This is a genomic window from Streptomyces naganishii JCM 4654, assembly GCF_014650575.1.
Classification (GTDB): domain Bacteria; phylum Actinomycetota; class Actinomycetes; order Streptomycetales; family Streptomycetaceae; genus Streptomyces; species Streptomyces naganishii.
Window position 1 is genome coordinate 342,289 of sequence record NZ_BMVF01000004.1, and the last position, 113,243, is coordinate 455,531.

The window sequence follows — 113,243 nt, forward strand, 5'->3', positions numbered from 1 at the left end:
TCATCGAGTTCTCCGCCTACGACGACGCCTTCACGGCGCCCGCCGCCGAGGACTGCGGCCCGCTGACGAGCCCGCTGAACCGGCGGCTCGGCCTGCCCGCACCGGCCGGGAACCTGCTGAGCTACGACGCCTCGTACACCTTCCGGACCTACGACCAGTTGTCCATACGCTGACCGCCCGCGCCGGGGCCGAGCCGGACCGGCAGCCACCCGCAACCCGCCGCGCCCATACGCAGTTGCTCCTCTGTACCCCGTCGGCAACGGAGGCTTCCCATGCGTATGACCGACATCCAGCGCTGCGAGGTCCGGCCCGGCCGGCTCGTCGAGTGGACGCTCGATCCGGCGGCCGTCCGGACGGCGACCGGACTGCCGGACGACTCGCGGCCGCCGGCGTACATCCAGGAGTCGCACATCAGGACGGCCCGCTCGGTGCGCGAGGGCGGCCTGTTCGTGCCGACCTGGCTGGGCACGGCGTTCGACATCCCGGGCCGGGTCGACCTCGACGTCCTCCAGGAGGCGCTGCGCGGCTGGATGCTCCGGCACGAGACGCTGCGCAGCGGCTTCCGCTGGACGGGCGAGGAGATGCGCCGGTTCACCCTCGACGCCGGGGACGTGTCGCTGCGGCGCCAGACGGTCGGCGAGTTCCACGACGCCGGCGCCCTGGTGCAGCACCTACAGGACCGCTTCGACGTCACGGCGGACGCGCTGCGCTGGCCCAACTTCCTCTTCTCGGCGGTCCCGCGCGACCACGGCGCGAGCGTGTACATGGCCTTCGACCACAGCAACGTCGACTCCTGTTCCGTCCAGCGCATCCCGGCCGAGATCCACGAGTTGTACCGCGCGGGCCTCGCGGGGAGCCGCACCGCGCGGAGGGAGGTGAGCAGTTACGTCGACTTCTGCCGCACCGAGCGCGCCAGTGCGGATGGGCTCGGCGAGGCGGACGCGATCGTCGCGCGCCGCGCCAGAAGCTGATGCGCAAGATGCTGGTGGGCGCCGAGGACGCGGCCGCGTTCGAGGAGTACTGCCGGCCCTTCGGCGGCAGCCTGGTCGGTGTGCTGGCCGCGACCAGTCTCATCGTGCACGAGATCGGGGACCGGCCCGTCTACCGCACGGTGGTGCCGTTCCACACCCGGCGCACGTCGCAGTGGATGGACTCGGTGGGCTGGTACGTCGGCGGCGCCCCGCTGGAGATCCCCGCGGCCCAGGCTCCCGACTTCCCGAGCCTGCTGCGGATGGTCAGCACCGCGCTGCGCGCCGGCCGGCCGCTGTCCCGCATGCCGATCGCGCGGGTCCTGCGGCTGCTCGGCTCGGACTTCCGCCCGACCTCGCCGGACCTGTACTCGATCGTGTCGTTCGTGGACGCCCGCGGCATCCCGGGTTCCGAGCGCCGGGCCGAGCTGAAGGCGTACGGCCTGGTCCGGGTCTCCTACGGCGACCAGGTGTGCGCGTGGATCAACAGGCTGCACGAGGGGCTGCAGTTCGCGAGCCGCTACCCGGGCACCGACATCGCGTACAAGAACATGCGGCTGTACGTGGAGCGGCTGCGGGAGCTGATCGTGGGGGTGCCCCGGCGCTGAGGTGCTCCGGGCGCTACAGGTCGAGGCCGAGATCGAGACCCGCGTCGGCGAGGGCCAGACTCAGGGCCTTCTCGCCGGAGCACTCCGACAGGGGCAGCTCCGCCCAGATGACCTTGCCGGTGGGCGTGTAGCGGGTGCCCCAGCGTTCGGTCATCTGCGACACGAGGAACAGTCCGCGGCCGCCCTCCTCGGTGGTGGCGGCGTAGCGCAGGTGGGGGGAGGTGCTGCTGGCGTCGGCCACCTCGCAGATCAGGGTGCGGTCGAGGATCAGGCGGACGTGGATCGGCTCGCAGCCGTAGCGGATGGCGTTGGTGACGAGTTCGCTGAGCACCAGTTCCAGGCTGAAGGACAGCTCGGACAGGTCCCACTCGTCGAGCTGGCGGCACGCGGCGTCGCGCATCCTGGCGACGGCGGCCGGGTCGGACGGCACGTCCCAGTCGGCGATGCGGTCGGGCGGCAGCGGCCGGGTGCGGGCGACGAGCAGGGCCACGTCGTCCTTGGGGCGCGCGGGCAGCAGCGTGTCCAGCACCGCCTGGCAGCTTTCCTCGGGCGGACGGCCGGGGTGGCCGGCGAGCGACTGGCGCAGCAGTTCCATGCCGACGTCGAGGTCGCGGTTCCGGTCCTCGATGAGCCCGTCGGTGTAGAGCACGAGCTGGGTGCCCTCGGGGATGTCCAGCTCGGCCGAGCGGAAGGGCATGCCCCCTAGGCCGAGGGGCGGCCCGAAGGGCAGGTCGGGGAAGGTGACGTCGCCGTCCGGGCTGACCAGGGCGGGGGCGAGGTGCCCGGCGCGCGCCATGACGCAGCGGCGCGTCACGGGGTCGTAGATCGCGTACAGGCAGGTGGCGCCGACGACGGCGGCGGCGACCTCGGTGCAGGCCTCGTCCTGGTCGATGCGGCCGACCAGGTCGTCGAGGTGGCTGAGCAGTTCGTCGGGCGGCAGGTCGAGGGTGGAGAAGTTGTGCACCGCGGTGCGCAGCCGGCCCATGGTGGCGGCGGCGTGCAGACCGTGGCCGACGACGTCCCCGACGACCAGGGCGACCCGGCCGCCGGGCAGCGGGATCACGTCGAACCAGTCGCCGCTGACGCCGGACTGGGCGGGCAGGTAGCGGTAGCCGACCTCCAGGGCGCTCTGCTCGGGCAGGGCGCGCGGGAGCAGGCTGCGCTGGAGGGTGACGGCCATGGCGTGCTCGCGGGCGTACCGGCGGCCGTTGTCGATGCTCACCGCGGCCCGGGCGACCAGTTCCTCGGCCAGCGACAGCTCCTCCTCGTCGAAGGGGCCGTGCTCCTTGGAGCGCCAGAAGTTGGCGACGCCGAGGACCGCTCCGCGGGCCTTGATCGGGGCCGAGATGAGGGAGTGGATGCCGTAGTCCACGATCCGTCCGGCGCGTTCGGGGTCCTGGGCGTGCCAGCCGGTGGCGCTGGAGAGGTCGTTGACGAGCTCGGAGCGTCCGGTGCCGTAGCCGCGGGCCTGGGGGGTGGAGGGCAGGAAGTCGATCAGCCGGCCCTTCTCGTAGAGCGGGTGGTCCTCGCGCACCGCGCGCACGGCGACGCGGCGCACCCCGGTGGCGGTGGCCGCGGGTTCCTCGCCGTGCAGCACGGCGTCGGCGAGGTCGACGGTGACGAAGTCGGCGAAGCGGGGGACGGCGACCTGGGCGAGCTCATCGGCGGTGCGGGTGACGTCGAGGGTGGTGCCGATGCCGAGGCCGGCGTCGTAGAGCAGTTTGAGGCGTTCGCGGGCGGTCTCGGCGCGGCCGGAGACGGCCTGGAGTTCGGTGGAGTCGCGCAGGGTGACGACGGTGCCCTTGGGTCCGCCGTCGCGGTCGGTGGGCCGCTGGTTGACGGCGAGGAGGCGGGGGCCGGCGAGGTGGACCTCGTCGGTGGCCTCGCGTCCCGAGCTGAGCAGGGCGACGGTCTCGGGTTCGAGGACGGGCAGCTGGGTCACGTGCCGTCCCTCGGCGTCGGGCGGCAGGTCCAGGAGCCTTCGGGCCTCGTCGTTGGCGAGCAGCAGCCGGCCGTCGCCGGCGACGATGAGGACGCCCTCGCGCACGGAGTGCAGCACCGCGTCGTGGTGGTCGTACATCTTGGTCATCTCGTCCGGGGCGAGACTGTGGGTCTGGCGGCGCAGGCGCCTGCCGACGAGCGCGGTGACGGCGGTGGCCCCGCCGAGCGCGGCGGCCCCGGCGGTCAGGATGATGGGGATCTGGCGGTCCACCTGGTTGGTGACGTTCTTGACCTTGAGCCCGGCGGAGACCAGGGCCACCACATGGCCGCCCGGGTTCTCGATGGGGACGGTGGCCTGCACTTCCTGGCCGAGCGGTCCGTGCACGCTCTCGGTGTAGACCCCGCCGGCCAGGGACGGCCCGATGGTGCCGACGAAGCGCTTGCCGATCCGGTCGGGCATCGGGTGGGTGTAGCGGATGCCGTGGGTGTCCATGACGACGATGAAGTCGACCCCCGCCGACCTGCGCCCGGCCTCGGTCAGCGGCTGGAGCACCTTGGTCGGGTGGGGGGTGCGGAGGGCGGCGAGGATCCCCGGGGAGTGCGCGAAGGTCTGCGCGACGGCCACGGAGCGGCGCTTCGCCTCGGCGTCGGTGTCGCGCTGGGACTGCAGCAGGAGGGCGAGTACGGCGAAGGCCACCAGCAGCACCACCAGCGCAACCTGCAGCACGAACACCTGTCCGGCGACGCTCCGCAGGCTCTTTCCCGCCGACGCGCGCCAAGATATCCGGCGAAGGCGGGCAAAAAGGTCTGCCATCCGGCCTTTCTAGCATCGCTGGTCCCCCGCCGTCACGACTGTGGACCGTATTCCTTCACGACCGGGCCGGCCGCCAAGGCTCCGGCGACCGGCGTCGGCCCGAGGCCGCACGGGCCTGACAATGTTGTCGCGGAGCACTCCGAAGCGATCATAGTCGCCCCGGATTGTGACACCCGTTCCACCGCCACCGGCAGCGTCGACCCGGCTCAGGACGGCCGTTTCCGCGAGGCGCGCGACTTCCCCCGGCGAGAAATGCGCGCCATTGGCATGGACCTGAAAACATCGTCTCGCTAAGCTCTCGGCAACCCGATGAGAGCGCTCTCAGGCTGCGGTTGTTCCACCCCCACCTTGCTGGAACGACGAAGGGCACCTTCCGTGAGACGCAATGTCGTGACGCGCGGGCGACTGCACCGCGCACTCGTGGCCGCACTCGTACTGTTCGGCACCGGCACCGGCACCGCGGCCGGGACCGCGCCGGCCTGGGCGTCGGCCTCCGCCCCGGCCCGCACTCCCGCCGCCTCCGCTCCCCACGCCGAGGCCGCTTCCCTGTCCCCGGGCCTCTTGCAGGCGATGCGGCGCGACCTGGGACTCAGCGCGCCGCAGGCGCGGGCCCGGCTGGCGGCCGAGCGCACCGCCACCGCGCAGGAGCCGAAGGCCCGGGAGGCCGCCGGGGCCGCCTACGGCGGCTCGTGGTTCGACGCGCGGACGGGCCGGCTCACCGTGGCCGTCACCCGTGACGCCTCCGCCTCGGCCGTACGCGCCGTCCGGTCCACCGGCGCGGTGGTGCGCACCGTGGCGCACAGCGCCCGGCAGCTCGACGCGGCCAAGCGCCGCCTGGACCGCCTGCCCGCGCCCTCGGGCGTGAGCGGCTGGCACGTCGACCCGGCGGCGGGCGCGGTGGTCGTCGACGTGGTCCGCGACCGGCGTTCCGACAACGATGTCGAACGCTTCCTGACCCGCGCCCGCGCGGCCGGCCCCGTCACCGTCCACCAGGTGGCCGCGGCGGCACGCACCTACGCGGCCGGCACGGTCGGCGGCGACCCCTACTACACCGGCAACGTCCGCTGCTCCATCGGCTTCTCGGTGTACGGCGGCTTCGTCACCGCCGGGCACTGCGGGCAGCCCGGAGCGGGCGTGAGCGGCTGGGACGGCTCCTACATCGGCACGTTCCAGGGTTCGTCGTTCCCCGACAACGACTACGCCTGGGTCAGTGTGGGCAGCGGCTGGTGGACGGTGCCGGTGGTCCTCGGCTGGGGCACCGTCCCGGACCAGCTCGTACGCGGTTCGGCCGAGGCACCCGTGGGCGCCTCGGTCTGCCGCTCGGGCTCGACGACCCACTGGCACTGCGGCACGGTGCTCGCGCGCGACGAGACCGTCAACTACAGCCAGGGCGCCGTGCACCAGCTGACCAGGACCAGCGTGTGCGCCGAGCCCGGCGACTCCGGCGGCTCGTTCATCAGCGGCGACCAGGCCCAGGGCGTCACCTCGGGAGGCTGGGGCAACTGCTCCAGCGGCGGCGAGACGTGGTTCCAGCCGGTCAACGAGATCCTCGGCCGCTACGGCCTGACGCTGCACACGGCCTGACAGCCGCCTGACAGCCCCGTGCGCACGGCCGGGGCGGCCCGGGCAGACGACCAGGCCGCCCCGGCCCTTCGCGCATCAGCCGCCCCGGCCCTTCGCGCAGGAGCCGCCCGGCACACGGGCCGCCCTTCCCTGCTCAGCGCGGTGTCGTCCGGCGGACGGTGTCGTGGGCGATGCGGGTCGCGGCGTACTCCGTGCCCGCCACGAAGCGCATCATCGGGCCGAACATGGGGGCCGCCAGCGAACCGGTGAAGTACAGGCCCGGTACCGACGACTCAAGGGACCCGTTCAGATGGGGCGCCCCGGAGCCGGGGACGTACCTCAGGGCGCGGCGGACCGAGGGCGAGAGGAAGGGGAGGACGTCGAGGTCGAGGCGGTAGCCGGTGGCGGCGAGGACGTGATCGACGTCCAGGGTCCCCACCGCTGCGCCCGGCCCGGCGACCTCCAGCCGGACGGCGGTCCCGCCGCGCGTCGCCTCGGCCCGGACGACCCGGCGCGAGGTGTCGACCTGGACCACGCCCTCCACCCGGTCCCGCAGCCACCAGCCGCCCGAGGGCCCGAGGGCGCGCCGGAACAGCAGCAGCCGGGCCGCGGCGGGCAGGCGCCGCACCCCGCCCGGGGCCCGGCAGACGGCGGCCAGGATCCAGCCGGTGCCCAGCGGCGAGGCCGGCCGGGCGACCCTGGACGCCCAGGGCCTGCTGAGGACCGGCCTGGTACCCCACAGCACCTTCCGCTCACGGACCAGCACCAGCGCCTCGGCGCCGGCCTCGTGCAGCAGCGCCGCGCTCTCCAGCGCCGACTGGCCGCCGCCGACCACGGCGACCCGCCGCCCGGCATAGCGGGACAGGTCGGTGTGGTGGCTGGTGTGGGACACCAGCGCGCCGGCACCCGGGCCCTCGGGGGCCAGGGCACGCAGCACCCCGGGTATGTGGGCGAGCCCGTTCAGGCCGGTGGCCACGACGACGGATCCGGCGGCGAACTCCTGCCCGTCGTCCAGCCGCACGGTGAACCCGGGCCCGGTGCCCCCCGCCCGGTCGACGGCGGCCACCCGCGCGGCCTCCACCTCGCCGACGTAGCGCTTCTGGAACCACTGCCCGTAACGGACGAACACGTCGCACGGGATCGGGGTCAGCTCGGTCAGCTCCGGCTCGCCGTGCACCCGGAGGAAGTCCGCCAACCGGCCGCCCGGCTCCGGCGCGGACAGGTCGGTGGCGTCCGGGGTCGACTTGAGGAACATCCCGGTCGCCATGGCGTGCCGCCAACTGCCCAGCACCTCACCGAAGATCCGTACGGGCACCCCCCGGGCCCGCAGGTGCGCGGCCACCGACAGCCCGTAGGGCCCGGCGCCGACCACCACGACCGGTAACCCGTCGCGACCACCCAACTCCCTTTCGCGGGCAGGGTGTTGCCCCGGAAGCGACTGCGTCATGCATCCCCCCGCTGGTCCCCGCGCGCCGCCTTCCCCAAGGCCCGCGCGACACTTCGGGACGGCACGCCGGCACCGGGCCGCCGCACTCCTCCCCCCTCCGCCGCTCAGTGTTACCCAGCAACCCGCACCGGAATGCGAAATGGGGGCACGTTGCCAAAACATGGTCAAACCGTTGACCTGCGGCGGCCCCACCCTGCCCGGCGGCCACACCGGCCCCGCGGCACCTGCCCCAAGGAGGTCGCGCGGGGTTGAGAAGTCCCGTACGGCCGCGGGAAGCCGGCGTCGAGGGCAGCGGCCTCGCCTTCCCCGACGGAGGGCGGCGAACCGGCATGGGGACCCGGGCCGGCACCGGCACGCCCGAAGGCCTGCCCGTCGTGGTCGCCGTCATGCCCGACGACCGGACGCGCAGGCCTTCTTGATGAGCCGGCCCTACCGCCGGGACCTCAGTGGTCCGTGGCGGCCGGGGCGCCGGCGACCGGTGGTGCCGTCATCAGCTTCCCGAACAGGGCCATGCAGGTGGAACAGTGACCAGCCCGCTGGGCGTTCACCCCGTCGACCTGACGGTCGAGCCGTGTGCCGCACAACGTGGTGGCCGTGTTCTTGGCCATCACGTGCCACACCAGGGCTCCACCGTGCCTTTCGACTCCTGCACACATCTCATACATGATCGGCTCCCTTGATGGACGCCTCTCTCACTCCAGGAGACACCGACCGGGCCCGCGCCACGCACCACGGGCCGCCATTCGGGTGACAAAGGCGACAACGGCGCGCCAGGGGGCGGGGCCTGGGACGCGCGGCCGCGATGCAATCATGGAAGCCATGCGGAAGAGCGGTGCGATACGGGCGGCGGCCATGGCTGCGGCGTGCGGGGCGGTGGTGATGTCCCTGACGTCCTGCGGGAATTCGGGCCACTCCGGCGCGGCCGGCAGCGGCGGCAGCCGTACGGACGACGCGCCGCAGCCGTCCACGGACCTCAAGCGCGTCCCGGGCATCGGCGACCGGCTGTGGCAGCGCCTGCCGGCCGGCACCCGCCAGGTCGTCGCCGTCTACGGGGACGGACCCCACTCCCCCGACTCGACCGTGGAGTTCTTCACCAAGCACGGCTCCACCTGGGACCGCGCGCGCTCGTGGCCGGCGCACAACGGCCGCAAGGGCTGGACCACGGACCACCACGAGGGCGACCAGCGCAGCCCCGTGGGGATGTTCACCCTCAGCGACGCGGGCGGCGTGCTCGACGACCCGGGGGCGAAGCTGCCGTACACCAAGTCGGCGGCGTTCCAGGCGCCGCACTACTGGAACAAGGCGTCCTGGCACGACTTCGACTACGTCATCGCGATCGACTACAACCGCGTGAAGGGCACCGCGCCCAACGACCCCACGCGGCCCCAGGGCCAGTCCAAGGGCGGCAGCATCTGGCTGCACATGGACCACGGCAGCGGCACCTCGGCCTGCGTCGGCATGTCGGAGGCGGCGATGCGCTATCTGCTGCGCAACCTGGACCCGAAGCAGCACCCGGTGGTGATCATGGGGGACAAGGCGGAACTCGGCGCCTGACGGGCGGCCGTGGGGCGGCCCGCCCCGGGGACGTCACCTCTCCTGTCGGGGCATGCCGCCGTCCGGGGCGTCGAGCAGGGCGAGACGGGCGATGACGCGCTTGCCCACCGGCTCCCTGCGCACCTCGAACCCCTGCACCACGGCCATCACGATCTCCAGCCCGTGCTGGCCCACCCGGCCGGGATCGGCGGCCCGCGCCACCGGCAGCACCGGGTCGCTGTCCCAGACCGCGACCTCGACCGCGTCGCCGACGATGCTCAGGTCCATGAGGATGGGACCCGCGGCGTACTTGCGGGCGTTCGTGACCAGTTCGCTGACCACCAGCTGGGTCAGGTCCGTCGCCCGGTCCGAGACGGGCAGCCCGTGCTCGGCCCGCGCCCGCATCAGAAAGGCGGCCGCGAGACGGCGGGCCTCGGCGATGCAGGCGCCGTCCCCGTCCAGGGCCGCCGCCGCCCGCATCACCTCGTCATCCGAGGAACGTCCGGCACCGCCGAGAAGGACACCGTCCATCGCAACCGTCTTCACCACCTCGTTCACAGGCTGCCCATACCCCCGTTCACGCCGGGCACGCCCCCCGACTTCGTGTCAGCTGCGTCACACGAGCACCGCCCCGCACCGGGACGCGTCACCGCCCCGCTCGCGGGTATCCGCCTTCCGGACATCGGGAGAAACAGGACCAGAAGGGGCGCACGTGGACGAGACATCGCTGAGGGCGGTGGGCTGGGCACGCTCACTGCCGTTGAACACCGAGGTGAAGGCGGCACGCGACTGGGCGCGCGAGCACCTGCGGACGCTGGGCTGGACCACCGGCGCCCCGCAGACGGTGGACGCCGTGCTGCTGACCGTCTCCGAACTGGTCACCAACGCCCACACCCACGCGCGAAGCTCCGCACAGCTGGTGATGACGTGGGACAACCGCTGTCTCCACATCTCCGTGCACGACTCCTCCCCCGAGATCCCGGCACCCCGGGAGTCGAGCCCCGAAAGCGTCGGCGGCCGGGGCATGTTCCTCGTGGACGCCCTGGCCGACGCGTGGGAGGCCCGCCCCTGCCCGCGCGGCAAGACCGTCACCGCCTGCTTCCGCCCTTCCTCGCAGGCCTGAACTTCCGCCCTTCCTCGCAGGCCTGAGGCGGGGCGGGACCCGCCCCCTGTCCACGAACCGGACGGCCCGGCAACCGCATGCCGGATGCATCTAACGTCGGACCGACCACCGCTGGGGCGATGGGGGACACGCGGCGAGGGGAGCCCGGCGATGACCGAGGAGACGGCGGACACGGCGGAGACGGCCGGGACCGCGGAGACGGCCGAGAGGGTCCAGAGGGCGGAGCCGTCGGCCGGGGAGCTGGACACCGGCCGGGCCGTCGTGATGCTGCGGGACGTCGGCGTCCGGCGCTGCACCACCGGGCAGGTCATCCTCGACGGCATCGACTGGACGGTCCGGGCGGGCGAGCACTGGGCGCTGCTCGGTGCCAACGGCGCGGGCAAGACGACGCTGCTGCGGCTGCTCGGCGCCCTCATGCATCCGACGACCGGCACCGTCGAGGTACTGGGCAGCCGCCTCGGCCGGGTCGACGTAAGGGAGTTGCGCGCCCGTATCGGACACGTCACCTCGGCACAGCGGGTGCCGCAGGACCTGGACGGCCGCACGGTCGTACTGACCGGCCACACAGGCACCGTGCAGCCGCTGTGGCGGTCGTACGACGACGAGGTGCGCGGACGGGCCGAGGCGCTGCTGGCGGAACTGGAGATCAAGGAGCTGGCGGAGCGGCCGTACGGCGTCTGCTCGGGCGGGCAACGGGCGCGGATCCTGATCGCCAGGGCGCTGATGGCCGAGCCCGCCCTGCTGCTCCTGGACGAGCCGTTCAACGCGCTGGACCTGCCCTCCCGCGAGGACCTGGTCGAGGCCCTGCACCACCTCGCCGAGGGCCGCCCGCGGCTGGCCACGGTGACGGTCACCCACCATCTCGAGGAGCTGTCCCCGGCGGTGGGTCACGCGCTGCTGCTGCGCGAGGGCCGGACACTGGCGCGGGGTCCGGTCGAGGAGGTGCTGACCGGTCCGTGGCTGACCGGGTGCTTCGGCCGGCCCATCGCGGTGAACCGGCACGAGGGCCGCTGGTGGGCCTACGCCGACCGGCCCAACCGCCGGGAGGCGTGAGGGGGTTCGGCGCCCGGGCCGGTGGTCCGGGCGCGCGGCGCGGGCCGTGCACCGATGTCGCCCTGTGTGGTCGGATCGGAACTTTCCACTACCGCCAGTAACATGATCAACTGCGGCTCTGGACGCTCCCCGCGGTGACGTGGGGCGGCTCCCCGTGGCTTCCATCATCTCCGTGCGAGGTTCCCCATGTCGTCCCAGGACGATGCCCTGCGCCAGGCGCAGACCGACTACCAGCACCACATGCAGACGTGCCGCCAGTGTCACGCGGACACCGTTCCCTGCCCCGTGGCCAAGCACCTGCTGCGCGTCTACAACAACGCGCGAAGGGGGCTCGCTCACCCCAAGTGACGGGAAAGCGGCGGCGGAACCGGCCATGGGTGCCGGTTGCGCCGCCGCTTCGCGTACTGCCGCCCGCTGCCGCCCCCTACGGACGGCCCGGGATCACATCGCGCCGCGCCGGATCCTGCGCAGCAGCAGGAAGCCCGCGATCACGAGCACCGCTCCCGCGGCAGCCGGCCACAGCTGGGCGCCGGTCTCGGCGAGGCTGCCTCCCGCGGTCTGCGGCTCGGTGTGCGAGCCGGCGGACGGGCCGTTCCCTGCGGGCGCCGGCGTCTGCGTGGCAGTGCCGACCTCGCCGCCGCTCGCCGCGGCCGTGGCGGTCGGAACCGTCGCGGCGGTCGGGGTGGCGCTCGCTCCCGAACCCTTGTGGGAGGAGTGGGAGCTGTAGGACTTCGGCTCGAGGGTCGGGGCGGTGGCGTCGCCGCCGCCGTTCACGGGCGGCTGGGTCGCCGGGGTGTCGGTCGTGCCCGCGCTCGGCTCCTGCGTCCGCTGCGGGGGCTGCTGCTGCCCGCCGGAGGCGGAGCCGCCCTGGCCGTCACCGGAGCCACCGCCCTGGTTGCCGCCGGAGCCACCGCCCTGGTTGCCCCCGGATCCGCCCTGACCGCCATTGCCACCCTGGTCGCCACCCGAGCCGCCCTGACCGCCGTTGCCACCCTGGCCGCCGCCCGCGCCGCAGGTGCGGCCGCTGTTGATGCAGTCCACCATCTGGCGCATCAGGCCGTCGTCGAACACGTTGATGAAGTCACCGTGGTCCGTGACCGGCTTGTGCAGCTGCTCGGGGAAGGAGTCGACGGCGAACAGCGGGGTCGTCCGGCCGCCGTCGTTCAGGCTCGGCGCGGCGACGTCGTAGACGATGCGCTGCACCAGCTGCGGGATCGCCTGGAAGCCGGCCGGGCACGCGCCCTGCGCGTCGGCGAACGCCACGTGGGTGCGGTGGTTGGCGCTGTCGATGTTCCGGCCGTCCCAGCAGCTCTGGAAGCGGAAGGTGCGCACCACGTCGCTGCCCTTGGGGCACAGCGGGTACTTGTCCTTCAGCTGCCGGTCCTCGAAGCCGGTGCAGCTCCAGGAGGCGTTGGCGTTGGCCGGGCCGTTGACGAACGCCTTGGCGTCACCGGTGATGATCCGCAGGAAGCGCGGCATGGCGGTGACCTTGCCCTGGGGGCTGCCCTCGAAGGTGATGGTCACCTGCTTGGGCGTCACGATGCGGCCCGCGTTGCCCTCGGTGCCGCCGCCCGGCGAGTCGGCGTCCCGCTCCCGGCTGCCGTCCTGAAGCCGCACCACGGGCCAGTAGTACGTGGACTTGTCACCCTTGTCCGCGCAGCTGGTGTCGCCGGCGGCCAGGTCGCCGTCGCTCGCGAAGGCGGTGTTGGACTGGTTGCCGACGTAGTCGTGGAAGTGGTGGGCGCCGTTGGTGACGCCGGGCGCGACGATGACGTTGTCCGAGTTGCGCAGGCCGTTGGCGTTGACCCCGCAGCTGGAGGTGAAGCTGCCGCGTGAGGCGTTCGCCTGCGGCTGGGGCGTGCCGGCGTTCGGCTGGACGGTGGTGATGTCCACGTAGTCCGCGGCCACGGGGCCGTTGCCCGCCTGGCCGCCGTTGCCCTGCTGCTGTCCCCCGCCCTGCTGGCCCTGGCCGCCCTGGCCGTTCTGACCCTGGCCGCCGCCCTGGTCCCCCTGACTCCCCTGGCTCTGCCCGTTCTGGTCCTGCCCCTGGCCGTTCTGGCCGTTCTGGCCGTTCTGGCCTTGGTCTTGCGCCGGGTGCAGGCTGCACTCGGCGAGGGCGTCGAGCCCCTCGGGGCGGTTCCCGGCGCGGTCGATGGCGTCCGCGATGCGCCCGATCGTCTCCGCGCGCTGCTCCTTCAGCGGCTTCATGATCGTGTCGTCGACGGAGCCGTCACCGCCGGATCGCCCGGCCTGGGCCGAGTTCTGCAGCTGCTGGTAGGCCTTGGCGATCTGCTGGTCGAGGACGGCGAGTTGCTCGTCGACGGACGCCTTGGCCGCCTCCGGCACGGCCGTGAGCCGCGTACCGACGTCGGGGCAGTCGATCGTCCCCGCCGCGCCCGAGCCCGGAGCCGACTTCTCCACCGCCTGCCCGTTCCAGGTCCCTTCGGTGGCCGAGGCGTAGACGTTGGCCACCATCAGGCCGCCGCCCCCCAGCATCAGCGCGACCGCGGCGAACGTGGCGCGCCGCGGGCCTGTGGGTCGTCTGCGCGTGTTGCGTCTCACGGAACTACTCCTAGACGGTCTGGTCGGTCCGGCCGGGCATGGCAATCCCCCGGTCCCATACGGAACGGGACGCACGGATGTTCAAAGGCCCCGGCAATTCACAGCGACTTCATGGCTTCTGGCAGGCCATCAGGCGTCCGGGCGCACGTGACGGCGGGGCCGGTGCACCGGGGGGCCGGGAAAATTGGTCGCCCGTATCACCGGACGCGCCGCTCCGGTTCTCCCACATATCGTCGGAAAACGTGTGTTATTCAGTCATGCACACATATACGCGGCGAACCTTGCTCAGTGCCTCGATCATGGCGGCCGGCTCGGGACTCCTCGGCGCCTGCTCCGGGTCCGTCTCTCCCGCAGGCTCCGGGCCGCACGCCGGGGCGTCCCGGAGCTCGGGGTCCGCGCCGGGCTCCACAGACTCCGGTCTCCGCCGCTTCGTCCCCGAAGGGCCCAAGGGGTATGTGAACCCGTCCGACCCCGAGGTGCTGGCCGCCGAGCGCGCACGCGGGGCGGGGCCGGTGCGCAAGTACAGGTTCACCGCCGCCGAGACCTCGCTCGACCTGGGCGGACGGACCATCAGGTCGTGGGCGTACGACGACCGTGTGCCGGGCAGCGCCGTCCGGGTGACCACGGGCGACATCCTCGACCTCACCCTCGTCAACCGTCTGCCGGTGGCGACGACCCTGCACTCGCACGGTGTGCGCCTGCGCTGCGACATGGACGGCGTGCCGGACCTGACGCAGGAGGGCGTCAAGCCCGGCGAGGACTTCACCTACCGCTTCGCGGTGGCCCACCCGGGCACCTACCTGCTGCACTCGCACTCGGGCCTGCAGCTCGACCGGGGTCTGTACGCGCCCTTGATCGTCGACGACCCCAAGGAGCGCCTGTCGTACGACAAGGAGTGGCTGGTCGTCCTGGACGACTGGGTTGACGGGGTGGACGGCTCCACCCCGGACGGCGTGCTCGGCCAGCTGCACCACGGCAAGGCTCCGATGGGCATGGACATGGGCAAGGCGTCCGGGCACGACATGTCCGGGCACCGGGAGCGCGAGGGCGGCGGGCACGGACACGGGAGGTCCGGCGGCCATGACGCGTCCGAGGGCCGGGAGGGGCCGCAGGGTCAGAAGGGGAGCGGTCCGTCCCGCGTCCTGCACGGCTCCCACAGCCGCATGCTGGACGGCATGGGCGGCAATGTGGCGTACCCGTACTACCTCGTCAACGGCCGTCTGCCCAAGGCGGCCCAGGTGTTCCGGGCGCGCCCCGGGGACCGTATCCGGATCCGCTTCGTCAACGCGGGCGCCGACACCGCCTTCCGGGTGGCGCTGGGCGGCCACGAGATGACAGTGACGCACACGGACGGCTATCCGGTCGAGCACAAGCGCACGGACGCGCTGCTGATCGGCATGGCCGAGCGCTACGACGTCGTCGTCACCGCCAAGGACGGGACGTTCCCGCTGGTCGCGCTGGCCGAGGGGAAGAAGGCCCAGGCGCTCGCGGTGCTGCGCACCGACAAGGGCAAGGGGCTGCCCTCGCCGTCGGTCCACCCCGACGAGCTCGACGGGCGGGTGGTCCCGGCGCGGCGCCTGGTGCCGGACGAGTCGGTGGCCTACTCCGACCGCGACCCCGACCGGGAGATCCGGATCCGGCTGACCGGCAACATGAAGAAGTACGACTGGATGTTCGACCACCAGCCCTACTCCCCCGCGCACCGCCACCCCGTCCGCCAGGACGAGCGGGTGCGGCTCACCCTCATCAACGCCACCGACATGTGGCACCCGCTGCACCTGCACGGCCACACGTTCGCGCTGACCGGCATCAACGACGTCGGAACCCGCAAGGACACCGCCATCGTGCTGCCGCACCGCAAACTGGTGGTGGACTTCTACGCCGACAACCCGGGCCTGTGGATGCTGCACTGCCACAACCAGTACCACTCGGAGTCCGGCATGATGACCGTCATCGGTTACCGTAAGTAACTGTTCCGGAGAAGGCGGTCGCGCGATGGCGGACGTGAGGAGCGGGCCGGCGCAGCGGGCGCTGGAGACCCCGCGGGCGGCCGGGCTCGCGGGGGTCCTGTTCGCGCTGCTGCTCGCGGCGGCGATCGTCCTGATCCGGCTCGGCGTCCCGCAGGGCGCGGACACGGTCACCCCCGGAGGCTTCACCGACTCCACGCGGCGTGGCGCGGTGGGGGCGGCGCTGGCGCTGGTGCCGTTCGCCGGGATCTTCTTCCTGTGGTTCGTCGGTGTCGTGCGCGCCCATGTGGGGGCGGCCGAGGACAAGTTCCTGGCGACCGTGCTCCTGGGCAGCGGGCTGGTGTTCGTGGCCACGATGTTCGGCGCGGCCGCGGCGGTCGGCGCGGTGCTGGCCACCGCGCACCCGGCCGGCGCCGCGCCGCCCCTGGAGACCTGGGACTTCGGCCGGCACTTCGCGTACCTGCTGATGATCGGGTACGGCATGCGGATGGCGGCGGTCTTCGTCTGCTCCCTGTCGGTGATCGGGCACCGCCTGGGCATCATGCCGCGGTGGCTGACCCTGTTCGGCTTCCTGTGCGCGCTCACGCTGCTGTTCGTGGCGTCGAACGTGCCCTGGGCCGAGTTGGTGTTCCCGGGGTGGTCGCTGGTCCTCAGCGTGTACATCCTCGTGGTGAGCGGCCGCCGCGGGGCGGGCACGGCGACGGCCACCTGACCCGCGCGCGGGGGCCCGGCCGCAGGCCGCTCGGCACAGGCGGGCGCGGGCGCGGTTCGCTCCGCTCAGTCGGGCGCGGGCCGCTCCACGCGGCCGCGGGTCACTCGATCGGAGGGTCCCGGCGAGCGGGGGGCCGCCCGCGCTGACGATCCTGGCGTGGGGCAGGTGACCGCCGTCCGAGGCGGCCCGCCGAGCGGGTTGCCGCCTGGGACCTGACCGCCGGAAAGGGCGGGACGCCGATGAGGCTTGTCGTCGATCTCAACAAGTGCCAGGGGTACGCGCAGTGCGCGTTCCTCGCGCCGGACGTGTTCACCATGCACGGCGAGGAGTCGCTCGTCTACGACCCTCGGCCGGAGAAGGAGCATCGGGAGCGGGTGGCGCGTGCCGTCGCGGCCTGCCCGGTGCGGGCGATCACGGCGGACGGCCTGCGGGAGACGCCCGCGGGGGCCGGGCAGGAGGCGTCCGATGCCCGCTGAGGAGTTCCACGAGTGGCTCAGGCGCGAGGGCCGCATCGTGATCGTGGGCGCCTCGCTCGCGGGCCTGAGGGCCGCCGAGACGCTGCGCGCCGAGGGCTTCACCGGCTCCCTCACCCTGATCGGCGACGAGCCCTACGAGCCCTACGACCGTCCGCCGCTGTCCAAGGCGGTGCTGCTCGGCAAGGCGTCCCCGGAGCGCACGGACCTGCCCCGGCGCAGGGAGATCGACGCGACCTGGCGCCTGGGGGTGGCCGCGAGCGGCCTCGACCTCGCGGGCAAGCGGGTGCGGCTCGCCGACGGCGACGAGGTGCCATACGACCGGCTGCTGATCGCGACCGGGGTGCGCGCCCGGCCCTGGCCGAAGGAGGACGAGGCCCAGCTGGACGGGGTGTTCACGCTGCGCACCCGGGACGACGGGGTGCGTCTGCACCGGCGGCTCAACGCCTCGCCACGCCGGGTGTTCGTCATCGGCGCGGGGTTCACCGGTTCGGAGATCGCCTCGGCCTGCCGGGACCGGGGCATCGCGGTCACCGTGGCCGAGCGCGCGGACGCGCCGCTGGTGGGCGCGCTCGGCGGGGTGGTCGGCTCGGTGGCGGCCGACCTGCACCGCGAGAACGGGGTCGACCTGCGCACGGGTGTGATGGTCACCGGGCTGGAGGGGGACTCGTCGGGCCGGGTGCGGGCCGCGCACCTGTCCGACGGCAGCGTGGTCGAGACGGACCTCGTGATCGTCTCACTGGGCGCGACCCGCAACACCGACTGGCTGGAGGGCTCGGGGCTGGGCGCCGGGCCGCGCGGCATCGCCTGCGACGCCGGCTGCCGCGCCTTCGACTTCCGCGGCATCGTCACGGACGACGTCTACGTCGCCGGGGACGTGGCCCGCTCCCCGCACGCCCTGTTCGGCTACCAGTTCCTCTCCCTGGAGCACTGGGGCAACGCCGTGGCGCAGGCCGAGGTGGCGGCGCACAACATGATCAGCGCGGGCGCGGACCGGCGGCCGCACCTGTGGGTCCCCGCCTTCTGGTCCTCGCAGTTCGGGGTGAACATCAAGTCGGTCGGGGTGCCGTCCATGGGCGACGAGATCATGATCACCCAGGGCTCGCTCGCCGAGCGCCGGTTCGTCGGCGTGTACGGCTGCCAGGGCCGGGTGATCGCCGCGGTCAGCTTCGACAACACACGGTGGCTGGAGTTCTACCAGCGGCAGATCGAACTCGGCGCGCCGTTCCCGCTCGAGTACCCGACGGTGGACCGCAGGCCCGAGGGCCGCAAGCCGGTCCCGGCCGACTTCCCCGACCCGTCGCTGCCGACGCACGGCCCCACCGTGATCCTCAGCGGCTACTCCCCCGCCGACCGGCGCCTGGTGTTCACCCCGGGCCGGCGCTGACCGGCCGCGCCCCGCCACGGACCTCCCCGCCGCACGCCCCCAAGGACCCCTCATGACGCAACCCTCGCTCCTGAGCCGGATCACCGACTACGCCAACCGCGCCGACCCGTATCCGCTGTACGCGGAACTCCGCAGGACGCCGGTGCTGCACGAGGAGGAGGGCGGCCCGTACGTCGTCGGCTCCTACTACGACATCCTGGGCCTGCTCCACGACCCCCGGGTCAGCTCCGACGCCTCCAATCTGACCGCGGCGGGCGACGACGACCTGTCGGGCCCGGAGGCCACGGGGCTGCCGCCGAGCTTCATCCGGCTCGACCCGCCCGAGCACGACCGGCTGCGGCGGATCGCCAACAGCTCCTTCGGCCCCCCGCACCGGCCGCACCGGATCGACTCCATGCGCGAGGAGCTCGCCGGGATCGTCCGCGAGCTCATCGACGGCCTCGGCGAGACGCGGCAGATCGACATCGTCGACGAGTTCGCCTATCCGTTCCCGGTGACCGTCATCTGCCGGCTGCTCGGCGTGCCGCGCGAGGACGAGCCGAAGTTCCGCGGCTGGGTCGACCCGCTGGTGGCGAGCCTCGACCCGGACACGCGCAAGAACGCCGACGACGAGTTCCAGCAGGCCGCGCAGGAGGCGCGCATGCAGCTGGGCATGTACCTGGCCGGGCTGGTCGAGCAGCGCACCAAGGAACCCCGCGACGACATGCTGTCCGACCTGGCCACCAGTCACGGCGCCGACGGCACCATGTCCATGATGGAGGTGCTCAGCACGGCGGTGCTGCTGCTGATCGCCGGCCACGAGACGACGGTCAACCTCATCACCAACGGCATGCTCACCCTGCTGCGCCACCCCGAGGTGCTCCAGCGGCTGCGCGAGGACCCCGGACTGAGCGTCAACATCGTGGAGGAGCTGCTGCGTTACGAGCCGCCGGTGCAGCTGGTGCCGCAGCGCACCTGCATCGCGGACATCGAGCTGCGGGGCGTGACGATCCCGAAGGGCTCACGCATCTGGCTCGTCCTGGGCGCGGGCAACCGGGACCCGGAGCGCTTCAAGGACCCCGACCGGTTCGACCCGGACCGCGAGGACATCCAGCACCTCGGCTTCGGCAGCGGCATCCACAGCTGCTTCGGCGCGCCGCTGGCCCGGCTGGAGGCGCAGCTCGCGCTGGCCGAGCTGGCCCGTCGGCTGGAGAACCCCCGGCTGGTCGAGGACCCGCCGCCGTACCGCCGGAACGCGGTGCTGCGCGGGCCGCGCCACCTCCAGGTGACCGTGGACGGGATCCGGCCCTAGGTCGTGTCCGCAAGGGCCTTTCTTCCGGATCAGGCCGGCTCCGAGCCACCTCGCCTCCCGGCAGACCCGAGCGGTGGCCGGTGCGTGCAGCTGCAAGGCGGAGGAGAGAGTCGACGCGATGGGGGTCCCCCCTTGCTCGTCAAGAGCTTGGGGGAGTCGGCGGCCGACGACAACGCCGCAGATGTGCGTGCCAGCCACCGCGACCGGCGGGAAGATCCGGAAGAGAGGCCCTAGCGGCGCGAGTCCCGCATGTCGCGCTGCGTGTGGCTACCGGCACGTCCAGAAGTTTCTGGACATCTTGGAAAAATACGACACTATGGATGCATTCCCTTCGCGACTTCGAGGAGCCGCTCCCGCATGGCGTACGGAGCCCACCCGAGCCCCACCCCGCCTCCCCACCCCGACATGGGCCTTGCCCGCGACTGCGAGCACTGCCTGGGCTGGGGCACCGTCATCACCCGCGACGGCGACCATGAGCTGTGCGACACCTGCCAGCCCGTGACGGAGGGCGACGAACCTCCGCGCACGGCCCCCGCCGCGTTCCCCCGACCGGCCGACGCCCCCTGGCGTCGCCCCGGCTGAGTGCGTCCTGCTCCGTTCGAGTGGTGCATCACCCGGCTCGGTCGTAGCGTCGTTACGTCGATACCAAGTGCAGGCGTCGTCGACCGGGAGCGGACATGCGCAAGAACACCGTGGGAACGGCGGTCACGCTCTGTGCCGCAGCACTGCTCACCGCGGGTCTGGGAACGGCCTCCGCGGCACCGGCGACCTCACCGGCGGCCGCGCACGGGGCACAGGCCCAGCGGCAGCCCCGGCAGCCGGTGCTCGTCGACTGCGCGTTCCAGCCGCAGGCGCGGCCCGACGCGTTCATCCTCGCCTGCGGCGACGGCAACAGCCGCCTGGCCTCGCTGCACTGGCAGCACTGGGACGGCCGCACGGCCGTGGCCAGGGGCGTGAACCTCGTCAACGACTGCAAGCCCTACTGCGCGGCCGGCAAGTTCCACTCCTATCCGGTCGTCGTGCGGCTCGCGCACCCGGAGCCCTGGAAGAAGCGGCCCCAGGTGCGGCAGTTCACACAGCTCTCCCTGACCTTCACCGGCGCCCGCCCGGCCGGCTACGACCGCGTGGTGACGCTGCCCCTGTGGAGCTGATCGCCACCGGCCGGCCCGGACCGGTCAGCCCCGCAGGATGTCCGTGAACCGCTCGGTGTCGATGTTGCCGCCGGACAGGATGACGCCGACCCTCGGTGGCACCCGGTCCACGCGGTGGGCCAGGAGCGCGGCCAGGGCGCTCGCGCCGCTGGGCTCCACGACGATCTTCAGGCGCTCGAAGGCGAAGCGCATCGCCTCGCGGATCTGATCGTCGTCCACCAGGGCGATGCCGTTGACCAGGCGCCGGTTGACCGAGAACGTGAGCTCTCCCGGTATGTCGGCGGCCTGGCCGTCCGCGATGGTGCGCGGCACGGGCACCGCGACGCGCCGCCCCGCCTCGAGGGACCGCTTGGTGTCGTCACCGTGCTCGGGCTCCACGCCGATCACCCGGAGCCCGGGCAGCAGGCCCTTGCCCGCGGTGGCGCTGCCCGCGACCAGGCCGCCGCCCCCGACCGGGACGACCAGGGCGTCCAGGTGGCCGGCCTCCTCGATCAGTTCGAGCGCGGCCGTGCCCTGCCCGGCGATCACGTGCGGGTGCTCGTAGGGCGGTATGAGCGCCAGGCCGCGTTCGGCGGCGAGTGCCTCGCCGAGGGCGACGCGGTCGCCGGTGTAGCGGTCGTAGGTGACGACCTCCGCTCCGTATCCCGCCGTCGCCTCGCGCTTGGAGCGCGGGGTGTCCTCCGGCATGAGGATGACCGCGGTGGTGCCGAGCTCACGGGCGGCGAGCGCGACGGCCTGGGCGTGGTTGCCGGAGGAGTAGGCGGCGATGCCCTTGGCGAGCTGCTCGAGGGACAGCCGGGAGGCCGCGTTGTACGCGCCGCGGAACTTGAAGGCGCCGACCCGCTGGAAGTTCTCGCACTTGACGAGGACCTCCGCCCCGACCAGGGCGTCCAGGGTCCGCGAGCGCAGTACGGGCGTGCGGTGCGCGACGCCCTTGATGCGTTCCGCGGCGTCGCGGACGTCGTCCAGAGTGACGGGCGGGGTGTCGGTCATGCCGGTGCTCCATCCTGGTGGGTGGTGTCGGGTGCCGGTGGCGGGGCGGCGCTCGCCGTGCGGGCGCCGGCCAGGTAGTTGTAGGCGGAGGCCCGGGAGATGCCGAGCCGGCGTGCGATCTGCTGGGCGGCGCCGCGCACCGCGAACACCCCGCGCTCGTCGAGGCTGCGGAACAGTTCCAGGCGTTCCGGCCGGGTGAGTCCGGACCACTGCTTGTGCGAGCGCAGCTGGTGGGTGTCGACGATGGCGTCGACCACCGAGCCGATGTCGTCGCCGAACGTGGTCGTCGGCACCTCCGTGGTGCCGGTGGCGCCCGTGATCTCACCGAGCAGTGCGCGCGCCTGGTCGACGGCGGTGATGTCGAGGTTGATGCACAGGGCGCCGAAGACCGAGCCCCTGGAGTCGCGCAGCAGCATGGTCGAGGACTTCACGAGCGTCCCGTCCCGGGTGCGGGTGATGTAGTTCAGCTCGTCCGTCGCCTCGTCGCCGCGGGCCAGCAGGCCCATGCCGATCTCGCTCATCGCCCCCCCGACACCGCGCCCGGTGACCGTGCCCGCGAGGGCCACGACGGAGTTCTCCGGGCGGCGGAAGTCGTGCAGGACCACCTCGCAGAGCGAGCCCAGCGTCGCGGCGATGCCGTCGACGACCGGCGTCAGCGCAGCCAGCACGGCATCGGCCTCGGCTACAGCATTGGTCTTGCTCGTGGCCACCTCACCCTCCCGCGAATCGGCCGATCTGTACGATCAGTCTAAGCCATTGGACGAAAAATCCAAGCCCCTGTGGAAAAACGGGAAGAGCGCAAACGGCGAGCGGTGGGAGCGCCGCGACGGCGTGCTGAAGGGCCGCGTACTGACGCAGCGCCTCCCCCCACGAACGTGCGTCCGCACGCCCGGAGTCGAGGACGTCCCGGAACAACTCCCCGCCGTCGGGCAGCAGCGGCCAGCCGCGCACGGCGTCGACGGCGAGCGCGTCCTCCAGCCATGCCGGGGCCTCGCTCCGCCACGTCCCGTCCTCCCAAGGAGTGATGAGAGCGCGGTACTTACCCCGGTCAACGGTCACCCGCGTCTCCTGACTGCGGAACAAGAGGCAGCGCTCGTCCGTACTATCGGTGGACCACGGCACCCACGAAAGGTCGCCCCATGTCCGAGAACACGAACACGACGCCCTCCTCCGAACTCACCTCCCAGTACATCGCCCAGGTCACCGGTGACCTCGAGGCCAACGTCAAGGAACAGGAACGTATCGGCGTCGAAATCGCCGCGCTGCAGGAGCAGTTGACGTCGCTGCGACGCGACCACGCGCTGCTGGTGAGCATGCAGCAGGCGCTGGGCATCGCCACGCCGTCCACCGCGCCCGCGACGACCGCCCCTCCGGCTCCCGCCCTTCCGGAGTCCGCGCCGGCGCCGGTGCCCGCGCCGCGCGGTAAGGCCTCCGCGAAGAAGTCCGCCGCCGCGCCCAAGGCCGTCCGGGCCACGAAGCGGGCCGCGAGCGGAGGAACGGCGACTGCCAAGCCGGCCGAACCCGCGGCCGACGCGGTCACCAAGCTCACCGGGAAGAGCACGGGCAGGAGCGCGGACAAGAACACGGGCAAGAGCGCGGACAAGACCACAGCCACGAGCACAGCCAGGACCGCGGCGAAGCCCACCACCAAGGCCCCCGCGAAGACCACCGCGAAGACCGCCGCCAAGACCACCGCCAAGACCACGGCCAAGGCGGGCAAGGCCGCTGGGGCGGGCGGGAGCCGGGCCGGGCAGCCCACGCTCGTGGAGCTGGTGCGCGCGCACCTGTCCGCGCAGACCGAGCCGCGCTCGGCCGCGGAGGTGACGACCGCGCTCGGGCAGGCGCACCCCGACCGCAGGATCCAGAACACGGTCGTGCGCACCACCCTCGAAGGACTGGTCGCCCGGAACCAGGCCCAGCGCAGCAAGCAGGGCACCTCCGTCTTCTACACCGTCGCCGGGGGCGGCCAGGCGGCGGCCCAGCCGGCGCCCTCGGACGCCGCCGGGTCTCCCGCCTCGACGCCGGCCGGGGCCACTGCCGCCACCGAGGAGACCGCCGGCTGACACCGGGGGGGCCGGCACCCCGCGCCCCCTTCCGCTCCCTCTCCGCACCCAAGCCGCACACACCCGTCGGCCGCACACACCCGCCGCAGGACACACGCGTCGCCGGACACACCCCGCGACCGGCCGGGGACGCTGTGCCGTCGGAGGCCTGCGTGATGCTTGCGCACTCGCCGAACGGGAACCCGGACGTCCCCGGAGCTGCGCGGTTTCCCCGCGGAGGCCCGAACGCGGCGGCCGGGTGACCGAGACGGCAAGGGGAAGACGTGACGTTGCGCATCGGGGCAGAGGAAGAGTTCCACGTGCTGGACGTGGAGAGCGGCCGGCTGGTGCCACGCGCCCGCGCCGTGCTCGACCGGCTCGGCAGACCCGGCTTCACGACCGAGCTCCAGCAGTCGGTCGTGGAGAGCAACAGCGGGGTGCACGACACCCTCGAGGGCCTCTGCGCGGACCTGACCGGGGCGCGGCGGCGGCTGGACGCGGCCGCCTCCTCGCTGGGCCTGGCCGTGGTCGCCGCGGGCACCGTGCCGCTGGCACGGGTGAGTTCCCGCGACGTCACCGCCGGGCGCCGCTACCGGCACATGGTCGACGAGTACCGCAGGGTCGCCGACGAACAGCTCATCTGCAGCGCGCAGGTGCACGTCGACGTGCCCGACCGGGACACCGCCGTACGGGCCATGTGCCTGGTGTCGCCCTGGCTGCCGCCGCTGCTCGCGCTGTCCGCCAGTTCGCCGTTCTGGCTCGGCGCGGACACCGGGTACGCGAGCTGGCGGACCATGCTGTGGCAGCGCTGGCCCACCGCGGGCCCGGCCGGCTGCTACTCCGGGGCCGCCGCCTACGACGCGGCCATCGGGGAGCTGATCCGCTCCGGGGTCATCAGCGACACCGGGATGGTCTACTACGACGTACGGCCCAGCGGGCACCAGCGGACGCTCGAGCTGCGGATCTGCGACGCCTGTCCCCGGGTGGAGACGGTCGTGCTGGTCGCCGGGCTGTTCCGGGCCCTGGTCCGCGACGCGTGCGCCCGGCTGGCGCGCGGGGAGGGCCCGTCCTGCGGCGGCCACCACGAGTGGCTGCGGGCCGCGTCCTGGCGGGCCGCCCGCTCCGGACTCGAAGGTCCCCTGGTCGATCCGGTCACCCGCCGTGCCGTCCCGGCGCGGGTGGCGCTGCTCGGCATGGCGGCCCGGCTGCGGCCGGCGCTGGAGGCGTCCGGCGACTGGGAGACCGTCCACGAACTGCTGGACCAGGCGCTGGCCGAGGGCAGCGCGGCGCACCGCCTGCGCCGGGCTGCCGAGAGCGAGGACCTGCTCAGCAGCATCGCCCTGATGGCCGCCGAGACACGCGGCGCGCCCGCCCCGCGCGCCACGGGACGCGCACGGGCCGCGCAGGCCCGCCACCGCACCCGTTCCCTAGTCGAGGGCACCGGCGCCTGAGCCGCGCCGGGCGATCCGGCCGCCAAGGGCCGGGCATCCGATCCCAACCCCAGGAGCCGACACCACATGTGCCACGCGACCAACACGTTCACCACCGCCGTCACCGCGAACGCCGACCCCGCCGTCCCCACGACCGCCGACCCCGCCGTCGCCCCGGACATGGGTGCTCCCGTGTCCGTGTGCGCGAAGGGCGCCCCGGACCGCGGGCTGCCGCCCGGTGCGCCGGTCCCCGGGGAAGGGAGGTCCGCCTGATGTGCGGGCTGAGCGGCGAGGTCCGCTTCGACGGCCGGCTGCCGGACCTGGCCGCGGTGGAGCGCATGACCGACCGGCTGGCGCCCCGGGGGCCGGACGGCCGCGGGCTGTGGTCGCAGGGGTGTGTCGCCCTCGGCCACCGCCGGCTGAAGATCATCGACCTGTCGGAGAGCGGCGCGCAGCCGATGGCCGACCCCCGGGCCCGGCTCGCCGGCGTCTTCAACGGGTGTGTCTACAACTACCGTGAGCTGCGACGGGAGTTGACCAACCTCGGTCATCGTTTCTTCTCCCACTCCGACACCGAGGTGGTGCTCGCCGCGTACCGGGAGTGGGGCACCGCCTGCGTCGAGCGCTTCCACGGCATGTTCGCCTTCGTGATCGCCGAGCAGGACACCGGGCGGGTGGTCCTGGCCCGCGACCGGCTCGGCATCAAGCCGCTCTACCTCGCCGAGACCCCCGGCCGGCTCCGGTTCGCCTCCTCGCTGCCCGCGCTGCTGGCGGCCGGCGGTGTGGACACCTCCATCGACCCGGTCGCGCTGCACCACTACCTCAGCTGGCACGCCACCGTGCCGGCGCCGCGCACGGTCCTCAACGGCGTGCGCAAGCTCCCGCCGGCCACCGTGAGGGTGGTCGAGCCGGACGGCACGCACCACGACCACCGCTACTGGCAGCCGGAGTACACCCGGCGCCCCGAGCACGCGGGTCTCTCGGCGGAGGACTGGACGGACGCCGTGCTCGACGCGCTGCGTACGGCGGTGCGGCGGCGGATGGTGGCCGACGTGCCGGTGGGCGTACTGCTGTCGGGCGGCCTGGACTCCAGCCTGATCGTGGCGCTGCTGGCCGACGAGGGGCAGAGCGACCTCGCCACCTTCAGCGTGGGCTTCGAGTCGGAGGGTGGCGAGGAGGGCGACGAGTTCCACTACTCGGACCTGGTGGCACGGCACTTCGGCACCGAACACCATCAGCTGCTCGTGCCCTCCGACCGGGTCTCGCGGGCGCTGGACGGGGCCGTGGAGGCCATGAGCGAGCCGATGATCAGCCACGACGTGGTCGCCTTCCACCTGCTGTCGGAGCAGGTGGCCAAGGAGGTCAAGGTCGTGCAGAGCGGCCAGGGCGCGGACGAGGTGTTCGCGGGCTACCACTGGTACCCGGACATGGCCCGCGTGCCCCGGGCGCAGGCCGCCGGCGCGTACGCCGAGACGTACTTCGACCGTCCGCACGCCGACCTCGCGCACATGCTGGAACCGGACGTGCTGCCCGCGCACGACGTCTCCGGCGACTTCGTGCGGGCGCACATGGCGGTGCCGGGCGCGCAGACCGCGCTGGACGCGGATCTGCGGCTCGACACGCACGTGATGATGATCGACGACCCGGTCAAGCGGGTCGACAACATGACGATGGACTGGGGTCTGGAGGCGCGGGTGCCCTTCCTCGACCACCAGTTGGTCGAGCTGGCGGCCGCGTGCCCTCCGGAGCTCAAGCTCGCGGACGGCGGCAAGGGCGTGCTGAAGGCGGCGGGCCGCAAGGTGCTGCCGCGCGAGGTCGTGGACCGGCCCAAGGGCTACTTCCCCGTGCCCGCGATCAAGCACATGGCCGGGCCGGTGCTGCAACGGGTCCGCGAGGCCCTGTCCGCCCCGGAGGCCCGGGCCCGCGGCATCTTCCGCCGCACCTACGTCGACGAGCTGCTGGCGGCGCCCGACGCGCATCGCACCAAGCGCGGGGCGAACGCCTTGTGGCAGGTTGCATTGCTGGAGATATGGCTGCAGACCCACGAGATCACCTGACCCCCGCCCACACGCCCACGGACGCCACGGCCCCGGCCCACGCCCCCCGGCCCGCCCCCGGAGCCGCGTCCGGCGCGGACCGGGCCCGGCGGGCCGGCGCCGCGGACGGCACCACGCCCGCCCGGGCGGAACCGCCCGAGGCCGGAACAGGTGCGGCCGCGACGGACACGCGCGCGGACCGGGACGGCACCGACGCGCCCCCCGGCACGCCCCTCCGGGCGGAACCGCCCGAGGCCGGTTCGAGGGTGGCCTCGGCGGCCGGTGCGAAGGTGGCCGCAACGGACACGCGCGCGGTCCAGGGCGACACCGAGCAGCCCCCGGGCACGGCCGCCCGTGCGGAACCGCCCGCGGCCGATCCCAGCACGGGTGCGACGGACGCGCCGGCGGAGGATCTCGCAGGCACGGCGGCAGCCGCACCGGGCACGGCGGCCCGGGCGGAAGGCCCCGTGGTCGCGGCCGCAGCGGCACCGGTCCGGGCGGGCGCGGCTGCCGCACCGGCCCGGGCGGACGCGCCGGACGCGGCGGGCCGGGCGGACGAGTCGGCCGGCACCGTGGCCGCGCCGGGTACCGCCGAGGGGCTGGCGGACCGGGCTCGGCCGTTGCCCGGGCGGGACGTCGTGGACCGGGTGCGTGGCGTACGGGCCACCGAGCTTCCCGGCGGCGAGGGGCCGGTGACCGCGCAGCCGGCGCCCGAGCCGGTGTGGCTGCCGGACAACGCCGTGCCCCTGGACGCCGTGCCCCGGCTGCTCACCTCGCACGGCTGCTGGTACCCCTCGGCGGACCCCGGCGGCCGCAACGCCGCCTTCATCTGCGACCGGGCCGGCGTGCCGCAGCTCTGGACGGGACCGGTCGACGGCGACGGCGTGCACCTGCTCGACGCCGAGCCGCATCCGGTGACCGAGGTCGCCTGGTCACCGGACGGCCGCTGGATCGCGTACACCACCGCTCCCGGCGGCGGGGAGCACACACGCGTGCTGTGCGTACGGCCCGACGGCACCGGCCGCCGGATCCTGGCGGGTGGCGAGCCCGGCAGCTCGGCCCACCTCGGCTGCTGGACGCGCGACGGTACGGCCCTCGCCGTGACCGTCGCCGAGGCTCCCGTGCCGGCCGCCCCTCAGCCGCCGGCCGCCGCGGAGCCCGGACCCGTCAGCGGCCGTACGGATGACGGCGGCTCGCCGTACGCCGGCTCCCCCGCCCCGCCCGCCGGGTCCCCCGCGCCCCACCCCGAGGGGTGGACGCACCGGGACGGACGCGCGACCCTGCTGGGCGTACCGCCCCGGGCGGCCCCGCCCGCCCCCGGTCCGGGCACCGGCGGCTCCCGTACCGCGGGCGGCGCCGAGCCCTCGCCCAGGACGCTGTCGGCGTACCTCGTCGACCCGGACGGCTCGGCCGCCCCGGTGCTCCTGGCGAGCGAACGGGAGGCCGCCACCCTGCGCGTGTGCGACCTGAGCCGGGACGGGCGGCTCGCCCTCCTGCGCCGGGGACCGCGAGGACGCCGTGAGGCGCTCGTGGTCCGGATGGCCGACCAGCGGGTGACCTGCTCGATGCCGGTCGCGGACGGAGACCCGTGGATCGGCGGTTTCTCCCACGACGGCCGTACGGTGTGGCTGCGCAGCGACCACGGGCGGGAGTTCGCCGCCCTGTACGCGGTCGGCCTCGGTCCGCGCGGGGCGCGGTACGGGCAGACGGTGGCCTCCCAACGCACCGGGGCCGGGCTGGAGTTGCTGGCCCTGGACCACAACGGCCGCGGCGCGGTGCTGTCCTGGAACATGCGCGGGGTCAGCGAGTTGGAGGTGGCGACCCTCCTCCCGGCCAGGCGCCCCGCGAGGATCCCCACCGCCGCCCCGGCCCCCGCCGGTCCCGGCCCCGCCGCCCCCGCGGTCATCGCCTCCCGTACCGTCCCGCTGCCGCACGAGGTGGTGACGAGGGTGGCCGCCTCGGCGGACCCCGACGCACCGGTGGTGGCCCTGTCCGGGTCGCAGCGCCGTCCCGGCGTGTGGTGGCTCCCCCAGGGCGCCGCGCTGCGCACACCGTGGTCCTCGCGGGACGAGGACGTGGCCCCCGGCAGCCACCCGCCGGTGCGCCCGGTCCCCCTGCGTCCCACCGCCCGCGACGGACTCGCACTCGGCGGCTGGTACTACCGTGCGCCGGGCCGCTCCCCGGGGGCGCCCGCGCCCTGCGTCGTCCATCTGCACGGCGGCCCGGAGGAGCAGGAGCGGCCGGTGTTCGAGCCGCTGTTCCACGAGCTGCTCGGCCGGGGCCTGGACGTGTTCGCCCCGGACGTGCGCGGCTCCTCCGGGTACGGCCGTTCCTTCGTCGACGCCGACCTGGGCCGGGGCAGGTTCGCCGCCATCGACGACGTGGCCGACTGCGTGGCCCACGCGGTCCTCCAGGGCCTGGCCGATCCCCGCCGGCTGGCCGTGATGGGCCACTCCTACGGCGGCTACCTGACCCTGGCGAGCCTCGTCTGGCACCCGGACCTGTTCCGCACCGGCGTCGCGGTGTGCGGCATGTCGGACTTCGCGACGTTCTTCGCGGGCACCGAACCCTGGATCGCGCAGTCGGCGGCACACAAGTACGGGCACCCGGAGCGCGACCGGGAACTGCTGCGGGAGCTGTCGCCGATGAGCCGGATCGACGAGCTGCGCGTCCCCGTACTGGCGGTGCACGGCGAGCACGACACCAACGTGCCGCCAGGCGAGTCGGAGCAGTTCGTGCGGGCCGCCCGGGAGCGCGGGGTGGAGGCGGCCATGCTGGTGCTGCGGGACGAGGGCCACTACTTCCGCCGCGCGGACAACCGCCGCACCTTCCGCAGGGCCGCCGCCGACTGGATCCAGCGTCACCTGGGCGGTTGAGCGCCGGGGGGCGTTTCGGCGGGGCCCCGCCCGGCAACTCCTAAGTCCCGACCGCAGCACGCCCCGGGAGGTCACCATGTGGAGGCGCGGCAAGCGCGACGACAACCCCAAGCGCGTGCGGCACCTCAGGCGCATCACCCGCACCAGGCGCGCGCGGCCCGTCGAGCCGCTGCCCCTGGAGCTGTGCGACCTGTGCGCGGTGACCTTCCCCCGGGAAGAGGCGGTGCGCGGCTACGTCCCCGACTCCTCCGCCGTCCACCGCACCAACGGCTGGTTCGACGGGCTGCGGCTGATCACCGCCTGCTGCGAGGAGCACTTCGCCGTCGTACGGGACCGCTACCGCGGCCGCCCCTTCGTGCAGGAGGAGCTCTGGGCCGCGAAGATCGACCGCGCCCTGACCTCGGGCACCCCGGTGCTCACCCTCACCCAGCTCGGCTGCCGCACCGGACTGCACGAGCCGGAGATCCGGCGCGCCATCGCCTGGCACAACGAGCATCTGCACCAGGACCTGTGGCCCTGAGCCGGGCGTTCAGCCCAGGGCCGTGAGCAGGTCCCGGCAGGCGCGCTCGCAGCGGCGGCATGCCTCCGCGCACACCGCGCAGTGCTCGTGCGTCCCGGCGTGCCCCTCGCACTCGGCGGCACACGCGGCGCAGGCCGCCGCGCAGGCCGCCAGCACGTCGCGGGTCACGTCGGCACCGTAACCGGTGTGCCGGGACAGGACGCGGGCCGTGGCGTCGCAGATGTCGGCGCAGTCGAGATCCGTACGGACGCATCTGCGCAGCTCGGTCACCCTGTCCTCGGCCAGGCAGGCGTCGGCGCAGGCCGTGCAGGCCTGGACGCAGTCCAGGCACCGGTCGATGCACTCGGCCAGCGCCCGGCGCTCCGCCGCGCCGAGATCTCCGGGGTGGGCGTCGAGCATTTCCGCGGTCACGGTCATCGGCTGCTCCTGGTCCTCGGTCCTTCATGGTCGTTCGGGGCGTCTGCGGGAGTTTCCTGCCGTACGGTCCCGAAACCGCGCCCTTCGCCGGACCACCCGCATGGCCGCCCCGCCGGATGCCCCGGCCACCGGGCCGATCATCACTCTTTCGGCGCCGACGGCGAGCGATCCCCGGGACGTCACGGCGCGACTGGTTGGCTGGACGGCGGACAACCGGACCGCCCCATCCAGTGACGAGGAGCGCCCCTGCCATGACCGCGTCCACCGAAGTCCCGCCGTCCGCGGCGGGCGAGCGTCTCGAAGCGGTGCTGCGCGAGACCGTCGGACCGCTCGCCGACGAGGTCGACCGCACCGGCCGGTTCCCCCGGGACGGCGTGCGGGCCCTGGCCGGAGCCGGCGTGCTCGGGCTGCTCGGCGCACCGGAGCACGGCGGACAGGGCGGCGGTCTGCGCCAGGCGGCCGGTGTCATCGAACGGCTGGCCGGGGTGTGCGGTTCCACGGCCATGGTGCTGCTGATGCACTACGCGGCCACGACGGTGATCGACCGTCACGGGCCCGGGGAGGTGCGCCGGGCGATCGCCGGGGGCCGCCATCTGAGCACCCTCGCCTTCTCCGAGAAGGGCTCCCGCAGCCACTTCTGGGCGCCCGCCGGCACGGCCGTCCGGGAGCAGGACGGCACGGTGCGCCTGAACGCGGAGAAGTCGTGGATCACCTCGGCCGGCGAGGCCGACAGCTATGTGTGGTCCAGCAGGCCGGTTGCGGCGGACGGCGTGATGACGCTGTGGCTGGTGCCCGGGGACAGCGCGGGCCTCCATGTGCACGGCGACTACGACGGCTTCGGGCTGCGCGGCAACGCCTCGAGCCCCGTCACCGGCAAGGCCGTCGCGGTCGCCGGGACGGCGATGCTGGGCGCCGACGGAGAGGGCCTGGACACGGCTCTCGCGGTGGTGCTGCCCTGCTTCCTCGTGCTGAGCGCGGCCTTCTCCCTCGGGGTGACCGAGGCCCTGCTGGACCTGACCGCCTCCCACCTGCGCGGCTCGCGCCTGGAGCACCTCGACCGCACGCTGGCTCAACAGCCGCTATCCCGGCAGGAGTTCGCCCGGCTGCGGCTGCGCGCGGACGCCGTACGGTCGTTCCTGCGGGACACGCTGACCGCGCTCGAGGCGTCGCGTCCCGAGGCCCGGTTGCGGGTGCTCCAGGTCAAGGCGCTCGCGGCGGAGACGGCCGCCGAGGTGGCGGACGGCGCGATGCGGCTGTGCGGCGGGTCGGCCTTCCGCCGGGACCTCGGGGTGGAGCGGCGGTTCCGGGACGCGCTCGCGGCCCGGGTGATGGCCCCGACGACGGAGGCGCTGCACGACTTCTGCGGGCGTGCCGAGCTCGGCCTGCCGCTGTTCGAGGAGGCCTGATGAGCGGCGTCGTCCTGGGCGCGGTCGCCTACGACCCGAAGGTCGTCACCATCTGGTCCGGGTTCCGGTCCTGGCTGCGGCGCCACGATCTGCCGCTCGACTTCGTGCTCTACGCCCACTACGAGCGGCAGGCCGAGGATCTCGTGGCCGGGCGGATCGACACGGCCTGGCACTCCCCGCTGGCCTGGCTGCGCACCCGCTCGCTCGCGCGGGCGGCGGGGGTGCGGGTGCGGCCGCTGGTCATGCGGGACACCGACCGGGACCTGAGTTCGGTGGTGGCCGTCCGGCAGGACGCGGCGATCCGCGCCGCGGCCGACCTCAAGGGCGAGGCGGTCGCCGTGGGCGCGGTGGACTCCCCGCAGGCCACCCTGCTGCCCCTGCACCATCTGCGCGGGCTCGGGCTCGAGCCCGGCGCCGACTTCGAGGTGCGGCGCCACGACACCGGGGTGGGGCTCCACGGCGACCACATCGGCGGCGAACGGGACGCTGCCCGCGCCCTGATGGCCGGCGAGGTGGCGGCGGCCTGCATGACCGACAGCAACCACCTGCTGTTCGGCCAGGAGGGCACCCTCCCCCCGGGCACCACCCGCCTGCTGACCCGCACCGCCCCCTACGACCACTGCGTGCTCGCCGCCGGCCCGTCGCTCGACCCGGAACCCGGCGAACGCCTCACGGCCCTGCTGCTGTCGATGTCCGCCGCCGATCCGGAGGTGCGCCACCTCATGGACCTGGAGGGCCTCACCCGGTGGCTCCCGGGCCGGGACACCGGCTACGAGGCCCTGGCGGCGGCCGTCGAGGAGACGGGGTTCTACGACGCCGACGGGCGCGTCACGGCCGCCGGCTACCACCCGTGACCGGCGCCGTTTCGTCCACCGGCCCGAGCCCGGCACGGCTCGTGGACCTGGCGGCCCTCGGCTTCGACCAGGGCGCGCACCTGCTGCTGCGGCGGACGCTGCGCCAGGTGCCGGCCGGGGGACGGGTGGCCGTCGCGGGCACCGATCCGGCGCTGGTCGCGCACCTCACCGCCTGGTGCCGGCGCGCGGGGCACACCGTGTCCCCCGCGCCGCCCGCCGACGCGCCCGTACGGGCGTACGTCGTGCGCGGGGCCGGGGAGGAGGACAGGCAGCGGGGTTCCGAGCGGGCCGGGAGCGCGCGGGCGGGGCAGGTGGCCGAGCGGGCGCCGCTGCACTGGGGGCTCGCGGCGCGCGGCGCGCTGGTGGAGGCGGGCGGTCCCGAGCTGCCGTTCCCGGTGGCCGACCGGGACACGGCGTGGACGGACCTCGCGCCGCGGCTGTACCGGCAGGCGGCCGCCTCCCAGTGGGACCCGGCGAGCGCCATCGAGTGGGACACGCCGTTCGAGCTGCCCGGCGAGGTCGAGTCGGCCGTCGTGCAGGTCATGACGTACCTGGTGGAGAACGAGCAGGCGGCCCTGGTGGTGCCGGGCCGGCTGCTGGTCCAGGTGCACCCGCACTTCCGCGAGGTGCTCCAGCTGCTCGCCGTGCAGGCCGCCGACGAGGCGCGGCACGTGGAGGTCTTCACGCGGCGGGCGCTGCTGCGGGGCGGCGCGATGGGCACGTCGTCGGCGGGCGGCCGGGCGTCGCTGGCGACCCTGCTGACCGAGCCGGACTTCTCGATCGCCTCCTTCCTGCTGTCCGTGCTCGGCGAGGGCAGCTTCCTGAATCTGCTCACCTTCCTCGACCGGCACGCGCCGGACCCGGTGACGCGCAGGATCAGCCGTCTGGTGCGGCAGGACGAGGCCCGGCACGTCGCCTTCGGCGTGGGTCACCTGGAGCACCGCGCCGGGGTCGACCCCCGGCTGCGCGGCCGGCTGCGGGCGGCCGTGGAACGGCGGCACGACGTACTCGCCCGCACGGCTGGTCTGAACCGGGACGTGTTCGACGCGCTGGTCCTGCTGGCCGCCGGTTCCTGGGAGCCGGCCGCGATCGCCCGCGGCTGGCGGGCGGTGCGGCGCCTCCAGGCGGAGATGGACGAGGGCCGCCGGCACCGGCTGTCCCGGCTGGGCTTCCCCGACGACGAGGCCGCCGCCCTCTCGGCGCTGCACACCCGCAACTTCATGTGACCGCGAGGCCCGGCCGCGGTCCCCGCGCGACGGTTTCGGGCGAGCGCGGTCCGGGCACCCGTGCCAGGCTCGAAGAGGAGCACCGGGGGTGCGGCGTCCGACGGCGGCGGAAGAAGGGCGGTACGGCGTGGCGGCATCTCGCAGGCGCGCTCCGCAGGACCCGCCGTCCCGGGGTGAGCGGGTGGCGAGCGCGCTCGACAAGCGGCTTCCGCTGGGCCTGGCGGGCAAGAAGTTCCTGCGTAAGGCGTTCCCGGACCACTGGTCTTTCCTGCTCGGCGAGCTCGCCCTCTACAGCCTGCTCATCCTGGTGCTCACCGGCACCTTCCTGAGCTTCTTCTTCCACCCGGACATGACCGAACGGCCGTACACCGGCTCGTACGCGCCGCTGCGCGGGGTGCAGGCGTCGGAGGCGTACGCCTCGGTGCTGCACATCTCCTTCGACATCCGCGGCGGCCTGCTGCTGCGTCAGATCCACCACTGGGCCGCGCTGGTGTTCGTCGCGTCGATCGGCGTGCACCTGATGCGGATCTTCCTCACCGGCGCCTTCCGGCGGCCGCGCGAGGTCAACTGGACCATCGGCGTGACGCTGTTCGGGCTGGCCCTGCTGGAGGGTTTCTGCGGCTACTCGCTCCCCGACGACCTGCTCTCCGGGACCGGGCTGCGCACGGCACAGGGCATCATGCTGTCGATCCCGGTGGTCGGCACGTACTTCCAGTTCTTCGTCTTCGGCGGCCAGTTCCCCGGGCACGAGATCATCCCGCGGCTGTACGTCTTCCACATCCTGATCCTGCCGGGGCTGCTGCTCGCCCTGGTCGGCGTGCACCTGGCCTTCGTCGTGTACCACAAGCACACGCAGTGGGCGAAGCCCGGACACAGCAACCAGAACGTGATCGGCAAGCCGCTCGTCCCCCCAGTACACGACCAAGTCGGTCGGCCTGTTCTTCACCCTGACGGGCGTACTGGCGCTGATGAGCGCGCTGATGCAGATCAACCCGGTCTGGGACTTCGGCCCCTACCGCGCCGACCACGTGTCCATCGACGCGCAGCCCGACTGGTACGTGGGGTTCCTGGAGGGCGCGCTGCGGCTGATGCCGGCGGCCGAGACGAACGTGGCGGGGCACACCTTCGTGTGGGACGTGTTCCTGCCGGGGGTGGTCCTGCCCACGGCCCTCTTCATGCTTCTGTACGCCTATCCGTTCTTCGAGCGCTGGGTCACCGGTCCCGCGCCCGAGCAGCACCTGTGCGACCGGCCGCGCAACCAGCCCACGCGCACCGCGCTCGGTGTCGCGGCCCTCTCGGCCTACGCCGTGCTGCTGCTGGCGGGCGGCCAGGACGTGCTGTCGTACGTGTTCCACGTGCCGTTCGAACTGATGACGTACACCCTGCGGGCGGCGTTGTTCGTGGTGCCGTTCGTGGCCTACCACGCGGCCAAGCGGGCCTGCCTGGGGCTGCAGGCGGCCGACCGCAGACGGCTGCTGGAGGGCCGCGACACCGCGAAGGTACGGCGCGTCGACGGGGGCGGATACGTGCGGGAGCGCACGCTGCTGTCCGCGGAGGACGCCTACCGCATCCTCGTCCGCGACGAGCCGCGCCCCCGTGTGCACGGCACGGAGGCCTGGCGGCTGTGGCACCGGCACCGCGTCCGCAACGCGCTGAGCCGCTGGTACTTCGCCAAGCGCGTGGAAATGCCGACGACCGAGTGGCAGCGGGAGCGGATCGAGGTGGCCCGCGCCGGTCCGGCACAGGCGGAGGACAGCGGTGAGAGCTAGACGAGGCTTGAGCGAGGAGGACCGAGCATGACCGAGGCCAACACCACGGCGGCGCGCGGAAGCGGCGGCGACCCGCCACCCCCGTCCGAGAACCTGCTGTACGGGCCGCAGCCCAATGTCGCGCAGGCCGCCGGCTACACCGATGTACCGCCCCGCATGGGCTTCTTCACCGACACCTCGGTGTGCATCGGCTGCAAGGCCTGCGAGGTGGCGTGCAAGGAGTGGAACTCGGTGCCGGAGGACGGCCTGGAGTTCACCGGCATGTCGTACGACAACACGCAGGGGCTCGGCGCGGACACCTGGCGGCACGTGGCCTTCATCGAGCAGCGCAAGCCGCTGGGCGGCCAGGAACCGGGGGTCGGCCACGAGGGCTTCGACGTGTTCGAGGCCGCCCGCTCCCTCGGCACCTCGCCCGCCTCCCCCGGTCCCGGCGCCACCGCGCCCTCCCCCCAGGCGGCGCCCGCCGGGGCGCCGGCCGGGGAGATCTCGCCGGTGTCGCCCGACGGGCGCACCGAGCTGCGCTGGCTGATGGCCTCCGACGTGTGCAAGCACTGCACGCACGCCGCCTGCCTGGACGTGTGCCCCACGGGGGCGCTGTTCCGCACCGAGTTCGGCACGGTGGTGGTCCAGGAGGACGTGTGCAACGGGTGCGGCTACTGCGTGCCCGCCTGCCCGTACGGGGTGATCGACCAGCGCAAGGAGGACGGCCGGGTCTGGAAGTGCACGCTGTGCTACGACCGTCTGGGCGTCGGCATGGAGCCCGCCTGCGCCAAGGCCTGCCCGACCGACTCCATCCAGTTCGGCCCGCTGGAGGAGCTGCGGGAGCGGGCCGCCGCCCGGGTGGCCCAGCTGCACGCGGCGGGCGTCACCGACGCCCGGCTCTACGGCGAGAGCCCCGAGGACGGGGTCGGCGGCGACGGCGCGTTCTTCCTGCTGCTGGACGAGCCGGAGGTGTACGGGCTGCCGCCGGACCCGCAGGTCACCACCCGCGACCTGCCCGCGATGTGGAAGCACGCGGCGATGGCCGCCGTGTCGCTCGCCGCGCTCGGCGTGGCCAGTTTCGTCAGGAGGCCGCGATGAGCGGATCGGACGTCACCCGCGAGGGTGTGCAGGGGGCGCGGCCGGGGCGGGACGCGCCGACCGGGGCGCGGGCCGGGCGGCGCAGGCGGCGGCGCGGCCGCGGCGAGCAGCCGATGGTCCCGGACGCGCAGTTCTCGTCGTACTACGGCAAACCGGTGCTCAACAAGCCGACCTGGAAGCCCCTCGACATCGCGGGCTACCTCTACCTCGGCGGGCTGGCCGGGGCCGCCTCGCTGCTGGCCGCCGGCGCGCACGCGACCGGGCGGCCCGACCTGGCGCGGGTGGCGAAGCTGGGCGCGGCGGGCGCCATCACCGTGTCGCTGGGCGCGCTCGTGCACGACCTCGGGCGGCCGGCCCGCTTCGTCAACATGCTGCGGGTGTTCAAGCCGACCTCGCCGATGAACATGGGCTCCTGGCTGCTGTCCGGGTACGCCCCGCTGACGATGGCCGCGGCGGCCGCGGACGTGGCGGGCCGCTACCGGCTCGTGGGCGCGGGCGCCACCGCGGGTGCGGCCGTGCTCGGTCCGGCGGTCGCCACCTACACCGCCGTGCTGCTCTCCGACACAGCGGTGCCGTCCTGGCACGAGGGCTACCGGGAACTGCCGTTCGTCTTCGCCGGGTCCGGGGCCAGCGCGGCGGCCGGGCTCGCCCTCGCGAGCGTACCGGCCGCGCAGGCGGGTCCGGCCCGGCGCATGGCGGTCCTGGGCGCGGCCCTGGAGATGGGTCTGTTCCAGCTGATGAAGCGCCGGATGGGCATGCTCGCGGAGCCGTTCGAGCGGGGCAGGCCGCACACGTTGCTGCGGGCCGCCGAGGTGCTCACGGCGGGCGGTGCCGCGCTGGCGGCGCTGAGCGGACGCCGCCGCGAACGGGGCCTGGCCGTGGCCGCCGGAGTGGCGCTGATGTCCGGTTCCGCCGCGCTCAGGTTCGGCGTCTTCCACGCCGGGGTGGACTCGGCCGAGGACCCCAAGTACACGGTCGTGCCCCAGCGCGAACGCCTCGAGGCGCGCGCCGGCTGAACCGGGGTCAGCTCCCTGGCCGGCCTCTCCGTGCGGTGAGGCGGTGGGCGAGGTCCGTCAGGGCCTCCGCCTCGGCGTCGGGCGGGTGGAGGGCCGAGGGGTACGGGACCGGCTCGCGGCGCAGCCACGCGGTTCGCAGGCCCGCGCGGGCGGCGCCGTCGACGTCCCACGGGTGCACGGCGACGAGCATCGCGGAACCGGCGGGCACACCGGCCGTCCGCAGGGCGTGGGCGTAGGCGGCCGGGTGCGGTTTCCAGCGGCCGCCCGCGCCCTCGACGTCGAGGTGCGCCTCGAACAGGTCCGCGAGCCCCGCGCGCCCCAGGACCGCGCGGGTGGTGCCGGCCGAGCCGTTGGTCAGGGTCAGCATGCGCACTCCGGCCGCGTGCAGTTCCCGTACGCCGTCGGGCACGTCCGGGTGGACGGGCAGGTCCGGCAGGGCGTCCAGGACGTGCCGCACCGCGGGCTCGGCCTCCTGCCCGGGCCGCTCGCGGGCGAGCAGGGCGCGCAGTCCGTCGGCGGCCACCTCCGCGAAGGACGCGCGGCCGCCCGCCAGGGTCAGGGCGATGCCGTCGCGCAGCACGCCAGCGAACCACGCCGGCAGCAGCCCCGCGTCCAGGCCCACGTCCGTCAGGCGGGCGCCGAGCGCGCTCATGTCGGTGATCGTCTCGTTGACGTCGAAGACGAGGACGTCCGGACGGGGGTCAGGGGACTCAGGGGACACGGGGTTCACCGCCTGTCGTCATGGCGAGGTCGTCGAGGGCCTGCCGCTCCTCGCGGTTCACCCAGGTCCAGGTGACGGCGGCCGCAGCGAGGCCGACCGGGAGCATTCCCACGATCATGGCGATGCCCTCGGCCGGGCGCCCGGCGGCGACGACGCCGACGGCGGGCAGGTCGAGCAGGGGCGCGGCCAGGAACAGGTACAGGCAGCGGCCGGGATCGCTCAGCCGGTGCCGGGTGCGGGCGGCGGCAGGGAGCCAGAAGAGCACGGCGGCGGCCAGCAGGACGGGTTCGGTCAGCAGCGCGCCGCCCGGCGTCCCGTGCCGCAGCGGTTCGCCGAGCACGGCCCAGCCGTGCGCCAGCACCAGCAGGGGCAGCGCGGCACCGGCGGGCACGCTGACCCGCTGCCACAGCGGCGAGCTCCGGGTCAGCCGCACCACGGCGGGGACCACCGCGGCAAGGACGAATCCCGACAGCCCCATCGTCAGGACGGAGGACAGCGTCGAGGACATGTGCGCCGAGTGGTCCATCCCCACGCCCCCTTCAGTCTTCCTCGGCGGCGGTGCCGTGCAGCGCCATGGCGATCGCGACGGCGAGCAGCGGCACGGCGAGGGCCAGCAGCCACAGGCCGTAGACGAAGGCCAGCGCGACGAGTGCGCAGCCGAAGGCGGCCGGCGGCACGGCGGCCGCGCCCCGGTAGGGCAGCCGGTAGCGGACCTGCTGGTCGGGGCCGGAGCGCGAGGACGCCAGGACGGCGAGCGCGGCCAGTTCGAGCAGGACGACGACTCCGCCCCACAGCCAGAACACCAGGGAGCTCTCCCCGTAGATGCCGAGCACCGCGAGCAGTACGCCGTTGAGCACTCCCCAGCCCGCGACGACGAGGTACGGCAGCCGGCCCTTGAGTCCGTCCCGGTTCACGAGCCGCTCGCCTCCTTCGCGGCCGGCGTCCCGCCCTCGCGCTGTCTGAGGTCCAGCAGCGGGGCGAAGCTGGTGACGGGCGGGACGGGCCGGCCGGGGGCGAAGTTGAGGCGCGGCGGCGGCGAGGTCGTGGCCCACTCCAGGGTGTACGCGTCCCACGGGTTGTCGCCCGCCGGCCGGCACCGGCCGAGCGCGGCCTTGCGCAGCGTCCACAGCACATTGACGGTGAACGCGGTCATGGCGAGGGCGAGGACGCCCGCGCCGATACTGGCGAGCAGGTTGAGCCAGGCGAAGCCGTCGAACGTGGCGTACGTCGCCACCCTGCGCGGCATGCCCAGGTAGCCGAGGGCGAACATGGGCAGGAAGGTCAGGTTGGTGCCGATCACCAGCAGCCAGAAGTGCAGCCGGCCCAGCCGTTCGCCGAGCATCACGCCGGTCACCTTCGGGAACCAGTAGTAGACGGCGGCGAAGAGGCCGAAGGCGCTGCCCGCGAACAGCACGTAGTGCAGGTGGGCGACGATGAAGTAGCTGTCGGTGACGTGGTAGTCGATCACCGGGGTGCCGATCATGATGCCGGTGAGCCCGCCGATCAGGAACTGCGGGATGAAGGCCAGCGCGAACAGCATCGGCACGGGGAAGCGCAGCCGGCCGCCGAGGACGGTGCCCACCATGCCGAAGTACTCCACACCCGCGGGTACCAGCAGGGCGATCGAGGTCAGCGAGTAGTAGTCGTTGGTGGCCTGCCCGGTGGCGAACATGTGGTGGCCCCACACGCTCATCGAGATGGCGGCGAACACCAGCAGCGACAGCGCGGTGCCCTTGTAGCCGAAGAAGCGGCGGCCGGAGAAGACGGCGAGCACCTCGGCCACCGCGGCCAGGAACGGGAAGAACATCACGTACACCACGGGGTGGCCGTAGAACCAGAACAGGTGCTGGTAGCCGATGTTCCACACGTTGGAGGCGAAGACGGACGCGTCGGCGCGGCCCACGGCGAGCAGGGTGAGCGCGGCGAGCAGGGCGGGGAAGGCGCCGATCACCATCAGGCAGGTGGCGATCATCGACCAGCAGAAGACGGGCAGGCGCAGCATGGTCATGCCGCGGGCGCGCCGGCGCAGCACCGTCCACAGCACGGCCCAGCCCATGATGATGACCCCGGTGGTGGCGAGCATGACGCCGCCGATCCACAGGTCCGAGCCGATGCTGGGCGAGTGCTCCTTGTCGGCCATCGGCGGGTAGGAGAACCAGCCGTCGGCGTGGGCGCCGTTGGGGGTGGCGAAGCCGGAGAGCATCATCACCGCGCCGAGCACGTAGAGCCAGTAGCCCAGCAGGGTCAGGCGGGGGGCGGCGATGCCGGGGGCGCCGATCTGGAGGGGCACCAGGTAGACGCCCATGCCGATGGCGAACGGGGTCATGACCATGTAGATCATGCCGGAGCCGTGGATGGTGAAGACCTGGTTGTAGGTGAGGGGGTCGAGGAAGTGCTCGTCGGGCTGGGCGAGCTGACCGCGCATCAGCAGCGCGAGGACGCCCATGAGCAGGAGCAGCACCAGCGAGGTGGCGACGGTGAGCAGTCCGATGCGCTTGTGGTCGGTGGAGGTGGCCCAGCCCAGCCAGCCGCTCGGCGCGACGGGCCGGCCGCCGGTGGCCTCCTTGTCCTCGGGGGGTGCGACCGTCATGCCGCCGCCCCGGCGAGCGGCTGCCCGTGCAGGAACCGGTCGTACTCGTCGGGCGGGACCGCCTTGATCCAGAAGTCCATCGCGTAGTGCCGCTCGCCGCAGAACTCCGCGCACCGGCCGCGCCAGCGGCCCTCGTGGTCGAGGGTGAGGGTGAAGGTGTTCACGTGGTCGGGGAAGGCGTCCATCTTGTAGCGCAGGTCCGGGATCCACAGCGAGTGGATCACGTCCTTGGCGGTCAGCCGCAGGCGCACCGGGCGGCCGGCCGGCACGACCAGCGTGGGCAGGTCCCTGCCCCGGCAGGTGCCGGTGACGCTGCGCTTGACCGGTGACTGCGGGTAGGAGAACTTCCAGCACCACTGGAAGCCGGTGACGTCGACCGTCACGGGTGTGCTGCGGGGCGGCCGGTGCTCCCGGTGGTTCTGCCAGGCGGTCCAGGCGACGAGGAAGACCGCGAACGCGGTCAGGACGCCGACGTAGTACTTCTCCAGCGTGGGCCGTTCCGGCTGCCCCGTGACCGGCGTGCCGCGCGCGGCACGGCGGCGCAGGAGGGCGTGGCCGAGCAGGGCGAGGACGACGAGGAAGACGAAGCCCGCGATCGCGGACTCCAGGGCGAAGACGCTGCCGAAGACGTGGCGCTGGACCACCCTGTCACCCCTCGCCGGCCCTGCGGCTGCCCCGGACACACATACGACCACTCCCATCGCGCCCCGCCGCACCGCGGCCACCCGGACATTACGGTCATGCCGGACAGTGTGCGAGCGGACACACCGCCGTACCGCAGCCGGGAGTCCCCCCGCGTCCCGCGCTCACACCTCCCGGCGCGGGAGGCGTCTGTTTCGCGCGGGACGACAGGGGTACTTCGCAGCAGCCGGACCGGAAGGAGGCGACGCGTATGCCCAGCCGCACGCAGGTGCAGCGTCTGCTCGCGGACGGCCTCGACTACGAGGAGGCCGGACGCCGGCTGGGGGTGCCCGCGGGACAGGCCTTCCTGATCGCCACGGGACTGCCCGCCGACGGCGGGGACACCCTCACCACCGCGGAGCAGCACCGCCCCGGCATGCCCCAGGAGTCCACCCAGCACCTGGCGAACCCGCCGGCCGGCAATCCCACCGGCAAGGACGTGGTGCCGCGCTGGCTCGAGCGGCGCGCCGGCGGCGACGGGCCGATGCGGCGGGCCGCCGAGGCCCGCGACGCCTGTCCCGAGGGCGACCGGGCGCCCGGTGACGTGCACGAACTCACCGCCGTGCTGACCCGCGACCACGACCGCGTCAACGCGCTGCTCAAGCAGCTCAAGGCGCTGCCGGGGCTGAAGAAGGGCGGTTCACCCGCCCAGCGGTCACGGCGCGAGTCCATCGTCGACCTGATCGCCGAGGCGCTGGCCAGTCACGAACCCTCCGAGCAGCAGTACCTGTGGCCCACCGTGCGTGAGGCGCTCGACGAGGGCGACCGGCTGGCCGACGAGGCGCTGGAGCAGGAGCGCGAGGGCGCGGGCACCCTGGCCGCGCTCCAGGGCGCCTCGCCCGACAGCGAGGAGTTCGACGAGCTCGTGGAGCGGCTGGAGTCGCAGTTGCGCAAGCACGTGGCGTTCGAGGATGCCGTGTTCGCCCGGCTGCGGAAGAATCTCCCACGCGAGGACCGCGAGCGGCTGGGCTCCGAGGTTGTCCGGTCCTGGAGGACCGGACCGACCCGGCCCCACCCGCACGCGCCGCAGCAGCCGCCCGCCGCGGTGGCCGCGGCCGGCGCCGCGGCCGCGGCGACGGACCGGGCGCGGGACAAGGCCGGCGGACGGCCCGCTGACCGCAAGGGCACCGAGGACGAGAGCAGGAGCGACGTACCGCAGGAGCAGGGGCCGGCGGCCTCGAAGGAACCGCGGGAGCGGACGGGCCGGAAGAACGAAGGCTTCGGACAGAGCAAAGGGCTGTGAGACATGGGCGTACGCACGTGGATCGACTCCTGGCCGGTCTACCGCCAGCTCAAGGGGACCGATCCCCTGGGCCGCGGGGCCGCCGCCAAGAGCGGGCCGACCGCACGGCTCACCCCCCGGGTCGCCTCCGCCGACCGGGTGGTGAAGTCCGTCTGCCCGTACTGCGCCGTGGGCTGCGGCCAGAACGTCTACGTCAAGGACGAGCAGGTCACCCAGATCGAGGGTGACCCCGACTCCCCCATCTCCCGTGGCCGGCTGTGCCCCAAGGGCGCCGCCAGCCTCCAGCTGACCACCGGAAGCGCCCGCGGACACCATGTGCTGTACCGCAGGCCGCACGGCACCGAGTGGGAGCGCCTGGACCTCGACACGGCGATGGACATGATCGCCGACCGGGTGATCAAGTCCCGCCGCGACGGCTGGCAGTGGGAGGCGGACGGCGTCCGCACCCGGCGCACCCTCGGCATCGCCAGCCTCGGCGGGGCGACGCTGGACAACGAGGAGAACTATCTGATCAAGAAGCTCTTCACCGCCATGGGCGCCATCCAGATCGAGAACCAGGCGCGTGTTTGACACTCCTCCACCGTTCCCAGTCTGGGAACCTCGTTCGGCCGCGGCGGCGCGACCACCTTCCAGCAGGACCTGCAGAACTCCGACTGCATCGTCATCCAGGGCTCGAACATGGCCGAGTGCCATCCGGTCGGGTTCCAGTGGGTGATGGAGGCCAAGGCCCGCGGCGCGAAGGTGATCCACGTCGATCCGCGGTTCACCCGGACCAGCGCCCTGGCCGACGTGCACGTGCCGCTGCGCGCGGGTTCGGACATCGCCTTCCTCGGCGGGATCATCAACTACGTCCTGAGCAACGACAAGTACTTCCGTGACTACGTGGTGGCGTACACCAACGGGCCGATCGTGCTCGGCGAGGACTTCCGGGACACCGAGGACCTCGACGGCGTGTTCTCCGGGCTCGACCCGGACAGCCGCAGCTACGACAACACCAGCTGGCAGTACGAGGGCATGGAGGTGCAGGCGGCCTCCGGGCAGCGCGACCAGGAGTACGACAAGCGCACCGGCGACAGCAGCGCGGTGACCGCGGCGGCGCGCGGCGAGGCCCACGGCTCGGGCGGCGCCGACATAGGAGAGGGCAGGCCCGAGCGCGACGAGAGCATGACCCACCCGCGGTGCGTGTTCCAGGTGCTCAAGCGGCACTACGCCCGCTACACGCCCGAGATGGTCGAGCGGATCTGCGGGGTGCCGCAGGAGCAGTTCCGGCAGGTGTGCGAGCTGGTCACGGAGAATTCCGGGCGCGAGCGGACCACCGCGTTCGCCTACGCGGTCGGCTGGACCCAGCACACGGTGGGCGTGCAGTACATCCGCGGGGCCGCGGTGCTGCAGCTCCTGCTGGGCAACATCGGCCGGCCGGGCGGCGGCATCCTCGCGCTGCGCGGGCACGCCTCCATCCAGGGGTCGACGGACATCCCCACCCTGTTCAACCTGCTGCCCGGGTACATCCCGATGCCGCACGCGCACAAGCAGGAGGACCTGGACGCCTTCGTGCACGCCGAGGCGGCGAGCAAGGGCTTCTGGGGCGGCATGCGCTCGTACCTGGTGAGCCTGCTCAAGGCCTACTGGGGCGAGGCGGCCACCCCGGACAACGACTTCTGCTTCGACTACCTGCCGCGGCTGACCGGCTCGCACTCCACCTACGAGACGGTGATGGCCCAGCTGGAGGGCACCTGCAAGGGCTACTTCCTGTACGGCGAGAATCCCGCCGTGGGCTCGGCCAACGCCAAGCTGCAGCGGCTCGGCATGGCCAACCTGGACTGGCTGGTCGTACGGGACTTCTCGCTGATCGAGTCGGCCACCTGGTGGAAGGACGGCCCGGAGATCGAGACCGGGGAGCTGCGCACCGAGGACATCGGCACCGAGGTGTTCTTCCTGCCGGCCGCCGCGCACACCGAGAAGGACGGCAGCTTCACCAACACCCAGCGGCTGCTCCAGTGGCACCACCAGGCCGTCGAGCCGCCCGGCGAGGCGCGCAGCGACCTGTGGTTCACCTTCCACCTGGGGCGGATCATCCGGCAGAAGCTCGCCGGTTCGACCGACCCGATGGACCGGCCGCTGCTGGATCTGACGTGGGACTACCCGACGAAGGGCGAGATCGCCGAGCCCGAGGCGGAGGCGGTGCTGGCGGAGATCAACGGCTATGACGCCGAGGGCCGTCCGCTGACCTCCTACGAGCAGCTCAACCCCGACGGTTCCACCGCGTGCGGCTGCTGGATCTACTGCGGCGTCTACACCGACGGCGTCAACCAGGCGGCCCGCCGCAAGCCGGGCAAGGAGCAGAACTGGGTGGCGAACGAGTGGGGCTGGGCCTGGCCGGCCAACCGCCGCATCCTCTACAACCGCGCCTCGGCCGACCCGGACGGCAAGCCGTGGAGCGAGCGCAAGGCACTGGTGTGGTGGGACGAGGACGAGGCCGAGTGGACGGGCCACGACATCGCCGACTTCTCCAAGGACAAGTCGCCCCACCACCAGCCGCCGCCGGACGCGAGGGGCGCCGAGGCGCTGTCGGGCACCGACGCGTTCGTGATGCAGGCCGACGGCAAAGCATGGCTGTACGCGCCCGCGGGTCTCACGGACGGGCCGCTGCCGGCCCACTACGAGCCGCAGGACTCGCCCTTCCCCAACCTGCTCTACAAGCAACAGCGCAATCCGGTACGGCAGTTGATGCCGCCGCATCCGGACAACCGCTACCAGCCCAGCCCCGATGACCCGGGCGCCGAGGTGTTCCCGTACGTGGCCACCACCTACCGGCTCACCGAGCACCACACGGCCGGCGGCATGACGCGCTGGCAGCCGTATCTGGCCGAGCTGCAACCGGAGTTCTTCTGCGAGGTCTCTCCGGAACTGGCCGCGGAGCGGGGCCTGGAGCACACCGGGTGGGCGACGATCGTCAGCGCCCGGGGCGTGATCGAGGCGAGGGTGCTGGTCACCGACCGGATGGCGCCGCTGAGGGTGCACGGGCGCGCCCTGCACCAGGTGGGCCTGCCCTACCACTGGGGGCCCAACGGCTACACCACGGGCGACGCGGCGAACGAGTTGCTGCACCTCTCGCTCGACCCGAACACCCACATCCAGGAGGCCAAGGCGTTCGCCGTGGACATCCGCCCGGGCCGCCGGCCGCGGGGTCCGGCCTCGGTGGAGCTGGTCCGCTCCTACCGGGCGCGTGCGGGCATCGACGAGCACACGGGGACCGAGCTCTGACGGGACGGAGACCGGGGTTCCTTCCCCGGTCTCCGTCGCGGGGGCCTCACCGCAGGACGACCGAGTGCTGCCCGCGCGGGAGGAGTTCGCCGATCACCGGGGCGCCCGGGATCTCGCCCGCGACCAGCAGGCCGCCGGAGGTCTGGGCGTCGGCGAGCAGCAGGCGCGTGTCGGTGTCGGCGCCGCCGAAGTCCGTGTGCGGCGCGACCCATTCGAGGTTGCGCCGGGTGCCGCCGCTGACGTAACCGTCGCGGACGGCCTCGCGGGCGCCGTCCAGATACGGCACGGCGGCGGTGTCGACGACCGCGGTCACGCCCGACGCCCGTGCCAGTTTGTGCAGATGGCCGAGGAGGCCGAAGCCCGTGACGTCGGTCGCGCAGGACGCGCCGGCGGCGAGGGCGGCGGCGGACGCGTCGCGGTTGAGGGCCACCATGGTGGCCACCGCCTGCTCGAACCGCTCGCCGGTCGCCTTGTGACGGTTGTTCAGCACGCCGAGGCCCAGGGGTTTCGTCAGCGACAGCGGCAGCCCGGGCCGGCCCGCGTCGTTGCGCAGCAGCCGCGCCGGGTCCGCGAGTCCGGTGACGGCCATCCCGTACTTGGGTTCGGGGTCGTCCACGCTGTGTCCGCCGCCCACGTGGCAGCCCGCCTCGGCGGCGACCTCGAGGCCGCCGCGCAGCACCTCGCGGGCCAGCTCGAACGGCAGCACGTCACGCGGCCAGGCCAGCAGGTTGACGGCGAGGAGCGGGCGGCCGCCCATGGCGTAGACGTCGGACAGTGCGTTGGCCGCGGCGATGCGCCCCCAGTCGTAGGGGTCGTCGACGACGGGGGTGAAGAAGTCGGCGGTGGAGACCATCGCCTGCGCGGGGGTGCCGTCCGGCGCGGGCAGCGCGACGACGGCCGCGTCGTCGCCGGTGGCGAGCCCGACCAGGAGCGGCGCCCCGCCGGGGGCCGGCAGCGCCGCCGACAGGCCGCCCAGCACGTCCTCCAGTTCGCCGGGCGGGATCTTGCAGGCGCAGCCGCCGCCGTGGGCGAACTGCGTGAGCCGTACGGGGGTTTCGTGGGTGGCGGTCATGACGGTCTCCGGGGTCGGTGACGGTGGAGCGGCGGTTCGGCCTGGGGGGTCGCCGGTTCGGGCGGGGCCGTCCGGTAGCCTGACGGCGGTGGAGGCGTGTGGGTGCCTGGTGGCCCTCCCGGTCTTCAAAACCGAGGTGTCCGAGGATCTCGGGCAGGCGGGTTCGATTCCCGTCCGCCTCCGTCGTCCGCCGTGCCGGGCCGGCAGCGTCTGCGCTGGTCGTCCACGCGCTCGGTGCGGCCGCGCCCGTCGAGGAACTCCAGCAGCGGCACGGCGACCCGGCGGGTGGTGTCGAGGGCCTTGCGCGCCTCGCTGAGCGTGAACGGCTGCGGCAGCTCGCCCAGCAGCGCGGCGGCCCGCTCCTCCGCTCCCGGAAGCAGCACGATGCCGTCGGCGATCCGCAGCAGCGCGCCCGCCGCGACGGCCGCGGCCAACGCCTTGCGGTCCAGGCCGAGCCGGGCCAGACGGTCGGCGTCCGGGGCGCGGAACGGCGCCCGTTCGAGGTCGCCGCGCACGGCGTCGACGGCCGCCCGCAGGCGCGGCGGGAGGGTGGGCCCCCCGCTCCCGGGGCCGTGCAGGCGGCCGTTGCGGTGCGCGAGGCGGGGCTCGCCCGGGCTCGCGGCGAGCGCGTCGACCAGTGCGCGGTCGGGCAGGCGCAGCAGACGCCGGGCCGCCTCGGTGGGCAGGCCCGGTTCCATGGGGTGCTCCTCCGCGTACCGCTCGACCTCGTCGGTCAGGCGTTCGCGCAGCCGCGCCCAGTGGTGGCCGTCGGCGAGCCAGTCCCCGGCGACGGGCTCGGCGGGCGGGGCCACACCCATGGCGAGCAGGTCGGCGCGGCGGATCAGGCCGCGCTGCCGCAGCTCGGCCGCGCCGTCGGGCCTGCCGCTCATGCCGGTCAGCTCCGCGGCCCTCGCGCGTGCCGCGCCGCGCCGCGCCAGCCTGGGCGGGCGCACGTCCAGGACGGTCACCGCGCAGGGCCTGCGGCCGCCGCCCGGTTCGCGCAGGACCGCCCGGTCCCCGATGCGCAGGGGCAGGGCGCGGCGCAGGGTCAGCCGGGCGGTGTCCTCGCCCAGTGGCCGTACGGTCACGGGCACGGCGGCGGTGCCGATGTGCAGGGTGACCGTACGGGGCAGGTCGGCGGCCGGCTCCCCGGCGATGCGGGCGTCCACGAGGTCGGTGAGCAGCCAGCGGCCGGGGGTGAGCAGTACCTGGCCGCGGCCGAGGGCGCCGTCCTGGTGGCCGTGGACGTTGACCGCGACCCGGGCCACCCCGCTGACGGCGCTCCGCTCCCGGTTCAGGGACTGCAGTCCCCGTACCCGCAGCGCGGTCCGCCCGTCCCCGGTCACCAGCCGGTCGCCGGTGCGCAGGGTGCCGGAGCCGAGCGTGCCGGTCACCACCGTGCCGTGGCCGCGCACGGTGAACGCTCGGTCCAGCCACAGCCGTACGTCCGCGTCGGCGGGCGGCTCGGGCAGCGCGCCGGCCATCCGGGCCAGCTCGGCGCGCAGCTCGGCGAGGCCCGCGCCGGTCACCGAGCTCACCGCGACGGACGGCACGGCGCCGAGCGAGGTGCGGGCCAGGCGCTCGGCGGCCTCGGCGCGCACCGGCTCCGGGTCGGCGAGGTCGCTGCGGGTCACCGCGAGCACGGCGTGCCGTACGCCGAGGGCGTCGAGGATCTCCAGGTGCTCCTGGGACTGGGGCTGCCAGCCCTGGTCGGCGGCCACCACGAAGAGCACGGCGGGCACGGGTCCCACGCCGGCCAGCATGGTGGACACGAACCGCTCGTGCCCGGGCACGTCGACGAAGGCGAGCGGTTCGCCGCCGGCGCCGTCGGGAGCGGTCCACACGAAGCCGAGGTCCAGGGTCAGTCCGCGGCGGCGCTCCTCCTCGTAGCGGTCGGGTTCCATCCCGGTCAGGGCCCGTACCAGGGCGGACTTACCGTGGTCGACGTGGCCCGCGGTGGCCAGCACCCGCATCGCGCCCACCTATCCTTCCGCGGCCGACCGCACGGCCCGGGCCAGCGGTTCGTCGTCGTGGGGCGGCACGGATCGCAGGTCCAGCAGGCACCGCCCCGCCTCCAGGCGTCCCACCACGGGCACGGGGCCGGTGCGCAGCCGGGCGGCGTAGTGCTCGGGCAGGGACAGCGCGGCGCTGGGCAGGGTCACGCCGGGCGCCCCGCCGCCGCCCACCGTGGCCGCCGAGGGCACGGCCCGTACGTCGACTCCGGCGTCGCTCAGGTCGGCGGCGAGCCGGCCGGCCCGGCGGGTGAGTTCGTCCGGGTCGGCGGCGAGGGCCTCGGCGGTCGGCGTATCCGGTCCGGTGAGGGTGGCCTCCAGGGCGGCCAGGGTCAGCTTGTCCACGCGCAGGGCGCGGGCCAGCGGGTGCCGGGCCAGTGTCCGTACGAGGCCCTCCTCACCAAGGAGGAGTCCGCACTGGGGGCCGCCGAGCAGCTTGTCCCCACTCGCCGTCACCAGCGCCGCTCCGGACCTCAACTGGGTCTCGGCGTCGGGCTCTTCGGGCAGCAGCGGGTGCGGGGCGAGCAGCCCGGAGCCGATGTCGACGACCACGGGCACGCCCAGCCGGGACAGCTCCCCGGCCTCGGCGGTCCGGGTGAAGCCGGTGATGCGGAAGTTGGAGGGGTGCACCTTGAGCACGAACGCCGTCTCGGGGCCGATCGCGTCGGCGTAGTCGGCGGTGCTCGTACGGTTGGTCGTCCCGACCTCGCGGAGCCGGGCGCCGGTGGAGACCAGCAGGTCCGGCAGCCGGAAGCCGTCGCCGATCTCGACCATCTCGCCCCGGCTGATGACGATCTCCCGGCCGGCGGCCAGCGCGGTGGCGGCGAGCACGAGGGCGGCGGCGCCGTTGTTGACGACGTGCGCGGCGCCGGCCGAGGGCACCCGGTCGCGCAGCGCCGCGAGCGCGGAACGGCCACGGCGGGCCCGTACCCCCGTCTCGAGGTCCAGTTCCACGTCCGTGGGCCCCGCGGCCTCCTGCACGGCCTGCCGGGCCGCCGCCGACAGGGGCGCCCGGCCGAGGTTGGTGTGCAGCAGCACCCCGGTGGCGTTGATCACCGGGCGCAGCCCGCCGGCGGTGCGCGGCAGCAGCGCGACGGCGGTGTCGGGGACCTCCTCCGGCGCGACGGCGCCTTCGCGCGCCCGCTGCTGCGCCTGGCGTACGGCGTCCCTGACCGGTCCGGGTCCGAGCCGCGCCGACGCGTCGACCAGGCGGGGGTCGCGCAGTACGGCGTCGGTGCGGGGGATGAGCCGCCGCCGGTCGGTCTCCTCCCCCGTCCACTGCCCCGTGACCCGCTGGTCCACCGCAGCCCCTCCGTCCCGAGCCCGGCCCCGCGGCCCCTTCGCCGTCGAGGCACGCCCCATCGTCTCTCAGCACCCTCGGCCCCGCGCACGACACGCCGGGCGCCGCACCGTCTACCCGTGCGGCGCCCGGCGATACGTGCCGGATGCGGATGCGCTCAGGTGCTGAGCAGCCGGTTGAAGAACGAGCGGTAGCGGCGCAGCGCCCTGCGCAGGTCCTCGGTGTCCACGCGCTCACCCTGGCTCCACTGGCCCTCGAGGTCCTGCTTGTGCCGGGCGAAGGTCGCGGCCAGCGTCTGCATGACGTCGGCGACCAGGCCGTCGGCGGTGTGCACGGCCTCGCGCGGGTCGTCCACGAAGCGGCTCTGCACCTCGTGCCAGCGGTCGCGGAAGCTTCGCTCCTCCTCGGCGGTGAGCAACTCGGGGGCGGCTTCTTCTCCGCTTCCCTCCGCGGTTCCTCCTTCGGTGGCGCCCTGGGCGCGGGTGTCTCCCGGGACGCTGGTGGTGGTGTCCGCCGGGCCGGCGGGGCTGTCCGGGGTGGGCTGCGGGGGCGCCCCCTCCCCCGTGCTCTCGCCCGGGTAGACGGGTGCCGCGGGCCCGGTGTCCTGCGGCTGCGCGCCGCCGGGTGCCGGGGCGCCGGGTGGCTGGGCCAGGTCCTCGGTGGACAGGGCGCCGCCCGCGCGGGTCGGTTCCTCGTTGCTGTGCATGGCTTCCTCCCTGCCGGCCCGACCCTCGGGCGGCCGGCGGCCGGGATGACGGATGGCGGGCTGGTCAGGAGGGGGCGTGCTGGGCGCGGCCTCCGTCGGAGAGCAGTTCGTCGAAGAGCGCGCGGTAGTGCACCATCGCGCCCCTGAGCTGCTCGGTCGTGGCCCTGCTGCGGGTGCTGAGCGTCTCGACCTCGTGGGCGGCCCGGTAGTGCTCGAGGGTCCGGCCGTGCTGGACCGAGAGGTCCTCGGCCTGCTGCTCGAAGCCCTCGGTCGGGTAGCCGCGCTCGTGCATCAGCGAGGTCACCAGCCGGTCGGCGTCGTGCACCGCGTCCTCGGGCCGGTCGACGAACTCCTGCTGGACGTTGCTCCACTCGTGCGTGTAGCGCTCGCGCGCCGCGGCGGGCAGCGGCTTGATGTCCAGGGCGTCGTGCCGCTTCTCGCGGGCCCTGAGCTCGCGCTCCGCGTCCCGGCGGCTGTCGGCGCCCTCCACCGTCCGTTCGTACTCCGGGCCGAAGCGGTCACGGAGGCGGCGGCGCCGCGTCAGCAGCGAGGCCGCCACGGCGATCAGGGCGAGTACGACGACGATGGGGATGATGATCGCTAGAAGTGTTCCCGTGGACATGTGACGCACCCCCTTGTGCGTCTGTGCTTATGCCCGGCAACCCGTCCGTTATGCCCGCTTATAACCCACTGTTGCGCGGGCGCCCGCTCGAGATGCCGACCCGCGAAGCGGCGACTAGCGTCTACCAGTGAGAGCCGCAACCGGGGCACGCCCCGCCCGGCGAGGTCTCCACAACGGGGGCCCGTTGCCGCAGAACTCGTCCGCTGAACGCGACGCGGGCGGGCGGCGGGGGCTGAGACGTGCTTCTCACATTCAGCGGCGACACCGGAAGACCGCGCCGCACTTCTCACCTGGCGGCCGCGGCCATCATTCTCGCGCCGTCCTTCGCGCGAGACGATGGGAAAGAAAGGTATACCCATGCGAGCACAGCGCGTTAAGCGCCTTTTCGCGGTGTCGGCAAGCGGCGTTCTGCTGGCCGGCGGCGCGGCGATCGGCGCAGCGGGGACCGCTTCGGCTCACGACTCGAGCCATTACACCCACGACCACTACAGCTTCAGCCGCGACTGCTCCGACCACAACCGCCACAACGGCGACTGGTGGGACAACTGCGGTGACAACAGCGACCACCGCGGCGACCACGGTGACCACGGCGACTTCGGCCGCGGCGACCACGGCGACCACGGTGACCACGGCGACTTCGGCCGCGGCGGTGACCACGGCGGCGGCGACCACGGTGGCGATCACGGTGGCGGCGACCACGGCGGCGGCGACCACGGCGGCGGCGACCACGGCGGCCGCTGACACTGATCCAGTTCACTGAAGTCACGATGTGCGGTTCCGTCAGCGGGCCGCACACCGTGGCGTGTTCACGGCCGGACGGGACCCGCGGTCAGCCGGCCACGTGTCAGCCGGCCGCGTTGTCGACACGCAGCCGCACCTGCTCCTCCAGGCGCCGCAGGCTCCCGTCGAGGGCGTCGCGGGCGGCCCGCTCGCCGGGGTCGTGGCTGTCCTCGAAGAAGGAGAGGTGAACGGTCACCTCGCTGGCGCCGCTGCCGATTCCGGCGACCTGGAGCCAGCCCGCGTAGCCGCCCTGCTCGCGGGTGCCCCACTCGATGCGCATCTGGTCGCGTTCGGCGCGCATCAGGGCCGAGGTGTCCTCGTCGGTGCGGTCCTCGTGGACCGTGACGGCGGGCGGTTCCTGCGCCCGTACGTGCAGGGCGTCCGGCAGCCAGGCGTCGAACTGGGAGACGTTGGCGGCCTGGTCGAAGACCTGCTCGGGCTGGGCCGGCATGGTGCGTGAACGTTCGTACTCGGCCATCGCTGACACCGTTCCTCGGCTCGGGGGTCGTACCCCCACCGCGTGCCCCTTCCGGCCCGGCCCAAAAGTTCGGCCGCCGGGTCAGGTCGCCGTGCGGGCGGTCGGGCCGGTGGCGGACCGAGGCGCCGCACCGGCCGTCGTGCGGCGCAGATGGGCGTCGATCAGAGCGAACGTGGCGTCGGGCCGCTCGATGTGCGGCAGGTGCCCCGCCTCGGCGACGACCTCCATGCGGCCGTCGCCGAAGGCGGCGGCGTAGGCCGCGCCGTAGGCGGGCGTGACGATGCGGTCGCTCGCGCCCCACACCAGCAGGGCAGGTGTGCGGACGCGCCCGAGGCGGCGCAGGAGCCCGGGGTCGTGCATGTAGGGGTCGCCGGCCAGGACGCGCATGGTGGCCATGTTGGCCCGGAGGCTCGCGAGTCGGGCGCCGGAGAGGCCGGCCGGGTCGACGAAGTGGGCGTCCGGGTCGTGCCAGGAGCGCTCGGCCAGACCGCGCGGGTCGAGGGCGAAGACGTCGGCCGGGGTCTCTCCCGGCACGTGCACGCCGACCGCGTCGATCAGCACCAGTCCGGTGATGAGCCCGGCGGTGTCGCGCAGGGCCATCTCGGCAGCGATCCAGCCGCCGAGCGAGGAGCCGACGACCAGGACGTCGTCCAGGCCCCGGTCGGCCAGCAGGCGCAGGTAGGCCACGGCGAGGTCGTCGACGCCGGTGAGCCGGCCGGGGCGGGGCGTGCCGTCCCAGCCGGGGTGCACGGGGGTGAGGGTGTGCGCGGTGCGGGACAGGTGCGCGGCGAGGCCGGCGACCGTGGCCGGACCTCCGCCGCCGTGCAGGATCAGCACCGGGCGGCCGGTGCCGGACTCGGAGAGGGTGAGGGGCAGGTCGGGGTACACGTTCGCCGTGTGTTCGGTGGTCATGACGGACACAGTAACTAAACATCTTTATTTAAGCTAGCTTAGTCACGCGTTACACTGCGGTCATGCACGCTGACCCGCAGACTCTCGGACGGGCGGTCAAGTCCGCCCAGTACCGGCAGCACCGGGCGCTGGACAGCGCCCTGTCCGGCGTCGGGACGACGCTCGCCCAGTGGGACGCGCTGCGCGCCGTCGCGCGGACGCCGGGGGCCTCGGCCCGGGAACTCGCGGCGGCCACGTTCCAGAGCGAGCAGGCCTTCGGCACGCTGGTGGGCCGGCTGACGGCCCAGCACCTGGTCGAGCGCCGGCCGGGGCGCGGCCGGCGCATCGAGCACCACCTCACGGCGGAGGGCGAGCGGGTGCTGGCCGCCGGGCACAAGGTGGCCGACCAGGTGCTCGCCGACTGCTTCGCCCCGCTGTCCGGCGAGGACCGCGCACAACTCCTCGCGCTGCTGCTGCGGCTCGTCCCGGAAGGCGGCGCGAACGCGAACGGGGGCTCGCGTCCGTAGCCGGTCGCGTGGCCGGGGACGCCGGCGCGGTTGCGTGACCGGGGACGGCGGCGCCGGTTACGTGGCCGGCGACGCGGGTGTCAGCAGTTCCGGGCCGTTGTTGCGGACGTCGTTGACGGCCGGGGAGACGGGGCGGGCGTCGAGTTGGCCGTCCGCCGGCGTGGTCAGCAGTTCCCGCAGCCCCTCGGCGTCCCGCCGGGCCGGGTCGAGCCAGTCGCCGTAGTGTTCGGGGCCGATCGCGAGTGGCATCCGCGGGTGCACGCGCCCGGCCGCGTCGGTGGCCTCGGTGGTGATGACGGTGCAGGTCATGAGCCAGGCGGCCGGGTCGTCGTCGCGCTCGACGGCGGGGTCGCGCCAGTACTCGTAGAGCCCGGCGAGCGCCATGACCCCGCCGTCCTCGGGGTGGATGAAGTACGGCTGCTTGCGCGTCCTGCCGGTGTCCCCGGCCTTGACCTGCTCCCACTCGTAGAAGCCGTCGGCGGGCAGCAGGCAGCGGCGGCGGACGAAGGCGGTGCGGAAGGCGGGCTTCTCGTGCACGGTCTCCACCCGGGCGTTGATCATCCGGGCGCCGGTCCGCACGTCCTTGGCCCAGGACGGGACCAGTCCCCAGCGCAGCGGCAGCAGTTCCCTGCGCACCGGGGCCGGCCCGCCGCCCTTCTGGCCGCGCGGGGCGCGTTCGAGCACCGCCCAGACCTCGTCGGTCGGGGCGACGTTCCAGCTGGGGGCCGGTCCGTCCGTCGCGTGCCACTCGGTCACCTCGAACCGCCGGGCCAGATCCTCGGGGCCGCGGGTGGAGACATAGCGTCCGCACATGGGGCCAGGGTGCCACGCCCGCGCCGCGCCCACCGCGCGCGGTCTTACCAAGTGGTGACATGGCGGCGCCGGGCGTGGGGCGGGCGGCGCGGCGGGCCTAGCGTGGCGGCATGCGCGTACTGGTCACCGGCGGTGCCGGTTTCATCGGGTCCCATGTCGTCGAGGCGCTGGCGGGGGGCGGGCACGAACCCGTGGTCCTCGACGTGCGGGGGCCGGCGGGCGAGGACGTACGGAATCCCGAGGCGGTCGGCCGGGCGCTGCGCGGGGTGGACGCCGTGTGCCACCAGGCGGCGATGGTCGGCCTGGGGAACGGGGTGGCCGACGCGGCCGAGTACGTCTCCCACAACGACCTGGGTACGGCCGTGCTGCTCACCGCCATGGCGCGAGCGGGCGTGCGCCGCCTGGTGCTGGCCGGGTCGATGGTCGTGTACGGGGAGGGGCGCTACGAGTGCGCGGCGCACGGGGTGGTGAGGCCGGGGCCGCGGGCCGTGCCCGACCTGGACGCCGGACGGTTCGAGCCGGTGTGCCCCGAGTGTGGCCGGGAGCTGCTGCCCGGGCTGGTCGGCGAGGACGCGCCGGCCGACCCCCGCAACGTGTACGCCACGACCAAGCTGGCCCAGGAGCACCTGGCGGCCGCGTGGGCCAGGTCGACGGGCGGTTCGGCGGTGTCGCTGCGCTACCACAACGTGTACGGGCCCCGCATGCCCCGCGACACCCCTTACGCGGGCGTGGCCTCGTTCTTCCGTTCGGCCCTGGCCCGGGGCGAGGCGCCGCGCGTGTTCGAGGACGGCGGCCAGCGGCGGGACTTCGTCCACGTCCGGGACGTGGCCGCGGCCAACGTGGCAGCGCTGGAGGCGGACACGGCGCGAGGGGTGCTCACCGCCTACAACACGGGCAGCGGCGAGCCGCACACCGTCGGCGAGATGGCGCGGTCCCTGGCCGCCGCCCACGGAGGCCCCGACCCCGTCGTCACCGGCGAGTACCGCCTGGGCGACGTCCGCCACATCACAGCCGACTCGGCCCGCCTCCGCGCGGACCTGGGCTGGACCCCCCGGGTCGCTTTCGAGGCGGGCGTCCGGGAGTTCGCCCGCGCGTGACCGCGAGCGCGGGCCGGCGCCCCCGCCGGCAGGTGAGCAGAGCGCCGGCCGGGCAGGACGCGGCGCGTTCAGCCGCCGGCTGCCGGGAGGCGGACCTCGAAGCGGCAGCCGCCGGGGATGTTGCGTACGAAGGTCTGGCCCTCGTGGGCCTCGACGATGCCCCGGACGATGGCGAGGCCAAGGCCGGCGCCGGCCGGGGGTGTGCGGGCGTGGGTGCCGCGCCAGCCGGTGTCGAAGACGCGCGGCAGGTCCTCCTCGGGGATGCCGCCGCACCCGTCGCTGACGGAGAGCACGACGCCCTCGGGCGAGCGCTGTGCGGCGACGGCGACCGTGCCGTCGGCGGGCGTGCGGCGGATCGCGTTGACCAGGAGGTTGCCGAGCACCCGGCTCATCTCCTTGCCGTCCACCTCGACCGGCACCGGCTCCACCCGGTCCCCCACCAGACGCACGCCCAGTTCCCTGGCCAGCGGGTCCGCGCCCGCGAGGGCGTCGCCGACCAGGTCGTACAGCGAGATGCGGGAGCGGGTGAGGGCGAGGCTGCCCGCGTGGATGCGGGAGAGTTCGAACAGGTCGCCCACCATGTCGTTCAGGCGCTCCACCTCGGTGCGGATCTGCTTGAGGTAGCGGTCCGGGTCGGCGGCCACACCGTCCTCCAGGGCCTCCGACATGGCGCGCAGTCCGGCCAGCGGCGTGCGCAGGTCGTGCGAGATCCAGGCCACGAGCTCCCGGCGGGAGGACTCCAGCGCCCGCTCGCGTTCCCGTGACCGGGCGAGCCGGGCGCTGGTCGCGGCCAGTTCCCGGCTGAGGGACTCCAGTTCGGCGGTGGCCGGGCCGTCGGGCGCGGCGAAGTCCCCGCCGTCGCCGAACGAGCGCGCGGCGCGGGCCAGTTCCCTGCTGCGCGCCACTACCCAGCGGCCCAGCAGCAGCGCGGTGGCCAGCGAGACCACGGCGGCCATGGCCACCACCGTGGTCACCACGGACAGGTCGTGCGCGGACAGGAACATCGCCTGGGCCACGGCCAGCGTGCCCGCGAGCATCGCGCACACCGCCACCGCCGCGACCACGGTGAGCGAGGCGGTGAGCGAGCGCCGCCGGATCAGCCGCAGCACCCCGGCTCCGGCCAGGCCGGTCGCGGCGGCGCCGAGGAAGGCGTACAGGGCGATGAGCAAGGTGTCGCGCACGCTCAACTCCCTCCTTGGTCCGAGGGGTCGAAGCGGTACCCGACGCCCCAGACGGTCTGGATCAGACGCGGGCGGGCGGGGTCGTCCTCGACCTTTCCGCGCAGCCGCCGGACGTGGACGGTGATCGTGGACAGGTCGCCGAAGTCCCAGCCCCACACCTCGCGCATCAGGTCCTCGCGGCTGAACGCGCGGCCGGGGTGGCGCAGGAAGAAGGCGAGAAGGTCGAACTCGCGCAGGGTCAGCGCGAGCGGGGCGCCGTGCTTGGTGGCGCGGCGGGCGGCCGGGTCGACGACGAGGCCGGCCGCGCCGAGCGCCTGCGCGGCCGCGTCACCGGCGCCCCCGCCGATCCCCGCACCGGCACCGGCACCGGCACCGGCGGCAGCGGCGGGCCGGGTGCGACGCAGCACCGACTCGACGCGCAGGACGAGTTCCCGGGGGCTGAACGGTTTGGTGACGTAGTCGTCGGCGCCGACCTCCAGGCCCAGGATGCGGTCGTCCTCGTCCCCGCGTGCGGTCAGCATGATGACCGGCACCGGCCCCCGGCCGCGGATCCGGCGGCACACCTCCAGGCCGTCCATGCCCGGCAGCATCAGGTCGAGGACCACCAGGTCCGGCCGGTGCTCGGCGGCCCGCGCGAGCGCGGTGGGCCCGTCGCCGGCCCGGTCGACGATGTGGCCGGCGCGGTCGAGGTAGCCGGAGACGACTTCGGCGACGGTCGGGTCGTCGTCCACGACCAGGACGCGGGCGGCCCCGGCCGGCTTCCGCTCGGCGGGATGCGCCCCGGGGGGCTCGTACGGCTGCTGCATGCGTCCAGCCTGGCACCGCGCCCGCGTCCGTGCCGCCCCTGTCCGGCGGCCCGCGCCGGACGTCCGCGTTTCGTAAGGAGCCGAGGTCCGGTACGCACCTTTTGCGTTCGTAGGGTGAGAGCCGTGACGACCTCTCCCACACCACCCGACGTCGACGTGGTGCTCCCCTGCCTGAACGAGGCCGGCGCCCTGCCCTGGGTGCTCTCCCGCATCCCGGAGGGCTGGCGGGCCCTGGTGGTGGACAACGGCTCCACCGACGGCTCCGCCCGGATCGCGCGTGCGCTCGGGGCCACCGTCGTGCACGAGCCGCGCCGCGGCTTCGGCGCCGCCTGCCACGCCGGTCTCGCCGCCGCGACCGCCGACGTCGTCTGCTTCTGCGACTGCGACGGCTCCCTGGACCCGGCGCTGCTGGTGCCCTTCGTCTCTGAGGTGCGCTCGGGCGCCGCCGACCTGGTGCTCGGCCGGCGCCGGCCCGCGCGCCGGGGCGTCTGGCCCGCGCACGCCCGGGCCGGCAACCTCGTGCTGGCCCGGCTGCTGCGCCGCCGCACCGGGCTGCGCCTGCGCGACCTCGGCCCGCTGCGCGCGGCCCGGCGCGCCCCGCTGCTCGCCCTCGGGCTCACCGACCGGCGCAGCGGCTACCCGCTCCAGATGGTGGTGCGGGCCGCCGATGCGGGCTGGCGCGTCACCGAGCACGACGTGCCGTACCTGCCGCGCACCGGCGCCTCCAAGGTCACGGGCACCTGGCGCGGCACCTGGCAGGCCGTGCGGGACATGAGCCGCGTCCTCGCCGAACCGGCGCCCCCGAAGCCGCCTACCGCCGCCGTCGCGTCACCCGGCACGGAGCCCGCCCCCGCGGGACCCCTTGCGACCACCCAGGGCGCGGAACCGCGTCTGCCGGCGTCCCCCGCCCTGCCGAGAGGAACCCTCCGTTGAACACGCTGCTCGTCATCGCCAAGGAGCCCCGGCCGGGCCGGGTGAAGACGCGGCTCACCCCGCCGTTCACCCCGCCGGAGGCGGCCGCGCTCGCCGAGGCCGCCCTCGCGGACACCCTCCGCGCCGTCGCCGCCGCCCCGGCCGCACGCCGCGTGCTGGTCCTGGACGGCTCGCCCGGCCCCTGGCTGCCGCCCGGCTTCGACGTCGTACCGCAGTGCTCGGGCGGCCTGGACGAGCGGCTTGCCGCGGCCTTCGCGGGCTGCCGGGGCCCGGCGCTGCTCATCGGGATGGACACCCCGCAGGTGACACCCGAACTGCTGACCACCGAATTCGACGGCTGCGACGCCCTGTTGGGACCCGCCGAGGACGGCGGCTTCTGGGCCTTGGGCCTGGCCGCGCCCGATCCCGCCCTGCTGCGCGGGGTGCCGATGTCGACGGCCGGCACGGGAGCGGCGCAGCGCGCGCGGCTGGTGGCCGCCGGGCTGCGGGTGCGCGACCTGCCGCCGCTGCGCGACGTCGACACCGCCGAGGACGCCGAGGCGGTGGCCGCCCGCGCCCCGCACGGCCGCTTCGCGGCGTGCCTCGCCCGCACCCGGGCGGTCGCCGGGCGATGAGCACCGCACACGAGATCGCGCCCGGCCCGCCGCGCCGGGCGGCCCCGCCGGCGCCCCCCGCGCCCACCGCGCCCGCCTGGGCCGCCGACGAGCCCTACGCCGCCGCCCTGCGCGCCGGCCGCGGCCCGCTCTTCCTGCGCCGCGCCGACGGATGGCTGCTGCCGCTGGAGGTCGAGCGCTGGTGCGCGCAACCCGACCCGGTGGACCTGGAGGTGCTCGACCGCTGCGAGGGCGCCGTGCTCGACGTGGGGTGCGGGCCGGGCCGGCTGGTCGCGGCGCTCGCCGCGCGGGGCCGGCCCGTCCTCGGCATCGACGTCAGCGAGGCCGCGGTCGGGCACACCCTCGGCCTCGGCGGCCCGGCGCTGCGCCGCTCGGTCTTCGAACCGCTGCCCGACGAGGGCCGTTGGGACACGGCCCTGCTCATGGACGGCAACGTGGGCATCGGCGGCGACCCGCGCGCCCTGCTGCGCCGGCTCGGCCGCCTGCTGCGCCCCGGCGGTCTGCTGATCGCCGAGACCGCGCCGGTGGACGTGGACGAGCGCGTCCACGTCCAGGTCGTGCACGGGACCGGCGGCGGGTCGGGCAGCCCGTTCCCGTGGGCGCGGGTCGGCACCGGGGCGCTGCTGCGCCACGCCGGCCGGGCGGGCTGGCGCGGCGCCGGTCAGTGGTCGGCGGGCGGCCGCTGCTTCGTCGCCCTGCGCAGCCGCAGGACGAACAGCAGCGCCGAACCGCCGAAGAGCACGGCCGTGATCAGCAGCCAGCGGGTGAGGAAGCCGTCCGCCGGCAGCGCGGTGGCCGACCGGTAACGCCCGCCCGCGCTCCCGCTGATCAGCGGGAACCACACCAGGAGCAGCAGCCCCGACAGGGCCGCCGGGACCCGGACGTACATCACCCACTCCCGGCGGCCGGCCGCGGTGAAGGCCCGTACGAGAGCGCGGTCGGCCGCCGCGTACAGCGGGAGCAGCACCAGGTCGTGCAGCAGCGCGGCCCCCGCCACCCACAGCGCCACCGCGAACCAGTCGCCCGCGAGGAGCCGCAGGCCCGCGTAGCCGGCGAGCGCGAACGAGCAGGCGAGCAGCAGCAGTCGCAGCGGGCTGCCGACCGGGACACGAGGGGCGCGGGGCAGGCGCGGCGCCCTGGGCCGGAACGTCATCGCAGGTCTCCGAAGGTCAGCCGGGCCACCCACTTGGTGTTGAGCACGCCGGGCGCCGCGGGCACGATCACGCGGGCCGGGTAGCCGTGGTCCGGGGTCAGCTCCTCGCCGTTGACGTACAGGGCGAGCAGGGACAGCGGGTCGCGCACCTGGTTGGCCCGCAGCGCGGCACGCCGGAAGGCGCCGTGCCGCTGGAGCGACTCCACGAGGACGTCGGGCGGATCGTCGTACCCGACGAGCGCGGCGAGGTCGCGCAGCCGGACCCCGCGCCACCACTGGTCGGACGTCGACCAGCCCTCCACGCACGCGATGGGCAGCGACGAGCTGTGCAGGGGCCCGCGCAGCAGGTCGGCGCGGGAGAGCCGGACGGTGCCGGTGCGGCCGGTGACGACCAGCCGCCATGCCTCGTCGCCGGTCTCGGCCGGGTCGATGCCCGCGTACGCGGCGGTCTTGTTGATCTGGAACCCGCCGGGTCCGCCGCCCGGTTCGGCCCCGCCGTGCGGGGCGAGCAGGGCGGTGCGCCGCAGGGGCCCGTCGAAGCTGCGGCCGGCCGTGGTGGCGAGCAGCAGCAGCGATCCGCCGCCGACCAGCCAGAGCGCCCCGCGCCGCGAGACGGTGGGCGGATCGGGCCGGGGCGAGCGCAAGTCGCTTTCCGGGCGCGGCCGTTGGCGTATCCGGCGCACGTTGCGCAGCGCCGCCGGTGTCTTCAGGGCGGCGTGGACGAGGAAGGCGGCGAAGAAGACCCAGGCGCCGTAGAAGTGCAGCGGGTAGAACGAACCGGGGAAGACGTAGTCGAGCTGGACGTTGAGCACGCCGGTGGTGAACTCGAACAGGCCGCCGCCGACCAGCAGGAGCAGCGAGATCCGCTCCAGCGCGTGGGCGAGCGAGCGCGCCGGCGGCAGCGTGAAGAGTCTGGGCACGACCGACCACAGCTTGGCGAGCAGCACGGGGATCAGGGCGATCCCGAGCGTGACGTGGACGCCCTGGGTGAGCCGGTACAGCCAGTACGGCCGGGTGGGCCAGGTGAAAAGGTAGAACCCGAGGAGGCCCTTGCCGGGGGTCTGGTCGTTGACCGGGGACAGGCCCGGGTTGTAAGCGGCGTACGACACCAGGCCGGTCACGAACAACACCGTGATCCCGGCGAGCAGGACCAGCCCCAGCACCGAGGTGAACCAGGGGCCGCGCAGGGGGCTGCGCCAGAAGCCGGGGGAGGTGGGGAGCCGTTGATCGCTCATGTCCCGACGGTAGGCCGGGGCAGGCCCATGAAAGGGCCCGCAACCGATGACGAAACGCTGACGTCCGGGCCGCGCGGGCCCTCGGCGGCCGCACTCCGACCTAGGTTCTCCGGTGTGACCCGCCCTCTCCTGCGCGAGCTGTCCGCCGCCGCGGCCGCCGCCCTGCTCGTCCTGACCGCCGTCCTCGTGGGCCGCCACATCCAGGACGCCCACCACATCCTGTTCGTCGCCTGGCCCCCGCTGTTCGCCGCCTGGAACCCCCACGTCGGGCCGGGCACTCCGGCCGCCGTGCTGGTGGCGGCCGGAGTGGTGGCGTACGGGCCGGCGCTGGCCGCCCGGCTGCCGTGGCGGGGGCTGCTCGCCGGCGCGTGGGCCGCTTCCCTTGCGTGGACGTGGTCGCTGGCGCTGGTCGACGGCTGGCGGCGGGGCGTGGCCACCCGCCTCACCACCGGCAACGAGTACCTCAGCGTGATCGGCCGCTTCCACGACATCCCGGCCACGCTGCGGGACTTCACCCACCACATCGTGGAGGGCTCCCCCGCGCCCTGGCCCGCCCACATCGCCGGCCACCCTCCGGCGGCGACGCTCACCTTCGTCCTGCTGGACCGCGTGGGGCTGGGCGGCGGGGGCTGGGCCGGAGCGTGGTGCGTGACGTCCGGTACGACGGCGTGCGTGGCGGTACTGGTGGCGCTGCGCGCACTGGCCGGGGAGTCCCTGGCGCGCCGGGCGGCGCCGTTCCTGGTGGCCGCGCCGGCGGCGGTGTGGGTGGGGGCGTCCGCGGACGGCTGGTTCGCGGCCGCGGCCGCCTGGTCGGTGGCGCTCCTCGCGGTGGCGGTGGCGGGCCGGGGCCGTACCGCCACGCGGGCGGCCGCCGCGTCCGGGTCGGGGTTGCTGTTCGGGCTGACCTGCTACCTCTCCTACGGGCTCACCCTGTTCGCGGTGATCGCAGCCGGTGTGGTGCTCCTGGCGCGCGTGGGGCCGGGCTCGCTGCTGCGCGGGCTGCCGCTCTTCCTCGGCGGGCTGGCCGTCGTCCCGGTGCTGTTCACCCTCGCCGGGTTCGACTGGTGGGAGGCGTACCGGCTGCTGGTACGGCGCTACTACCAGGGTGTGGGCGGCATCCGGCCGTACGGCTACTGGGTGTGGGCCAACCTGGCCTGCACGGTGCTGATCACGGGCCCCGCCACGGCGGCCGCGCTGCCCCGGGCCGTCACGGCACTGGCCGGCCGCCGCACCGAGGTGCTCGACCGCGGGCCGGTCCAGAGCCGGGATCCGGTGACCGCACAGGCACGCCTCGGTCTGCTCGTGCTGTGCACCCTGCTCGCGCTGCTCGTCGCCGACCTGTCCGGCATGAGCAAGGCGGAGACCGAACGCATCTGGCTGCCCTTCGCCATGTGGCTGCTCCCGGCGGACGCCCTGCTGGACCGGCCCCGGGGGTGGCTGGCCGGCCAGGCCCTCCTCGGGCTGCTGATCAACCACCTGCTCCTGACGGGCTGGTGACGGACGCGCGACCCGGTCCGGCCACGGAAAGGTCACAAAAACGTATCGGACATTCCGCCCTTCAATCTTCACACGAGGCACACACGTTCGCTAAGTTGACGCCCAGGCCGCACGATTGCCTCCGGCGAGTCGCGTCGGATCGCGCTGCCTCCGCCGAGTCCGGCGCGCCGCACGGCGATCCGGGGCCGGGGACCCAACCGACATTGGGGTGAATCGGCCGACCGCCCGTGAGGGCAAGGCCGTAGGGCACACCTTCCGTAGCACCTCCGCCCGAACCCGACAGCTGACTCGGTAGGCGGGTTACGGAAGGAGTGCGTCTTCATTGACGCGGGAACGACCCTCGCCCGAGGTCGAACGACGGATCAACAGCCTCTACGACCGGGCCGAGACCGACTCGGGCACCTACAACGCCACCCGCGCGATGAGCAGGCGCGGCCGCTCCCGCTACGACTCGGCCTCCGGCCGCGCGCCGAGGCGGTCCGACCCGGTCCTGGACAGCGTGGCCAAGGAGTGGTTCGACGTGGCCCGCGGGCAGTTCGGGCCCTCGGTGCCGGCCGCACTGCCGCCGGACCGGCAGCCGCGTCCGGGCAACTCACGCGGGGTCACGCTGCGAAGGAGTCCCGAACCGGGGTTCGATGCAGGTGAACTGGCCGGACCTGGCGGTCCGGGCGGCCCGGGTGGCCCGGGTGGCCCGGGCGGGCGGCAACTCGCCGCGGCCTCCCGGCTGGAGCTCACCGCCGGGCCCTCGGCCCCGGCCGGCGCGAGGCCCGTACCGGAGTTGACCTCGGGAACGTCCAACACCGGCGGTTCTATCGGGGAGTTGACGGCGGGTCCCGCCGCCACCGCGGTGGCCACCGGCCCGCTTCAGGCACTTCCCGCCGCCGCATCCGAGGCGGTACCGCCCGTCGGCCCGGCACTGACGGCGGGGCAGGAGCAGTCGTTCACCGGGCAGTTCCCGACTAGCGCGGGGCAGTTCATGACAGCCACCGGGCAGTTCACGGTGCCCGCCGAGCAGTTCCCGGTGGCCGCCGAGCGGCCTCTCGCATCCACCGGGCAGTTCGCGGTGCCCGTCGAGCAGTTCGCCCCGGCCACCGAGCAGTACCTCACGGCCACCGGGCAGTTCGCGGTGCCCGTCGAGCAGCCCCTCGCATCCACCGGCCAGTTCGCGGTGCCCGTCGAGCAGTTCGCCCCGGCCGCCGAGCAGTTCCTCACGTCCACCGGGCAGTTCGCGGTGCCCGCCGAGCAGCCCCTCGCATCCACCGGGCAGTTCACGGTGCCCACCGAACAGGTCGCCATCGACCAGTTCGCGGCGCCCATCGGCCAGTTCGCGGTCCCCGCCGCTTCCGCGGCGGAAGCGTGGCAGGGGTTTGCAGGCGTCCCCGCGTCGGCCGCCGGGCGCGGGCAGGGCGCGTCACGGGCGTCCAAGGAGCGGCTGCGCGGCCAGCTGAACCAGGCCCGTGAGCTGCTGGCCGGCGCGCAACAGGCCTCCGCCGCCCAGGCCCAGTCCGCGTTCCCCGTGCCCCAGGCTCAGTCCCCCGGGCAGGAGTCCTGGCCGGCGTCTGTGCGTCAGTCACATGGTGCCGTCGAGGCGGCCTGGTCCACTCCCCCGTACGACCCGGTGGCGCCCAGCGGGTTCACCGGCCTCGCCCCGGTACCCGAGACGGCCGTCGCGGCCTACGAGCGCAAGGCCGCCAAGGCACTGCAGTTCGCCCGCGCGCAGCTGGGCAAACCCTGCGTGTGGGGAGCCACCGGGCCGGACTCCTACGACTGCTCCAGTCTGGCCCAGGCCGCCTGGCGGGTCGCCGGGGTGGAGCTGCCGCGCACCGCGTCGCAGCAGACGGCCTCCGGCACCCCGGTAGAGCTCTCCGAACTCCGGCCCGGCGACCTGATCTTCTTCTACGCCGACGCGAGCCACGTGGGGATCTACGGCGGGAACAGCGCCATGGTCCACGCCCCGGGCCCCGGCGCGCCGATCCGCGAGGAATCGGTCTTCTTCGCCGGTCCGCGCGCGATCCACAGCGCGGTGCGGCCCGCCTGACAACCGCCGGCGTCCGCCGCGCCCGTGTCCGTCTCCACCCGGACACGGGCGCGGCGCGCGTCAGCCGCTCTTGCGGCCGACCCCGGCGTACACCCAGTACTGGGAGGGGTTGTCGGGAACGTCCTCGGGGCGGTCGGGGCGCCACAACGGCACGTAGGCCAGGCCGGGTTCGACGAGTTCGAAGCCGTCGAAGAGGGACTTGATCTCGTCGCGGGAACGGGGCGTGACGGGGGAGGTGGCCCGGTCGCGGTACAACTGGCCCACGGCGGCGGCCGTGTCCGGGCGGTCCTCGTCGGTGGCGTGGGTCAGCGCCAGCCAGCTTCCCGCGGGCAGCGCGTCCCGGAAGGCCGCGACGATGCCGGCCGGATCCTCCTGCGGCGAGACGAAGTGCAGGATGGTGATCATCAGCACCGCGACCGGCTGCTCGAAGTCGATCAGGGCGCGCACCTGCGGCGAGGACAGTATCTCGGCGGGCTTGCGGATGTCGGCGGCCACGATCAGCGCGTCCGGGTTGTCGGCGAGCAGCGCCTCGCTGTGCGCGACGGCCACGGGGTCGTTGTCGACGTACACCACCCTGGCGCCGGGGCTGGCGGCCTGGGCCACCTCGTGCACGTTGCCCTGGGTGGGGATGCCGGAGCCGAGGTCGATGAACTGCCGTACGCCCGCGTCCACGAGGAAGCGCACCGCGCGGCCGAGGAAGGCGCGGTTGGCGCGGGCCAGGGTGCGCACCTGGGGGTCGATCGCGGTGAAGGCGGCCACCGCCTCCCGGTCGATGGCGAAGTTGTGCTCGCCGCCCAGCATGGCGTCGTACATCCGGGCCACACTGGCCTTGCCCGGATCCACGCCCCGCGGCAGACCGTCCCCGTCAGGCATGTCCAACTCCCCTACTGTCCGATGACCTTGACTGGGCATCATATAGTTGCCTGTGGCATACGACCACGTCCGCCCGACCGGCCGGGCCCGGCCCGCCGGCCTCGCCCGCCGACCCGGACGGCCCCGCCCCAGCCCGCCGCTGCCGGCCCCACCCGGAAGGCCACGACCCTGCGGAACACAGATCGCAGTCAGCCCGGCGACCCCGCCCCCACAGCACCCTGCCGCCGCCGGTCGCACTTCTCCCCCGCCGCGGACGCCATCGGCTCCGAACTCGACCTGCACGTGACGGGCCGGCACGTCGTGCACGCGCTGGCCCCGGGGTTCTGCGACGCCGCCTCGGTGTACCTGCTGCAGCGGTGGCTGGTCCAGGAGCAGCCGGTCACGGCGGCCGATCCGCCGCAGATCGAGGCGCGCCGGCTGGCGCTGCGCATAGGGTCGGATTCGGCCGAGGACTGGGACCGGCTGCTGCCGGTCGGCGAGGTCCTGGTGTTCCCGCGCGGGACGCCGTACGCGCGTGCCGTGGCCACCGGGCAGACGCAGTTGCTCGACGGCGTGGACGGGCACACCTTCGAACGGCTGCGCAGGACCGGGCCCGCCGACGCGGGCGTGACCGCGCTGCTGCACAGCGCCTCCTTCCTCATCGTGCCGCTGCGGCTGCGCGGCGCGGCGGTCGGGTTCATCGCCTGCACGCGCGGCGCGGGCAAGGAGCCGTTCACGCACGGCGAGGCGGTGGCCGTGGAGTCGCTCGGCGCGCGGGCCTGCGTGGCGCTGGACAACGCCCGCCGCTACGAGCGGGAGCGGCGCACCGCGCTGGCCATCCGCCGCAGCCTGCTGCCCGTCACCGGGCAGACCTTCGAGAGCTGCCGGGTCGCGCACGGCTACCGGCCGGCCGGACAGGACAACGTCATCGGCGGGGACTGGTACGACGTGCTGCCCCGGCCCGGCCGCCGGCTGGCGATGATCGTCGGTGACGCCATGGGGCACGGCCCGGAGTCCGCCGTCGCCATGATCCAGCTGCGTACGGCGGTCCGTACGCTGGCGGCGCTCGACCTCGGCCCGGCCGAGCTGATGGACCGGCTGGACGCGGTGGCCGGCGACACCCCGGGCGCCTCCTTCGCCACCTGCATGTACGCGGAGTGGGACGCGGACCTGCGCACCTGCACGTTCGTGGGCGCGGGGCACCCGCCGCCGCTGGTGCGCGGCCCGGGCGGACCGGCGGTGCGGATCGACCTCGCCTCGGCCGGGCTGCCCCTCGGGCTCGGCACGGGCCGCTACGAGCCGACCGTGCTGCACCTGTCCGAGCCCACCCTGCTGCTGCTCTACAGCGACGGGCTGGTCGAGTCCCGCACCAGTGACATCGACGAGGGCATCACCCGGCTCGCGGGCGCGCTCGACGCCGGCGCCGAGTCGGGGCCGGACCTGGCCCGCCCGGACGCCCTGCCGGAGCTGTGCCGGCGGCTGCTGGAGGACTCCACCGCCGCGCACGGCGCCGACGACCGGACGCTGCTGCTGGCCGAGCTGACGCCGGGGAAGAACTGAAGGATCGCGGGGCCGTGCGGGCTGCTTGTCGCATGAGCGGACACCCCCGTTCGAGGGGTGTCCTCACCTGATGCGGTGAGCGGGCCGGGCCGGACGCGTACGGACGGGGCGCGAACGCCGTTTGGACCGGCATGGACAGCACTTCTCGGGCCCTGCCGCACGGGGCCGGCCACCTCCCGGCGGAGCGGCCCCGCACCCAGCCCGCTGCGCGACCCTCCGGGATGCGGTGGGTGCCCGTCGCGGACGCCGCCGCGTCCCCGCCTCCGCCCGGGCCCGCGGGCCTTGACCCGGGCGTCCTCCTGCTGCGGCCGTGGGGCTCCGGGTCCGCCCCGGACCGCTGGGCCGCGGTGGCGCCCGGCTCGGTGCCCGCCGTGCCCGTGCCCCGCGGGATCCCGGTCCCGTGAGGCCGGCCGAGGAGGTCGCCGCAGCGGTCCAGAGGCGCGTGTCCCCGCCGCGCGGACCGTCCCGGGTGCCGCTCCCGCACGGCCCGGTGACGGCGGGTACGCGGTGGTGGGCCTGGGCGCAGCCGGCGCAGGGGTGGGCCGTCGCGCACGGCCCGGCGGACTGGGAGGACGACGACTGTCCCTGGTGCCGTTCCCTGCTCGACCCCGGTCAGGGCCCGCGCGGGCGGGGCACCGGGCGGGGAGCGGGGCTTTTCCGCTTCCTGGCCGCGGGCCTGCCGGCCCGGGCGTGGCGCGCGCGGCTGGTCATGGTGCCGGTGGCGGCCCTCACCGTGGTGGCGGCGCTCGTCGTGGCGCTGGCCTGAGCGGCGCGGGGGTCTTCAGGTGTCGAAGCCGATGTGCACGTGGTCGTGGTGGGTGGCGTCGCTGAAGAACTGGTTCGCGCTCCCGCCGCCCGACAGCAGCACCGGGCCGCCCACGTTGTACGAGCCGGCCGCCGCCGCGTCCCGCATGAAGCCCTCGACGAGTGGGCGGGGCGTGGCGGGGTCGACGACCGCGTGGCCGTCGATCCGCCACACGTCGAAGGCCCGCCCTGCGGGGTGGTCGCTGGGCCTGCTCGTGCCGAACACGTCCAGGGGATGCCCCGAGCGGACGACGCTGACGTACATGCGGTGGGCGCCGGCCAGGTCCAGCATCGCCGTGAGCACGCTGTCGTGGATCCGGCCGCTGCGCACGTCGGCCTCCGCCGCCGGGGGCAGTTCGACGCGGGAGTCCGCCAGTACCCGGTGCGCGAGCGACGGCAGCGTGGCCGCCGGGGCGCCGGGCCGGGCGGGGTGCAGGGCGGTCACCGTCCACCCGCCCGCGGTGCGGGCCAGGCGTACGTCGACGGTCGTACCGCCGGCCCGGACCGTACCGCCGACGCGGGTCCACTGCCGGCACACCACGAGCACGCTCGCCGAGTCGGCGAGGATCCCGCCGTACTGGGCGTCCACCACCTGGAGCACCGCCTCGTCGGCGGACGGCAGCAGCGGACCGGCCTGCGCGACGAGCGCGGGCGGCAGCCCGAGGGCGGCCACCTCGGCGCGGGCGGCAAAGGAGCCGCCCCGCCCGCTCGGCCAGGCGCCGATAGCCTCGACCAGCGCGACGGCCCGCCGCTTGACCTCGGGCCGGACCTCAGCCGGGGAGGGCCGCCAGGGCGTGGTGCGCGGCAGGGCCGCGGCCGGGGAGGACGGGCCGGAGGTCGTACGGGCGGGCGCGGAACCGGCACGGCTCGCGGTGGCGCGCGGCCCCGCGGAGGGACCGCCGCCGCATCCGCCCGCCACGCCGACCAGCACCCCGGCCGCGCCCAGCAGCACGGCCCGCCGCTCAACCGCCTTCGCCGCACGCCTCACGCCCACCAGTCTCCGCCCGGCCCCGCCCCGGCGCCCACCCGGCAGCGACCGCCGGTCCCTGGACGGTGGCCCTCGACCGGCAGGCCATCGACCGGCGCGCCCTTGCTATGACGGGCGTCATGATCCATGCTGCTCCTGGCCACCGCCGCACTGGGGCGAGCGATGGCCGGTGACGGTGGAGGGGACTCGTGGCTGACGGTCTGGCAAGGGTGCTCTGGGAGCGGTACGAACCGGTCCACGACCTGGTCTACTTCGCGCCCGAGGCGCACCGGGCCGCGGACGAACTCGGGCTGCGCGGCTTCTGGATGGGCTACTTCGCCCTGCGCGCCGCCCCGCTCGGCCCGGTCGCCGCGCCGGTCGTCACCAGCTCCTTCTACGTCTTCCACCCGGACCGGGTCGCGCGCGCCCTGCCCGACGCCTGGTCGTACGCGGGTCCGCAAGACGTCCTCGAGGCGCGGTGGCGGGCGATGGACGAAGCCATGACCCGCCTGTTCGGACCCGAGGCGGTGACCGGGGCGCACATGGGGGAGGCCGCCGACCTCGCCTGGGAGGCGGCCGCGTCGGCCGACACGGCGGGCCGGGTCCTCGGTGCCGCGAACCAGGCCCTGGAACGCCCCGCCCGGCCGCATGTACGGCTCTGGCAGGCCCTGACGACCCTGCGTGAACTGCGCGGCGACGGACATGTGGCGGCCCTGGTCGCCCACGGCATCGGACCGGTCGCCGCGATGGCGCTGAAGGCCGCCGCAGGCGAGACGGACGCGACGGTCCAGCGGGAGACCCGCAAGTGGGACCTGGCCGCCTGGCGGGCCGCCGAGGCGGACCTGCGCGAGCGCGGCTGGCTCGGCGAGGACGGCGTCCCGACCCCGGCCGGAGCCGCCGTACGGGCCGAGGTGGAGGCGCGTACCGACGCGGCCGCCGAGCAGCCCTGGCGCGCTCTCGGCGCCGACCGCGCCGCCCGCCTCGCCGGTCTCCTCGAGCCGCTGGCCCGGCGGGTGCTGGACACCGGGCTGATCCCGTCCGCCAACCCGGTCGGACTCACCGGCGACCCGTGGTCCGACCCACGCGAAGCGGCCATGCCCCCGGCGGCCGGAGCGGGGCCACGCGAGAGCTGAGCACGGGCGTCGGGGCCGCCCTCCCCCGGGCCGCCGAACCACTACGGTCCCCACCGACACCGGGCGCCCGGCATCCCGACACTCCCAACGGGCCCGGAATGTCCCGGCGCTCCCCGCGAGCCCAGGCCCAGGACGCACCCCATCTGCCCCCGAATCCTCTGGCGCGGTCCTGCGGGGCTCGCGAGCCCCGCGGAATCGCGCCGGTCACAAGCGGCCCATCAGGGCTTCACCAACCCTTAGCATCATGCCCATCAACCCACTGGCCCTGGCCAGACCTTCACATGAAGCGAGGGAAGTGTGGCAGAGACCGAGGGAGCGGCGGTGCCCGAACGGCTGCTGATCACCCGTACCACGGCCGACGACGGCACCTGCGTCGTGTCGCTCACCGGAGAGGTCGACCTCGACGGCAGCGCGCGGCTGCGCGAGGCGCTGCTGTCCTGCCCGGAGACCGCGCCGGGCCTGGTGGTGGACCTCGGCGGCCTGACCTTCATGGACTCCAGCGGCATCAACGCCCTCATCACCGCGCACCAGTGCGAGGAGGCGGGCGGCCCGCGACTGCGTCTGGCCGCTCCCCGGCACGCGGTGCTCAGGGTGCTCCAACTGGTCGGCGTGGACACCCTCATACCCTGCTACCCGACCCTCGAGGAGGCCCTGGCGGCCTGAACGGTGCTCACACCGACCGGTAGACCTCCTGGGTGTTGGGGCGGGGAGCCGGCCGGTGGCGGGCGGCGGGCCCCGCGGAGAAGGCGCACAGCAGGTTCTCGGTGGTGCGGGCGGTGAAGGCGCGGGTGCGGGCGTCCATGGAGTGGTCACGGCCGAGTTCACCGGTCCCGGCCAGCAGCGCCTCCACCCACCGCATCGTCCCGGTGGCGAAGACGCCCGCCCCGCTGGGCACGGTGTAGTACGCCGAGTCGCTGTGGCTGCGGCTGCCCGCGCACACCAGCGGCGAGTGCGCGATGATCTCCAGCGCGCCGGGCGCGGGCGCGCCCGGGGTGACGCGGTCGTACTCGACGCCCACGAGGTGGTCGAAGCTCTCGCCCGGGCGGACCCCGGTGCCCTCGTAGAGCCAGTGGTCGGCCGCGTGGACGACGTAGGGGGCGTCGACCGGGTAGCCCTCGTAGAGCACGCCGGTGAGCGAGGACTCGGGGTCGGCGGCCGGTTCCTGCCGGAAGTCGGTGGTGACCAGGGCGGGGCGCGAGGGGTAGCAGGGGTCGCTGCGGTAGGCGGACTTGTAGCAGACCACCGTGCGGTCGGCGCCGGCCTCGCCCGCCTCCAGACGGACCCGGCGGAAGCAGGTGTTGGCCCCGAGGAAGGCCACGTTCGTGCCCGCGTCACGGGCCTCGGTGACGCTCCGGCGCCGCTCCGGCGTCCAGTACTCGTCGTGCCCGAGGCAGATGACCGCGGTCGCGCCGTGCAGGATGCTGGGATCGCGGTGCACGTCGATGCCGGTGGTGTAGGCGAGCGGTATGCCGAGCCGTTCGGCCAGGACCACGGCGGCCCACTCGTACACCAGGAACTTCTCGGCGCCGTTGCCGTCGTAGGGCCGGTCGAAGCTGACCGCGAGGGAACGGTCCGCGTACGCGCCCGAGGGACCTTCGTACAGGCTGTGGCCGCCCCACTTGTTGTACGCCTGCCAGGTGGCCGGGGCGTGCATCAGCACGGTGCGGCCCGTACCGCGCGTGGAGCGCACGATGAGCGGGACGTAACGGCGGTGGCCGCTGTCCGCGTCGAGGCGTATCAGGTACGCGCCCTCGGGCCAGCCCTCCGTGCCGAAGGACAGGGTGCGCGGCCAGTCCGCGCGCACGGTCCGGGTGGCCGACACGGTACGGCCGGCCGGGCGGGCGCGCCCCGGCACCCGCTCCGAGCGCCACACCAGCCGGGCGTACGTCCCGCCGTACCAGCCGACGCGGAAGGCGGAGACGCGGAAGGCGGACGCCGTGGTCGACACGTGCAGGCCGCACTCCTCGCCCGGGGTGAGGCTCACCCGGTCGGTGTACCCGGCCACCGCGTCCGCGGGGCCGGGCGCGCCGAGCCGCCAGTCGCGGGTGCCGGGACGGCCCCGTTCGGCCTCGGGCAGCCGGCTGTCGGTGCTGCCCGGCGGGTGGACCGCGGTGGTGCGTTCGCAGGCCGCCGCCCCCAGCCCGGCCGCCCCGGCGCACAGGCCGAGGAACCGCCTGCGGCCGAGACCGTCCTGGCCCTGGCCGCGACCGTCCTGCGCCGCGGTGTGCTGCTGTGCCCGGTGTGGGTTCACTCGGTCTCCCTGGACGTGGCCCGGTCCCTCCCCACGGCCATGCGCGCGCCACCCGACTCCTGTGAGACGCCACGGGCGCGGGAACGCGCGCTACGGGACGCCGCCGACGCCGGTACGCGCGCTTCGGGGGCGCCACCGACGAAAGTAACGGCTGGGCGGGCGTACCGCACGGCCGCCGGTGACCCTCCGTGATCTGCCGAGCCCGGACACGGGCGCGGACACGGGCGCGGACACGGGCGCGGACACGGGCGCGGGGCCGTCGGACCACAATGGTCACGACGGCCCCGCGGACGGCCCCGCCGGCGCGCTGCCGGTACCGGTTTACGGGCCTCAGCCGGTCTTCCCGCGGCCGGACAGGGCGTCCCGGATCCGGTCGACCATGCCCGCGCCGGGCGCGAGGAGCTTGTTCGCGGGCGGGGTGTCCGGGGCGGAGGGGTGCGGGCGCGTCGGCGCCGTCTTCTTCGCCGAGCGGACCTTCTCGCCGAGCTTCTCCAGGTCCTCCGGGCTCGCGGCCTGCCGCAACCGGGGGAACAGGTTCTGCTCCTCGTCGGTGACGTGCTCACGGATCTCCCGCATCAGACGGCTCATCAGCTGGTCGAACTGCGGGTCGTCGGCCTCGCAGCCCTCCAGGTCCTTCATCGTCTGCTCGGCCTCCGAGTGGTCCTGGATCTCCCGGTCGGCGATCGCGTCGCCGTCGGGCAGGTGGCGCCGCACCGCCGGGTAGAGGTGCATCTCCTCGGCGACGGAGTGGCGCACCAGCTCGATGGTCGCCTGGTCCGCGAGGTCCTTGCGCCTCTTGTCTCCGATGGGGAGGGCCTCGATCTGCGCGAAGATCTCCTCCACCTCGCGGTGGTCGGTGGTGAGTTCGTGGATGACGTCTCCGCCGTGTCCCATGGCAGCACTCCTTGTTGTTCGATCGTGGTCGTAGCGGTGGACCGCGCGCCGGGTTCCCAGCGCGCGCCGTGGCACACCGCCGAGCACGCGGAAGCGCCCGAACGGCCCATTCGCGGGGGTGCCCGCCGGGCCGGTTCCCGTCTCAGTGACCCGGGTCGGCCCCGGCCCGCGCCGCGGCCACCGCCGGCCGCCGCCCCGTCTCGTGCACGTCCGTGACCACGAAGCCGCTGCGCACCCGCGCCGGGATCCTGCGCAGGGAGATCCGCAGATCCTGGTCGGGGACCTCGTACTCCAGCCGGGCCAGGCGCACCGCCAGCGACTCCAGCAGGCCGACCGTGACTCCCTCGCCGGGGCACCGGTGGCCGGTCCGCGGGTCCGAGCCGCCCTGCGGGATCAGCTCGTCGCGCTCAGGCGGCCGTTCCAGGAAGCGCTGCGGCCGGAACGCGTACGGGTCGCCCCACAGGTCCTCGTCGTGGTTCTGCCCGAACACGTCGAGGAGCACGGTGCCGCCGGCCGGGACCTCGTGCCCGCGCCAGGTCAGGTCACGGGCGGCCCGGCCGCCGAGGAACGGCGCGAAGGGGTAGAACCTGCGCACCTCGTGGGCGAAGGCGGTCGCGTACGCCGGATCGCCGTCGCGCAGCCGCTCGCGGTGGCCGGGCCACCGGTGCAGCGCGTGCGCGGCGAAGGCGACGAACCAGCTGACCGCGACCGTGGGGCGGACGACGTTGAGCAGTTCCACGGCGGCCGTGTGCGGGGTCAGCAGGCCACCGTCCGCGTCCCGGTGCGCGGCGGCCCGCGCGGGCAGGGAGCCGGGCGCGGCGGCTGGGCCACGGCCGGAGCGCACGTCGTCGATCAGGCGGGCCATGCGCGCCTCCTGGCGTGCCCGCGCGCGGCGCGCACGCCAGTGGCGGGGGCCGAGGGTGGCGAAGCCGTCGATCATGGCGAGGAGGTCGGCGGCGACGCTTCCGGCCTCCCCGTCCTCCAGGGGGACACCGGCCCAGCGGCAGACCCCGCGGGTGAGCACCGTGGCGGCCTCGTCGAAGAGCACCACGCGGGAGCGCGCCGCCCAGCCGGGCACGGCCTCGTCCCACGCGGCGGTGACCTGTTCGGCGACGCCGGTGATCCGGTCGGCCTCCAGCAGCGGCAGGAACAGTTCCTTGCGTCGGCGGTGGGCCGCGCCGTCGAGGGTGTGCACGGCGCCGTGTCCGAAAAGGGTGCCCGTGACGGGCTCGGGGATCGCGCCGTGCCGGTGGATGTTGTGCTCGTCGTAGAAGAACTTCACGGCGTCGGGTCCGCGCAGGGCGAGGGCCGGGCGGCCCATGACGCGCAGCGGGACCGTGCGGTCGGGGCTCTGCCGCAGGCGCTGCGGGAGCCAGGCGTAGCCGCCGGCGATCAGCGGCAGTGTGTGGTCGGTGAGCGGGCGTCGATGGGCGTCCATGACGGCCCGAGTGCCCCGGGCGGCCCGAGGGAACCGGGCCGCCCGGGGGCCGGGGGCAGGAACCGGGGCCCGCGTGCCGCGGACCGGGGCCGGGGACCGGGGCCAGAGCCGGGGGCCAGGGGCGCGGGGCCGGGGCCGGATACGGCAGACCGGAAGCCGTCGGCCCCAGGTCTGGCGTACGTCAGTCGGCCGGGCGCAGCTCGGTGATCCTACGGGTGCGCAGGTCGGACAGTACGTCGATGCTCGTCACCTGGGCGTGGGAGCCGTCGCCCCAGGTGAGCGTGACCCTGCTGGTGGCGTGGCCGGCGCCCGACCCGGTGTAGACGACCTTCCACTTCACCGGCACGTTCTGGGCGAACAGGATGCCGTCCGCGTGCTCCCTGGCCTCGTAGGCGGCCACCTTCTTGCGTGCCGCGGCCGAGAGGTAGAAGCCCCGCAGCGCCTTGAGCTGGGCGGCTGCCGCCGGGCCCTCGCCGTCCCAGACGGCGTCGATGTAGGCCCCGTAGAAGTCGGCGACCCGCTGGGTGACGTCGCGCGGGTCGCCCTGCGAAGCGGTGACCGCTGTGGCGGCGGTGGCGGTGCGGGCGGTACCGGCGGAGCTTCCGGTGCCGGCCAGCGCCGGGGTCACCGCGGCCAGTGAGAGCAGCGCGGTGACGGCCGAGGCGGTGATCAGGCCGCGGCGGCCGCGAAGACGTATGGACATGTGACGTTCCCCCTGTCGACGGCGGCCGGGCCCTTCGTCCGGCCGTTGACGGGAGGTAAGAGAGTGGCCCGCCGGGCGCGGGTTCCGGAATGTCCCGGAAGAATTGTCACTGTCCCGAAACGGGCAAAAGGTTGCGCCGGGTTCCGGCCGATCCGGCGCCCCGCATGTCCGGGCCCCGCCGGGGGAACCCGGGGCGGGCCGCAACCCCGACACCTCTGGAGAGGACCATGAGTCTGCTGCGCCTGGTAGGCCGCCCCCTGCTCGCCTCCATGTTCGTGGCCGGAGGCATGTCCTCCGTCCGCAGCCCCAAGGACGTCACCCCGCTGGCCGAACCGGTCGTGAACCCGATCAGGGAGCGCGTGCCGGTGCTGCCCGAGCGCACCGAACAGGTCGTCCGGCTGAGCGGCGGTGTGCAGGTCGCCGCCGGGGTGCTGCTGGGTCTGGGGCGGATGCCCCGGCTGTCGGCGCTGGCCCTGGCCGCGACCCTGGTGCCGACCACGCTGGCCGGCCACCGCTACTGGGACGCCGAGGACGACTCCACCCGCGCCCAGCAGCGCATCCACTTCCTGAAGAACCTCTCCATGCTGGGCGGTCTGCTGATCGCCGCGGACGACACCGGCGGGGCGCCGTCGATGCTGTGGCGGAGCCGGCACACGGCCCGCGGCCTCCAGCGGAACGCCGGGCTGGTACGGCGCACGGTGCGCGCCACCGCCGGTCCCGCGGCCGCGGTGGGCGGCATCAAGGCCAGGCTGCCCCACTGACGTACGACCGCCCGGGTGCCGGCCGGGCACGGCGGCGGGCCCCCACTCGATCTCCTCGAGTGGGGGCCCGCTTCGAAAAGCCGCTCTCAGCGCTTCTCAGGGCTCTTCTCAGGGCTTGAGGGTGTCCTTCGCCTTCTCCTTGGCCTGGCGGGCGTCGCCCTTGGACTTCTCGGCCTGTCCCTCGGCCGTCATCCTCTCGTTGCCCACCGTGCGCCCGACCGTCTCCTTGGCCTTGCCCTTCATCTGTTCCTTCTTGGCCTTGGCCTTCTGGTCACCAGCCACTGTCACTCACTCCAAGCCGTGCTTGACGTCTGTGTCTGCACTTCGGGTGTCCGGCCGCGGGGCCGCCAAACCCACCACGGGCCGATCGCTGTTCCGGCCGCCCGCTGGGTACCCGGGGCGGGCGGCCGCGGACCGGGCGGCCGGAAGGAGCCACGCCATGACTGTCCCCCTGACCGCCGACGCCCGCGAGCACGGCATGACCGGTGACGGGGTCGCCAACGACCAGCCGGCCCTTCAGCGCCTGGTCGACGCGATGGGTGCGGCCCGCGCCGCGGACGGGCGCCCGCGTGTCATCCGCGTGCCCGCCGGGCGGTACGTGATCGAGGACGTGCCCACCCTGTGGCGCAGCGGGGTGTCGCTGATCGGCGCCGGCCGCGGCGCCACCTGCTTCGTGCTGCGCAACCCGGGCGCGCGGACCACGCCGGTGCCGCTGGCCTGGTTCACCGCGGCCCAGCACGACGCCGGGCCGGACAACCACCTGGCGGACGTCACCTTCGCGCACTTCGAGATCGACGGCGCGGGGGTGACGACCGAGGAGTACGACCCGCTGGCGAAGGGGCTGGGGCTTCAGTACGTGCTGCGCGGGCGGTTCAGCGACCTGTACGTCCACGACACGGCGGCGACCGGCTTCGGCTGCGACTTCCTCCAGGACACGGTGGTGGAGGGGGTGCTGGCCGAGCGGTGCGGGCGGCAGGACAGCGGTGAGCAGATGGGCGGCGCGGGCCTCGGGATCGGCGTCGGCGGCTGGGGGCGGGTCGAGCGGCTGACGGTCACCGCGTGCACCGCCACCGGCAACGGGACCAACGGCGTCTTCGTCGAGCTGCAGAACAAGGACTGGCCGCGGCCGCGCGGCATCCGGATCACCGCCTGCCACGCCGAGGACAACCGCTTCGGCATCTCCGACTGGGGCGCGGACGGGCTGCTGGTCAGCTCCTGCACGATGCTGGGCAACCACGAGGCCGGGTTCGACGTGTCCTCCCAGGGCACCTCGGGCATCGGCGGCCGGGGCGGCATCGTCACCGGGTGCGTGATCGACGGCAATCTGCGGGACGGGATCGGGCTGGGCAACACCCCGGGGCCGTACGCCTTCCGCGGCAACCGGATCAGCGGCAACGGGCGGTACGGGTACTGGGAGCACAACCTCGCCGGCGGGGACGAGGGGCCGGCCGCGGACATCGTGCTGGAGGCCAACGACATCCGGGACAACGCCCTGGACGGGGTCCGGGTGGACGCGGCCATGCGGGACGCGGCGGTGCTGGACAACCGGATCCGCGACAACGGGCGCCGGATCGCGGGGGCGGTCGCGGGCGGTGGCGAGGGGGTGCGGTACTCGGCGTTCGCGGTGGTGGACGAGAAGGCCGACTGGCCGGCGGACGGCCACCGGGGCAAGGAGGTGTCGGTCGGCGGGCGGACGGCCATGGTGGCCTTCAACACCGCCACCGAGCTCGCGCTGGCCCCGGCACGGCCGGGTGCGGACTCCGCCTGGGCGGACGGGGTGCCCCGGGCGGGTTCCGCCTACCGGCTGCCCGGGGCGCCGGACCTGCGCGCGGGTATGACCGTGGCCGCCGCGGTGAGCCGCCCGCAGATGCACGGCAACCGCATCGGCGACGACCAGCGCGTCCGCACCCAGACCCACGCCCTGCGCATCACCGACGAGGGCCGCTGGACGAGCGGCCGAGTCTCCGACAACGACCTCACCGACAACGCCACATCCGCCACCCGCTTCGACACGACGCCTTCGGGTGGCCGCTGGCGCGACAACGACGAGTGACCCCACACCCCGGTCCCCGGAGCACCACCGACGAACCACGTGAGCCCACGCCCCGGCCGACGTGAGCCCACGGTTCGGCAGCGGGGGTTCCGGCCCGGCGCGGCCACGCATGCACCCACGGCCACGGCCGCATCCGGCCCCGGCCGGCTCGGCCCGCGCGCGCCCACGGCCCCGGCCGCGGGCGAACCCTGGCCCGCCTCCGGCGCAGACGACGCACGCCGCCGGCCGCGGCACCCCGTGGCAGGCATGCGGCACGGTCCGGCACCGCCCACGGCCACGGGCCCGGCCGCATCCGGCCCCAGCCGGCTCGGCCCGCGCACGCCCACGGCCCCGGCCGCAGACGAGCCCTGACCCGCCCCCGGCACAGAAGCCCCACGCCGCCAGACCCGGCACCCCGTGGCTGGCATGCAGCATGGTCCGGCACCGCCCACGGCCACGGCCGTCCCGGCCCAGGTGCGCATGCGCCGTCGGCTTCGACCGGGCGACCCCGGCCCACCTCGGGCACGGACGCCTTACCCCGCACGACCAGATGCGCGGCGTGGCCTGGCCCCGCCGCCCGGGACTCCAGCCAGCGGCGGAGCCGGCCCGGCCCACCCCGTGCGTGGACGCCGTACGCCGCCGGGCCCGGTGTCCCGCGGCCGACGCCACGCCAACCCGCCCCACCGCTCCGAGCGCCTGCGCCACGCGCACCGCCCGCACCGCCCTTACCGCCCGCGAAAGCCCCGTTCACCCTCGAGGTGCCGAAGGCTGTTCCCGGGGGGAGTGGCTCGTGGGGTGGTCCGAGTCGGTGGGGCGGTTGTGGTGCCAGTCGTGGAGGGCCACCGCCAGGGAGGCCAGGAGCGCCACCAGGGCGCTCGCGACCGCGAGGGCGACGGCTGTGCGGTAGTCCTTGCCGGTCGCGGCGAGCACCATGTAGAAGAAGCCGGGCAGAGCCGCCGTGCCCACCGCGCCGCCGAGCCGCTGCCCGGTCTGCAGGGCGCCGCCCGCGGCCCCGGCCATCCGCACCGGCACGTCGCGCAGCGTCATCGTGACGTTCGGCGAGATCACGCACCCGCTGCCCAGCCCGCCGACGAACAGCGCGGGCGCCGCCAGCCAGGCCATGACGTCCGGGGGCGCCGTCCACAGGATCAGCGCCGTGGCGCCGAGGCCGGCCACGACGGTCACCAGCCCGCACACCGTCAGCAGCCGCCCCAGCCGCTCCACCAGCCGCCCCGCGACCACCGCGGCGGCCGCCGAGCCGATCGCGAAGGGCGTCACCGCGAGCCCCGACCGCAGCGGCGTGTACCCGAGGCCGTTCTGGAAGAAGAGCGCGAACACCAGCCACACGCCGCTGAAGCCCACGAAGTACAGCGCGCCGAGCGAGGCCCCGGCGGCGTACCCGCGTGTGCAGGTCAGCAGCCGCGGGTCGAGCAGCGGCTGACGGTCGCGGTCGGCGACGCGCCTCTCCCAGCGGGCGAAGCAGAGGAGCAGGGCCGCACCGACAGGGAACAGCCACCACATCCGGCGTACGCCCCCGGTGTCCGCGAACACCAGCGGCAGCATCAGGCTCAGGACGCCGGCGCCGAGCAGGGCCACGCCCGGCAGGTCGAGCGGTTCCCGGCGGCCGGGCGCCAGGCGCGGCAGCAGCCGTATGCCGAGCAGCAGCGCGACCGCGCCCACGGGCACGTTGACGTAGAAGATCCAGCGCCAGCCCTGGTTGCCCTGGGCCAGGGCCAGGATCAGACCGCCGGTGACCGGGCCCACCGCGCTGGAGACGCCCACCGTGGCGCCGAACAGGCCGAACGCGCGGCCCCGTTCGGCCCCGCGGAACATCTGCTGGATCAGCGCGGAGTTCTGCGGCGCCAGGCAGCCCGCGCAGGCTCCCTGCGCGAGCCGGGCCACCACGAGCCAGGTCACCGTGGGCGCGGCCCCGGCCCCGGCGCTGCACAGCACGAACGCGGCCAGCGCGCACAGGAAGATCCGCCGCCGGCCCATCGCGTCGCCCAGCCGGCCGGCGGGCACGAGGACGAGCGCGAACGTCAGCGCGTAGCCGGAGACCACCCACTGGACGGCGGACGGCGACGCGCCGAGATCCCGCTGCATCGACGGCAGCGCCACCGCGACGATGGTCACGTCGAGCAGGCTCATGAATCCGGTCGCCAGGGTGACCCACAGGGCCTTCCAGCGCCGTGGGTCGGGCGTCCGGCCCTGACCGTCGGCGCCCGCGTCCGTCCGCGCACGGGTGTCCCTGACCACGAAGGCTCCTCCCGGGTGTCCGCCGGGGCACGCACCCGCCGGTCACATCCCGGCACGCGCGTCCCGCGCCGTCTGCCGTCCTCTGACGCGCGGCGCGCCCACCCACTCCGTTTCCCGCGCCCGCGCAGATCTGCCGCGTTCCCCGCGGTCCGGCGCGCAACCCCGGCTCTCACGTCCTCGGAAGCATCCGGACAGGCTCGGCGAGAAAGGGGGCGAAGGTCGCGAAGTCTCATGAATCCCACCGGCTTCATACCGCGAACGCCGGGTAGCCGTAGCCACGGCAGAAGCACGATCCGTGACCAGCAGCAGCACACGACGGACTCCTATGATCATCCAGCTTGGGCAGCAGGCACCGGGTGAGCGAGAGCGGAGCCGCCCGGCGGCCGCGCTGCGCTACGGCGCCACCTGGGTCACAGGTGCCGCTCGTACCGCCGACGCGCGACGGGCGGTGCACGCCTTCCTCAAACGCGCGGCCAGAACCGCCCACACCCACATCACCAGGCGCGCCGAACAGGACGCCCTGCTCGTCGTCAGCGAGCTGGTCACCAACGCCCTTCGGCACGCGCCGGGCCCGTGCGGCCTGGTCCTGGAACTGTCCGCCGACAACGCGCGGCTGGGCATCTCCGTCTGGGACACCTCGCCCGCGCTCCCCCGGCTGTACGAACGGGACGGGGCGCGCGTGGGCGGCCACGGCCTGTACCTGGTGCACGCCTGCAGCCGCGCCCTGACCGCCACCGCCCGGCCCGGCGGCAAGCAGATCAGCGCCGAGGTGGCCCTGGGGTCCGCGTGAGGCGTATGCGTGGCCGCGCCACGGGTACTCCGGGGAGGTCCGGGCCCGCCGGACGACCCACCTCCCCCCAGTCGACAGACGGGCCGCGTCCCGTCGGGCAAGGACGGCCATGGCTGCCTTCGACGACGACACCCTCGACCTGCACTTCATCGGCACCGCGACGGTCCTGCTGCGGTACGGCGACCTGGCGCTGCTCACCGACCCCAACTTCCTGCACCGGGGCGAGCGCGCCCACCTGGGCTACGGGCTGACCAGCCGCCGGCTCACCGAGCCCGCTCTCGACGTGATGGACCTGCCGCCGCTGGACGTCGTGGTCCTCTCCCATCTGCACGGTGACCACTGGGACCACCGGGCCTCCCGGCACCTGGACCGCTCGGTGCCGGTGGTCACCACCACGCACGCCGCGCGCCGCCTGCGCACCTTGCGGGGCTTCGGCCGGGCCGGCGGGCTGCACACCTGGGAGAGCTGCACGTTCCGGCAGGGCGCCTCGCAGGTGCGTATCACCGCGCTGCCCGGACGGCACTCCCTCAATCCCGTGCTGGGCCGGCTGCTGCCGCCGGTGATGGGCAGCATGCTGGAGTTCGGCCCCCGCGACGGGGAGGTACGGCTGCGCCTCTACATCTCGGGCGACACGCTCGTGTACGACGGGCTGGAGGAGATCGCCCGCCGCTTCCCGCGCGCCGACCTGGCCGTGCTGCACCTGGGCGGCACCGAACTGCCCGGCGGGTTCGTCGTCACGATGGACGGCGCGCAGGGCGCCGATCTCGCCCGCCGCCTGGACTGTCCCCGGGTGCTGCCCGTGCACTACGACGACTACACGGTCTTCCGCTCCCCGCTGGAGGACTTCGTCACCGCGGCGGACGACCTCGGTCTGCGGGACCGGCTGGTCCACTGCCCGCGCGGCGAGCACGCGCGGCTGGTACCGCACGCCGGCCGGGCCACCGTCGGCTGACCCGCTCACCCGGCCCGGCGGGCCGGACGGCGGGAGAGGTGTTTTCCTCGTGGGGTGGAGGCAACTCGGCCCGCACGTCTCGCGGAACCGCTTCCGCAGCCACCCCCCACTCCACGGAACGGGAGTTCCGGATGACCACCTCAGAGCCTCGGCCGTCCCGTTCCGGGCGGCCGCGCATCGGCCTGCTGGGCTCCTACGGCGGCTTCAACATCGGTGACGAAGCCATCCTCCAGTGCGTCCTGGGCTGTCTGCGCTCCCACCGGCCGGACGCCGCCCTGGTCGTCTTCAGCCGCGACGCCGAGCACACCCGCGCCCACCAGCCGATGGCGGACGAGGTGGTCGGCTGGGAGGGCGTACCGCGAAAGCCGGTCACCGACGTGCTGTCCGGCCTGGACCTGCTGGTGCTCGGCGGGGGCGGCATCCTCTACGACGGCGAGGCGCGCCGCTATCTGAAACTGGTCCGCGCGGCCCAGTCCAGGGGCGTGCGCACGTTCGCCTACGCGGTCGGGGCCGGCCCGCTGCACGAGAACGACGACCGGGAGGCCGTGCGCACCGTCCTGGCGGACATGGACGAGGTGGTGGTGCGCGACGAGGAGTCGCGGCTGGTGCTCGAGGAGGTGGGGGTCGAGCGGGACCTGGTGGTGACCGCCGATCCGGCGCTGCTGCTGCCGCCGGAGCCGTTCACGGCCGAGATGATGCGGCAGGAGGGCGTGCCGGCCGACGCGCGGCTGGTGGGGATGTCGGTGCGCGAGCCCGGCCGGGCGGCGGAGAAGCTGGACGAGGGCGACTACCACGCGCTGCTCGCCGACGTCGCCGACTTCCTGGTGCGCCGCCTGGACGCGCACGTGGTGTTCATGCCGATGGAACGGCACGACGTCCGTCACGCGCACGCCGTGCTGTCCCGGATGACCGCGCCGGACCGCGGCCGGATCCTGCACAGCGCCTACACGCCCGGGCAGGTGCTGGGCCTGATGAGCCACCTGGACCTGGTGGTCGGCATGCGGCTGCACTTCCTCATCTTCGCGGCCGTCTCCGGGCTGCCGGTGCTGCCGCTGCCGTACGCCGGCAAGGTCTTCGACTTCGCCCGCCGGCTGGGGGCGCCCGCGCTGGTCGGCGTGGCCCGCGAGCAAGTGGGACTGCTGCTGGCCGAGGTGGACCGGCTCTGGGACGAGTTCCCGCAACGCCGCGTGGACCTGAACACCCGCGTCCGGGCACTGCGCGAACTGGCCGCGGAGACCTGCGCCCGCTGCGGCGCCCTCCTCGACGACATGGACCACGCGAACGGCCCGGCCACCGACACGGCCGCGTTGCCTGCCGAGACCGGGGGTTCCGCCACGGCCGGACTGCCTGCCGAGGCCGGGGGTTCCGCCACGGCCGGACTGCCCGCCGACGCAGCCGGGGGTTCGGCCCCGTCCGGCCTGACCACCGGTCCGGCCAGGGACTCCGACCCGGCCGTGCGCACTCGCGGCACGGCCGGGAACTCCAACTCGGACGGGCTGCCGGCCGGTACTGCCGGGGACTCCGCCCCGGCCGACCCGGCTGCGGACATGGCCAGGAACTCCACCCCGGCCGGTGGCGCCCCGGGCGCGGCCGAGGGTTCCGACCCGGACGGGCTCCCTGCCGGCACGGCCGGCGGTCCCGACGCGGACAGCCTTGCTGCCGGCACGGTCCGAGGCTGCGACCCGGCCGGGCGCACCCCCGGCGCGGCCGGGGACTCCGGCCCCGACTGGCTGGCGGCCGGTCCGGCCGAGGGTTGCGACCCCGCCGGGCGCGCTCCGGGCGCGACCCAGGGTTCCGCCCCGGACGGGCCCGGTCCCGGCGCCGCCGGTGGTTCCGGCCAGGGTCGGCCCGCTGACGGCGGGGACCGTGGTTCCGGCGTGGAGGGGGCCGGTGCCGGTGTGGTCGGGGGTTCCGGTGGAGCCGGGGTCGGTGGGCTGCGGGGGCATCTGCTGGGCCGGCGGTCCGAGGGGGACGGTGCTGTGGCGGGCCGGGGCGCCGGGCAGGAGGCGTGATGGCCGTCCTGCGCCCTCCCGAGCAGCCGCGCACCGTCACGCTGCCCCCGCGCACCGCCCGCCACGCCGGGCACACGGACGTCCTGGTGATCGGGGGCGGCCCGGCCGGGACCGCGGCCGCCCACTCCGCCGCCGACGCCGGGGCCGACGTGATCCTCGTGGAGCGGTACGCCTTCCTCGGCGGCAACGCCACCGTGGCGCTGGTGATGCCGCTGATGTCGTTCCACAACGAGCACAAGCAGGCGGTGTTCGACTCCGGCGGCACCGGGGACCGCCTGCTGCCCACCGACCACGGCGAGGGCGAGCCGGTCGTCGCCGGCTTCCTGTGGCGGCTGCTGGAGCGGCTCACCGAGCGCGGCGGCTGCATACCGCCGTCCTTGGAGACCGGGTACACCGTGCCCTTCGACCCGGAGATCTTCAAGCTCGTCCTGCTGGACATGATGGACGAGGCCGGGGTGCGCATGCTGTTCCACTCCTTCGCCTCGGCCGCGCTGCCCCTGGAGGACGGCTGGCGAGTGGTCCTGGAGACCAAGTCGGGCCCCGTGGTGATCGACGCGGACGTGGTGGTGGACGGCACCGGCGACGGCGACGTGGCCGCCGCGTGCGGGGCCCCGTTCGAGGTGGGCCGCCCCGAGGACGGGCTGGTGCAGCCGATGACGCTGATGTTCCGGGTGGCCGACTTCGCCCGCCCGCGCTTCTCCGAGTACGTACGGGCCCACCCCGACCAGTGGCGCGGCGTGCACGGGCTGTGGGACCTGGTCCAGGAGGCCACCGCCGCGGGCGAGCTGCGGCTGCCGCGCGAGGACATCCTGTTCTTCGCCACCCCGCATCCCCGTGAGCTGTCCGTCAACAGCACCCGCGTCACCGGCGCGCTCGGCATCGACGTGTGGGACCTCAGCCGGGCCGAGTGGACGGCCCGCCGCCAGCTGGCGCAGATCGACCGGTTCCTGCGCTCGCGGGTGCCGGGCTTCGCGGAGGCGTACGCGGTGCAGAGCGGCACCCAGATCGGGGTGCGCGAGACCCGCAGGGTGATGGGCGACTACCGGCTGACCGGCTACGACATCCTCGACGCGCGCCCCTTCCCGGACGTGGTCGCGCACGGCGCCTACCCGATCGACATCCACAACCCGGAGGGCAGCGGTACCGTCATCCGGCGCGTCCCCCGGGGCCGTTTCTACGACATCCCGCTGCGCTGCCTGCTGCCGCGCGGCACCGAGCGGCTGCTGGTGTCCGGCCGCTGCATCTCCGGTTCCCACGTGGCGCACTCCTCGTACCGGGTCATGCCCATCGCGATGGCGACCGGCCAGGCCGCGGGCGTGTGCGCGGCGCTCGCCACCCGCACCGGCCGCGTGCCGCGGGAGGTACCGTACGCGCTGGTCCAGCAGGAGCTGCTGCGCCAGGGCGCCCGGCTGCGCGTGCCGGCGCACGGCGGGGCGGCCCCCACGGTTTAGGGGGCGCCGGGCACCCCGGCGGGCGGATGTGCGCCGGACGAGAAACAATGGGTGTGAGGTTTGAAAGCCGGGGTACACGCTCGGGCACCGCCCTTGATCAAGGCGCGGCACCGTACGCAATGGCATGACACCGGCCGTGAGGCGAGAGGGAGGTCCCCACGATGGCGGCGACCACGCAGGCGCAGGCGACTCGGGCCCGGACGGAGCTTCCGGAGGTGGCCGAGCCCTCCCAGGTCGCGCCGACCGACGCGCGGGCCCTGTCCCGGCTGTTCTTCGACCGGCTGGCGAAGCTGGAAGAGGGCACATCCGAATACAGCTACGCCCGTAACACGCTGATCGAGATGAACATGTCCCTCGTCCGCTACGCGGCCGGCCGTTTCCGCAGCCGGGGCCCGCAGGAGATGGAGGACATCGTCCAGGTCGGCATGATCGGGCTGATCAAGGCGATCGACCGGTTCGAGCTTGCCCGCGAGGTGGAGTTCACCTCGTTCGCCGTGCCGTACATCGTCGGCGAGATCAAGCGCTTCTTCCGCGACACGTCCTGGGCGGTGCACGTGCCGCGCCGGCTCCAGGAGGCCCGGGTCGAGCTGGCCAAGGCCACCGAGGAGCTCGGCAGCCGGCTGGGCCGCAAGCCCACGACCAAGGAGCTCGCGGAGCTGATGAACCTCCCCGAGCGGGAGGTCGTCGACGCGATGGTGGCCTCCAACGGCTACACCTCCGCCTCCCTGGACGCGGCCGTGAGCGGCAGCGAGGACGGCGAGAGCGTGCTGGCCGACTTCATCGGCGCCGAGGACATGAGCATGGAGCTCGTGGAGGACATGCACAGCCTCGCGCCGCTGCTGGCCGCACTCGACGAGCGGGACCGGCAGATCATCCACATGCGGTTCGTCGAGGAGCTCACCCAGGCGCAGATCGGCGAGCGCCTGGGCATCTCCCAGATGCATGTCTCCCGGCTGCTCAACCGGCTGCTGGCCCGGCTGCGCCAGGGGCTGCTGACCACGCACTGAGCGCCGCACGCGGGCAAGGGCGGGTGCACAGACTGGGGCCGGACGCCGCCGTCCTGGGGAGGTGGGCGGCGTCCGGCCCCATCCTTTTGCTGCTCGTGCCCGCACTCCCCAGGTTTGCTTTGACTTGTCATAAGCGAGCCTTATGACCTCATAGACCGGACCCCCGTACCGACTTAGGCTTGCCTTAGCTTAGGGTTTCCGTCGAGTCGTTCATCGCCGCTCGAAGGGAACCTGACCATGCCCCGCCCCCTGCGGGTAGCCATCGTGGGAGCCGGCCCCGCCGGGATCTACGCCGCCGACGCCCTGCTCAAGTCCTACGCGGCCGCCGAGCCGGGCGTGTCCGTCGACCTCTTCGAGCGGATGCCGGCCCCGTTCGGCCTGATCCGCTACGGCGTCGCCCCCGACCACCCCCGGATCAAGGGCATCGTGACGGCCCTGCACCAGGTGCTCGACAAGCCGCAGATCCGGCTGTTCGGCAACGTCGACTACCCCCGTGACATCAGCCTGGACGACCTGCGCGCGTTCTACGACGCCGTGATCTTCTCCACCGGTGCCACCGCCGACCGCGCGCTGCCCATCCCCGGCATCGGCCTCGACGGGTCCTACGGCGCCGCCGACTTCGTCTCCTGGTACGACGGCCACCCGGACGTGCCGCGCACCTGGCCGCTGGAGGCCGAGAAGGTCGCCGTGCTCGGCGTCGGCAACGTCGCCCTCGACGTGGCCCGCATCCTGGCCAAGACGGCCGACGAACTGCTGCCCACGGAGATCCCGCCGAACGTCCACGAGGGCCTGAAGGCCAACCGGGCGCGGGAGATCCACGTCTTCGGGCGGCGCGGCCCGGCGCAGGCGAAGTTCAGCCCGATGGAGCTGCGCGAGCTGGACCACTCGCCGAACATCGAAGTGATCGTCGACCCCGAGGACATCGACTACGACGAGGGCTCGATCGAGACCCGGCGCGGCAACAAGCAGGCCGACATGGTCGCCAAGACCCTGGAGAACTGGGCGATCCGCGACGTCGGCGGCCGGCCGCACAAGCTGTTCCTGCACTTCTTCGAGTCGCCCACCGAGATCCTCGGCGAGGACGGCAGGGTCGTCGGCCTGCGCACCGAGCGCACCGCGCTCGACGGCACGGGCAACGTCAAGGGCACCGGCGAGTTCAAGGACTGGGACGTCACGGCCGTCTACCGCGCGGTGGGCTACCTCTCCGACGCCCTGCCCAAGCTGCCCTGGGACCTGGAGTCGGGCACGGTCCCGGACGAGGGCGGCCGCGTCATCGCCGAGACCGGGGAGCACGTGCGGTCCACGTACGTCACCGGCTGGATCCGGCGCGGCCCGGTCGGCCTGATCGGCCACACCAAGGGCGACGCCAACGAGACGGTCGCCAGCCTGCTGGACGACCACGCGAACGGGCGCCTGCACACCCCGGCCGCGCCCGAGCCGGAGGCCGTCGACGCCTTCCTCGCCGAGCACGGCGTCCGCTGGACCACCTGGGAGGGCTGGTACCGACTGGACGCCGCAGAGCGGGCCCTGGGCGAGCCGCAGGGCCGCGAACGCGTGAAGATCGTCGAACGCGAGGACATGCTCCGCGAGAGCGGCGTCCGGCCCTGACCTCGCTCCGGGCCCGAGGCCGGGCCCGGCGGTGCGGGCACCTGCCCGGCCCGGCGGGAGCGGGCGGTCCGCTCCCGCCAGGTCATCTGGAGGACGCCCCTGGCCAGGTGGCCGACGGTACCGGCCCGCGGGAGGCCGCCTACGGCGGACCGGGGGGTCCGCACCCGGGGAATTACGAGGCGGCGCCGGTCAGGGCGAGGAACTCGCTGCGGGAGCGGGCGTCGGAGCGGAGCAGGCCGAGCAGGGTCGAGGTCATGGTGGTGGAGCCGGTGGCCTGGACGCCGCGCAGGGTCATGCACGAGTGCTCGGCTTCGATGACCACGCCCACGCCCTTCGGTTCGAGGTGGGTCTGGAGCCAGTCGGCGACCTGCTTGGTCAGGCGTTCCTGGACCTGCGGACGGCAGGCGAAGTGCTCGACGACGCGGGCGAGTTTGGACAGGCCCAGGATGCGGGCGCCCGGCAGGTAGCCGACGTGGGCGGTGCCGACGAAGGGCAGCAGGTGGTGCTCGCACACCGACCGGACGGGTATGCGGCGGGCCAGGACGAGTTCGTCGTAGCCCTCGTCGTTGGGGAAGGTGGTCAGGTCGAACGGGCGGGGGCTGAACAGTTCGGCGTAGGCGCGGACCATGCGGCCCGGCGTGCCGCGCAGGCTCTCGGAGGCGGTGGAGATCCCGAGGGCGTTGAGGAACCGGCCGGCCGCTTCTTCCGCGGCGGCCAGGTCGATGCCGGCAGGCTCGTGCACGACCCGCAGGGCGGGCCGGGCGGGAGCCGCGTCGTCGGGGCGTATTCGGGCGGTGGCGTGCTGCGGGCGCTCGGTCATCTCAGCTTCCTCCGATGCCGAGGGCGGTGAGCAGGACCAGGACGAGGGTCGCCACGGCGAACAGGCCGTGGGCCAGGACGACCGGTACAGGGAAGTGACGTTCGGCGGGGACGGTCCCGCCGGCCCCCGGGACCGCTGCGGCGGCCGGTCCCGCAGCGGCGGCCGGTCCCGCAGCGGCGGCGGCACGGTCACGGTAGACGGGGATCCAGCGGGCCAGCATCACGAATCCCAGCAGGGCGACGGGCAGCAACAGGCCGAAGGAGGTCCAGGCCAGAGAGCTCTTGTCGGCGACCAGGTAGATGATCCACACCACCAGTCCGATCGCCGCCAGGGCGAAGTGGCCGAAGATCACGGGGGCGGGAAGGCGGCTGGTGCCGGTCTGCTGCTGGCGGACTCCGCCGCGTTGGATCCAGGTGCCGAGCATGTAGAAGCCGCCGAGGGCGGTGATCACCCAGGTGATCAGTGCGGCGATGTCCATGAGGAACTCCCCATCGATGTGATGTAGCGGCCGGAGCACGCCGGCCCTTGGTGCGGGACCTGCGGCCTCAGGCGGCAGGGCGGGCGCTCCGCGCGCCGGCTCCGGGCGTGTAGCCCTCGGCCTGGGTGTTCTCGTCGGCGACGCGGACGCCGTAGCGGTACGCCAGCTTGCCGCCGAGGAATCCCGAGACCCCCAGCGCGACGATGCTCACGGCGGACAGGACGAGCCTGCCCCAGCCGACGCTCCCCCCGCCGGTGTAGGTGCTGTAGCGCCACAGGAAGTTGACCGCGTAGGCGATGGTCACCAGCAGGTTCAGCGTCATGTGGACCAGGGCGGTGCGAAAGGCCGGGGTGCCGGTCGGGATGGCGAACAGGTCGAGGAAGCCGACCATGGCCGCCAGCAGGGCGCCGATCACCCCTACCGCGATCAGCCACTGCGAGCCCTGGGTCAGGAAACCCGGCCGGCCGACCACGTGGGAAGCGATGTCGAACACCAGGCTGGTCACCCAGGCGCCGATCGGCACGGTGACCAGGATCGGGTGGAACGGGTGGCCGTACGGGCCGGCCAGCGAGGCACTGACAGGACGCTTCGCCTGGAGCCGTGATGCGTCAGTCATCGCGACCTCCTCTTCTGGTTTCACTAATAAATCTTGGCCTTATTGCGGATGGCCGTCAAGATGTGCAGGAAAAAAGGAGGACAGGAACTCTTGTGCCCACAGGCATGGGAGTAACGGCGGTCTTACGGCTTCCGATCGGCCGACTCTGGCCGACGCGGTCGGCAGCGCCACCGCCTCCGCCGGCCCGTCCCGGTGCAGCGGGCCGGACCGCGCGGGCCGACGCGGCGCGGTCCGGTGCCGTCTTCGGCTCCGGTGCCGTTTGGAAGCGGGGCCGCGCGGAAACCCCGGCCTTGTTGTCCGTGATGACCGCCGTGCACCTTTCTCGACCGCTGTGCACTTCCCGGCGGACGGATGCGCCCCTGACGACTTCACGCGGGAGCAGGCGATGACGACAGACACCAGTGCCCCCACGGCCCTGCGCCACGATCCGCTGGTCCGCGGCCTCGGCCTGGCGAGCGCCCTGCTGGGCGTGCCCCAGGTGGCCACGCCCGGCGGGTTCGTCCGGCAACTCGGGCTCGCGGACGGGCCCCGGCAGCGCATGGCCACCGTCGCGGTCGGCGTCCGCGAGCTGACGGCCGCGGCCGGCCTGCTGGGACGGCCGCACCCGGCCTGGCTGTGGAGCAGGGTGGGCGGCGACCTCGTCGACCTCACCCTGCTGGCCACCGCCCTGCGCCGGCACGACGGCCGGGGCGTCGCCCGGACCGCCGCCGCCACCGCGGGCACCGCCGCCGTCACCGCGGCGGACGTCTACGCGGCCGTGACCCGGACCCGCTGGCGCACGCCCGTCGAACTGACCGCCGCCACGACCGTCGCCAAGCATCCGGACGAGACCTACGAGCTGTGGAGCGGCCTGGAGCGGCTCCCGGAGTTCATGGCCCATCTGGCGGAGGTGCGCATCACCGGCCCCCGCACCAGCCACTGGACGGCGAGCGCGCCCTTCGGCAGGACGGTCGAGTGGGACGCCGAGACCACCCAGGACGTGCCCGGCCAGCTCATCGCCTGGCGCTCGGCGCAGGGCGCCGTCGTGGGCAACTCGGGCGAGGTCCGCTTCCACCCCGCGCCCGGAGGGCACGGCACCGAGGTGCAGGTGACCCTGCGCTACTCGCTGCCGGCCGGCCCGCTCGGCAGGGCGGTCGCGCGCTACTTCGGCGAGGAGCCGCACCAGCAGTTGGACGACGACCTCAGGCGCTTCAAGCAGATCGCCGAGGCCGGCGAGGTGATCCGCTCCGAGGGCGCCCCGGGCGGCAAGCGGGCCCGGGCGGAGTTCCCGCAGCACCCCGCGCAGCCCCTGACCGAGGACGAACTGAGGGAGGTCCGCTCGTGAAGGCCAACTGCTGGGCCGGACCCGACTCGGTCGAGGTGCGGGACGTACCCGAGCCCGCGCTCCTCAACAGCCGCGACGCGATCGTGCGGGTCACCTCCACCGCGATCTGCGGCTCCGACCTGCACCTGCTCGACGGCTACGTCCCCACCATGCAGGACGGCGACGTCCTCGGCCACGAGTTCATGGGCGAGGTCGTGGAGACCGGCCCCGGCATGACCGACGGCAAGCTGCGCCCCGGCGACCGGGTCGTCGTGCCCTTCCCGATCGCCTGCGGAGCCTGCGCGTCCTGCCGGGCCGAGCTGTACTCCTGCTGCGAGAACACCAACCCCAACGCCGGGCTGGCGGAGAAGTTCTTCGGCCACCCCACGGCCGGCATCTACGGCTACTCCCACCTCACCGGCGGTTTCGCCGGCGGGCAGGCGCAGTACGCGCGCGTGGTGCTCGCCGACGTCAACGCCCTGAAGATCGAGTCGGACCTCACCGACGAGCAGGTGCTGTTCCTGTCCGACATCCTGCCCACCGGCTACATGGGCGCCGAGATGTGCGACATCCAGGAGGGCGACGTGGTCGCCGTGTGGGGCGCGGGGCCGGTGGGCCAGTTCGCGATGGACAGCGCCCGGGTGCTCGGCGCCGAACGCGTCATCGCCATCGACAAGGAGACGTACCGGCTCGAGATGGCGGCCGCCGAGGGGTACACGACGATCGACTTCGAGGACGTCGACGTGCGCTCGGCGCTGCTGGAGCTGACCGGCGGCCGGGGCCCGGACAAGTGCGTCGACGCGGTCGGCCTCGAGGCCACCCACGGCGCCACCCACGTCCGGCTGTACGACAGGGCCAAGCAGGCGGTGCGCTCCGAGACCGGCCGGCCGCACGCGCTGCGCCAGGCGATCACGTCCTGCCGCAGCGGCGGCATCGTGTCGGTCGTCGGCGTCTACGGCGGGCTGCTCGACAAGTTCCCGGCGGGCGCGTGGATGAACAGGTCGCTGACGCTGCGGGCCGGGCAGTGCCATGTGCACCGGTACATGAAGCAGCTGCTCCGGCTGATCGAGCAGCGCAGGATCGATCCCACGCGGGTGATCACCCACCGTCTGCCCCTGTCCGAGGCGCCGCGCGGCTACGAGCTGTTCAAGAACAAGGAGGACGGCTGCGAGAAGGTCGTCCTCACGCCCTGAGGCCACGAACTGGCCGGGCCGGACGGGGCACGCCCCTATGCGGATGGAGGGCGTGCCCCGTCCGGCGACCCATTGTGGAAGCGGTCACCGGGGCGGGGACACGGGTGCGCGGCGGCGGGTACGAGTGCGCGCCGCACACACCGTGTGCGCCGGGCGCGTCCCGTGCGTGACGCGCGCCGGGCGCTCCGTACGACCCGCGCGTCGCGCCCGTCCGACCCGCCCATCGCGCCCGTGCGGCCCCTCGTCGGCCCGCGGGACGGCACGCGTCAGGCGTGTTTGCCGCCGCTCGGGACACCCGGACAGCATGAACCGTCTGCACCTTCCCGGTCACCGGGATCATTCCAGCGGCAAGGACGCCCCCGCCCGCGCCGGGGACGAGGGGCGAGCACCCGCGCGCGGCGCGGAGCGGGAGCCGGAACGGGAGCCGGAACGGGCCACGGAGCCCGAGGCCGTCGGCCCTGACCCGTCGGCCGAGGCGGAGGCCCCGGACTCCCCCACCGACCTGCCCGGACGGTCCTGGCTGGCGGTGTTCCGCAGGGTCCTCAAGGAGTTCCAGGACGACGAACTGACCGACCGCGCCGCCGCGCTGACGTACTACGGTGTGCTGTCGCTGTTCCCGGCACTGCTGGTCCTGGTCTCCCTGCTCGGCGTCGCCGGCCAGTCGGCCACCCAGCAGGTGCTGAACAACCTGCGCAAGCTCGCCCCCGGCTCCGCGCGCGACATCATCACCAACGCGGTGCACCAGTTGCAGAACCACGCGGGCGTCGGTTCCCTGCTGGCCGTCGTGGGCCTGCTGGGCGCGGTGTGGTCGGCGTCGGGCTACGTCGCCGCGTTCATCCGTGCCGCCAACGCGGTCTACGACGTGCCCGAGGGGCGCCCGGTGTGGAAGGTGCTGCCGCTGCGGCTGGCGCTGACCGTGAGCCTGATGCTGCTGGCCGTCGCCAGTTCGCTGATCGTCGTCTTCACCGGCACCCTGGCCCGGCAGGCCGGCACGGCGCTCGGCCTGGGCGACGCGGGCCTGACCGCGTGGTCCATCGCGAAGTGGCCGGTGCTGGTCGTTCTGGTCACGATGATGATCGCGCTGCTGTACTGGGCCACGCCCAACGCCAAGGTGCGGGGCGTCCGGTGGATCACCCCGGGCAGCCTGCTGGCCCTGCTGATCTGGCTGGCCGCCTCCGCGGGCTTCGCCTTCTACGTGGCGAACTTCGGCTCGTACAACAAGACGTACGGCACCCTGGCCGGCGTCATCGTCTTCCTCGTGTGGCTGTGGGTCACGAACCTGGCCATCCTGCTCGGCCTGGAGTTCGACGCCGAGATGGCCCGGCAGAGGGTGATCGACGGCGGCCACCCGGCGGACAGCGAGCCCTATGTGGAACCGCGGGACACCCGCACCTGGGACGAGCAGGACCAGCGGCGTATGGAGGACGGCTGCTGAGCGGCCGCGCGGTCGCCCGGCCGGCAGGCGTACGGTCACATGGCCGCCGAGCCCCTGGGGTACCCGGCGGCCATGACCCCTCACCGCGACACCCCCGATTCCCCCGACGACCGGCGCGGCACCCAGCGGAGCGCGCCGGACCAGCAGAGCGAAATGGAGCGGAGGGAGGAGGAGCGCGCCGCTTCCCGTCCCTTCGACTACCCGTATCCGGAGCGGCACGCCAATGTGCGCGCCACCCGGCACATCAGCCGTGAGCAGGCCGACGCGGACAGCACGCCCGGCGTCCGCGGCGGCTACGGCACGACCAGCGGAGGCCAGCCCGGCGCCCGCAGCGGCGTCCGGCCGGGCGCCGACGACGGCAGCGAGGAGGCGGGCTACCCGGACACCATCGCGGGCGCCGAACCCCACCCCGGCGAGGGCGAGGAGAGCCCGTAGCCTGCCACCCCGGCCGCCCGGGCCCTTGACGCGAACGAGCCGCGCCCCTTGGCAGGGGGCGCGGCTCGTTCCGCCGGGCGGCCGGTGCGGTGCCCGCACCGGCCGGGGCCGTCCTTGCGCGTGACTCGTCGTGCGTCGCTCGCTACTTGCTCATGCACACGTTGCCGACGGCCGGGTTGAGCGCGCCGAGCACGTTGACCGTGTTGCCGCACAGGTTCAGGCCGAGGTCGACGGGGATCTGGATGACGTTGCCGGAGAGGACACCGGGGTTCCCGGCGGAAACGGCGTTCGCGCCGGTGTCGGCGGCCGCCGTTCCCGCGCACGTCATCAGGGCCGCACCGGCCAGAACCGCGGCGGCGGTCATACGGATCCGCATGGAAAGCTCCTGTCGTTCGTCGGAACATGTGGTTCCACCGTGAGGTCCCGTCGAGCCTTAGGACAGCGACCAGAGGCCGAACGGAGTAGGACTGTCAGCCTCCCAGGGCGGGAATGGACCGAACGGGGAAGCCGGAAGGCCTCCCGCGCCGCCCGCGAAGCGCCGTCAACGCGACTCCCGCGCCGCGCCCACCGCCCGGGCCCGCGGCCGGACGGACGGACCCTGCGGCGCGCAGCGCCGCGCAACCGGGCCGGCCCCGCGCTGACCTCCACGGACACCCGCCCCCCGCCGCCGCCCGGGGCACTTCGGGCGGGCCGCGCCACAGCCGCCGGACCTGGCCGGCACGGGCCCCCGCGCCACCGATCATGATCCGCGTTGGCGATACTGGGAGCCGACCTCCGACCTCGCCCGCAGATTGGCCCATGTCGAACTCTCCCGCCTCCCGCACCACGATCCCGCCCACGGTGTGGCCGGCCCGCGGCCGCCATGCCGGGCCGGCCGCCGAGGACGCCGTACGGCGCCGCCTCGCCGGACTCCAGGCCGCCGGGGTGCTCCACAGTCATGTGGAGCCCGACGACGTCGACCCGGCGCAGGGCCATGTCTTCGAGGCCCGCTGGGTGGTGCCGGACGAGGTGACGGTGCGCGCCCGGCTCGCCCTGTTCCCTCCCGCCGGCCCGGGCGAGGACCGGGAGTGGGTGCTGGTCGCGGAGGCGGAACGGCCCTGGGAGCCGCACTGGCCCTCCCCCGCCACGATGTTCTGGCCGCCGGAACCCGACGCGGGCTGGGACCGCGAGGCGGTCACCGGGCTGCCCCTGGGCGATGTCAGCCACCTGCCGGACGACGACAAGGACCTGCGGCGCGTGCTGCGGCACGCGCTCCGGGACACCTGGGCCGTCCACGTCGTCGTCCACGAGGCCATGACCCCCGACGAGCGCGGCCGCCCGGCCCTGGTGCGGCTGCTGCCCGAGGGGCTGCGGCACCGGGTCGTGGAGCACCGCGCGGCGCCGCACCGCCTGCGGGCCGTCAACTGGGTGCTGGACGACTTCGGCACCCGGGTGCCGCGCGGCGGCGCGGTGGTCCTGCCGGGCAGCCCGCCGCCGGCCGGCCACGACGCGCGGGAGTTCTCCGTGCGCAGCGTGTTCCTGGACGGCAGCGAGCCCACCGAACTCCTCGACGCCGTCACGCGTTTCGCCGCGCTGCCGCGGCCGCTGCCGCCCGGGGCCGGCGACGCCCTGAACGCGCTGCGGGAGCAGTGGCACCTGCGGACGCTGGAGGAGGAACTGGCGCGGGCGCGCGAGTTCGTGACCATGTACTCCGAGGCCCTCGACGCCATGACGAAGTCCCGCGACCTCTACCGCGACGCGGCCGAGCGCGCCCACGAGGCCCTGGCCGCGTACCAGGAAGCGGGGGCCGGCAGGATCCCGCCCGCGAGGAGGCGGGCGCGCGCGGCCACGGGATCGCCTTTCCAGCAGCTGGCCCGCGGCCTGGAGCGGCTCAGGGGCACGGCACTGTCCCTGCGGCCGGGAGCCGGGCCCCTGACCGCGGACACCGAGGGCACGGCCGCCGCCGGCGGGAAGGGCCCCGGCAGCGCGGAACCGGCGGCGGCCGGCGGGCCGGCGCCCGAGGCGCCTGAGGCCCCCGCCGCCGGTGACCCCGCCGCCCGCTCGTCGGGCGACGGCTGAACCGCCGCCCCACGCCGTCCGGCCGGCCCCGGACGTGTCAGCCGCCGCAGCCTGGATACGCGGGTCGCACGGCACCACGGCGCGTCCGGAAGGTCATCCACGTCATGGGCAGCGACATGCACGACAGCACGAGCGGCGGACCGAGCGGCGGAGGCGGCGGCGCCCCGCGCGGAGCGGGTGCCGGGCCGCCGCCCGAGCACCGGTCCGCGACGACCCTGCGGGTCAACGGCAAGCCCCACACCCTCCTCGTCGACCACCGGCGCGTCCTGCTGGACGTCCTGCGCGAGGACCTGGATCTCACCGGCTCGAAGAAGGGCTGCGACCACGGGCAGTGCGGGGCCTGCACCGTGCTCGTGGACGGGCGCCGGATGAACAGCTGTCTGCTGCTCGCGGTGTCCCTGGACGGCAGCGAGATCACCACCATCGAGGGCCTGGCCGGCGACGGCGAGGAGCTGCACCCGCTCCAGCGGGCCTTCCTCGACCGCGACGCCTTCCAGTGCGGCTACTGCACACCCGGCCAGATCTGCTCCGCGGCCGGCGCCATGAGCGAGGCCGCGGCCGGCCACCCCTCCCACGTCACCGACCCGGCGCTGCCGTCCGGCCGGCCGGTCCCCCTTGACCGTGCGGAGATCCGGGAACGCCTCAGCGGCAACCTGTGCCGGTGCGGCGCCTACCCGCGCATCGTCGAGGCGGTACGGGACGCGGCCGGACAGGACGCGGCCGGGCGGACCGAGGGCGTGATCCGGTGAGGTCGTTCGGATACGTACGGGCCACGAGCGTCGAGGAGGCGGCGCGGGCGTTCGCGGCGCGGCCCGGCGCACGCTACCTGGGCGGCGGCACCAACCTCGTGGACCTGATGAAGCTGGGCGTGGAGCGGCCGGACGTGCTCGTGGACGTCTCCCGGCTGCCCCTGGACCGGGTGGAGGAGCTGCCCGACGGCTCGCTGCGGGTGGGCGCCACGGTCCGCAACAGCGACCTGGCCGCGCACCCCCTGGTCCGCGACCGCTACCCCGCGCTGTCCCAGGCGCTGCTGGCGGGCGCCTCCGGCCAGTTGCGCAACGCGGCGACCACCGGCGGCAACCTGCTGCAACGCACCCGCTGCCCCTACTTCCAGGACCTGTCCAAGCCGTGCAACAAGCGCGAGCCCGGCACCGGCTGCGGCGCCCGCGAGGGGGTGCACCGCGACCACGCGGTGCTGGGCTGGTCCGAGCAGTGCATCGCCACGCACCCCTCCGACATGGCCGTGGCCCTGGCCGCCCTGGACGCGCGCGTGGAACTCTACGGCGACGAGGGGGGCCGCGAGGTGCCGGCGGCGGAGTTCCACCGGCTGCCCGGGGACCACCCGGAACGGGACACGGTGATCCGGCCGGGCGAGCTGATCACCGGCGTGGTGCTGCCGACGGCCACCGGCCGGGTGCCCTCGGCCTACCGCAAGGCCCGCGACCGGGCCTCGTACGCGTTCGCGCTGGCGTCGGTGGCGGCGGTGCTGCGGGTGTCGGACGGCGCCGTCGCGCAGGCGGGGCTCGCCTTCGGTGGCCTGGCCCACCGGCCCTGGCGCGCGGCGCGGGCCGAGGAGGCGCTGGTGGGCGGCCCCGCCACGGCCCAGGCGTTCGAACGCGCCGTCGACGCCGAGCTCGCCGCGGCCCGGCCCCTGCGGGACAACGCCTACAAGGTGCCGCTCGCCCGCGCCCTCGCCGTGGACGTGCTGACCCGGCTGGCACGGGCCGGCGCCGCGTGACCGGGCCGCAAGCCGGACCTGCGTGCGCCGGCCGGGAGCCGGACCGAACCGAGCCGGCCGCAGGCCGGAGCGAACCGAGCCGGCCGCAAGCCGGACCGAACCGAGCCGAAGCGGCACGCCGACCGTCACAGGAGGACCCCATGGCCCCCACCGGTACCTCGCCGGGAACCTCGCTGGGCACTCCCGCCGAGCGCCGTGAAGGCCGCCTGAAGGTGACCGGCGCGGCCCGTTACGCCGCCGAGCACCCGCTGCCCGGCCGCGCCCACGCCCGGCCCGTGCCCGCCGCGATCGCCCGGGGCCGGGTGACTGCCGTGGACGCGTCGGCCGCCCTCGCGGTGCCCGGCGTGCTCGCGGTGCTCACCCACGACAACGCCCCCCGGCTCGCGGATCCCGAGGACGCGACGCTCGCCGTGCTCCAGGATCCGCACGTGCCGCACCGGGGCTGGTTCGTCGCGCTGGTGGTGGCCGAGACGCTGGAGGCGGCCCGGGCGGGGGCGGCGGCCGTCCGCGTCGAGTACGCCGAGGAGGCCCACGACGTCACGCTCACGGCGGACCACCCGGAGGCCTACGAGCCCGAGGACGCCAACGCGGGCCAGCCGGGCGTGCGCGAACACGGCCACCCGGCGAGCGCCTTCGACTCGGCCGAGGTCCGTGTCGACGTGGCGTACGAGGTGCCGCCCCTGCACAACCACCCCATGGAACCGCACACCAGCACGGCGCACTGGGACCGGGAGCGCGACCGGCTCACCGTCCACACCTCCAGCCAGGGCGGCACCACCGTGCGCGACACGCTCGCCGCACTGTTCGGGCTGCCCGAGGACCGGATCACCGTGGTGGCCGACCACGTCGGCGGGGGCTTCGGCTCCAAGGGCACCCCGCGCCCCGACGTCGTACTGGCCACGATGGCCTCGCGGCACACCGGCCGTCCGGTGACCGTGGCCCTGCCCCGGCGGTTCATGCCGGCCGTCGTCGGGCACCGGGCGCCCACGCTGCACCGCGTCCGGATGGGCGCGACGGCCGACGGCCGCCTGACCTCGCTGACCCACGAGGTCGCCACGTACACCTCGCGCGTCAAGGAGTTCGTCGAGCAGGCCGCGGTCCCCGCGCGCGTCATGTACGCCGCGCCGCACAGCCGTACCGCCCACCGTGTCGTACCGCTCGACGTGCCCACCCCGTCGTGGATGCGCGCGCCCGGCGAGGCGCCCGGGATGTACGTGCTGGAGTCCGCCGTGGACGAGCTGGCGACCGAGCTCGGCATGGACCCGGTGGAGCTGCGGATCCGCAACGAGCCCGACCGCGAGCCGGACACCGGCAAGCCGTTCAGCAGCCGCCATCTCGTGGAGTGCCTGCGGGAGGGCGCCCGACGCTTCGGGTGGGCGCGGCGCGATCCGCGGCCCGGGTCCCGCGCCGAGGGCCCGCTGCTGATCGGCACGGGCGTGGCCGCGGCCACCTATCCCGTGCAGGTCGCCGCGTCCACCGCCGAGGCGCGGGCGCTGCCCGACGGCTCCTTCGTGGTGCGGATCAACGCCACCGACATCGGCACCGGGGCCCGTACCGTGCTGGCCCAGGTCGCGGCGGACTCCCTCGGGGTGTCGCTGGAGCGGGTGCGGACCGAGGTGGGCAGCAGCGACCTGCCCTCGGCACCGCTGGCGGGCGGCTCCTCGGGCACCGCCTCCTGGGGCTGGGCCGTGCACGAGGCGTGCGTACGGCTGGCGGCACGGCTCGCCGACCACGCCGGGCCGCCGCCGGGGACCGGGCTGAGCGCCCGCGCGGACACCGCGGGCCAGGCCGACGCGGAGAGCTCCTACGCGCGCCACGCCTTCGGGGCGCACTTCGCCGAGGCCGCCGTGGACACGGTCACCGGGGAGGTCCGGGTGCGCAGGATGCTCGGCGTCTTCGCGGCCGGGCGCATCCTCAACGCCCGTACCGCGCGCTCCCAGTTCATCGGCGGCATGATCATGGGGCTCGGCATGGCGCTGACCGAGGGCAGCACGATGGACGCGGCCTTCGGCGACTTCGCGGAGTCGGACCTGGCGTCGTACCACGTGCCGGTGAACGCCGACGTGCCCGAGATCGAGGCCCACTGGATCGAGGAGGCCGACACCCACCTCAACCCCATGGGCAGCAAGGGAATCGGGGAGATCGGCATCGTCGGCAGCGCGGCCGCCGTCGGCAACGCCGTCCACCACGCCACGGGCGTCCGCTTCCGCCGGCCGCCCCTGACGCCGGACAAGGTGCTGAGCGGGCTGGCGGGTTGAGCACGCCTCGGCACGCGGGCACGCGGGCGCACGCGTCCGCCGGCACGCGGGTGCGGGACGGCGGATGCGTGCGTCGTGTTCAGTCCGTGGGGCCGGTGGGTTCCATCGGCCGCGGCGGCGGGTGCCGTTCGGCGACGTGGACCATGAGCAGCAGGGAGAGGGCGGCCAGACAGGCCAGGCTGGCGCAGGCGGCGGTGAGGCCCGCGCTCCACGGCGGGGCCACCGTGATCGCCAGGGAGCGGTTCAGCTCCGCGGAGGCGAACCTGCCCTCGAAGTAGCCGATCCCCGCCAGCAGGGCGGGCAGCACCGCGCCCGCGACCAGGACCACGACGCCGGCGCGCAGCACCAGCAGCAGGGCCAGGGCGCCGCACAGCGCGGAGACGGCGAGGGTGAGCACGTAGACGACGAGGGAGGCGCCGTCCCGGCGCACGGGGAAGTAGGCGGCGCCGCAGACCACGAGGGCCGCGGCGGCGAGCCATCCCGGCCAGAAGAGCGGCCGTGCCGCCGGTCCCGTCGTCTGCCCGGTCGGTACGACCGGTTCGGCGTCCGGCAGGAGGGCTGTGGCCGTCAGGCCGGCCAGCCGCTCCGGTGCCGCCGGCGCCGGTGTCATGGCCGGCGGTCCGTCCGCGGCGCCCTGGTGCGGGGGGCGGTGGTACACGTCCCGGGTCAGCCGGCCGATCAGCTCGACGAGTTCCTCGACGGGCCGGCCGGCCGCGGCGGCGCGGACCGCCTCACGGCCGCAGTGCGGCTGCTGCGGCGCCCGGTGCAGCAGCGCCACCAGCCGGGAGACGTCCTCCACGCAGCGGCTGGCCACCGCGGTGCGGATCGTGTCGTCGGCGCTGTCGGCGGCGCGCGGCGGCCGGGTCAGCTCGGCGACCAGGCGGGCCACGTCCTCCACGGGGCGGTCGACGGCCACCGCGCGCAGCACGTGGCCGGCGGCGTCCGGGTAGTCCGCGGAGTCCTGGAGCAGGGTGACGAGCCGGACGACCTCCTCGAGGGAGCGGTCGCCGACGGCGGCCCGTACCAGGCCGCGCACCGCGTCACCGTCGCCGAGGTCGCCCTCGCCGCCGCCCACGAGCCCGCCGGGCGGACCCGCCCAGTGGATCTCCTCGGTGAAGGCGATGACGGACTGGTCCGACTGGGGTGGTGAAGAGCGGGTGGTCATCTGGGCTCCATGGCAGGGGTGCGGCCGCTTCTGCGCCCCCGAAGCGCGACACGCCTTTTACCCTGACCATTACTAAGGTCCCGGCCATCGCGGCGCCACCGGGGTGAGGCAGCGGGGTGACGGGGAATCCGACAGAGGCGGGCGTTCCCGCACGCAGCGCCTCCGTCACACAGAGGTACATTTTTCGAACATCTGTCGCTCCAAGCACATCTGTTACGCATGTCACACATGTCACCGGGAAAGGACGGCATCCGTGGACTGGGGCACCAAGGCGCTCATCGTCGCAGCGGTCGTCGCGGCCGTGCTGCTCGCGGTGGCAGCGAGCGTGTTCGTACGGCTGGTGCGCACCCGGCGCGACCTTCGCCGGGCGGGGCTGCCGACCGGTCCACGCTGGGTTTTCTGGGGCGCCGTCGCCTATTTCCTGCTGCCCGTGGACCTGCTGCCGGACCCGGTGTACCTGGACGACATCGGCGTTCTGCTGCTCGCCCTGCGCGTACTCCACGGGGCGGCGGGCGAGCGGCGGTTGACGCTCACCCGCCGACCGGGAGGATCCGGGCATGGCGGGCAGACGGACGCGGGCGACTACGCTCCGTAAGGAAACCATTCACCCGTTCGATTCGTATAAGTGTCGGGAACCCGAAACAAAGTCAGCGGGCCAAGCGACACCGCAAGGATGACCACCGCTTGATCGCGGCTGCACCGAATGGGGAGAGACGATGCAACCGTTCGCGCTCAACTACGCACGGCCGGCAGTGGAGACAGAGGCCGTGACTCCGTATGTCTACGACTCCGGGCTGCAGTTGAACGTGCTCTTCGACGGCCGGATCGCCGCGTCCGACCAGGCGCTGCTGAGGGAACTGGGCACCACCACCTCCACCGCGGGCTCCAAGACCCACTTCGACGACTGATCACGGCCCGCGACGATGACCGTACTGATCCTCACCGGCGAGGAGGACGTGACGGCGGACATGGTGGTGGTGCACCTGAACGCCTCCTCGGTGCCGGTGGTCCGGCTCGATCCGGCCGATCTGACCGCGGGGGTGGCGCTCTCGGGGGAGTACGTGCACGGCTCCTTCCGCGGCCACCTGTCCGCCGGGGGGCGGCTGGTGAGCGTGAACGGGCTGCGCTCGGTGTGGGTGCGCCGGCCGGGGGCGCCGGCGGCCCGGGCCGCGCAGCCCTCGGCATGGCTGACCGAGGAGGCCGGGCAGGCCCTCTACGGCATGCTGCGCGGCAGCGGCGCGCGCTGGATGAACCATCCCGACGCGGCGCAGCGGGCGCGGCACAAGCCCTGGCAGCTCCGGCTCGCCCAGCGCAGCGGCCTGCCGGTGCCCGCCACCCTCATCACCACCTTCCCGCAGGCCGCACGGGAGTTCGCCGAGCGGTTCCCGGACCTGGTGGTCAAGCCGGTCTCGGGCGCGCACCCGCAGGAGCCGCCGCGGGCGGTGCCGACCAGCCGGGTGGCGCCCGACACGGACTTCGGCGCGGTCGCCTACGGTCCGACGCTGCTGCAGCGCCGGGTCGCCAAGCGCGCGGACATCCGGCTGACCGTCGTCGGCGAGACGATGCTGGCCGCGCGCAAGGAGACACCCGCGGACGCGGATCCCGAGGAGGTGGACGTCCGTTTCGCCTCGTCGGCGACTCCTTGGCTGCCCGCCGAGATTCCGCGGCGTACCGCACAGGCCGTGCGCGCCTATCTGCGCGAGGCCCAACTGTCCTACGGTGCCCTCGACTTCGCCGAGGACGCGGACGGGACGTGGTGGTTCCTGGAGTGCAACCAGTCGGGCCAGTTCGGGTTCGTGGAGGTCGAGACGGGCCAGCCGATCGCCCGGACCATCGCCGAGTGGCTCGCCCACCCCTCGGCACCGGAGGAGGAGTCCGTCAACGGCAGGCGTACGGTGGCTCCTTGAGCGGGCGGCGGGCGCGGCACCCGGTGCCACTACGGGGCCCGCTTCCCGCCCCGCCGCCGGACGGGCCGTGAGTCATGCCCGGTTCAGACGGCCAGCGACAGACCGCTCTCCCCGTCGGTGTCCGTCGTGACGTCCGCCGCGCGCCCGGAGGCGAGCAGCAGGGCGTCGGCCCTGGCGATCGCTTCGTGGATGCCCGCGGTCCCCATCATGACGCACAGGGTGTAACTGACGTCCTCCAGCTCCCGAGCCGTCTCGGCCCGCTCCCTCTCCGCCTGAGCGATCTTCAGCGATGCGTACCGAGTCAGCAACGTCCTGACGACCTTCGGGTCCGGAACCAGCACGGAGCGCCCCTCTCTCGATTTGTTGCCCGTATGCCCCAGGCACGCCGTGCCATGCGTGCAGGCCGCCTCGGGGCACACGATTGACGAAATTCAGTCGTTTCACGGGCGGATCAGCCGCTGATCCGCTTCGGGGCCCCGCCGGCTCTCACCGGTGGCGGTCCTCGGATCTCCCGCGCGCCACGGCACGGCGCTCCCCCGCGGTCATGCCGCCCCAGACACCGTCGTACTCGCTGTTGCGCAGGGCGAAGGCCCTGCACTCCGGCAGCACGGGGCACCGGCGGCACACCGCGCGGGCCTCTTCTATCTGGCGCAGCGACAGGCCGCTCTCCCCGAGGGGGAAGAACAGCTCGGGGTCCTCTGCACGGCACGCCCCGTGCTCACGCCAGTTCACTGCCGCGCCCGCTCGGTCGGATCTCTGTCACCGGGTCCTCCGCTGCATACTCGGCCCGCACGTCCGGGCGGCTCCCGTCCGCGGCGACTGGGCGCCGCACGACCCGGCAGAGGTATCCGCAATATAGGTGCTTTGGGGCCCTTCGGCCAAGATTGGGGACCCGGCACGCAGGATGGGCACAGGAGAACGAAGCGTCCCCGGGGATCGTGAACGGACAGTCTCCGGCCGTCCCCGGGTCACGACGAGAAGTCCTCCGCCGGGCGGGTCCGGTGCGGCCCGGGCGGAAGAATGGTTTCGGCTGTGAGGGCCGGTCAGGCGCCGAGGGCGGCGGCGAGTTCCGTGGTGGCGCGGGCGATGTCACGGTCCTGGTCGGCCAGCAGGACGCGCAGGGCGCCGCGCCGGGCGCGCACGGCCTGCCGGGCCCGCCGCTCCCAGACCACCGGGTTCTCACGGTGGTTGAGGACCTTGGGGTAGACGGCGGCCACGTCCTCCCACTGCCGGGCGTCGGCGATGCTCTTGAGCAGCTGGATGATCTGCGGCCGGCACGTCACGTGCGGCAGCTGGGCCAGCTCCCACAGGAAGGGGACCGTGGCGGCGGTCGCCTGCTCGACCACGAAGCCGTACTGGCAGATACGGGTGCGCAGCTCGTCCAGCGCGGCCCGCGCGCTCTCGGCATCGCCCCGGGCCACCCGGTCCAGCAGCCGGGGGATGCCGGCCGCGGAGCCGGTGGAGTCCCTGATGTCGTCCCAGGGCACCTGCCCCAGTGCCGCCAGGGGCGCGGCCGTGCCGGTCGAGGGGGTCGCGCGGTCGGTGCGCTGGGTGCTCGGCTGCTCCGTCTGTGCGGTGCGCATGGCATCGGGCCTTTCCGCGGCGGTCTTGTGGGGGGACGGCGGTTCAGTGGGGAGGGCGGGCGGACAGCTTCGCCCAGACGGTCTTGCCCGCCGGAGGTCTCGGGGTCCAGCCCCACTCCTCCGCCAGGGCGTCGACGATGGCCAGGCCGCGCCCGTGCTCCAGCAGTCCCATGCCGCAGGCGGGCGCGGATACGGGACCGCTGTCGCAGGGGTCGGAGACGGTGAGCACCAGGTGCCCCGCGTCGAGGGCGATGCCGAGCCACACCTCCGCCCGGTCCGCCGGGGCGAACGGCACCGCGTGCGTCGCGGCGTTGGCCGCGAGCTCGGTGACGACCAGCGCGGCGTCGTCGCCGCGGTGGCCGAGCGCCCAGGCGCGCAGCGTGCGGTGGGTGAACTCGCGGGCCCGGCCGAAGCCCTCCCGGTCGCACTCGATGCGCAGCATCACGGCGGGGAGCGCCCCGGTGACCACGTCCGGCTCCCGGCAGGACGTGGTCGCGGCCGCGGGCAGCCGGACCTCCCACGCCGAGCCGTAGGGCACTGGGGCCCGGTCCGGCCACGGCGCGACCGCGGTGACCGCGGCGGCCAAGTGCGCCGGTCCGGGCTCTGGGCTGGCAGGTGAGGGCACGGCATCTCCCTGATGCAACGTCACCGGACGGCGCCCACCGAGGGGTTGACGCCGCGGCTATTATCCACGCTGACAGCGTCCTCATGCAATTGCACGCGAAATTTCTCGTGAAAGTGCGCGGGAGCTGCGAGGGTTCCGACCCTGCGCGGTCGGCCCCCACCCGAGGGCCCGGCCCTCGTACGTACGGAACGTGAACAGCAAGGAGACTGCGGTGCCACCAGTGCAGAACGGAGTGCGGGCGAGCTCTCTCGACGCCCGCTGGATCAAGAGCCGGCACAGCAACGCCGAGGGCAATTGCGTGGAGGTCGCCGCCCTCACCGGTGGAGGCATCGCGGTGCGCAACTCCCGGGACCCCGACGGGCCCGCCCTCGTCTACACCCCGGCGGAGGTGGCCGCGTTCGTGGCCGGCGCGAAGGACGGCGAGTTCGACCATCTGCTGTGACGCCGGCCCCGCGCCGGTGAAGCGGAAGGAAGCCGCCGACTTCCCGGCGGATGCGCTCCGCAGCCGGACGGTGCGATAGTGTAACCCTCAAGTCTGCCCGTCCACTGGGAGCCAGGATGTCCGCCGAGTCGCATCGCACCTCCCGCCTCGAACCCTATCTGGATCGCTCCGAACCGGCCCCGACGCTGCTGAAGATGCTGGTCGGAGTGCAACTGGCGGGTTTCCGCGAGGACGCCGGGATGTCCCAGGAGCAGGCGGCACGCGAACTGGGTTTCAGTGCCGCCAAGCTCTCGCGCATGGAGTCCGGCAAGGGCCGCCGGCCCCCGGCCGAGGGCGACGTCCGCGCCCTGCTCCAGCTGTACGACACCGACGAGTACGAGGCCTCGGTGCTGCTCAGGCTGCTGCGGCGGGCCGGCGAGCCCGGCTGGTGGCAGCGCTACGACAAGCGGCTGATGCCCGAGTGGTTCGACCGGCTCGTGGGCCTCCAGGAGGCGGCCGCCGCGATCCGCACCTTCGAGATCCAGTACGTCCCCGGACTGCTCCAGACCTCCGCCTACACCCGCGCGGTGGTCGAGCGGGGCCTGCCCACCGCGTCCGCGGGCGAGGTGCAGCGGCGCGTGGAACTGCGCATGCGGCGCGCCGAGTTGCTGCGGCGCCAGGACGCGCCGCAGCTGTGGGCGGTCATCGACGAGTCGGTGCTGCTGCGCGTGCTGGGCAGCCGCGAGGTGATGCGCGAGCAGCTCGCCCACCTCGTGCAGATGGCCCAGCGGCCCAACGTGACCGTGCAGATCATCCCGCTGGACGTCACCAACGCCTCGGCGCCCGCCATCCCGATCACGTATCTGCGCTTCGGCGGCCTCGACCTGCCCGACGTCGTCTACCTCGAGCACATCAAGAGCGCCAACTTCCTCGAGGACCGCGACGAGACCGAGGAGTACCGGATCGCGCTGGACCGGCTGGCCGACGAGGCGCTGACGCCCCAGGAGTCCCTGGCGCTGCTGGGCAAGACGATGAAGGACCGGTACTCCGCGCCCTGAGCCGGCCGGAGAGCAGTCCAGGCGCCCGCGCCCCGCACACGAACGCCCCTCCGTGGACCACCGTCGGTGATCCGGAGGGGCGCTGTTCGTGGAACGGCCGGGACCCAAGTCCTGCGCCGGGCTAGCGGATCAGGCCCAGACCGCCGAACTCCACCCACTCGTGGGTGAGCTGACGGGGCGCCACGTCGGTGTCGGGACGCCAGGTGGACACCTCCACCAGACCCGGTTCGAGGATTTCCAGTCCCTCGAACCACTGGGCCACGTCCTTCTCCTCGCGCACCCGGCCCCAGTGGCCCTGCGTGGCCTGGGCCATGAAGTCGGTGACGAAGTCGCGGACTTCGGCGTCCTCGCTGACCAGCTGGCACATGAGCATGATGCTGCCGGGCGCGAGCCGCTCGCGCACCCGCCGGACCACCGCCATCGGACCGTCGGTCTCGCTGTCCGGGATGCAGTGGAAGACCGAGTTGAACAGCACGGCGACCGGCTGCGAGAAGTCGATCAGGCGCTGCGTCTCGGGGTGGGAGAAGATCTCGTCGGTGTTGCGCATGTCGGCGTGGATCACGGTGGTGCGGTCGTCCTGCTGGAGCAGGGCGCGGCCGTGGACGAGCACCATGGGGTCGTTGTCCACGTAGACCACGTGCGTCTTGGGGTCGATGCGCTGGGCGACCTGGTGGACGTTGTCCTGGGTGGGCAGGCCTGAGCCGTGGTCGAGGAACTGCCGGATGCCGTACTGCTCGGCGAGCGTCCTGACCGCGCGCTGGAGGAAGCGGCGGTTGTTCAGGGCGAGCCGGCGGGTGCTGGGGACGACCTTGTCGAGCTCCTCGCAGGCGGAGCGGTCCGCCGCGTAGTTGTCCTTGCCGCCGAGGTAGTGGTCGTACATCCGGGCGGCCGTCGGCACGTTTTCGTCGATCTTCGTGGACAGGTGGTTCTCCGTAGGCATCGTTCCCCCAGATTCGCCGATTCCACCGCGCCAACTGGGCCGGTTTCACTGAGAGTACATCCTAGGGAACCCGCGTTCGCCGGAACCAGTCCACGGGCGGACGACAGCACGCGACCACGGCATTCACCGCTCGATCGTCACAGTTTCTTCACCGGACGCGACCTATCGGAGCGGCGGTTCGGAGCACTCGTCCCCCATGTCGGCCGAGGGGGCGTCGTGCTCTTTGTCGCTGTTTCACTGTTGCCACTGGTCTCCGTGCTGCTGCTGGTCATGGACCGGATAGAGGACCGGATGCTCGATCCCGCCCCGCTGCGGGGCCGCCATGCGGGGCAGCGCAGGCATCTGCGCCTGATCCCGGGCGGCCGCCGCGGCACGGGGGACGACGAGGACTCCGGGGACTTCGAGGACGCCGGGGACGCCGGGGAGGTGCGCCGGGCCGCCTGAGGTGCGGGCCCCGTCGGCCTTCCCGCCCGCTGCCACGGTTTCTGTGACACGCTCGGTCACGGCCCGGTCCCCGCGGACCGGGCCGTGACCGTGTGTTGAGCACAGCGGAGAGGCGGCGGCATGCGCATCGGACTGCTCGGAACCGGCCCCTGGGCACAGATGGTTCACGCTCCCGCGCTGAGCGGGCACGCCGAGACGGACTTCGCCGGCGTCTGGGGACGCCGTACGGCCGCCGCCAAGGAACTGGCCGAGCGCCACGGCTGCCTCGCCTACGACGACGTGGACGCGCTGCTGGCGGACGTGGACGCGGTCGCCGTCGCGCTCCCGCCGCACGTCCAGGCGGATCTCGCGGTACGGGCGGCGCGGGCCGGCCGCCATCTGCTGCTCGACAAGCCGCTGGCGGCGACCGTGGCCGAGGGCCGTGCCGTGGCGGAGGCCGCCCGGGAGGCCCAGGTGGCCTCGGTGGTCTTCTTCACCACCCGCTTCCAGCGCGAGCCGGCGGCCTGGATCACCGAACAGGCGGACCGCGACGACTGGTTCACCGCGCGGGCGCAGTGGCTCGGCGCGGTCTTCACGGGCGACAGCCCGTTCGCGGCCTCGCCGTGGAGGCGCGAGAAGGGCGCCCTGTGGGACGTCGGTCCGCACGCGCTGTCGGTGCTGCTGCCGGTCCTCGGGGACGTACGGCGGGTGACGGCCGCCGCGCACGGACCCGGCGACACCGTGCACGTGGTCCTCGACCACGTCGGCGGCGCGTCGAGCACCCTGACCCTGAGCCTGACGGCGCCGCCCGCGGCGGCCGGCGCCACGGTGGAACTGCGCGGCGAGGCGGGGGTCAGCGTCCTTCCGGAGGCGGCCGAGGACGCGGTGACCGCGTTCGGGCGGGCGGTGGACGCGCTGATCTCCGCCGCGCGCGGCGGGCGCCCGCACCCGTGCGACGCAGGGTTCGGCCTGCGGGTCACGGAGATACTCGCCGCGGCCGAGGCTCTGCTGACGCGCGAGGCCGGCTGAGCACGCCGCGGCGGCTCCACCGCGTCCCTGCGGCACTCCCCCGGCGCCGGACGCGCGGTGCGCACGCCCCGGACATGCTCGTGGCCGGGCCGGCGAATGCGGCCCGGCCACGAGCGGTCGGCCTTCCGCGGCCCGGTGCGGCACCGGGGCCGCCAGGGCACGCTCACCGCGCTCAGGCGTGGCGGTGGGAGCTCCGGCCGCCCGTGACGGCCCGGTACAGCACGAGCAGGATCAGCGAGCCGACGATGGCGGCGATCCAGGTGGACAGGTGGAAGAAGCCGTTGATCGAGTGGACGCCGAAGATGACCTTGCCGAGCCAGCCGCCGAGCAGTCCGCCCGCGATGCCGATCAGCATGGTGATGATGATGCCGCCCGGGTCCTTGCCCGGGAGGAGCAGCTTGGCGATGGCGCCGGCCAGCAGACCGATCAGGATCCAGGCGATGATGCCCACGTTTCCTCCATGGTTCGACTGATGTCACGTTCAGCGAATGTCACTGTCCTTATCGGATGCACACATCGGGCGAACGCAAACCTGACGGGACGAGCGGGCTTTGCCGTCCCCTTAAACGGCCCTTAAGAAGGGGTTAAGCGTCGGCGCCGCTCCCCTGGTTTCCCAAGTAACCCCAGGTCAAAGGGCTTTGGGTCGGCCGCGCACTGGTTGGCCGGTGTCGTTGAGCTGCGTACGATCGGGCCCGGCCCCGGCGGTGAGAGCGCTCTCTCCCCTGCTCGACCGCCGCCTGCCGCCAGCACGTCCCGCGTGCCCCGCACGCCCGAGCACCAAGGAGACTCCCCCCACATGACACCCCGTCACCAGCGCGCCCTCGGCCGCAGGAAGTTCCTCGTCGCTCTCGGCGGCGCGGCGGTCGCCGCACCGGCCGTCGCCGCCATCGCCCCCCACGCCCTCGCCGGCACCACCGGGCAGACCAAGGCGGCCGCGGGCGCTCTGCCGCTGACGATCGTCAACAACAGCGGCTCCTTCGGCAACACCTCGGTCCACGTGTACATCGTGGGCAACCAGGACGGCCGCCAGGTGCGGGTCACCCCGGACGGCACCCTCGCCCCGATCGCCCTGTCGGACAACGGCGCCGACGGCTTCACCGACTACGCGATATCCCTCGCCGGGAGCGGCGAGACCCGCCTGTCCCTGCCGCAGATGTCGGGCCGCATCTACGTGTCCCTCGGCCAGAAGCTGAAGTTCAAGGCCGTCACCGACGGCAACGGCAACGCCGCCCTCCAGTACCCGGCGGGCTGGGTGTCCTCCGACCCGAGCTTCGCGGTGCTGCACGACTGCGCGGAGTTCACGTACAACTCCTCGGGCATGTTCTGCAACACGACCATGGTCGACATGTTCAGCGTGCCGCTGAGCATCCGGCTGACCGGCGCCAAGGACCAGACGACCGGCACGGTGCGCGCCGGCGGGCGGGCCGCCGCGTTCGCCGCGGTCCGGCAGGTGGAGGAGTTCTCGAAGCTGGTCGTCGGCGACACACGGGTGATCGCGCCCGGCCACGGGCTGGACGCGGGGCTGTTCGCCAAGGACTACTTCGCCCCGTACATCGACGAGGTGTGGAGCACGTACACCGGCAAGGATCTGAAGATCACCACCAACGCGGGCACCTTCACCGGCCGGGTGCGCGGTGAACGGCTCACCTTCGACGGGCCGGCCCAGGTCTCCTTCGGCAAACCCTCCACCCGGGACGTGCTGTTCTGCGACGGCGCGCTGGCGGCGCCGAACGACGGCAGGACGGGCCCGGTCGCCGCGGTGCTCGGCGCCGGTT

Annotated in this window: 104 protein-coding genes, 1 tRNA gene, 4 pseudogenes and 1 riboswitch (2 of these 110 only partly in view); of the genes and pseudogenes, 66 read left to right on the forward strand and 43 right to left on the reverse strand. The window is 74.2% G+C overall.

Going from position 1 to position 113,243, the window contains the following annotated elements:
* Positions 1–173, forward strand: the 3' portion of a protein-coding gene (locus tag IE217_RS09500; protein WP_190177291.1) for a hypothetical protein. Its footprint begins 598 nt before the window's first position; 173 of the gene's 771 nt are visible here — the last part of the coding sequence; its start codon lies beyond the left edge, outside the window; it ends in the stop codon at positions 171–173.
* A 99-nt stretch (positions 174–272) separates the two neighbouring features.
* Positions 273–1,576, forward strand: a pseudogene (locus IE217_RS09505) (condensation domain-containing protein).
* 13 nt (positions 1,577–1,589) lie between these two features.
* On the opposite strand, the gene IE217_RS09510 reads toward IE217_RS09505, so the two are convergent.
* Positions 1,590–4,331 carry a SpoIIE family protein phosphatase gene (locus IE217_RS09510; RefSeq protein ID WP_190177292.1) on the reverse strand — a complete coding sequence of 914 codons (2,742 nt, stop codon included), beginning with the start codon at positions 4,329–4,331 and terminating at the stop codon, positions 1,590–1,592.
* Positions 4,332–4,721: 390 nt separating this feature from the next.
* Here IE217_RS09510 and IE217_RS09515 point away from each other — a divergent pair, with 390 nt between their 5' ends.
* Positions 4,722–5,915 carry a S1 family peptidase gene (locus IE217_RS09515; RefSeq protein ID WP_229865185.1) on the forward strand — a complete coding sequence of 398 codons (1,194 nt, stop codon included), beginning with the start codon at positions 4,722–4,724 and terminating at the stop codon, positions 5,913–5,915.
* Between the two features lie 133 nt (positions 5,916–6,048).
* Here IE217_RS09515 and IE217_RS09520 read toward each other — a convergent pair whose 3' ends face one another.
* Positions 6,049–7,266 (reverse strand): FAD-dependent oxidoreductase, encoded by a 1,218-nt coding sequence (locus tag IE217_RS09520; protein ID WP_229865187.1) that lies wholly within the window; start codon positions 7,264–7,266, stop codon positions 6,049–6,051.
* A gap of 323 nt (positions 7,267–7,589) precedes the next feature.
* Here IE217_RS09520 and IE217_RS09525 point away from each other — a divergent pair, with 323 nt between their 5' ends.
* Positions 7,590–7,760, forward strand: a complete 171-nt coding sequence (locus IE217_RS09525; protein ID WP_190177295.1) for a hypothetical protein — start codon at positions 7,590–7,592, stop codon at positions 7,758–7,760.
* A 24-nt stretch (positions 7,761–7,784) separates the two neighbouring features.
* Here IE217_RS09525 and IE217_RS09530 read toward each other — a convergent pair whose 3' ends face one another.
* Positions 7,785–7,949: a hypothetical protein gene (locus tag IE217_RS09530; RefSeq protein WP_229865155.1), complete on the reverse strand. Its 165-nt coding sequence runs from the start codon at positions 7,947–7,949 to the stop codon at positions 7,785–7,787.
* Between the two features lie 211 nt (positions 7,950–8,160).
* On the opposite strand from IE217_RS09530, the gene IE217_RS09535 reads away from it, so the two are divergent.
* Complete coding sequence (locus IE217_RS09535) at positions 8,161–8,895, forward strand: L,D-transpeptidase family protein (RefSeq protein ID WP_229865156.1); 735 nt, start codon at positions 8,161–8,163, stop codon at positions 8,893–8,895.
* A gap of 33 nt (positions 8,896–8,928) precedes the next feature.
* Here IE217_RS09535 and IE217_RS09540 read toward each other — a convergent pair whose 3' ends face one another.
* Entirely contained in the window at positions 8,929–9,405 is a 477-nt protein-coding gene (locus tag IE217_RS09540; protein ID WP_373297980.1) for an ATP-binding protein, read from the reverse strand.
* Positions 9,406–9,586: 181 nt separating this feature from the next.
* Here IE217_RS09540 and IE217_RS09545 point away from each other — a divergent pair, with 181 nt between their 5' ends.
* From IE217_RS09545 to IE217_RS09555, 3 genes are all read left to right on the forward strand, one after another.
* Positions 9,587–9,997, forward strand: coding sequence for an ATP-binding protein (locus tag IE217_RS09545; protein WP_190177297.1), 411 nt, complete (start codon positions 9,587–9,589; stop codon positions 9,995–9,997).
* A gap of 264 nt (positions 9,998–10,261) precedes the next feature.
* Complete coding sequence (locus tag IE217_RS09550; protein WP_190177440.1) at positions 10,262–11,050, forward strand: ABC transporter ATP-binding protein; 789 nt, start codon at positions 10,262–10,264, stop codon at positions 11,048–11,050.
* 186 nt (positions 11,051–11,236) lie between these two features.
* Positions 11,237–11,398: a hypothetical protein gene (locus IE217_RS09555; RefSeq protein ID WP_190177298.1), complete on the forward strand. Its 162-nt coding sequence runs from the start codon at positions 11,237–11,239 to the stop codon at positions 11,396–11,398.
* A 93-nt stretch (positions 11,399–11,491) separates the two neighbouring features.
* Here IE217_RS09555 and IE217_RS09560 read toward each other — a convergent pair whose 3' ends face one another.
* A complete protein-coding gene (locus tag IE217_RS09560; RefSeq protein ID WP_190177441.1) occupies positions 11,492–13,525 on the reverse strand; it encodes a DUF1996 domain-containing protein in 2,034 nt (677 codons plus the stop codon).
* Positions 13,526–13,869: 344 nt separating this feature from the next.
* On the opposite strand from IE217_RS09560, the gene IE217_RS09565 reads away from it, so the two are divergent.
* The 7 genes from IE217_RS09565 (at position 13,870) to IE217_RS09595 (ending at position 20,593) form a co-directional block, all read left to right on the forward strand.
* Entirely contained in the window at positions 13,870–15,582 is a 1,713-nt protein-coding gene (locus IE217_RS09565; protein ID WP_190177299.1) for a multicopper oxidase family protein, read from the forward strand.
* 25 nt (positions 15,583–15,607) lie between these two features.
* On the forward strand, positions 15,608–16,291 hold the full coding sequence (locus IE217_RS09570; RefSeq protein ID WP_190177300.1) for a hypothetical protein: 684 nt from the start codon (positions 15,608–15,610) through the stop codon (positions 16,289–16,291).
* 239 nt (positions 16,292–16,530) lie between these two features.
* The gene (locus tag IE217_RS09575) at positions 16,531–16,767 is read left to right on the forward strand and encodes a ferredoxin (protein WP_190177301.1); all 237 of its coding nucleotides are present in this window, start codon (positions 16,531–16,533) and stop codon (positions 16,765–16,767) included.
* A complete protein-coding gene (locus tag IE217_RS09580; protein WP_190177302.1) occupies positions 16,757–18,151 on the forward strand; it encodes an NAD(P)/FAD-dependent oxidoreductase in 1,395 nt (464 codons plus the stop codon). Before IE217_RS09575 ends, IE217_RS09580 begins: the two co-directional genes overlap by 11 nt.
* Before the next feature lie 52 nt (positions 18,152–18,203).
* On the forward strand, positions 18,204–19,442 hold the full coding sequence (locus IE217_RS09585) for a cytochrome P450 (RefSeq protein WP_190177303.1): 1,239 nt from the start codon (positions 18,204–18,206) through the stop codon (positions 19,440–19,442).
* Positions 19,443–19,799: 357 nt separating this feature from the next.
* On the forward strand, positions 19,800–20,024 hold the full coding sequence (locus IE217_RS09590; RefSeq protein WP_190177304.1) for a hypothetical protein: 225 nt from the start codon (positions 19,800–19,802) through the stop codon (positions 20,022–20,024).
* A gap of 95 nt (positions 20,025–20,119) precedes the next feature.
* Positions 20,120–20,593 (forward strand): hypothetical protein, encoded by a 474-nt coding sequence (locus IE217_RS09595; protein WP_190177305.1) that lies wholly within the window; start codon positions 20,120–20,122, stop codon positions 20,591–20,593.
* Between the two features lie 24 nt (positions 20,594–20,617).
* Here the strand turns inward: IE217_RS09595 and IE217_RS09600 are convergent, their stop codons facing one another.
* Positions 20,618–21,586: a pyridoxal-phosphate dependent enzyme gene (locus IE217_RS09600; RefSeq protein WP_190177306.1), complete on the reverse strand. Its 969-nt coding sequence runs from the start codon at positions 21,584–21,586 to the stop codon at positions 20,618–20,620.
* Complete coding sequence (locus tag IE217_RS09605; RefSeq protein ID WP_190177307.1) at positions 21,583–22,296, reverse strand: helix-turn-helix transcriptional regulator; 714 nt, start codon at positions 22,294–22,296, stop codon at positions 21,583–21,585. Before IE217_RS09605 ends, IE217_RS09600 begins: the two co-directional genes overlap by 4 nt.
* 429 nt (positions 22,297–22,725) lie before the next feature.
* Here IE217_RS09605 and IE217_RS09610 point away from each other — a divergent pair, with 429 nt between their 5' ends.
* From IE217_RS09610 to IE217_RS09635, 6 genes are all read left to right on the forward strand, one after another.
* On the forward strand, positions 22,726–23,649 hold the full coding sequence (locus tag IE217_RS09610; RefSeq protein WP_190177308.1) for a hypothetical protein: 924 nt from the start codon (positions 22,726–22,728) through the stop codon (positions 23,647–23,649).
* Positions 23,650–23,912: 263 nt separating this feature from the next.
* Positions 23,913–25,079: a carboxylate-amine ligase gene (locus tag IE217_RS09615; RefSeq protein WP_190177309.1), complete on the forward strand. Its 1,167-nt coding sequence runs from the start codon at positions 23,913–23,915 to the stop codon at positions 25,077–25,079.
* Between the two features lie 66 nt (positions 25,080–25,145).
* On the forward strand, positions 25,146–25,331 hold the full coding sequence (locus IE217_RS09620; protein WP_190177310.1) for a hypothetical protein: 186 nt from the start codon (positions 25,146–25,148) through the stop codon (positions 25,329–25,331).
* The gene (locus IE217_RS09625; RefSeq protein WP_190177311.1) at positions 25,331–27,115 is read left to right on the forward strand and encodes an N-acetylglutaminylglutamine amidotransferase; all 1,785 of its coding nucleotides are present in this window, start codon (positions 25,331–25,333) and stop codon (positions 27,113–27,115) included. Before IE217_RS09620 ends, IE217_RS09625 begins: the two co-directional genes overlap by 1 nt.
* A 617-nt stretch (positions 27,116–27,732) precedes the next feature.
* Entirely contained in the window at positions 27,733–29,970 is a 2,238-nt protein-coding gene (locus IE217_RS09630) for an alpha/beta fold hydrolase (protein WP_373297990.1), read from the forward strand.
* A 76-nt stretch (positions 29,971–30,046) separates the two neighbouring features.
* On the forward strand, positions 30,047–30,490 hold the full coding sequence (locus IE217_RS09635; RefSeq protein WP_308432706.1) for a hypothetical protein: 444 nt from the start codon (positions 30,047–30,049) through the stop codon (positions 30,488–30,490).
* 9 nt (positions 30,491–30,499) lie between these two features.
* Here the strand turns inward: IE217_RS09635 and IE217_RS09640 are convergent, their stop codons facing one another.
* Positions 30,500–30,907: a four-helix bundle copper-binding protein gene (locus IE217_RS09640; protein WP_190177313.1), complete on the reverse strand. Its 408-nt coding sequence runs from the start codon at positions 30,905–30,907 to the stop codon at positions 30,500–30,502.
* A gap of 251 nt (positions 30,908–31,158) precedes the next feature.
* Here IE217_RS09640 and IE217_RS09645 point away from each other — a divergent pair, with 251 nt between their 5' ends.
* The 6 genes and pseudogenes from IE217_RS09645 to nrfD all read left to right on the forward strand — a co-directional run bounded on the left by IE217_RS09645 (position 31,159) and on the right by nrfD (position 38,258).
* Positions 31,159–32,313, forward strand: coding sequence for an acyl-CoA dehydrogenase family protein (locus tag IE217_RS09645; protein ID WP_190177314.1), 1,155 nt, complete (start codon positions 31,159–31,161; stop codon positions 32,311–32,313).
* Positions 32,313–33,167 (forward strand): phosphate/phosphite/phosphonate ABC transporter substrate-binding protein, encoded by an 855-nt coding sequence (locus IE217_RS09650; protein WP_190177315.1) that lies wholly within the window; start codon positions 32,313–32,315, stop codon positions 33,165–33,167. Before IE217_RS09645 ends, IE217_RS09650 begins: the two co-directional genes overlap by 1 nt.
* The gene (locus IE217_RS09655; protein WP_229865158.1) at positions 33,164–34,393 is read left to right on the forward strand and encodes a ferritin-like domain-containing protein; all 1,230 of its coding nucleotides are present in this window, start codon (positions 33,164–33,166) and stop codon (positions 34,391–34,393) included. Before IE217_RS09650 ends, IE217_RS09655 begins: the two co-directional genes overlap by 4 nt.
* Before the next feature lie 127 nt (positions 34,394–34,520).
* Positions 34,521–36,162: pseudogene (gene qcrB, locus IE217_RS09660) on the forward strand (cytochrome bc1 complex cytochrome b subunit).
* A gap of 27 nt (positions 36,163–36,189) precedes the next feature.
* Positions 36,190–37,242 (forward strand): 4Fe-4S dicluster domain-containing protein, encoded by a 1,053-nt coding sequence (locus IE217_RS09665; RefSeq protein WP_373297983.1) that lies wholly within the window; start codon positions 36,190–36,192, stop codon positions 37,240–37,242.
* Complete coding sequence (gene nrfD, locus IE217_RS09670) at positions 37,239–38,258, forward strand: NrfD/PsrC family molybdoenzyme membrane anchor subunit (protein WP_190177316.1); 1,020 nt, start codon at positions 37,239–37,241, stop codon at positions 38,256–38,258. The genes IE217_RS09665 and nrfD overlap by 4 nt, the downstream gene beginning before the upstream one ends.
* Before the next feature lie 7 nt (positions 38,259–38,265).
* Here the strand turns inward: nrfD and IE217_RS09675 are convergent, their stop codons facing one another.
* From IE217_RS09675 to IE217_RS09695, 5 genes are read right to left on the reverse strand one after another with little or no spacing between them, the layout of a single operon-like run.
* Positions 38,266–38,979, reverse strand: coding sequence for a haloacid dehalogenase type II (locus IE217_RS09675; RefSeq protein ID WP_229865159.1), 714 nt, complete (start codon positions 38,977–38,979; stop codon positions 38,266–38,268).
* Positions 38,969–39,505: a hypothetical protein gene (locus tag IE217_RS34605; protein ID WP_229865162.1), complete on the reverse strand. Its 537-nt coding sequence runs from the start codon at positions 39,503–39,505 to the stop codon at positions 38,969–38,971. Before IE217_RS34605 ends, IE217_RS09675 begins: the two co-directional genes overlap by 11 nt.
* A gap of 13 nt (positions 39,506–39,518) precedes the next feature.
* Positions 39,519–39,893, reverse strand: a complete 375-nt coding sequence (locus IE217_RS09685; protein WP_190177317.1) for a hypothetical protein — start codon at positions 39,891–39,893, stop codon at positions 39,519–39,521.
* On the reverse strand, positions 39,890–41,569 hold the full coding sequence (locus IE217_RS09690; RefSeq protein ID WP_190177318.1) for a cytochrome c oxidase subunit I: 1,680 nt from the start codon (positions 41,567–41,569) through the stop codon (positions 39,890–39,892). Before IE217_RS09690 ends, IE217_RS09685 begins: the two co-directional genes overlap by 4 nt.
* The gene (locus IE217_RS09695) at positions 41,566–42,213 is read right to left on the reverse strand and encodes a cytochrome c oxidase subunit II (RefSeq protein ID WP_190177319.1); all 648 of its coding nucleotides are present in this window, start codon (positions 42,211–42,213) and stop codon (positions 41,566–41,568) included. The genes IE217_RS09690 and IE217_RS09695 overlap by 4 nt, the downstream gene beginning before the upstream one ends.
* 248 nt (positions 42,214–42,461) lie before the next feature.
* Here IE217_RS09695 and IE217_RS09700 point away from each other — a divergent pair, with 248 nt between their 5' ends.
* Positions 42,462–43,493 (forward strand): hemerythrin domain-containing protein, encoded by a 1,032-nt coding sequence (locus tag IE217_RS09700; RefSeq protein WP_190177320.1) that lies wholly within the window; start codon positions 42,462–42,464, stop codon positions 43,491–43,493.
* Positions 43,494–43,496: 3 nt separating this feature from the next.
* Positions 43,497–46,757: a formate dehydrogenase gene (fdh, locus tag IE217_RS09710; RefSeq protein ID WP_229865163.1), complete on the forward strand. Its 3,261-nt coding sequence runs from the start codon at positions 43,497–43,499 to the stop codon at positions 46,755–46,757.
* A gap of 46 nt (positions 46,758–46,803) precedes the next feature.
* Here fdh and selD read toward each other — a convergent pair whose 3' ends face one another.
* On the reverse strand, positions 46,804–47,829 hold the full coding sequence (gene selD / locus IE217_RS09715) for a selenide, water dikinase SelD (RefSeq protein ID WP_190177322.1): 1,026 nt from the start codon (positions 47,827–47,829) through the stop codon (positions 46,804–46,806).
* A 90-nt stretch (positions 47,830–47,919) separates the two neighbouring features.
* On the opposite strand from selD, the gene IE217_RS09720 reads away from it, so the two are divergent.
* Positions 47,920–48,012 (forward strand) — tRNA-Sec (locus IE217_RS09720).
* 38 nt (positions 48,013–48,050) lie between these two features.
* On the opposite strand, the pseudogene IE217_RS09725 reads toward IE217_RS09720, so the two are convergent.
* The 4 genes and pseudogenes from IE217_RS09725 to IE217_RS09740 form a co-directional block, all read right to left on the reverse strand.
* Positions 48,051–49,802 (reverse strand): annotated as a pseudogene (locus IE217_RS09725) (SelB domain-containing protein); the annotation flags it as partial.
* Positions 49,803–49,811: 9 nt separating this feature from the next.
* Entirely contained in the window at positions 49,812–51,143 is a 1,332-nt protein-coding gene (selA, locus tag IE217_RS09730; protein ID WP_373297984.1) for an L-seryl-tRNA(Sec) selenium transferase, read from the reverse strand.
* A 155-nt stretch (positions 51,144–51,298) separates the two neighbouring features.
* Complete coding sequence (locus IE217_RS09735; RefSeq protein ID WP_190177324.1) at positions 51,299–51,847, reverse strand: hypothetical protein; 549 nt, start codon at positions 51,845–51,847, stop codon at positions 51,299–51,301.
* 64 nt (positions 51,848–51,911) lie between these two features.
* Positions 51,912–52,469 (reverse strand): hypothetical protein, encoded by a 558-nt coding sequence (locus tag IE217_RS09740; RefSeq protein ID WP_190177325.1) that lies wholly within the window; start codon positions 52,467–52,469, stop codon positions 51,912–51,914.
* Between the two features lie 357 nt (positions 52,470–52,826).
* On the opposite strand from IE217_RS09740, the gene IE217_RS09745 reads away from it, so the two are divergent.
* The gene (locus IE217_RS09745; RefSeq protein ID WP_190177458.1) at positions 52,827–53,210 is read left to right on the forward strand and encodes a hypothetical protein; all 384 of its coding nucleotides are present in this window, start codon (positions 52,827–52,829) and stop codon (positions 53,208–53,210) included.
* A 103-nt stretch (positions 53,211–53,313) separates the two neighbouring features.
* Here IE217_RS09745 and IE217_RS09750 read toward each other — a convergent pair whose 3' ends face one another.
* Together IE217_RS09750 and IE217_RS09755 are read right to left on the reverse strand one after the other, a co-directional pair.
* Positions 53,314–53,727 (reverse strand): SRPBCC family protein, encoded by a 414-nt coding sequence (locus IE217_RS09750; protein WP_190177326.1) that lies wholly within the window; start codon positions 53,725–53,727, stop codon positions 53,314–53,316.
* Between the two features lie 81 nt (positions 53,728–53,808).
* Positions 53,809–54,639: an alpha/beta fold hydrolase gene (locus tag IE217_RS09755; RefSeq protein WP_190177327.1), complete on the reverse strand. Its 831-nt coding sequence runs from the start codon at positions 54,637–54,639 to the stop codon at positions 53,809–53,811.
* 62 nt (positions 54,640–54,701) lie between these two features.
* Between IE217_RS09755 and IE217_RS09760 the strand changes: the two genes are divergently transcribed.
* Positions 54,702–55,145 carry a MarR family winged helix-turn-helix transcriptional regulator gene (locus tag IE217_RS09760; RefSeq protein WP_190177328.1) on the forward strand — a complete coding sequence of 148 codons (444 nt, stop codon included), beginning with the start codon at positions 54,702–54,704 and terminating at the stop codon, positions 55,143–55,145.
* 57 nt (positions 55,146–55,202) lie between these two features.
* Here IE217_RS09760 and IE217_RS09765 read toward each other — a convergent pair whose 3' ends face one another.
* Positions 55,203–55,958, reverse strand: a complete 756-nt coding sequence (locus IE217_RS09765) for an SOS response-associated peptidase (RefSeq protein WP_190177329.1) — start codon at positions 55,956–55,958, stop codon at positions 55,203–55,205.
* Between the two features lie 110 nt (positions 55,959–56,068).
* On the opposite strand from IE217_RS09765, the gene IE217_RS09770 reads away from it, so the two are divergent.
* A complete protein-coding gene (locus IE217_RS09770) occupies positions 56,069–57,055 on the forward strand; it encodes an NAD-dependent epimerase/dehydratase family protein (RefSeq protein WP_190177330.1) in 987 nt (328 codons plus the stop codon).
* A 68-nt stretch (positions 57,056–57,123) separates the two neighbouring features.
* On the opposite strand, the gene IE217_RS09775 is transcribed toward IE217_RS09770, so the two are convergent.
* Together IE217_RS09775 and IE217_RS09780 are read right to left on the reverse strand one after the other, a co-directional pair.
* Positions 57,124–58,236 carry a sensor histidine kinase gene (locus IE217_RS09775; RefSeq protein ID WP_190177331.1) on the reverse strand — a complete coding sequence of 371 codons (1,113 nt, stop codon included), beginning with the start codon at positions 58,234–58,236 and terminating at the stop codon, positions 57,124–57,126.
* A gap of 2 nt (positions 58,237–58,238) precedes the next feature.
* On the reverse strand, positions 58,239–59,042 hold the full coding sequence (locus tag IE217_RS09780; protein WP_190177332.1) for a response regulator transcription factor: 804 nt from the start codon (positions 59,040–59,042) through the stop codon (positions 58,239–58,241).
* A gap of 114 nt (positions 59,043–59,156) precedes the next feature.
* Here IE217_RS09780 and IE217_RS09785 point away from each other — a divergent pair, with 114 nt between their 5' ends.
* The 3 genes from IE217_RS09785 to IE217_RS35215 are packed head-to-tail and all read left to right on the forward strand — an operon-like array spanning position 59,157 to position 61,395.
* Positions 59,157–59,975, forward strand: a complete 819-nt coding sequence (locus IE217_RS09785; RefSeq protein ID WP_190177333.1) for a glycosyltransferase family 2 protein — start codon at positions 59,157–59,159, stop codon at positions 59,973–59,975.
* Positions 59,972–60,589, forward strand: coding sequence for a TIGR04282 family arsenosugar biosynthesis glycosyltransferase (locus IE217_RS09790; protein WP_190177334.1), 618 nt, complete (start codon positions 59,972–59,974; stop codon positions 60,587–60,589). Before IE217_RS09785 ends, IE217_RS09790 begins: the two co-directional genes overlap by 4 nt.
* A complete protein-coding gene (locus IE217_RS35215) occupies positions 60,586–61,395 on the forward strand; it encodes a class I SAM-dependent methyltransferase (protein WP_190177335.1) in 810 nt (269 codons plus the stop codon). Before IE217_RS09790 ends, IE217_RS35215 begins: the two co-directional genes overlap by 4 nt.
* A gap of 343 nt (positions 61,396–61,738) precedes the next feature.
* Here the strand turns inward: IE217_RS35215 and IE217_RS09800 are convergent, their stop codons facing one another.
* On the reverse strand, positions 61,739–62,977 hold the full coding sequence (locus tag IE217_RS09800; RefSeq protein ID WP_190177336.1) for a molybdopterin-dependent oxidoreductase: 1,239 nt from the start codon (positions 62,975–62,977) through the stop codon (positions 61,739–61,741).
* A gap of 114 nt (positions 62,978–63,091) precedes the next feature.
* Here IE217_RS09800 and IE217_RS09805 point away from each other — a divergent pair, with 114 nt between their 5' ends.
* Positions 63,092–64,474: a hypothetical protein gene (locus tag IE217_RS09805; protein ID WP_190177337.1), complete on the forward strand. Its 1,383-nt coding sequence runs from the start codon at positions 63,092–63,094 to the stop codon at positions 64,472–64,474.
* A gap of 155 nt (positions 64,475–64,629) precedes the next feature.
* Positions 64,630–64,788: riboswitch (cyclic di-AMP (ydaO/yuaA leader) on the forward strand.
* Positions 64,789–64,796: 8 nt separating this feature from the next.
* Positions 64,797–66,512, forward strand: a complete 1,716-nt coding sequence (locus IE217_RS34620) for a C40 family peptidase (protein ID WP_229865167.1) — start codon at positions 64,797–64,799, stop codon at positions 66,510–66,512.
* A 60-nt stretch (positions 66,513–66,572) separates the two neighbouring features.
* Here the strand turns inward: IE217_RS34620 and IE217_RS09815 are convergent, their stop codons facing one another.
* Entirely contained in the window at positions 66,573–67,385 is an 813-nt protein-coding gene (locus IE217_RS09815) for an SAM-dependent methyltransferase (protein WP_190177338.1), read from the reverse strand.
* A gap of 282 nt (positions 67,386–67,667) precedes the next feature.
* On the opposite strand from IE217_RS09815, the gene IE217_RS09820 reads away from it, so the two are divergent.
* Together IE217_RS09820 and IE217_RS09825 are read left to right on the forward strand one after the other, a co-directional pair.
* A complete protein-coding gene (locus IE217_RS09820) occupies positions 67,668–68,924 on the forward strand; it encodes a PP2C family protein-serine/threonine phosphatase (protein WP_373297985.1) in 1,257 nt (418 codons plus the stop codon).
* A 469-nt stretch (positions 68,925–69,393) separates the two neighbouring features.
* Positions 69,394–69,690, forward strand: coding sequence for a hypothetical protein (locus tag IE217_RS09825; protein ID WP_190177339.1), 297 nt, complete (start codon positions 69,394–69,396; stop codon positions 69,688–69,690).
* 15 nt (positions 69,691–69,705) lie between these two features.
* Here IE217_RS09825 and IE217_RS34625 read toward each other — a convergent pair whose 3' ends face one another.
* Positions 69,706–70,716, reverse strand: coding sequence for a hypothetical protein (locus tag IE217_RS34625; RefSeq protein WP_229865169.1), 1,011 nt, complete (start codon positions 70,714–70,716; stop codon positions 69,706–69,708).
* A gap of 188 nt (positions 70,717–70,904) precedes the next feature.
* Here IE217_RS34625 and IE217_RS09835 point away from each other — a divergent pair, with 188 nt between their 5' ends.
* Both IE217_RS09835 and IE217_RS09840 read left to right on the forward strand, forming a co-directional pair.
* Entirely contained in the window at positions 70,905–71,828 is a 924-nt protein-coding gene (locus IE217_RS09835) for an SCO6745 family protein (RefSeq protein ID WP_229865170.1), read from the forward strand.
* Between the two features lie 297 nt (positions 71,829–72,125).
* The gene (locus IE217_RS09840; protein WP_190177340.1) at positions 72,126–72,491 is read left to right on the forward strand and encodes an STAS domain-containing protein; all 366 of its coding nucleotides are present in this window, start codon (positions 72,126–72,128) and stop codon (positions 72,489–72,491) included.
* 7 nt (positions 72,492–72,498) lie between these two features.
* Here the strand turns inward: IE217_RS09840 and IE217_RS09845 are convergent, their stop codons facing one another.
* The 4 genes from IE217_RS09845 to IE217_RS09860 form a co-directional block, all read right to left on the reverse strand.
* Complete coding sequence (locus tag IE217_RS09845) at positions 72,499–74,079, reverse strand: N,N-dimethylformamidase beta subunit family domain-containing protein (RefSeq protein ID WP_229865171.1); 1,581 nt, start codon at positions 74,077–74,079, stop codon at positions 72,499–72,501.
* Between the two features lie 330 nt (positions 74,080–74,409).
* Entirely contained in the window at positions 74,410–74,973 is a 564-nt protein-coding gene (locus IE217_RS09850; protein WP_190177341.1) for a hemerythrin domain-containing protein, read from the reverse strand.
* Positions 74,974–75,115: 142 nt separating this feature from the next.
* Positions 75,116–76,411 carry a cytochrome P450 gene (locus tag IE217_RS09855; protein WP_190177342.1) on the reverse strand — a complete coding sequence of 432 codons (1,296 nt, stop codon included), beginning with the start codon at positions 76,409–76,411 and terminating at the stop codon, positions 75,116–75,118.
* 181 nt (positions 76,412–76,592) lie between these two features.
* The gene (locus IE217_RS09860) at positions 76,593–77,114 is read right to left on the reverse strand and encodes a hypothetical protein (RefSeq protein WP_190177343.1); all 522 of its coding nucleotides are present in this window, start codon (positions 77,112–77,114) and stop codon (positions 76,593–76,595) included.
* A 227-nt stretch (positions 77,115–77,341) separates the two neighbouring features.
* On the opposite strand from IE217_RS09860, the gene IE217_RS09865 reads away from it, so the two are divergent.
* Positions 77,342–77,875, forward strand: a complete 534-nt coding sequence (locus IE217_RS09865) for a DoxX family membrane protein (protein WP_190177344.1) — start codon at positions 77,342–77,344, stop codon at positions 77,873–77,875.
* A 108-nt stretch (positions 77,876–77,983) separates the two neighbouring features.
* Here the strand turns inward: IE217_RS09865 and IE217_RS09870 are convergent, their stop codons facing one another.
* Positions 77,984–78,157 carry a CsbD family protein gene (locus IE217_RS09870; protein WP_190177345.1) on the reverse strand — a complete coding sequence of 58 codons (174 nt, stop codon included), beginning with the start codon at positions 78,155–78,157 and terminating at the stop codon, positions 77,984–77,986.
* 157 nt (positions 78,158–78,314) lie between these two features.
* Between IE217_RS09870 and IE217_RS09875 the strand changes: the two genes are divergently transcribed.
* Positions 78,315–79,928, forward strand: a complete 1,614-nt coding sequence (locus tag IE217_RS09875; RefSeq protein WP_190177346.1) for a right-handed parallel beta-helix repeat-containing protein — start codon at positions 78,315–78,317, stop codon at positions 79,926–79,928.
* Between the two features lie 726 nt (positions 79,929–80,654).
* Here IE217_RS09875 and IE217_RS09880 read toward each other — a convergent pair.
* Complete coding sequence (locus IE217_RS09880) at positions 80,655–82,163, reverse strand: MFS transporter (protein ID WP_229865172.1); 1,509 nt, start codon at positions 82,161–82,163, stop codon at positions 80,655–80,657.
* Between the two features lie 325 nt (positions 82,164–82,488).
* Between IE217_RS09880 and IE217_RS09885 the strand changes: the two genes are divergently transcribed.
* The 6 genes and pseudogenes from IE217_RS09885 (at position 82,489) to IE217_RS09910 (ending at position 89,983) form a co-directional block, all read left to right on the forward strand.
* Positions 82,489–82,953 (forward strand): ATP-binding protein, encoded by a 465-nt coding sequence (locus tag IE217_RS09885; protein ID WP_190177347.1) that lies wholly within the window; start codon positions 82,489–82,491, stop codon positions 82,951–82,953.
* 109 nt (positions 82,954–83,062) lie between these two features.
* Entirely contained in the window at positions 83,063–83,905 is an 843-nt protein-coding gene (locus tag IE217_RS09890; protein ID WP_190177348.1) for an MBL fold metallo-hydrolase, read from the forward strand.
* Between the two features lie 131 nt (positions 83,906–84,036).
* A pseudogene (locus IE217_RS09895) lies at positions 84,037–85,177 on the forward strand (polysaccharide pyruvyl transferase family protein); the annotation flags it as partial.
* Between the two features lie 739 nt (positions 85,178–85,916).
* On the forward strand, positions 85,917–87,368 hold the full coding sequence (locus IE217_RS09900; protein WP_190177349.1) for an FAD-dependent oxidoreductase: 1,452 nt from the start codon (positions 85,917–85,919) through the stop codon (positions 87,366–87,368).
* 161 nt (positions 87,369–87,529) lie between these two features.
* Positions 87,530–88,375 carry an RNA polymerase sigma factor SigF gene (locus IE217_RS09905; RefSeq protein ID WP_190177350.1) on the forward strand — a complete coding sequence of 282 codons (846 nt, stop codon included), beginning with the start codon at positions 87,530–87,532 and terminating at the stop codon, positions 88,373–88,375.
* Between the two features lie 237 nt (positions 88,376–88,612).
* Positions 88,613–89,983, forward strand: a complete 1,371-nt coding sequence (locus IE217_RS09910) for an FAD-dependent oxidoreductase (protein ID WP_190177351.1) — start codon at positions 88,613–88,615, stop codon at positions 89,981–89,983.
* Positions 89,984–90,155: 172 nt separating this feature from the next.
* Here the strand turns inward: IE217_RS09910 and folE are convergent, their stop codons facing one another.
* The 3 genes from folE to IE217_RS09925 form a co-directional block, all read right to left on the reverse strand.
* Entirely contained in the window at positions 90,156–90,803 is a 648-nt protein-coding gene (folE, locus tag IE217_RS09915; RefSeq protein ID WP_190177352.1) for a GTP cyclohydrolase I FolE, read from the reverse strand.
* A gap of 1 nt (position 90,804) precedes the next feature.
* Positions 90,805–91,281, reverse strand: coding sequence for a hypothetical protein (locus IE217_RS09920; RefSeq protein WP_190177353.1), 477 nt, complete (start codon positions 91,279–91,281; stop codon positions 90,805–90,807).
* Positions 91,282–91,348: 67 nt separating this feature from the next.
* Entirely contained in the window at positions 91,349–91,897 is a 549-nt protein-coding gene (locus IE217_RS09925; RefSeq protein ID WP_190177354.1) for a DUF2231 domain-containing protein, read from the reverse strand.
* A 385-nt stretch (positions 91,898–92,282) separates the two neighbouring features.
* On the opposite strand from IE217_RS09925, the gene IE217_RS09930 reads away from it, so the two are divergent.
* From IE217_RS09930 to IE217_RS09945, 4 genes are all read left to right on the forward strand, one after another.
* A complete protein-coding gene (locus IE217_RS09930; protein ID WP_190177355.1) occupies positions 92,283–93,221 on the forward strand; it encodes an SRPBCC family protein in 939 nt (312 codons plus the stop codon).
* Positions 93,218–94,393, forward strand: coding sequence for a zinc-dependent alcohol dehydrogenase (locus tag IE217_RS09935; protein WP_190177356.1), 1,176 nt, complete (start codon positions 93,218–93,220; stop codon positions 94,391–94,393). Before IE217_RS09930 ends, IE217_RS09935 begins: the two co-directional genes overlap by 4 nt.
* 304 nt (positions 94,394–94,697) lie before the next feature.
* Entirely contained in the window at positions 94,698–95,828 is a 1,131-nt protein-coding gene (locus tag IE217_RS09940; RefSeq protein WP_190177357.1) for a YihY/virulence factor BrkB family protein, read from the forward strand.
* A 72-nt stretch (positions 95,829–95,900) separates the two neighbouring features.
* Complete coding sequence (locus IE217_RS09945; RefSeq protein WP_190177358.1) at positions 95,901–96,263, forward strand: hypothetical protein; 363 nt, start codon at positions 95,901–95,903, stop codon at positions 96,261–96,263.
* A 142-nt stretch (positions 96,264–96,405) separates the two neighbouring features.
* Here the strand turns inward: IE217_RS09945 and IE217_RS09950 are convergent, their stop codons facing one another.
* Entirely contained in the window at positions 96,406–96,639 is a 234-nt protein-coding gene (locus tag IE217_RS09950) for a chaplin (RefSeq protein WP_190177359.1), read from the reverse strand.
* A gap of 422 nt (positions 96,640–97,061) precedes the next feature.
* On the opposite strand from IE217_RS09950, the gene IE217_RS09955 reads away from it, so the two are divergent.
* The 4 genes from IE217_RS09955 (at position 97,062) to IE217_RS09970 (ending at position 102,317) form a co-directional block, all read left to right on the forward strand.
* Positions 97,062–98,321, forward strand: a complete 1,260-nt coding sequence (locus tag IE217_RS09955; RefSeq protein ID WP_229865173.1) for a hypothetical protein — start codon at positions 97,062–97,064, stop codon at positions 98,319–98,321.
* 104 nt (positions 98,322–98,425) lie between these two features.
* On the forward strand, positions 98,426–99,070 hold the full coding sequence (locus tag IE217_RS09960) for a (2Fe-2S)-binding protein (RefSeq protein WP_229865174.1): 645 nt from the start codon (positions 98,426–98,428) through the stop codon (positions 99,068–99,070).
* Positions 99,067–100,059: an FAD binding domain-containing protein gene (locus tag IE217_RS09965; RefSeq protein WP_190177360.1), complete on the forward strand. Its 993-nt coding sequence runs from the start codon at positions 99,067–99,069 to the stop codon at positions 100,057–100,059. The genes IE217_RS09960 and IE217_RS09965 overlap by 4 nt, the downstream gene beginning before the upstream one ends.
* Positions 100,060–100,199: 140 nt before the next feature.
* Positions 100,200–102,317, forward strand: coding sequence for a xanthine dehydrogenase family protein molybdopterin-binding subunit (locus IE217_RS09970; protein ID WP_190177361.1), 2,118 nt, complete (start codon positions 100,200–100,202; stop codon positions 102,315–102,317).
* Positions 102,318–102,396: 79 nt separating this feature from the next.
* On the opposite strand, the gene IE217_RS09975 is transcribed toward IE217_RS09970, so the two are convergent.
* Positions 102,397–103,482, reverse strand: coding sequence for a hypothetical protein (locus IE217_RS09975; RefSeq protein WP_190177362.1), 1,086 nt, complete (start codon positions 103,480–103,482; stop codon positions 102,397–102,399).
* A gap of 253 nt (positions 103,483–103,735) precedes the next feature.
* Here IE217_RS09975 and IE217_RS09980 point away from each other — a divergent pair, with 253 nt between their 5' ends.
* From IE217_RS09980 to tgmB, 3 genes are all read left to right on the forward strand, one after another.
* A complete protein-coding gene (locus IE217_RS09980; protein WP_190177363.1) occupies positions 103,736–104,077 on the forward strand; it encodes a YkvA family protein in 342 nt (113 codons plus the stop codon).
* Between the two features lie 121 nt (positions 104,078–104,198).
* Positions 104,199–104,390 carry a putative ATP-grasp-modified RiPP gene (gene tgmA, locus IE217_RS09985; protein ID WP_189707377.1) on the forward strand — a complete coding sequence of 64 codons (192 nt, stop codon included), beginning with the start codon at positions 104,199–104,201 and terminating at the stop codon, positions 104,388–104,390.
* Positions 104,391–104,405: 15 nt separating this feature from the next.
* Positions 104,406–105,389, forward strand: coding sequence for an ATP-grasp ribosomal peptide maturase (gene tgmB, locus IE217_RS09990; RefSeq protein ID WP_190177364.1), 984 nt, complete (start codon positions 104,406–104,408; stop codon positions 105,387–105,389).
* Between the two features lie 83 nt (positions 105,390–105,472).
* Here the strand turns inward: tgmB and IE217_RS09995 are convergent, their stop codons facing one another.
* From IE217_RS09995 to IE217_RS10010, 4 genes are all read right to left on the reverse strand, one after another.
* Positions 105,473–105,730, reverse strand: a complete 258-nt coding sequence (locus IE217_RS09995; protein WP_190177365.1) for a DUF5133 domain-containing protein — start codon at positions 105,728–105,730, stop codon at positions 105,473–105,475.
* A 145-nt stretch (positions 105,731–105,875) separates the two neighbouring features.
* Positions 105,876–106,121, reverse strand: a complete 246-nt coding sequence (locus IE217_RS10000) for a WhiB family transcriptional regulator (RefSeq protein WP_190177366.1) — start codon at positions 106,119–106,121, stop codon at positions 105,876–105,878.
* A gap of 311 nt (positions 106,122–106,432) precedes the next feature.
* On the reverse strand, positions 106,433–106,972 hold the full coding sequence (locus IE217_RS10005) for a hypothetical protein (RefSeq protein ID WP_190177367.1): 540 nt from the start codon (positions 106,970–106,972) through the stop codon (positions 106,433–106,435).
* A 43-nt stretch (positions 106,973–107,015) separates the two neighbouring features.
* Positions 107,016–107,597, reverse strand: coding sequence for an ATP-binding protein (locus IE217_RS10010; protein ID WP_373297986.1), 582 nt, complete (start codon positions 107,595–107,597; stop codon positions 107,016–107,018).
* A 211-nt stretch (positions 107,598–107,808) separates the two neighbouring features.
* Between IE217_RS10010 and IE217_RS10015 the strand changes: the two genes are divergently transcribed.
* Together IE217_RS10015 and IE217_RS10020 are read left to right on the forward strand one after the other, a co-directional pair.
* Positions 107,809–108,039, forward strand: a complete 231-nt coding sequence (locus IE217_RS10015; RefSeq protein ID WP_189707367.1) for a DUF397 domain-containing protein — start codon at positions 107,809–107,811, stop codon at positions 108,037–108,039.
* Positions 108,040–108,155: 116 nt separating this feature from the next.
* On the forward strand, positions 108,156–109,076 hold the full coding sequence (locus tag IE217_RS10020) for a helix-turn-helix domain-containing protein (protein ID WP_190177368.1): 921 nt from the start codon (positions 108,156–108,158) through the stop codon (positions 109,074–109,076).
* Between the two features lie 121 nt (positions 109,077–109,197).
* Here the strand turns inward: IE217_RS10020 and IE217_RS10025 are convergent, their stop codons facing one another.
* Positions 109,198–110,016 (reverse strand): SAM-dependent methyltransferase, encoded by an 819-nt coding sequence (locus tag IE217_RS10025; RefSeq protein ID WP_190177369.1) that lies wholly within the window; start codon positions 110,014–110,016, stop codon positions 109,198–109,200.
* 240 nt (positions 110,017–110,256) lie between these two features.
* On the opposite strand from IE217_RS10025, the gene IE217_RS10030 reads away from it, so the two are divergent.
* Together IE217_RS10030 and IE217_RS10035 are read left to right on the forward strand one after the other, a co-directional pair.
* The gene (locus tag IE217_RS10030; protein ID WP_229865175.1) at positions 110,257–110,460 is read left to right on the forward strand and encodes a hypothetical protein; all 204 of its coding nucleotides are present in this window, start codon (positions 110,257–110,259) and stop codon (positions 110,458–110,460) included.
* 120 nt (positions 110,461–110,580) lie between these two features.
* Complete coding sequence (locus tag IE217_RS10035; RefSeq protein ID WP_190177370.1) at positions 110,581–111,468, forward strand: Gfo/Idh/MocA family protein; 888 nt, start codon at positions 110,581–110,583, stop codon at positions 111,466–111,468.
* 172 nt (positions 111,469–111,640) lie between these two features.
* Here the strand turns inward: IE217_RS10035 and IE217_RS10040 are convergent, their stop codons facing one another.
* Positions 111,641–111,919 (reverse strand): GlsB/YeaQ/YmgE family stress response membrane protein, encoded by a 279-nt coding sequence (locus IE217_RS10040; RefSeq protein ID WP_190177371.1) that lies wholly within the window; start codon positions 111,917–111,919, stop codon positions 111,641–111,643.
* 345 nt (positions 111,920–112,264) lie between these two features.
* On the opposite strand from IE217_RS10040, the gene IE217_RS10045 reads away from it, so the two are divergent.
* On the forward strand, positions 112,265–113,243 hold the 5' portion of the coding sequence (locus IE217_RS10045) for a beta-1,3-glucanase family protein (protein WP_190177372.1). Its footprint extends 218 nt past the window's final position; the window shows 979 of its 1,197 coding nt (coding positions 1–979); its start codon is at positions 112,265–112,267; its stop codon lies beyond the right edge, outside the window.

Bases quoted from the DNA above. Each gene is read 5' to 3' on its own strand.
- IE217_RS09510 (WP_190177292.1), bottom strand. From the start codon at position 4,331: ATGGCAGACCTTTTTGCCCGCCTTCGCCGGATATCTTGGCGCGCGTCG.
- IE217_RS09530 (WP_229865155.1), bottom strand. From the start codon at position 7,949: ATGGCCAAGAACACGGCCACCACGTTGTGCGGCACACGGCTCGACCGT.
- IE217_RS09535 (WP_229865156.1), top strand. From the start codon at position 8,161: ATGCGGAAGAGCGGTGCGATACGGGCGGCGGCCATGGCTGCGGCGTGC.
- IE217_RS09540 (WP_373297980.1), bottom strand. From the start codon at position 9,405: ATGGACGGTGTCCTTCTCGGCGGTGCCGGACGTTCCTCGGATGACGAG.
- IE217_RS09550 (WP_190177440.1), top strand. From the start codon at position 10,262: ATGCTGCGGGACGTCGGCGTCCGGCGCTGCACCACCGGGCAGGTCATC.
- IE217_RS09555 (WP_190177298.1), top strand. From the start codon at position 11,237: ATGTCGTCCCAGGACGATGCCCTGCGCCAGGCGCAGACCGACTACCAG.
- IE217_RS09560 (WP_190177441.1), bottom strand. From the start codon at position 13,525: ATGGTGGCCAACGTCTACGCCTCGGCCACCGAAGGGACCTGGAACGGG.
- IE217_RS09565 (WP_190177299.1), top strand. From the start codon at position 13,870: ATGCACACATATACGCGGCGAACCTTGCTCAGTGCCTCGATCATGGCG.
- IE217_RS09570 (WP_190177300.1), top strand. From the start codon at position 15,608: ATGGCGGACGTGAGGAGCGGGCCGGCGCAGCGGGCGCTGGAGACCCCG.
- IE217_RS09575 (WP_190177301.1), top strand. From the start codon at position 16,531: ATGAGGCTTGTCGTCGATCTCAACAAGTGCCAGGGGTACGCGCAGTGC.
- IE217_RS09580 (WP_190177302.1), top strand. From the start codon at position 16,757: ATGCCCGCTGAGGAGTTCCACGAGTGGCTCAGGCGCGAGGGCCGCATC.
- IE217_RS09585 (WP_190177303.1), top strand. From the start codon at position 18,204: ATGACGCAACCCTCGCTCCTGAGCCGGATCACCGACTACGCCAACCGC.
- IE217_RS09590 (WP_190177304.1), top strand. From the start codon at position 19,800: ATGGCGTACGGAGCCCACCCGAGCCCCACCCCGCCTCCCCACCCCGAC.
- IE217_RS09595 (WP_190177305.1), top strand. From the start codon at position 20,120: ATGCGCAAGAACACCGTGGGAACGGCGGTCACGCTCTGTGCCGCAGCA.
- IE217_RS09600 (WP_190177306.1), bottom strand. From the start codon at position 21,586: ATGACCGACACCCCGCCCGTCACTCTGGACGACGTCCGCGACGCCGCG.
- IE217_RS09610 (WP_190177308.1), top strand. From the start codon at position 22,726: ATGTCCGAGAACACGAACACGACGCCCTCCTCCGAACTCACCTCCCAG.
- IE217_RS09620 (WP_190177310.1), top strand. From the start codon at position 25,146: ATGTGCCACGCGACCAACACGTTCACCACCGCCGTCACCGCGAACGCC.
- IE217_RS09625 (WP_190177311.1), top strand. From the start codon at position 25,331: ATGTGCGGGCTGAGCGGCGAGGTCCGCTTCGACGGCCGGCTGCCGGAC.
- IE217_RS09635 (WP_308432706.1), top strand. From the start codon at position 30,047: ATGTGGAGGCGCGGCAAGCGCGACGACAACCCCAAGCGCGTGCGGCAC.
- IE217_RS09640 (WP_190177313.1), bottom strand. From the start codon at position 30,907: ATGACCGTGACCGCGGAAATGCTCGACGCCCACCCCGGAGATCTCGGC.
- IE217_RS09645 (WP_190177314.1), top strand. From the start codon at position 31,159: ATGACCGCGTCCACCGAAGTCCCGCCGTCCGCGGCGGGCGAGCGTCTC.
- IE217_RS09650 (WP_190177315.1), top strand. From the start codon at position 32,313: ATGAGCGGCGTCGTCCTGGGCGCGGTCGCCTACGACCCGAAGGTCGTC.
- IE217_RS09665 (WP_373297983.1), top strand. From the start codon at position 36,190: ATGACCGAGGCCAACACCACGGCGGCGCGCGGAAGCGGCGGCGACCCG.
- nrfD (WP_190177316.1), top strand. From the start codon at position 37,239: ATGAGCGGATCGGACGTCACCCGCGAGGGTGTGCAGGGGGCGCGGCCG.
- IE217_RS34605 (WP_229865162.1), bottom strand. From the start codon at position 39,505: ATGGACCACTCGGCGCACATGTCCTCGACGCTGTCCTCCGTCCTGACG.
- IE217_RS09690 (WP_190177318.1), bottom strand. From the start codon at position 41,569: ATGACGGTCGCACCCCCCGAGGACAAGGAGGCCACCGGCGGCCGGCCC.
- IE217_RS09700 (WP_190177320.1), top strand. From the start codon at position 42,462: ATGCCCAGCCGCACGCAGGTGCAGCGTCTGCTCGCGGACGGCCTCGAC.
- selD (WP_190177322.1), bottom strand. From the start codon at position 47,829: ATGACCGCCACCCACGAAACCCCCGTACGGCTCACGCAGTTCGCCCAC.
- IE217_RS09735 (WP_190177324.1), bottom strand. From the start codon at position 51,847: ATGCACAGCAACGAGGAACCGACCCGCGCGGGCGGCGCCCTGTCCACC.
- IE217_RS09740 (WP_190177325.1), bottom strand. From the start codon at position 52,469: ATGTCCACGGGAACACTTCTAGCGATCATCATCCCCATCGTCGTCGTA.
- IE217_RS09745 (WP_190177458.1), top strand. From the start codon at position 52,827: ATGCGAGCACAGCGCGTTAAGCGCCTTTTCGCGGTGTCGGCAAGCGGC.
- IE217_RS09750 (WP_190177326.1), bottom strand. From the start codon at position 53,727: ATGGCCGAGTACGAACGTTCACGCACCATGCCGGCCCAGCCCGAGCAG.
- IE217_RS09755 (WP_190177327.1), bottom strand. From the start codon at position 54,639: ATGACCACCGAACACACGGCGAACGTGTACCCCGACCTGCCCCTCACC.
- IE217_RS09760 (WP_190177328.1), top strand. From the start codon at position 54,702: ATGCACGCTGACCCGCAGACTCTCGGACGGGCGGTCAAGTCCGCCCAG.
- IE217_RS09765 (WP_190177329.1), bottom strand. From the start codon at position 55,958: ATGTGCGGACGCTATGTCTCCACCCGCGGCCCCGAGGATCTGGCCCGG.
- IE217_RS09770 (WP_190177330.1), top strand. From the start codon at position 56,069: ATGCGCGTACTGGTCACCGGCGGTGCCGGTTTCATCGGGTCCCATGTC.
- IE217_RS09780 (WP_190177332.1), bottom strand. From the start codon at position 59,042: ATGCAGCAGCCGTACGAGCCCCCCGGGGCGCATCCCGCCGAGCGGAAG.
- IE217_RS35215 (WP_190177335.1), top strand. From the start codon at position 60,586: ATGAGCACCGCACACGAGATCGCGCCCGGCCCGCCGCGCCGGGCGGCC.
- IE217_RS09800 (WP_190177336.1), bottom strand. From the start codon at position 62,977: ATGAGCGATCAACGGCTCCCCACCTCCCCCGGCTTCTGGCGCAGCCCC.
- IE217_RS09815 (WP_190177338.1), bottom strand. From the start codon at position 67,385: ATGCCTGACGGGGACGGTCTGCCGCGGGGCGTGGATCCGGGCAAGGCC.
- IE217_RS09850 (WP_190177341.1), bottom strand. From the start codon at position 74,973: ATGGGACACGGCGGAGACGTCATCCACGAACTCACCACCGACCACCGC.
- IE217_RS09855 (WP_190177342.1), bottom strand. From the start codon at position 76,411: ATGGACGCCCATCGACGCCCGCTCACCGACCACACACTGCCGCTGATC.
- IE217_RS09860 (WP_190177343.1), bottom strand. From the start codon at position 77,114: ATGTCCATACGTCTTCGCGGCCGCCGCGGCCTGATCACCGCCTCGGCC.
- IE217_RS09865 (WP_190177344.1), top strand. From the start codon at position 77,342: ATGAGTCTGCTGCGCCTGGTAGGCCGCCCCCTGCTCGCCTCCATGTTC.
- IE217_RS09875 (WP_190177346.1), top strand. From the start codon at position 78,315: ATGACTGTCCCCCTGACCGCCGACGCCCGCGAGCACGGCATGACCGGT.
- IE217_RS09885 (WP_190177347.1), top strand. From the start codon at position 82,489: ATGATCATCCAGCTTGGGCAGCAGGCACCGGGTGAGCGAGAGCGGAGC.
- IE217_RS09890 (WP_190177348.1), top strand. From the start codon at position 83,063: ATGGCTGCCTTCGACGACGACACCCTCGACCTGCACTTCATCGGCACC.
- IE217_RS09900 (WP_190177349.1), top strand. From the start codon at position 85,917: ATGGCCGTCCTGCGCCCTCCCGAGCAGCCGCGCACCGTCACGCTGCCC.
- IE217_RS09905 (WP_190177350.1), top strand. From the start codon at position 87,530: ATGGCGGCGACCACGCAGGCGCAGGCGACTCGGGCCCGGACGGAGCTT.
- IE217_RS09910 (WP_190177351.1), top strand. From the start codon at position 88,613: ATGCCCCGCCCCCTGCGGGTAGCCATCGTGGGAGCCGGCCCCGCCGGG.
- folE (WP_190177352.1), bottom strand. From the start codon at position 90,803: ATGACCGAGCGCCCGCAGCACGCCACCGCCCGAATACGCCCCGACGAC.
- IE217_RS09920 (WP_190177353.1), bottom strand. From the start codon at position 91,281: ATGGACATCGCCGCACTGATCACCTGGGTGATCACCGCCCTCGGCGGC.
- IE217_RS09925 (WP_190177354.1), bottom strand. From the start codon at position 91,897: ATGACTGACGCATCACGGCTCCAGGCGAAGCGTCCTGTCAGTGCCTCG.
- IE217_RS09930 (WP_190177355.1), top strand. From the start codon at position 92,283: ATGACGACAGACACCAGTGCCCCCACGGCCCTGCGCCACGATCCGCTG.
- IE217_RS09940 (WP_190177357.1), top strand. From the start codon at position 94,698: ATGAACCGTCTGCACCTTCCCGGTCACCGGGATCATTCCAGCGGCAAG.
- IE217_RS09945 (WP_190177358.1), top strand. From the start codon at position 95,901: ATGACCCCTCACCGCGACACCCCCGATTCCCCCGACGACCGGCGCGGC.
- IE217_RS09950 (WP_190177359.1), bottom strand. From the start codon at position 96,639: ATGCGGATCCGTATGACCGCCGCCGCGGTTCTGGCCGGTGCGGCCCTG.
- IE217_RS09955 (WP_229865173.1), top strand. From the start codon at position 97,062: ATGTCGAACTCTCCCGCCTCCCGCACCACGATCCCGCCCACGGTGTGG.
- IE217_RS09960 (WP_229865174.1), top strand. From the start codon at position 98,426: ATGGGCAGCGACATGCACGACAGCACGAGCGGCGGACCGAGCGGCGGA.
- IE217_RS09970 (WP_190177361.1), top strand. From the start codon at position 100,200: ATGGCCCCCACCGGTACCTCGCCGGGAACCTCGCTGGGCACTCCCGCC.
- IE217_RS09975 (WP_190177362.1), bottom strand. From the start codon at position 103,482: ATGACCACCCGCTCTTCACCACCCCAGTCGGACCAGTCCGTCATCGCC.
- tgmA (WP_189707377.1), top strand. From the start codon at position 104,199: ATGCAACCGTTCGCGCTCAACTACGCACGGCCGGCAGTGGAGACAGAG.
- tgmB (WP_190177364.1), top strand. From the start codon at position 104,406: ATGACCGTACTGATCCTCACCGGCGAGGAGGACGTGACGGCGGACATG.
- IE217_RS10005 (WP_190177367.1), bottom strand. From the start codon at position 106,972: ATGCGCACCGCACAGACGGAGCAGCCGAGCACCCAGCGCACCGACCGC.
- IE217_RS10020 (WP_190177368.1), top strand. From the start codon at position 108,156: ATGTCCGCCGAGTCGCATCGCACCTCCCGCCTCGAACCCTATCTGGAT.
- IE217_RS10025 (WP_190177369.1), bottom strand. From the start codon at position 110,016: ATGCCTACGGAGAACCACCTGTCCACGAAGATCGACGAAAACGTGCCG.
- IE217_RS10035 (WP_190177370.1), top strand. From the start codon at position 110,581: ATGCGCATCGGACTGCTCGGAACCGGCCCCTGGGCACAGATGGTTCAC.